Origin of the sequence: Cognatiyoonia sp. IB215182 (genome assembly GCF_033963905.1) — a bacterium.
GTDB lineage: Bacteria > Pseudomonadota > Alphaproteobacteria > Rhodobacterales > Rhodobacteraceae > Yoonia.
Genome location: NZ_JAXBMB010000012.1, coordinates 1 through 110,145 on the forward strand (window position 1 = coordinate 1; position 110,145 = coordinate 110,145).

The following is a 110,145-nucleotide window of genomic DNA, read 5'->3' on the forward strand; positions in this document are numbered from 1 at the left end:
CGCGCCATCAATCCTGCCTCCAACACTAAGCCAACTGTGGCACAGTTTTAGGGGGCTAAGACAGGCGCGAAGCAGGCGCGGTGCTGGCCGGGCACAGGCATGTGAACCAGATCGTTTTTACTGGCTCTGTCCCCACAGGCATCGCGATTGCCACGGCCGCGGCCCGAAACGTGGTGCCTTGCGTGCTGGAACTGGGCGGAAAATCTGCGGCCATCGTGCACGACGATGCCGACCTCGACGCCTTTGAGAATGACATCCGCTGGGGCATCTATTTCAACGCAGGCCAGGTCTGCTCAGCCATGTCACGTGTGATCGTTCACGAAAGCCGTCACGACGAACTGGTCGACCGGGCTGAGAAGGTCGCAAAATCACTTTCCGTCGGTCCCGGCATCGAACGCAGCGAGTTTGGCGCAAACATGGGGGCGATGGTTAGCGACGGCCAGCGCGACCGCGCACTTGGCATGATCACCCGTGCCGAACGACGGGGAGCAAGGATCGCTGCGGGTGGGCGCAAGCCCAACCGTCCTGGCGCGTTCCTCGAGCCCACAGTTCTGTCAGGTGTGACGCCCGATATGGACATCGCGCAGCAAGAGGTCTTTGGCCCCGTCCTGTCGGTGCTGTCCTTCCGCGACGATGCGCAGGCCATCGAGATCGCCAATGGCACCGACTATGGGCTGGTGGCGGGAGTCTTCACCGCCAATCTCGATTGCGCCACCCGCGCCGCGCGGGACCTGAAGGCCGGTCAGGTCTTTGTCAACGAATGGTATGCGGGAGGTGTGGAAACGCCGTTTGGCGGCTATGGCAAATCTGGCTATGGCCGCGAAAAGGGGCGTGAGGCGCTTTGGAATTACGTGCAAACCAAGAATATCGCGATACGGCTGAAGGGGTAAAACCATGAGCGCATTCGATGAAGACCTGTTCCTGAAAGGACTGGAACAACGCAAGGCCACGCTGGGTGCCGAGTATGTCGAAAAGAACCTCGCCGCCGCCGATGACTTCACCCGCCCGTTCCAAGAGGCGATGACATCCTGGTGCTGGGGCTTTGGCTGGGGCGATGATGTGATCGACGCCAAGACGCGGTCGATGATGAACCTGTCGATGATCGGCGCCTTGGGCAAGATGCATGAATGGGAAACCCATTGCCATGGGGCGCTCAACAATGGCGTCACCCAAGAAGAAATACGGGCAATCATTCACGTGATCGGCATTTACTGCGGTGTGCCACAGGCGCTTGAATGTTTTCGCGTGGCTCGGCGGCTTTTAGAAGAGAGCTGACAACAGAGATCATCTGGGCAAGTCCGCGAAAGTGCGATGGCAGACGATGACATTCCATTCAGCTACAGTCTCGGTTCAATAGTCAAATGGCTGTTCTTTACTGCGAATAGTCCGCTTGTCGGCGCGGCAGCATCGGTGATTTTGGGCTCTTAGCCGCCGTCGGCTGCGACACGCACCGACTACTGCTGGCAGCCCAAAGCTGCCGTCGGATTTGAGCGTCAGTTGACGGATCAGCGGACTTTGCTATCGATCGCAGAATGCCTGCTTTCTCTACAACTAAGCGTGGAGAGCATCGACCGAAGGGCGTGTGAAGCTGCTTTGTGTCGCTCGTTCGTATCGTCCGCGTCCGCGATCCAGAGAGCGGCATCGATCATCGCACCGTTGATGAGTACGGCCAAAGCAACAGCATCACCGTCGATGAACGATCCTTGCTTCTGTAATTCTTCAATCGCCTCTCTGAGGGGTTCAACGCTGCCTTCCTGATCAATATCGCGGAGCCTTTGCCCCAGCACCGCCAAGCCATCCTGAAACACGATCTGGCGCACTTCTGGGTCTAAAGCAGCTTCGAGATAGGCAAGACAGGTCGCGATAAAGCTATCGGGGTCCACACTGTCGCTGCTCTTTTCCAACAGCCGGTCGCCGACTTCCGCATCGATTTGCCGGATCACTGCCTCAAGCAACCCCTCCTTGCTGCCAAAATTGTGGTAGAGCGCGCCGCGTGTCACCCCTGCATCCGCGCAGAGGTCATCCATCGAGGTGCCAGCATAGCCCCTCTCGAAAAACCACTTCCGCGCTGTCGCTAAAAGCCGTGCTGACGTTTCCGCTTTCTTCTGTTCTCGCAAGTTCGCCAAAAAAGATGCTCCTTCACCGTTGACATACGTCACGTATGTCATATCTCACATACGTAACGTATGTTAAGGAGCCACCGATGAACATGCAACCGCACCTGTACCCCGTCATTCGCCGTGCAACACGCGCAGACATCCCCTTCTTGGCCAAAATGGACATCGAAGCGTCCTCGCAACCGTTCGGGGTGCCGTTTTGGGTAAGTCTCCTGGAAAGCACGCAAACCACACCAGAAGCGTTTGTTGAGGCGATGCTTCGCGAAAACGCATCTCACTGGGGCAAAGTCGAGGACTTCCTGATCGTCGAAGTCCAAGGGAGTCCTGCCGCCACATGCTGCGTCTTTCGCCCGGATCCAGAAACTGCGTCGGCGGGCCCACTGGATTTGGAGAACTTACCAGCGGTCGGTTGGTCGTTGGGCTGGTCCCAGGATCAAATCAAGCGCGTGGAGGCGGCGTATCTGAAGGCTTTCGGTGCGGAGGCAGAGTTTCTGAAGCCTCAGGCGGACCTGATCATCGAAACCGTCGCCGTTGCACTCGAGCACCGGGGCGAGGGTCTGGGACATCTGCTTATGAAGGCCGCATTTGATCGTGGCCGAGAGATGGGCGCGAAGACTATCGGAATCATGGTCATTCACGGAAATGACAGCGCGCAAGCCCTCTACGAGAAACACTTCGAACCCTTTGCGACCTTCTACGGCGCTTATTTTGATCACGAATTCCCGGGAGTGACAAAGTACCGGGCGTCCCTAACCACAGAGAAGGAGTAGACCCATGGATACCATGATTGTGATGTACAACCTCGCGCCTGAGCAGGATCAGGCCGATTTCGAGAAATGGCTGCACGAAGTTGATCTTCCCGGCTACGACAAGGTCAAGTCGATGAGCGACCCGATCTACTATCGAGCCGAAGAAACACTTGAGCGAAAAGCACCGCCCCACAAGTACGTGGTCGTGATTAAATCGACTGGCGGCGACGATGTTGACGATGAAATGAGCGGCTCAGAGTGGGAGGGCTTTGTTGCCGACTTCGAGAACCGCACACGTGATGCGATCTATGTGACAGCGCAGCGCATCATTGGCTGAACGACCGAGGCGAGGGTCCAGAAACGGACCTTCGCCGCAAGCTGACCAATGAGCAAGTTGGGCTCTCAGCCGTCGTCTGCTGCGACACGCACCGACTACCGCTGGTTAGCCCGAAGGAGACATTGGATGGGGCCGGTTAAGTGACCACAGCGCGGGACAAACCGGCCGTGGCCATTTTGGGACCGAGGTCGGCTTTGGCGATTTTGCCTTATAAGTATCCAACTAACTCGGGTTCCCCGTCCTGCCTGTCATTCAGCCCATCCACATAGGAGCGTGGCACCAACTCTAATTCTTTGGGAGAGAGGTCGAGACACTGGACGGAGACTGCGAAGAACTCATCTGCGCCGCTCTGCCCCTTAATACGACCATGTGTTTTGACGCCGCAGCGCGGGCAGAAGCAATGCGTGATGACTTTGGCGCCGAAGCGGTACTTCGTCGGAGTTTCGGAGCCTTCATCAAGGGCGAAGTCATCAGCCGGGATGGGCGTGATCCAGGCACGGGACTTGGTGCAAATGGAGCAGTTGCACCGAAGCGTCGGCTCGCCAAGGTCAATGGTAGCCGTGAAGCGAATGGCGCCACAATGACACCCGCCGGTGATCTTTCTGGGGCTCATTGCCTGACCTGCATGAGATCAAGACCCGCGCGCGCAAACCGATCCAGGCATTCCTGCCATCCTTGAATGTGAACGTCGCGCGTTGCGGTGTCGGCAAATCCGAGTTGTTCGAAAACGAGCCGCGTGCCGTTGCCATCGGGATTAAACGCAACCCTGATTTCGGTTTCGGGACCGCGCTGGCCGTTCTCAAGCCACGCAAAGGACAAACGGATCATGCGAGGCCGTTCAACCTCCAAGAATGTGCCGCTTTGTGAAAACACGGTTCCGTCCGGCGCGGTCATGGAAATGGCCCAGGCTTCACCGGCTGTGAGGGACCAAGCCTCAACCCTTGCCTTAAAGGGCTGGCCCGCATAGTCTTTTGGCCCCCACCATTGTGCCACCTGGTCAGGATGCGTCCAAAGATCGAAGCACGACTCTGGTGTCTGGTCGATGTGCCGTTCAATTCTGAGGTCAGCGGTCATTAGTTTCGCCTTTCCTGTTTGAGGGTTTTCTTTCAGCGCGTTCGACAAAATGGTCCAGCGTCCCTTGCCAGAACCGCTCATAATCCTTCAGCCAGTCCGCGATGGTCTTGAGTCCATCTGGATTGAGGCGGCAGGGGCGGGTCTGTGCCACGCGGGTGCGGACGATCAGACCGGCCCCTTCTAATACCTTCAGGTGGGAAGAGATAGTTGGCTGGGTCAGATCAAATTGATCAACCAGTTGGGACACCGTCGCCTCGCCATTGGCGAGGTGAGCAATGATTTCCCGCCTTGTCGGGTCGGCCAGGGCCGAAAGAGATGCAGTCAGTTTTATCATGAGAATCGATTATCATCTATATAGATACTTGTCAATTTAGGGTTCGTTGAAGGTGTTGCGCCGGAACGGAAAAGGAAGCTTGCTCCACTAGGCCCCCTTCACGAAAGGAGCCCTTCGCCGCAACCTGTCAATTGGGAAGTATGGGCTCTCTACCGACCTCGGATGCGTCGCAGCATCGCTGACTACAACCAAAAACTGGCTTTCATCGTGAGTGTGGTTGGCTGGGTTGCGATGATGGTTGTAACGCTGACTTAGAACGTACCGCTCAACCAGATTTTGGATGGACTGACCGTCACACCTGATCAAACGGATTTAGCTGATCTATGGGCCAGCTACAGTGTTGATTGGCAGAGATGGAACTGGCTACGAGTTTTAACCAGTGGGGTGTCGCTTATTGGCGTTGCGATGGCTTTCCGGAACTCACACAGCATCCGCGAAAGCCGCCATTCGTGCGTAGCGCAGCATTTGGTATTTTGGGCTCACAGTCAGATTTCGCCGCCAGTTGCATGAACCACGGCCCTTGACCTGCGAAGGGTCGCTCATCGCTTAACAAGTCACGATTTCAAGGGCTTGGTCAATGCGCCCGATGACCGGTCTGGACCTGCCTGCTGCAACGGCATTGCCGCGTTGGTATTAGGCCGTTCTGAGCCCATTGTGTCGAATGCTGCGCGAAGCTCGAACGGCGGCTTAACAACCCGTAGTGTTCCTTAAAGAATACTCGCGCGCCAAGCCGGGCTCTTCCCGATCCGTTCGAGCAAAAAATCCATAAACACCCGCACCTTTGCCGAGAGAACGTTGGTCTGCGGATAGATCAACCAGAGTGCTGTTTCGGCCACGCAGGTGTAGGCGGGGAGGACGCGGACGAGTTGGCCTGAGGCAAGCTCATTATGAACGCTCCAGAGGGAGTGTGGCGCAATGCCAGCCCCCGCCATCGTGGCCACCTTGTGGCTGTGGCCGTCGTCAATGATCAGGTTGCAGCGGCCTATGCCTGGCTCGAAGTCAGCATGGGTCCCGTCATCTTTGGTCATGCGGTGTGGCATGTCATTTCCGAATGCTACCAAGTGATGATCCTGCAGATCATCCGGCGTTTCTGGATGTCCGTGTTCAGTCAAGTATCCCGGAGACGCGCATAGAACGCGGGTGTCATCGGCCAGTTTACGGCCCCGCAGGCTGGAGTCCTCAAGAACGGCATTCCTGAGCGCCAGATCGAAACTGCCATCGATCAGGTCGAATTGCTTGTCCGACAGGCGCATATCCAGACGCAGGTCTGGGTGATCTTTCGTGAACTCCGGCAAGATCGGCGCGATGTAGAGTTGGGCAAAGGTGCTGGGAGCGGTGAAACGCAAAGTGCCGGACACCCGTTCCGCGCCCTGGCCAAGTGCCGCTCTGGCAGCATCCTCACGGGCCACGATGTCTCTGGCGTAGGGCAGGAACTCTAGCCCCTCCGTCGAGAGTGCGACCTTTCTGGTAGACCGATGCAGTAGATCGGCCCCTACACTTTTCTCCAGTTTGCTCATCCAGGCACTCGCCACCGATGGGGCAAGTCCAAGCTCCCGCCCGGCGGCGCTGATGTTCAGCTTGTCGGCAGCCAGCACAAAGAGGCGCAGAGTATCGGTTTCCATGATTATATCCAAAACCGGAAATATCTTTCCTGATTTGATCCAGTTTATTCCGGTTTTGCAATGCCCGATATCTAGTGCGGAACAGACGATCCAACAGGAGATGCCCCATGGCCTATTATTCCGTTCTTGCCGTCACGCCATCCAGCGAAGACTGGATTCCCGACTACCTGCCAACCGCAAACAAGTTGGTGGCAAAGCATGGTGGCAAATATCTCGCCCGCACCGCATCACACGAACAGGTAGAAGGCAGTGAGCAAGCCGCCGCACTCCGCATCATCCTGGAATGGCCATCGAAAGAGGCGGCAATGAACTTCATGAGTGATCCTGAGTACAAACCGCATCTCGATGCTCGGACCGCAGGATCAGAGAGCTACCACTTCGTGATCGAAGGCAAAGACGATCTCGCCTGATTTCCTAATCTCGGTCCGGTGCATCGCATCGGAGCTCCTGCAGCGAGGATAATCAAGATGCCAAGCACTGCGACGGTGAATTACCATGTTCATGCATCTGAGCGGCAAGCCTACCATATCGACGCCGGTGGTGTTGTCGGGAAGATCATCTCGCCGGAACACGATGTGACCGAGGTCCTAATAACGGATGTCCGAATTGATGGCGGTGTGAGTTTTGACCAAGATAGTGTTGGGTTCCTGACCGCACCCTCGACCGTGAGCGCCTTCGAGCAAGACCGTGCTTGGCAGGACGCCTATGATCAGGAGCTCACCGACTTGCTCACACGTGAAGTTGGTGCAACTGAGGTCATCATCTTTGACCATACCGTGCGCATCGACGACCCCAACGCGACACGCAAACCGGCCCGCAATGTCCACAGCGACTACAGCCCCGAAGGCGCACAGCAAAGGCTGATCGACATACTGGGCGAGGCCAAAGCTGCTGAATGGTCAAACGGACATTACGGCTTCATCAATGTCTGGCGTCCGGTGGCGCACCCGATCAACTCGGCCCCTTTGGGTTTTGTGCGACCCTCCAGCGTGGCCGACAAAGACTGGCTGTTGCTCGATCTGATTTACCCAGACCGACGTGGACACATCATGGGGCTTGTCGGGAACCCGAACCATGAATGGGTGTATCAATCCCGTATGACGCCGGATGAGGTGGCTCTCTTCAACATTTATGACAATCGAGGAAAGCCGTCAGTGGCCCATTCGGCCCTGGATATGGCCGAAGACCCGACGATCACCTCAATCCGGCAAAGCATCGAGAGCCGCACTTTGGTGCGCTATGGAGATTGAAATGGTAGACACTCAAGTGATGCTAGATACTGCGACAGCCATGACATTCCCGTCTCTCAACCGGGCCTACAACACGGTGTTCCGACCGGGAGACCTGACTGTTGGTTTAGTTGTCCCACTGGATGCCCATCACGGCAGCCCAGTGCCGGATATGACCCGTCACATCGAACGGGCGCAGATGGCGGATGAGTTGGGGTTTGCCGCTCTGTGGCTGCGTGACGTGCCGTTCAACGTGCCTACGTTTGGCGATGCCGGGCAAATGTTTGATCCGTTTGTCTATCTTGGGCTGCTGTCTGGTGTGACACGGAACATCGCACTTGGCGTCGCCAGCATCATCCTGCCCCTGCGGCACCCGGCCCATGTGGCTAAAGCAGCAGCGTCGGCAGACCAATTGTCAGGAGGTCGGCTCTTACTGGGAGTCGCATCGGGAGACAGACCAGAGGAATACCCGGCCCTCGGCATGAGCTTTCCAGACAGAGGAGACAGGTTCCGAGAAAGCATAGATTACATCCGCGCCATGGCCGGTGATTACCCGTCTTACAACGGCGACCATGGAATCCTGAACGGGTCAATGGACATGCTGCCCAAACCAGCAAACGGGCGGGTGCCAATCCTCATCACCGGTGGCTCTCAGCAAGCCCCTGATTGGGTCGCGACCCATGGCGATGGATGGATGACGTATCCACGGGACATCGCATCACAGGCACAGGTGGTGAAGGACTATCGTCTGCGCGGGGCAAATGCCGATGCAGAGACGAAGCCAGTCATGCAGTCTCTCTATGTAGATCTTGTCGGGGAGGATGATACTGAACCGACGCCAGTCCACCTAGGCTTCCGCTCAGGCGTCATGTTCCTAAAGACTTATTTGGCGTCTTTGCGTGACCACGGGATCAACCACGTCGCCCTGAACCTGCGGTTCAATCAGGCCGACATAGAACACACAATCAAGCGCCTGGCCGACGAGGTGCTTCCAGAATTTCCAACAGAAAAGAGTATGCAATGACCAAAACCATTCTCATCACAGGATCAACCGACGGCATTGGCCTGCTGACTGCCAAGACCCTCGCTGACATGGGCCACACGGTCATTCTGCATGGCCGAAGCGCAAACAAACTAAAGGCCGCAGCGGAGGAACTTAGAGGCGATGTTGCCACTTATCAGGCAGACCTTTCGTCACTGGGGGAGACAGCGAAGCTCGCCGAGGCGATCAGAGCCAATCACGACCGGATTGATGTTCTCATCAACAACGCCGGTGTGTACAAAACGACCAATCCGATTCTACCCAACGGTCAGGATGTGCGGTTCGTGGTGAACACACTGGCCCCGCATGTTTTGACAAAGGCCCTGCTGCCGATCATTCCAAGCGATGGCCGCATCATAAATCTGTCGTCTGCTGCCCAGGCCCCGGTTGATCTGGCAGCCCTATCAGGAGGCAAGCACCTGGATGATATGGGGGCCTACGCACAGAGCAAACGCGGCATCGCCTTGTGGTCCGCGCAGATGGCGGCAACGCATCCCGATGGCCCGGTCTTCATCGCCGTAAATCCCGGCTCTTTGCTGGCGTCAAAGATGGTCAAGGAGGGCTTTGGTGTCGCTGGACACGATCTGCAGATCGGGGCGGATATCCTGTGTCGACTATCGCTGGATAACGAGTTTGCAAATGCCTCCGGGCGGTATTGGGACAACGATGCTGGTGGCTTTGGTCACGTCGATTTGGGTCAAGCCGAGGACGTGGTGAAGGCCATCACGGCGCTAACGACCTAAATGTGCTTCCGGAACACGGGCCCACTTTGGGCTTGCCTTCATCTCAAAACGTCCACGAAAATCCTGTCGCCTGTTCCGATACTTCCCAGAGCCGTTCCATAGCGGGTTTGTCGTGTGCGTGGGGATGCAGCGTACCTTTGCCAACTGGTCCGACGAATTCCATGCGCCCGGTCGGGCCATAGAGTGCACGCTGCTCCAGCCTATCTTCGGTCGCGCACATCACCTCGGGCCAAGCACCTTTCTCGGCAGATTGGACCATGGGCGACAGAGACATCAGCCAGAACATGATCCGTGTCGCAAGGTTGCCGCTTGTGGTGATCAGCGACGTCCGCGACGATCCCGGATGGCAAACATAAACTTCGACTTCGGGCTTGCCCGCTGCTGCCAGCCGGTCCTGAAGCTCGTAAGCAAACATCATCTGCGCCAGCTTGCTTTGAGAGTAGGTGCGGTTTTGATGATAGTTCTTATCCCAGTTCATGTCGTTAAACTGGATGGTCTTGATCCCCATATTGTAGCCCAGACTGCTGACCACAACGATCCGACCTTTCGAAGCCTCAATCCGGTCAAACAGCAGACCACAGAGCAGAAAGTGGCCGTAATGGTTAGTGCCCAACATGCTCTCAAAGCCATCTTCGGTCAGCTTCTGCGTCGGCACTTGTGCGATGGCAGCGTTACAGATGAGAGCGTCAATGCGTTTGACCGTCTTCAGCACCTCTGCGGCAGCTTCGCGCACGCTGGCGAGTGAAGCCAGGTCCATGCGAACAAAACTCACGCCCGCATCGACACCAAACTCTTTTTTTAACTCTTCAACGGCGGATTGAGACTTCTCAACCGACCGGTTCAGCATAACAACTCTCGCACCTTTGTTTAGCAGCGTTCGCGCAGCTTGAAACCCTGCACCTGCATTGGCACCGGTGATGAGATAGGTTTTGCCGTTGAGGTTGCCGAGACGCTCCGGCGTCCAACCATTGGGTCCGAATGTTGTGTCTGGCATGGTCTTGCTCCATTTGGTGCCGACATGGTGTCGCGCTGCTTGTCTTCGTTGCTGCAAATAACTCTCACGGGCGCGGTCAAACAGGTGCAAAACTCGCGATTGCTTGCCTGATTGTATCAACATGGTTGCCAGGACTTACCTGAGGAATCTAGATCAACTGTATGAGTAAGGATGAAATCAAACGAATTATCGCGGCTCGGGCCAAGATAGACGGTTTGACCGAGACCGGGATCCATGGCGTGCAGGTGTTTCGAGCAACGCAAGAAATTCCATGCGTTCCGGCTGTCTATGAACCGTGCGTGGTGTCTATCGTAAGCGGTTCCAAGGAGGTCGTTCTTGACGGTCAAAGGTACGTCTACAATGCCAGCCAGTACCTGTGTTGCCCTATGTCGATGCCAGTCAAAGCGGGAACGCCATCCGCGTCGTCAGAAACGCCGCTCTACGGAGCTCTTATCTCCTTGGACCGACGCGTCATGACGGCGTTGGCCATGGAAATGGAACATGCCGGAAGTACTCCTGCTGCAACCAAAGAAAGTCTGCGAGCGCAAGGGGTCAGGCTTGCGGGATGGGATCGAGGGTTTACTGAAGCGCTTTTGAGGCTCCTGCAACTCACGGACAATCAGACAGATATGGCAGTTCTGGGTGAAGCACGGTTACGGGAGTTGCTTTATGCGATCCTGAAAGGTGACGCAGGTACGTTAGCAAGGCAGGCATTTGGCTCAGGAAACGCTATTGCGCGTTCTATCGCACATATCTCATCAAATTTGGATGTGCCCGTTTCAATAGATGATTTGGCAAACAGAGCAGGCATGAGCCGGGCCGTCTTTCACCGTAAGTTCAAAGAGGCCACGACAATGGCTCCGATCCAGTTCATGAAATCCATGCGCCTAAACAACGCCGCTATGAAGATCGCGGGCGGTATGACAGTGAACGAGGCAGCGCTTGACGTTGGCTATGTCAGCCCGTCGCAGTTCAGCCGTGAGTTCAAACGCATGTACGGGCAGTCACCAAGGCAATGGGGCGAGGCTCAGCAGGTTCCATTCGGAGTGACTTGAGGCTGCTTTGCGATAGACAGCAGACCTTGAACTAATACTGGCAAACGGCAGTAAAGTCCCGCGACCTGTAAATTGCCCTCATAAATCTCGCTGCGCGATGTTCGAATGGCCGATTTTGGAGCCGCACTGCAGCACGGCAAACCGGGCACTTGCAGAAGTTTTCGTGCTGCGAGCGCATGCAGCGAGAAATCGCGATGGCCGGGTTGGGCTCTTAGCCGCCGTCGGCTGCGACACGCACCGACTACCGCTGGCAGCCCGAACCGGACATTGGCCCCTTGATCTCGCAGGCTGGTCAGCGGACCAAAACTGCCATTCAAAGATCACTGCCCGAACGGCAGCTTGCGAAACTTACTCTTCAAGCTTTATCTGACGCAGGTTGATCACTGAAGGCACAGCGTCCGCACTCACGCGAAGGACATAGTCTATTGTAGCAGTCATATCCTCCATAGGAATTGGCGCCTGATCACCGAACACGCCAGTTGCGATGTCCTCAACGACTTCCGGTGTGGTTACGTTGTCGGGGTTGATCACGGTTGTTGCGATCCTGTGTTCCCGTAGAGATAGATTCAACGCTTCGCCGACACCCTGAAGACCGAACTTCGAAGCCGTGTTCGCAACTTCACGAGAGGCCGTGTTCTGCACACCCGACATGGACCCCATTAGGATGATCTTGCCGCTTCCCGCCTTCGCAAGGTTTTGTGCCAAGCCCTGTGCCAAAAGGATCGGTGCAGTGAGATTAACCGCGATCAGCTGAAGGGTCTCTTCGGCTGGACTGCTGAGGAAATCATATTCATCCGTGAACGCGCCCTTTTCCCAAACGCCACCAAGGTAGAGGAGTCCGTCGATAGATCGGTCCCCCACGGCCTTTACCACTTTCGAGATGCCGTCGACGGTTCCGATGTCGGCCTCGATCCAATGGCCTACAGCTGCCGGATTGCGGGATACGCCAAGTATCTCCCCGCCCTGGTCGGCGAGATGTTGGGCGGTCGCGCCACCGATACCCCGGCTCGCTCCGATGATGAGATACGTTGGCATGGTCAGTGTTCCTTTTGTTGGTTGGAGAGCGAAGTGAATGTCATGAGCAGAATGACGACTGGGACGGCCCCAAGGACGATCCACAGATGCTGAGGCCCTGTCAGATCGAGAACGACACCTGTTGAGAATGGTCCTACAATCCCGCCGAGCGTGTATGCTGACACAGCCAAAGTGGTCAGGGTGGCAACAGGCTGGCTGTTGCGGGACCGGGCGACTTCAATCATCGCGAGGGTGTAAAGCGCTCCTCCGCCAGCACCAAAGGCGAACGCGGAAATCCACAATAGGTGCGAGGACAGGTTTGTAACGGCAAGCATGAGGGCCCCTGCGAAGAGCGCGATCGCGCAGCTGCGATACAGTGCGTTCGTCGATAATTTGTCGGACAAAAAGAAGATCGGAAGCTGGCTCAAAAGAGCGCCCGTTGCCAGAACCCCAACCAGCATGGCGGCACTCTGTGACGACACGCCGATATCCAGGGCGACGTAGGGAAGCATGGCATTGAGGCCGACTTCAAACCATCCCCCCACCAGAGCAACCGCAAGGACCATCACTGCAGCTCTCCATAAAACCCGACCAGCAGGCGCATGGGTTGAAACGGTGGAAGGCTTTGATTGTCGCGGCAGTGATGCCAAAGCCAGGGCAAGCGCGAGCCCCATCAGAACGGCGGTCGTGACCACAAGGCATATGTCCGTCATTTGGAACAACGCCGGAAGAAAAGGGCCAACTGCAAGCGAGACGCTAAGCCCCGTCTGATAGATCGCGCTATAAGACCCGATCCGGTCGGGAGGCGCGCGGGTTGCTATGCTGGCCTCGGTCGCGGTCCATGTGAACGCAGCGGCGATCCCGAGCAACGCTGAAAAAGCGACGTAAGCCGAGAGAGAAACTGACCCAACCAGCATTAAAAGGGCTGTGGCCATGAGAGCGAGCGCCGCGACCGTCAGCCCTAAGAGTTGCGTGGCCTTCAAACCGAGGCGTTGCATGATCTTTGGTGTGATCGGCGACATCGTCAAGATCAGAACGAAGGGCGCTAATCCGCAGACAGAAACAGCCGTGGCCGAAGCTCCAGCTTCGCCAAGCCGCACGACGACCTGCGGTGTGAGCATGGCATATGGGACCAGGTAAACGATTGTGGCGCCGCCCATGCGCAGCAGGTCATTTCGTTGGGCAGATTGAAGCGGTTTGTCCGTCATGACCCGAAGATGGATTATCTTTCGACCGGTTAGTAGACGCAACAGACTCGACGCACTGTCGTGCCGTGCTCTACAATTGAATGATGGATTTGAACCGTCTCGAAGGTCTGACTGTGTTCATCGCCGTTGCGGAAAGCGGCAACTTTGCCGCCGCAGGTCAGCGGCTTGGCCTGTCGCGCTCTGCTGTCAGCCTTGCTGTTCGCCGTCTGGAAGAACGCCTTGGCGTCACGCTCTTCACGCGCACAACGCGCAGCGTGGGTCTTACCGAAGCGGGGCAGCGGCTTTTTGATCACGCTAGCCCGCTGCTCGCCGATCTCGACACGGGGCTCTCTGAAGCAGCCGATCTGGGTAAAGGTCCGGCAGGCACTCTGAGGCTCACCGTCCCGCGTATTGCCGTCCCGCTGGTGATCGAACCTATCCTGGCCGACTTTGCCAACGCGGCGCCCCGCGTAACGTTGGAGATTGTGGTGGATGACGGTCTCGTGGATCTCGCCCGCGACGGTTTCGATGCTGGTATACGTCTCGGCGATCAGGTGGATGCCGATCTGGTGGGCCTGAACCTGACCGGGCCGCTCCCTTGGCAGATCGTCGCGTCACCGGATTACCTTGCAAAGCATGGAACACCCGAAACCCCCGACGATCTCGTAGACCATTCCTGCATTGGCTATCGGTATACGTCCTCACCGCAACTTTATCAGTGGGAGCTGATTAAGAATGGCCGCCCGACGCCATTCAACGTACGGGGCCAGGTGATTGTGAATGACTACGCCAGCAAGCCGATTGCCGCACGGCAGGGTCTTGGGTTGGCCTACGATTTGGAAGCCACTTTCGCCGAAGACGTGCGCGCGGGTCGATTGGTCCCGGTCCTGACCTCATACATCCAAACCTCTGATGGCCTGTTCCTCTACTATCCGCACCGCCATCAAGTGATGCCGAAGCTGCGGGCGCTTATCGAGGTTTGCAAGAAACACAGGCGCCGGATGGTCGATGGCCAACATTAAGGCAGGGTACAGCATTTGTAACTCTGGGCTCGTCGCCCATCTCGGAGGCAACGCTGCACCTCCGTTCCGGTGCTTCCGACCAACGTCAGGGACGGCCCAAAGCTGACTTTGGCCGTTGCGTCTGGATGCTGTGATGCGGCCCGTCGGACTGGTCATTCGCTGCGCGTGCAAAATACGGGGCTACGTGGGCTTTTACTGCGTTTGAAACAAGGGGCGCCTATGGCAGGGTATCACGAGTGACTAAACGAAACGTCGAGCGACCTGCAGTCCGCAGACTAAATCGACCATCTAATAATCAATTTCTTCATAAGCGACTAAGTCTCCGATTTATAACATCTCTCTTTGGCTTTCAAGCGCGGTTTGCAACAGGCTCTACAACAATGGCCGCAGCCACGATTATTCCTCTTCGAACCCTATCTTTCCTGGTTCCAGCTTCAGGTCGCGAATATTCGACCGTACGACATCGACGACATCATCCTTGTATCCAGCTGGATCGGAAGCTTCGACTTCCAGCGTTAGCCGCAATTCGGACAACTTTCCTCGTGTCAACTCGAACAAGATTTCCTCGGCAATCTTTGCGACCTGTAGACCAGCCTTGTCAGGGTCGAGTTCAATCGATCCGAAAAAGCGCCTCGGTCCCGTCTTGACCGAAGTTGAAGGGGCATCGGGCGAGGTAGTGTCCTTGGGCTTACTCGAAACATCCGGTGCATTATCGCTTGAAGTCTGGGTGTTTCCATTTGGAAGCCGATCACGCCAAACCAATAGCCCGCCCGTGATTTCATTCCCGAGTAAAGTACCAACAGATGATGCGCCCTCGTAGGTGTTTCTAACCTCGTCAAAGCTGGCGGCATAGCCTACGGGCAAGTCCATTCTCTCAATAAGCTTCCCAATCGCCAAAGTAAGCGTGGCTTCATCTCGAAGCCGCGGAAGATACACGTAAGATGCGAACCAATCGAGTAGCGTGGACACCTCCACATGCGACTTCGACTCTTCCCAGACCTTTCGCAGCTCTGCCATTAGGGTGTCGGGACCGAGTTCGTCCACGATCACCGTGTTTGCACGCAGTTTGTCATAGACCACTTGCGCAATGGGTTTTCCGGGTGCGCGATTTGCGACGGAGATATGCTCGATCTCAAAGCCGGTCGCCGGACCTGCGCCATTCCCGCCGACTGTGGCCACAGGATATAGAACGTGCGACCACGTACTTCGTACCCTGTGTGCAAGGCCTTCCGCTGCCTGGGTCATTCGGGACGTGGCGTCATCGAATTGCGCGCGGGTAAGCGTGTCTGCCATGTCCTTGTCTTCGACAATCGACTTCCACGCGAGGTGCTTGCGTGCAATTTCGCGGCAAGTATCAAGCGCGTTTTCGTCAGGAGCAACAAATACGAGGGCATTCCGATAACGTCTCTGGCCAGTGCCGCGCCTTTGCAGTGCATCAACAGTAGTTTCTTGTGCGGATGTCTGGCTCGGGCTTTTCAGAGTGTGCGGGTGAGTTGGCGATATGATGACCAGCGCAATCGCTCGTGCATCGTCTACATCGATGATGCTGTCAGGTGCAGCATGGACGCGATGAAAGCCGCCTTTGTGGCTCTGTTCCCTTCGAAGAATTGCTATGATCTCTGCATCCGCCGCATCTATAGACACGTCGTTAGCACGTTCATCTGCAATCCGGTTCAACGTTGGGTGCGTGGAGAACCAATAGCGGTCGCCTTCGCGGTACAGATAAGCCGAGCGCTCAGATAGCTCGCGTAGCGCATCGCCGAAGATCGAGATCTGATCGCCTGGCTGTGCACACGCCAGCCTCAAGGCAGGTCCAGTAAGCCCGCCGCGTGCCGATCCGCCATGCGGTGCAGTCGCAAGGAATACGGCGCGCGCTGCCCTCGTTGCTGCGATGACATCTCCAAAACGTTTGCGGGATGCTTCCATCTTGGCTGGGAGTGCAAGCTCTCCATCTACCTCTGCCTGCATTATTGGACCGTAGGCGCGGTCAAGAGGTTCGGTGATAGCCGTACGAACTTTTTCCTCAGAGAGTGGCAATAGCGCGAGTGTTATCAATGGGGCGTTGCTCTGCCCACGCCAAAGAGCATAGATCGCATTTGCCATGATCTTGAGGATACCCCTCGTGCGCTGGAATTTGTCGAGCGTAGACCAATCCTCTGAGAAGCGTTTCAGAACTTCTGGATGGATCGGGTATGAACGACGCATCTCTTCGCGGTAGGCGGGTTCCTTTACTTCAGGTGGAAAGTCTGACGCGTTGTCGCGGTACAGCTTGCCAAAAGCGTGGATCGTTGCATCGCGCGCTTTTTCCCCATCTTCATCGAGAGGCTGGAATAGGCGGCGGCGGACAATCTCAAATGTTTCCATCCCGCTGGCAGGTGCCCAAGCAGATTGCACTCGTCCAAAGAGTTTTTCCAACCTCTGCAGGGCATCAACACCGCGCTGATCTCCAACTTCCATCCGCGACTCTGGCAACGAGCCGACTACCATTGTGCCCGGAACTGCGGCGGCGGCCTCAGTCAACGATTGAATGAAGGCATGGAAGGCCTCGTACTCTTCGCCGCGCATTTGCTTGGCGAAGGCTACGACCTCGTCAAGTAGGATTAGACACGGAGAGGCTTGTTCAAGAATTTGCACAAGTTTCTCGGAGCCAGGGTTGGTACGCTGCTTTTCCGACTCAGCGATCAGATCAACGGCTTTCCACCCACCGAGACGGTAGGCGATATAGCCCCACACTGTGCGAACTTCGCGGCCATCGCTAGCATGCATGACCTCGCTCGGGCCCTTGTGCGTGCCGACAAAGACAGCGCGATTGATCTTCGGCAGTGTATTCGTTCCGGCGGCTTCGAAGATGCTTGCCATACCGTGCAACGTTTCGGGCCTGTAGCCCGCATCAACCGCTCCAGCCAGATGGTGCAGCGCGAGCATGGTATGCGTCTTACCACCTCCGAAATTGGTCTGGAGCCCGACGACGGGATCGCCGCCCTTGCCAGCGAACCGTTCAATTGCTCCGCGAAGTACACGGCTTAAACCAACCGTCAGGTAAGTGATCCTGTAGAAAGCTAGGGGATCGACGTACTCTTCTGTTCCTCTTCCTTGGTCTACGAGAGCAAGATTGGCTGCGAATTCGGCATCGGTGAAACGCGCCTCTAGAACATCTGGATGCGGTTGAGCGACGTCACGCCACGGCCGGAGCCTATCCGGCGCGGGGGGTTCATCAAGCTTGCGCTCTTCTTCTGTTGGCTGCTGTGCGGCTTTTGGATTGGATGCTTTCTGTTCTTCATACAGCCCACCCACAATCTTGACTTGGGGTTTTGCGCCGACTGCCGACAAAAGTTCGCGAATAGCATCGAGATAGCGCAAGGCCTCCCGGTCCTGCATCAAGCCATCGAAATGCGAGGTCGCATTGCGGGCATCGAGCGCAAGTGAGACGTAACTACGCGCTCGCCTCAGAGCTGCATCGTGCCGGAAGACCTCGCCGTAGTTGTCCAAAATGGTCTTCAATAGACCGTAGCTATCTAGCTCGCCGCCCGGTTTGCCACCAGCGGCACGGCTTGCATACTGCCGCCAGTGCTTACCATGGCGAGCTTCCATCTGCTGCGCGACGTAAGGCTTAAGGCCGACGCGCAGTGCTTCCAAGGCACCATCCACACGCTGCTTTGATCCGAACGCTTCGCTCATTGCCGCGTCTCCTGTAGATCGAGCGAGCCTTGGGCCGGTCCGACGTTCAATTCAACTTCAAGCGCCGCTTGTTCCAAGTGAGGGAACTCTTCCGCCAACAAATTGTATGCCTTCGCTTCTTGAGCCCATCCTTTCTTTTCACAGACATCATATAAGCGATACGCAAGCGCGCGGGCTGCATCTGCATCTTCTGGGCTCATTTCCGCAATAAGGCTCGCCGCGTCGGCGGTGCTGCCTTCTTCGGACTCTAGAATACGGATCAAGTGCTGCGTGCATTCCCAATGCGTAAGGGTCTTGTCACTACTTGGCCTCCAGTCGGTCGGCATCTCCGAGCGCCTTACAAGTTGGGCTGTTCCGCTTTGGGCGTGAAATACACCTGCTTGCTCAAGGTCCGACAACCCCAGGTTGTAGGCGTTAGCCATGTTGATAGCATCTCCGGAACCGTGTTTTTCCATGCCAAATGCTTGGAACCAATCGATGCAGAATCTCGTTTCAGCATCGTAATGCGCGTCTTCCTCCCCCAGGATTTCTTCGCGAACCTCGTTAACAAGCGCAATTGCGGTTCGAACCGTCATTTCCGAGTCGTTTGGTTCGAGCACATTTGAATAGCTTGTAAAGATACCAATTCCTGGCCCCAGAGACGACTGCGCCATATCGACTGGCCCAACTCCTGCCTCTCGGATCCGCTTAAGAGCTTCTGGCAGTTCCAATTTCAATCTTGTCATAAACTCACGACGAGTTGCGGTAACTGCATTCTCAGCGCGCTTTCGGCAGACAAGTACGATCGAAGAAGCTAAGGCGTTTGCCGAATTAGAGTTCATTCGAACTTCACCTTCCGAGCGAACAGGCCAGGTACCAACAATTACTAAACCCGCATCAAAAACCGCTTGTAGGAACGTCGCCCAACCCGGCGAAGTGAGGCCTTCGTCCGCGACCTCAGATTGTTTGAAGGCGTAGTAGATCGACACAGGGTTCTCTTCATTAGCGATGCTCACTATGTTTTGCAGCGCGTGTCGCATGCCATCTAGAAAAAAAGCTTCCGCGTTGCTCTGCCCGCCGTGTCTATAAGGTGTTGCAACAAGCTCCTCGCCTTTAGGTGCAGTAAGGCGCCGGAAAAGACCCGGCCACACCCCACGCAATGAACGTCGAAGCCATAAGTAAAAATAATCCGATAGATCTGAATAACCCACGTTGTCATAATACGGAGGATCAGTAGAAATAACTGGCGCCACTTCGTTTAGGCCAATTCCATTGGCGGCATTTGCATTCAGGACGCTGCCAAAACCGACCGAATTCATTGCATCTAGACAAGCAGCGACCACCCCTATGCAAGTATCTGCGGCACCGCTCGACTTGGTGAAGACGTTGGCCTCTGCGAAATCCCAAGTCATTGGAATAGCTTGGCGATTATATGCGGACCTGATGGCGTTATCTTTTGGGAGCCAGGTCGCTTGGGTAGACCCGTACATGGCCATTCGATCGACTACGAATGCCAAATAGGTTGCCACAGCATCGGCGTACGCTTTCGCTCCTTTGCCGCCCTCGGCAAGCGATAGATCATCATCGGGAAGATCGGCAATCGACGCATCGACAAAGGCACGGTCACGCGCAGCTCCAACCAAATCAGAAAAAGCAAGTAATGCAGTCATCTGGCGTTTGGTAAAAAGGTCGCGGTAGGTCGGCATACCATAGTCTGGCGGTGAAAACCAACGCGGGTTGTCAGGTAAATTCACTGAGAATTCAGCGGCTTCAGGTGCGTCTATTTCAGCAGCAGCCTCGTGTTCTGCTGTGGGAGAAAGATACAAACGGTTTCGTTCTCCTTCTGCGACGACCGCCATCATCCTCGTAGCCAAACCACCTCTTTCGGCCTCAGCTTTTACGTAGTTGGCAGAAATCGGCGCGCCCGTCAGGACACAGACGAAATTCGAACCTCGCCCAGTTTTTGTTCCTTTCTGCAATCTAGTGTATTCATCCTTGGACAAGGAGCCGGCCTTCACTTCAAAGCGCCAGCCATCCGTCGCAGTGGGGTCGCGCACGACTTCCGCCCAAGCGTTTGAATTCTTCTTAGCGGAGAGCACAAAGGATGAAACCAATGGAACATGCGCGCCCTGTACCATCGGGTCCGGCGATGCGACGGTTCGTGCCCATATCCAGGCAACAACCTTAGCTTCATTTCCTTCGAGCAAAGAAGCGGGTGGGTACATATTCCCAACTCTTCGTTCTGCTTCTTCTCGCATCCATTGCCCGTAGTACCGGACATCGTCGGCCAATCCCGCGGAACCTTTCCATTTGCGCAGTTCGTCGGAGTTCGGATTCACAGGCGGTGATCCTGAAAACCTGGGAGGTATCTCAATAAGTGCTTTGGAGATAAGCGTGGCCACTGGATTCAGGTCCGAGCCATACGCCTTCAAACCTAGACGTTGAGCTTCCATAGGGATTGATCCGCCGCCCGAGAAGGGGTCATAAACTGGCGGCGCTTTCTTTTGCAGATAGTCGAGTATTTCGTTGGGTTTCGACTTGGGAGGCGGCTGCTCTCCATGTCCCCATGCCACTGAACGTGCGATCTCCCATCGCGCAGCGTTCAATATGTGCTCATTGTTAGATGCACTCCAAGGAACCAAGGCGGCAATTAGTCGGTGTAACCGTTCCCGCTCCGTCCGTTGATCAGCTTCGGATGGAAATCGATCGGGCCAAGCAGAAGGATCATCGACCAACTGCGAGAAAATCACAGCTCGGCACGTCGCCAGCGGGCGTTGCGCCCACCATTTATGAAGTGATGTGGGGTATCCCTTGGGAGCTTTCTTTTTCTGCCGAACTGCCTCAGGGTTGATTTGTTCCAGCGGCAGAGCGACTTCAATAAGTTTTTTTCTTCTTATGTGTTCACTCATGCTCGTAGACGATTCTATATGTTGCGGGATAGAGCTTTACCTCACCATTATCTCGCATGGCTCGAAGCTGAGTTCCAGTGATCTCAATCGGCGCGCCCACTGTGTCTGCTAGGATCAGCGCATAGGTTTCGGGCTGTTGGTCGATGAGAAGCCAGAGATCGGCTTCCAATTGGAGAGCGTCACTTTCAAGACAGTGATCCTTGGGCCAGTAATACCGCTCGAATTCTCCCGACGCTCCGTAGCGTTCCCAGGGAAAGCGAGAGCCGTTGGTACGACCTAACCAGCTGCCGTCATCGCGGAAGAAGCGCTCATCGCTTTCCCTCCGAAAACCTTGGGCTTTGGCGAACCGCTCAAGAATTGAAGCCTTTACCGGGCGTTGTGTCCGCCGTCCGCGTTCGTGCGCATCATGAGGCGCATCGTCGGTCGGCTCGGCTTCGGATACGTCAATGTCGTTGGTTTTGCCTTCGTGTTCCGGCTCTTGAGCGTGCTCGCCATCGTACTCGGTGATTTCTTCGCTTTCGGGCGTGTCGGGCGCTGAGTCTGGCAGCTCTTCCTTCGACTTATCGCGGGTGTCGGAAGTCTGCACGTCATGGTCAGGCTGGTGATCGAAAGCATCACCTTCAGTCAATTCCACATCTTCAAGCGTGAAGTTCTCTCCCATGTATGCACGGACCTGATCGATAGACCGCTCGAACCCATAGTCGAACGCCGCCTTCACATCGCTTCGGTTGAAGATGCGTCCTACTTCCTCCGGGACGAGTTTTGCCAGCCGTGCAACCGGTACGTCTTCGACATGTAAAGTCTCGTCTAGCCAGATGACCTCAGCGCGGCGGGGCGTTCCAGCAGGCGTGCCGTCGATATAGGGCACGATCTCAAGCTGCGGAGTTTCCACCCAGACAGTCCTAAATAGGCGCGCGGCAAGGCCTCGCACACGCTGAGTCTCGTCCATCGTATCGAACTTGACGCGCCGCAACTCCGCGGCAATGGCTGAAAACCAGTCTTTCTTTTGAGGTCTGCCTTCCGTCTCTACATCTCCGTAGAAGCGATCTTCTACACGGCTTGCCAGAGACGGCAGGCTTGCGAACGGCTCTGATGCTAGAGTTTCGCCAGACAGGCTACGCAAGTTGGCGGTGGATTGCTTCACCCACTCGTCCAAGTGCTGCCACGGCACCAGCGATTGCATGGTCAGCGCAAATTCAAAGCCGTCGACCGGGGACCATTCTCCAGCGAGATTGATCCAGTGGCCGCATTCATCCCAGATACGACCAGGGTAGCGAACCAGCAGAGCTCTTACACGGCGCGCATCATCTTGCGAAAGCGCCTTACTCGAGGGCAGGCCGGTAAGCCATTGAATAGCCAGATCGGCGGTTGGTCTTTCGGCGACTTCGACTTTGCGCCAAAGCGTTAAGTCGTCAACGGAAGGATGGACGGTCGGGGCGCCAGGAACGTCTTCCTCATCTGCTGACAGAAAGACACCGTTGGACGTCGCCCAATTCGAGTTTGCGGTGAGGACGAGTTTTTCTGAGGCGAAGGCCTCTTTGATCTTCGCGAAATCAGTTGTCGAACAGAATCCGATCATCTGATCCAGACGCCGATACCACTTCTCTAACTCATGCACCGGCGGCTGTTCAGCTTTCGACAGAGCCCGAACGCGATCAAGAAGTCCGAATGGGCCGGTTGGCTCGCTACGCACTCCAAGCAGGTCGAGCAATGGCTGTGTTGTCTCGCGGTCTAGAAGCTTATGGACAAAGGACTCCACATCCAACAAGGACTCGGTTTCGGGCGTTCGCCGTAGCAGATCACGCGGATGCCGCGCATCGCCATGTGTGTCCGGCAGACAGGGAAGTTCGCGCAGCTTGAGCACCCATATTGGCAGCAGCGCTTCGCTTACGACGGCGCGCGTGTTGCCCGTGGTTGCTACCTGGGCAGCTCTGGCAGACTTCGCTCGCGCCCAGTAGCTTTCACGCTCAGCTAGAATGCACTCGGCAATCAGCTTCCAGAACGATCCGTCACTCTCGGCCCTCTTTTCCCAGTGGTTCCAGAGCGCCTTATCGAAGTCCCAGTCATCCAGAACAAACTGGTGCGTGACGTAGTTGTAAGACAGCGCTTCGTCACAGCCACGTTTCCGGACCTCGCGCTCGATCTTGCTCCTGCCATAGATGCTTTGCCGCTTTTGAACCAAAGGCGGGAATGTGTGAAGCCTTGAATTGCCGGACGAAACCCAGCGTTTCCATTCTTCGGCACTGCACGAGATGAAGTCAGCGACGTAGTCGTCGTGAAGGATTCGAGTGTCAAGAGAACTTCTGGGCAGTAAGTCTTCAAGATAGCCGCGCTCATCATACAGGACCGCCCCAGACGCCCGGCGAAGTACCGTGTCTCGCGTGGAAAAGAGGAAGTGGTCGTCAACTCTTGCGCCAAGCCGCGCGGCAATTTGCGCAAGACGAACGCATTCATTCAGATCAAGGTCATCTTCCAAGAAGAACTCGGCAGCAACCCGATTCAAGATTTTGCTAGCATCGCTGGTATCTTCTTGCCCAGCAGCTTTGAGCAATTCGAAGGCTGCTAACACGTCGTCCTGAAGCTCGCGGTCGTTCGCGTTTTCCGCATCGCGCCGTTGCTCAGCCAAAAACCTTGTCCAGTTTTGGTTTAGGACGACAAGGTGTCTCGACAGAAAACCCCAATCCTCATCAGATTGGAGGAGCTTCTTCTCACCAAGCCGCGCAATTTCACGTCCGGCGTAAAGTACGTCCTTGCCTTGCACCGGCATTATTCGGACTTCATCAGCCGAGCTTCGGTTCCAGTATCCCGTCAGATCAGGGGCAACGAACGCCCACAATTTCAAGAGTCGCCCCCAGCTGGGAGGGCGTGGCAGATGCGAGCGCTTTAGGACACTGAGGACAGAGTTCTTGCCGAGTTCAGGGAGCAAATCCCACCGCACGAGCTTTTGCCGGTCGTCGTCACTCACATACTCGCAAAGCGGTTCTCTACCTTCTCTATCGAATAGAGACGCTGCCTGGTCTGCAGGCCAAACATCAAACAGCGCATCAGGTAGGGCGATGCAGGCGTCCTGATTGTTCACATCGCCACTAGATGTCAGGAGGACATTGCGGCCTTCTATCTCGGTCTCAAAGCTTTCTTCAGCGATTGTTCCGCAGACCCCATCCAACGAGTTATCTTCGCGGTCTACATCGGGTAACAGGCCATAGGCATCCGCCCTGTCTTTCGTCGAAAGCTTGGTGTCTTCAAGCCAACTCAACATGGCGTTCGCAGCCAACTCGCCAGTTCGTTTCAGCAGCCATCGATTGGTCGGCGACGTCTCCGGGTCTTTGATTTTCAGACGCGCCGGGTCCTGTATAAATGGCGCATTACAGGCGTAAGGTAGCTCAGTCTCGACCATTGTCGGGAGGACGACGTAAAGGCGACCTTTCGCACCAAGCACGATGTCTACGGTGCAAGGTGGGAAGTCTGTGACCTCGTCGTCCGCAAGCAATCGCTCTTGGCGAATCTCGTCCAGCGCGTCCGCCGGAAAGGCTTCCTCTTTTGACTTTACGACGAGGAAATTATCGGAAAGATCGTCGCCTAACGTCATCCACTTGCTGCGCGGGACCGGACCCGGACCAAGATCGCTCCACTTCACCGAGCTATCGCCGATCTTGAGCTCACGGATGTTTCTGAAAAACAGCAGCGATAGAGGGCTCTTAAGCCACTCACCAAGGTTCTTTTCGAGCTCGCGCTGGCGGTTTGCGTCGCTAATCTCCACCCGGATGCGGGTCTTAGTATCGCTCGAATGCGCGCCGGCTGCCCAAAGCGGCTCGGTGAACCGCTTTCTGTCGAAAGCAACCGCAAGAGACGGAGAAAAGAGCTCGACACGGTCTCCCAGACTGAACGTGCTTTTGAAGCCGATCCCACGAAATCCAATGGTGTGAAGAGCACGCTTGTTGGAATAGCCAAACCGGCAAAGCGAAGCGAAATGTTCCCGTGAAAAATCCTCGCCGTTGTGTTCGAACTCGAAGACTCCATCCTCGACGCGAACCGAAGCTTCGCTCGCGCCAGCATCGTCCGCATTTTGCAAAAGCTCGGAAAGGATATGACGTGGACTTTGCACCTGCTTGAAAAGCTGATGCCACGGTCCTGCAAGCTCAGGGTCGCTCTCAAGTTGGTCCCATCGCTCCTTTGATCGGCGTTGAATATCTTCGAAATATTCAGGTTTGGCTGCTAGCAAGGCGTACCCCCAGCAGCCAGAATTTTGCTCAGGCTGAGATTTCTGGAGACCTCGGTAAAACCAGGTTCGGAACCAAAAACGGATGTTGGGTCCTGAACGTAGACGGGTTCACGGGCAGAGCCCTCCGCCACCTGCACAACTGCCAGAACGTATGGAAGCTCGGAATCCGCCGCATTGAAGGCCGTGAGCATCTCGTTGCGCGTGATGGTGATAACATCAGCGCTTTCGATCCGGCCCTTGACCTCAATGAAGGTGAGGTTGCCGGTTTTGGGGTCGCGGCTCTCAATATCGTAGCCCCGGTTCTCCAAAGACACGTCCTGCGGCTCGCGACCGAGCGCTTTTTCGGCCTTTATGACGGCATCCATGGCGAGCTTTTCGATGATTTCTCGACCTTCGGCCAGACCGTTCGGCTTCTCTTCTTTACCACCGAGCCCGGCAAACCAGCGCGACGGAACGACTAGCGCTGCGCCCTGAATTTCTGGCGGCAAGGGACCAATCTGCCGCTCCTTGGTGAGTTCAGCCAGCCGCTTGTCCAGTCGGTCGGTTAGGGTTTCAACATGTCGCAGGGCGTTTTGGGAGTTCAAACGCTGTTGCTGTCCCGCTTGCTCCGCACGCTCCAACTCCAAAGCGCGGTGCTGCCAGTGCAGAATTTCGCGGCGGAGTCGTTCTTTAACCGCGTCTTCAACCTTCTCAATTTCTTCAAGGCGACGCGATCTTACTTCCTCAAGGTGCTTTGGCACCAGCTCTGAAATCGCGTAGGATCGCACCCGGTCTTCGACTTCTCCTGCAAGCCAGTCCTCAGCAAACAGAGGCTTCACCTGTTTAAGCTCTTCGTCTGAAGCCGGTCGGCAATCGAGATAGGGGGCAGCGCCGCCATCAACTGCCTTGCCATGCTGATCAAGAAACACGAACTGCAGCCGTTGCGAAATTAGGCGAGGGCGTCCGCTGGTCCCGACTCGACCGTCTCGGATGCCATGTTCGAGGTAGGCCAAAAGCCGTGGCTCTTCGCTTCGGTTGTTGTCATCGACCAGCACCGCACCTTGACTGAGAAGCGTCCTGTATCGCTCAAGGGTGAGATCAACGGTGGAATCGAGAAGCGGATGTCCAGGGGCAACGAGAACAGCCTGCCTTTTCCCGGCGATATCCGCCTTGTCAAAACAGATACGGTCATAGCGGGGGAGTACAGGGTCGGCGCGGCCGATCATGCGATCGCGATCCCGCAAGATGGCTGGAACCCGCTTGACTTCAAAACGGCCTTTCTCTCGGGCACGCATCGTACCACCTGAAAGCGTAAAGGCTTCCTCAAAGAAGGATCGGATATAGCGCGGTTGCAGGCGTCTGGCTTCTGCGCGTTCCATCTCTTCCTTAAGCGCGGTGATAGTCGACGCGTCCAGCCCTTCCTTGGTGAGCTTGGTCCTGGCAACCACAGCCTCAATATGTTTCCGGTCTACTGCGCCGTCGATGGCCGTGAATAGCTTCTCGCGCACTTCCGGACTTTCGCCGTAGCGTATAGCTTCGAGGAACATATCCCGCAGCGCGCGGGCCTCGAAAAGTTCGCCGAGTACATCGTAGACTTTACCACCGAGGGATTCCCGGGCCGTCTCAAGCTTCTCAAGCAAACGCGCATAGACTTGGCCCTCGCGCGTTTCGCCGGCTATCAGGTTCCAAAGGTGACAGACTTCTGTCTGTCCGATCCGGTGAACCCGCCCAAAACGCTGCTCCAGCCGGTTTGGATTCCAAGGCAGGTCGTAGTTCACCATGAGGTGCCCACCGCGCTGAAGGTTCACACCTTCACCAGCAGCATCATTGGCAATTAGGAACCTTACTTTCGGATCATCATTGAATGCAGCAATGGCTGCACGACGGCGATCTCTCGGCACACCGCCATGGATCACAACGACGCTTTCTTCATCGCCCGTTCGGCCACGAATTCGCGCTGCAAGATATTCCAGCGTATCGCGTGCCTCCGTGAAGATGACGAGCTTTCGGCGGATGTCCTTTTCGGGGTCGTACACGATTGGATCGTCAAGGATGCGGTCAAGTTCCCGCCATTTCGTGTCTTCTCCAGAACGGCGAATGTCGCGCGCAAGTTTTTCCAAGTCTTTCAGCGAAGCGATTTCCGCTTCAAGCTCGGCAACGGTTCTTGCCGCTGTTGCTTGATCGATTACCTGGTCTTCCAGTTCTTCAATTTCATCCTCTGGTGCTTCATCCAGATCGTCGTCGTCCCAGCTTGGTAGCGCAGCCTGTATGCTAAGCGCTGCGCTGGCTTTCGCTCCGCGCCTTAGCAGCCTTTCTTCTTCTAGCCGCGCTTCAAGACGGGCAAGCCTTCGCTTTAGGGATTCGTGGATAGCGGCTGGTGAGGAAGCCAGTCGCCGCTGGAGGATTTGAAGGGCAAAACCCACGTTGTTTCGCCGCCGTTCTCCACCTTCCCCAATCTGGTCCGCGCGATTCATCTCTTCCCGCACATATGTCGTGACGGCCTCGTAAAGCGCGGCCTCTTTTTCCGATAGATCGTAGGATGCGGTATAGGCGCAGCGCTCCGGAAAGAGCGGAGTCCCGTCGAAGCGTTTCAACTCTTCTTTGGTGAGGCGGCGCATCATGTCCGATACATCGACCTTGTGCGCGCCCTCGCGGAACCGGCCCTCAAAGCGGTCGGAGTCGAGCAGGCCCATGAATAATTGGAAATCAGTTTCCTTTCCGTTGTGCGGGGTCGCCGTCATCAGTAGAAAATGCCGCGCTACCGCGCCAAGGAGTTGGCCAGTCTGATACCGCTTCGTGTATTTGACCTCACCTCCCCAGAAACTCGCGGACATCCGATGAGCTTCGTCGCAGATAATTAGGTCCCAGCTCGGCGCGGCCTTTAGGTGCTCTTGCAGGTCTTCCGCGCGCGAGAGCATGTCAAGGCGGGCGATAACACGCTGTTTTTCAGAAAAGAAATTACCCGACGCAGCGGCTTCGACCTGCCCGCGCGTCAAGATATCAAAGGCGAGGCCAAACTTGTCGAGAAGCTCGTCTTGCCACTGCTCGACGAGGCTCCCGGGCGCGACAATCAGGCACCGCTCCAGGTCGCCGCGAATTAGCAGCTCCTTGATGAGCAATCCGGCCATAATCGTCTTACCGGCACCGGGGTCATCGGCCAGTAGAAACCGAAGCGGCTGTCTAGGAAGCATCTCTTCATACACGGCCGTAAGCTGATGCGGTAGAGCGTCGATCTGCGACGAGCGAACCGCCAGAAACGGGTCGAAGAGATGCGCCAAGCGGATTCGCAAGGCTTCGGACGCAAGCCGCAATAGATGACCGTCGGCGTCAAAGCCGAAGCGGCGCGTCGCTTCTTCCAGCTCCAATTCGGATTCTGCAGAGCGGAAAAGGACAGTTTGATCGACAGCACCATTGAGTTTGTAGGTGACTTCGAGTGCATCAGGGCCGTAGGAGCGCGCAGCTAGAATTTCCACCGGCTGCTTGCCAGCAATTCCGCGAATTCTGCTTCCAGAAACTATCTGCTCAAGTTTTATCATTCTTCTTTACCTAGATGGCTTCGAGTTTGGCCGGTTCCTAAGTGCTTCGTCGAATGCCCGATGGTCTTCATGCGTTCGTACCGTTCGACGTATTCGCGCATGAAATGCCTAAGTACCTGTGCGGCTGGAATGTCATGCTCTTTGCAAGCGGCAATAAATGCCTCTCGCAGCTGCCTCTCGACCCTGATGCGAAAACCGGAATCCTTCATGATGAGCCCAGTGTAGCCAATGGATACACAACTGGTAAGCGCTCATTTCCTGAGGCACAGGGCAGAAGATGCGAATGACAGCTTCCCTGAAAGAACGGTACCAAACAGTGCCAACCCTGGTTCGTGGGGTCGAAGGTCCGCTTTCTCGATCTCCGCAAATCCTCGCTGCAGAGCGGCGAACTTCCGCTTCCCGCCCTGGGTGCCGAATCCACGACCGGCAGCCCGCACTTATCTGGGGCAGTTTTTCGAAACGAACAAAAAAGCCAGTTCTGTAAAACAGAGGGCACCAAAACTCACCAAAATGGTGAAAGTTGCGTTCTTACCCGACAAAAGTTGCAAGTCTCGCCGGACAAGTTGCGATTCATGCCGGACGACACAACAACAGGGAGTATTTGGCTGGGATGGTAGGATTCGAACCTACGGTACACTGTACCAAAAACAGTTGCCTTACCACTTGGCTACATCCCAGCAGCGCCCCGCTAGATACTTCGAAGGTCTCTGCGGTTCAAGTCCCGTTTGCAAAGAAAACGCTCATTCCTTGGGGCTGTCTTCGCGTAAGAGGTCCTCGGACGCGTCCAAATCGCGTTCAGCGTCCACGATCCGTTCGAGTGCGGCGTCGTCGCTTGCATCCACCGTTTCGACACGTGTGCTTTCAGCGACGTCGGGTTGGGCAGCTTCGCGGGTGAGCATGATCGCCTGGGTTGCGTCGGGGATGACCACGCCTGCATTCTGGATAGCTAGTTTGACCTGGCGCAGCGCCTCTCCCTTGGCGCGGACGATGGATGTGGCGTTCTGGTCGACCCAGCCTGTGATGACCAGTTCGACGCCAGCGGGATGCAGCGCCTCAATCCAGCTTTGGGCCGCGGGCTCGCCCAGCACGAAAGGCAGGTTCCGGACCTTCTCTTCGACCAAAGTGCGCGTCGCATGCAGATCGGCATCGCGTTCGATTGTGACGCTGAACATGAACCGTCGCTCGGCGTTTTGTGTGTAGTTGATGATCCGGCTTTTGAAGACTGTCGCATTTGGGATGCGGATGTGATTGCCATCAAACGACAGCAGGATCGTCGCACGGCTGGTCAGGCGGATGACCTTACCGATATCGCCGTTGATCTCCACCGTATCATTGGGGCGGAAGGGTTGGCGGAACGACAGCATCACCGAGGCGATAAAGTTCTCTACCGTGTCGCGGACCGCAAAGCCGAGTGCGAGGCCGATAATCCCTGCGGCGCCCAGAATGGTGCTGAGCAAGGCGGTAGCGTTGAGGATATCCAGCGCAATCACCAGGCCGAAGACCATAAATGCAAGACGTACCAGTTGCCGATAAATCTCGGCGATAAAGGTATTGGGGGCCAGCCTCTCCCATGGTTGGCGCAGGCGGGCAATCGCGAGGCCGACAAAGACGATGAAGGCGAAGGCGGCAGCGGCAATCAGAGCGAGCGGAAGGAACAGAACGAACTGATCGAAGCGGGCGCGAAATCGGTCAATCGCGGGGTTCAATCGTTCGGCGATGTCTGTGGTTTCGGTGACTTCGTTGCGTACGGCGACAACACCTTCGACACGGGTGGCTAAGGGGTCAAGTGCATCGGCCTGAAGTGCAGAAGGGGTGGTGCCGCGGAACGTCACGACGCCTTCACTGACTGTGACGGTCACATCGCCGTAATTGTCGAGTTCGCTAAGGATTTCCCTGATCCGATTGGCAATTGCGGCATCCTGCGCGGCAGAGTTTTCCGTGGTGATGGTGCCCGTTGCCTCTTGCGCCATGGCAGGAAGAGCCGTGACCAGAAACAGGCTGAGCAGGAAGAAAAGCCGCACGACAGTCCGCCTGATACTAAACCCTCAACGGATCGGCTTTGGCCAGCGCGTCAAACGCCATCAGGCTTTTGACAAGGCCATCCATCTGATCAAGCGGGATCATGTTGGGCCCGTCAGAGGGCGCATTGTCCGGGTCCTGATGCGTTTCGATGAACACCGCGGCGATCCCCAAAGACACAGCGGCGCGCGCCATTACAGGAGCAAATTCGCGTTGCCCGCCCGATGACCCACCCGCGCCGCCGGGCTGTTGCACCGAATGGGTCGCATCCATCACGACCGGATAACCCATACGCGCCATCGTCGGCAGTGATCGCATATCGGCCACCAGCGTGTTATAGCCAAATGATGCACCGCGTTCGGTTACAAGAATGCGCTTGTTGCCAGTGCTTTCGATCTTGGCGACAACATTGGGCATATCCCACGGGGCAAGAAATTGGCCCTTTTTGACGTTGATCACGGCACCGGTCTCGCCTGCGGCGAGCAAAAGATCAGTCTGGCGACATAGGAAGGCCGGGATCTGGATAATATCGCAAACCTCGGCCACGGTCGCGCACTGCTCAGGCGTGTGGATATCCGTCAGAACCGGACAGCCGACATCGTCCTTCACGGCCTGCATCACTTTCAGCCCTTCATCAATACCAAGACCACGTTTGCCGCTCAGCGATGTGCGGTTGGCCTTGTCAAAGCTGCCCTTGAAGACAAATTGCGCGCCATAGGCCGCACATGATGCTACCATTTCGCGAGCAATCATCAGCGCGTGATCGCGGCTTTCCAACTGGCAGGGGCCTGCGATGATCAGCAAGGGTTGATCATTACTGACCCGTAAAGGGCCGATATCGACAATATGCATTAAGAGCTCACTTGTTCGCGAAGGACGGATACCGTCAGGGAAATCATCAGGTAGATGCCCGAAAAGATCAAAAATGACAAAAGGGTATTTTCAAAGGCACGCGGATAGGTGGCCTCATCCGGGGCGATGGGACGCACGCTTTGCGAGAGATACCGGACCTGGCGGTTTGCCTCAATTCGGGCAGTTTCCATCTGGGTCAAGGCCTGTTGGACCATCGCCACCTGGAACCGGTAATCCTCTTCCGCCGTCAAAAGATCGAGGTTGCGCGACGCCTGCGAGACGGTCGTGTCATCGCTGCCGGCCATTTGCTGGCGGATCTCGGCGATCTGAATTTGCACATTGGCAATCTGATCACGCAAGGTCTGGACCTGGGCTTGACTTGGACGTTCGACGCTCAGCCGTGATAGCAGAATGCCCTCAAGGCGGTCCTGTTCGGCCTCGAGAGTTGAGATACGCGCGCGCTGGGCCGAGGATTCGCTGCGTGGGTCGATCTGTTGTGTCGCTTGCTGGATCGCCAACCATTTCTCCAGCGCTTCTGACCGCCGCCTTTCGGCATCTTCGTAACTGGCGAGCGCGCCCTGCATCTGATCGGCGCGCAAACGCGCGGTCAGCTGGTCAACCTGTTCCTCTGCATAGCCGATGAGCGCTTCGGAAAAACGCTGGCTGGTGTCAGGGTCAACCGCGATCACTTCCATGCGGATGATCCCTTCACTTGGATCGTAGCTGATGCGCACATGGTCCTGATAAAGCGCAAAGGCATCCTCGTTCGTCGCACCTTCGGGCAAGCGCTGTATCTCGTCTATGTCAGGGTTGCTGAAATGCCCTTTGAAATTGTGATCGGCATCCAGTCGCAGCATCGCCTCGCGCGAGGCCAGATAGGATTGCACCGCGATGCTGTCCTGTTGCGTGGCGATGGACGTCCCTTGAAACAGTGTGCCAAGACCGGCAGGCGCACCACCCTGAGATTGTGCTTGCTGGATCACGATCTCGGAATTCGTGGCATACATCGGTGTGGCCACCTGATAGAAATACCAACCCATCATTGCGGTCGGCAAAAAGATGAAGACCGCGAGCCGGGTAAACAATAGCGCAAGCTTGCGGCGCCGTCGTTGCGCAATCTCGCGTTGGATGCGCCGGATCTCTGACACGTGGCTACCCGGCTTTTTCGGCCCGCTTGGCGCAGGCATCAGCTCTTTGGGATCGGTCGTTTCGGGCAATTGGATGCGCCCCGGATCGACCTGAGACTTGGCCGCGTCGGGCTTGACCAGTTCCAGAACCGAGTTGCGCTGGAACGGATCAATCCCGGCCTCGCGCAGCTTCATCACCGCAACAAAATCGGATGAGGCCTCAATACCGTTTTTCTGGGCCACCCGGCGCGCCATACGCAATTGTCGGCCCGTCAAGCCTTCCTTGCTGATGGCCTCAATGATTTCAGCTTGCGAAGGCGCGGTCGCCGCCTCGGGCGCCGCTTCTCGCGCTGCAGCATCGGGCGTGACCTTGCCGCGCCGAATGCGAAACTTTTTAACCTTGGGTTTCGTAGTCATACAGCACTTTCGCCTCTTCCAAGGTGTCAAACATATGCAATTGCCCATTCTGCAGCACTGCGGCAGAGCGTGCAAATCGCTCAAGCGTGGCAGCCTGGTGGGACACGATGATCACCGTCGCGCGCTCTAACCGGTCGCGTAGGATTTGCCCAGCTTTACGATTGAACTCGACATCCGTCGCACCAGGCATCCCCTCATCGATCAGATAGATGTCAAATTCCAACGCGAGCATAAGGGCAAAGGAAAACCGCGCCCGCATGCCGGTGGAATAAGTGCCCACGGGCATCTCAAAATACTCTTCCAGCCCGCAAAGCCATCTGCAAAAGGCCTCGACATAATCTGGATCAAGCCCGTAGAGCCGCGCGATATAGCGGCAGTTTTCCAGCGCACTCAGTTTTCCGGCGACCCCGCCCATGAACCCCAGCGGGAATGATATCTTGCAGCCGCGGGTGATCTTGCCCTCATCAGGCTTCTCCAGCCCCGCCATCATGTTGATCAGTGTGGTCTTGCCTGTCCCGTTGGGGGCCAGAATGCCGAGCGAGTTACCCAATTCCACGCGGAAAGAGACGCGATCAAGGATCACCTTGCGCTGCTTGCCGGTCCAAAAGGATTTGCTGACTTCTGCAAATTCCAGCATTTTCGTCCTGTTCTGCCTCACGCGGAGATGTGATTGCTTTACCCCGACTTCCTTAACAGCACACCATATGCATACCGATATATCAGCAATATCGCAAAATTGGGGCATAAAGACGAATGACAGATACGCGCTTGCAAAGTGAAATCGCCGCTTGCCGACTTTGCGCGGATCGATTTGCGCAGACTGCGACACGCCATGCGCCACGACCTGTTGTTTGGTTTGACAAGGCCCCGCGTATCTTGATTGCTGGTCAGGCCCCCGGCATGCGGGTGCATGAAGCACGCAAGCCCTTTTGGGACCGTTCAGGCGATCGGTTGCGGGAGTGGTTGGGCATTGATTCTGAAGTGTTTTATGACCGCACAAGGATCGCAATTGTACCAATGGCGTTCTGCTTTCCGGGCTATGACGCGAAAGGCAGCGACCTGCCGCCGCCGCCTATTTGCAAGGCCACTTGGCACGGTCGCGTCATGGCGGAACTCGGGCCTGTGCCGCTGACCGTGCTGGTGGGCGGATATGCGCATAAATGGCATCTGGGCGGGCAAGCGGGCGTGACGCAGGTTGTGGCGGCATGGCGCGACCATGCACCGCGCGTCTTTCCCTTGCCTCATCCGTCCTGGCGCAATACCGGGTGGCTGAAGAAAAATCCGTGGTTTGCCAGTGATTTGCTGCCCGAACTGCGCCGTACTGTGAAAGATGTGCTTGCGTGACCGACCTTGATACTGCCCATGCCGCGATGGAAGCGGCACCGGAGGATGAGGCCGCCCGCCTACGGTTTTATGAGCGGCTGGCCGATACCGAACTCTTCATGCTTTTGGACGGTGAGCCTGACGGCGATCAGGTGGAGCCCGCGCTTTTTGAAGTGGAAGATCAACGCTTTAGCCTTGTCTTTGACCGGGAGGAGCGGCTGGCGCAATTTGTCGGACGCGTCGCGCCCTATGCCGGTTTGCCGGGGCGGGATCTGGTGCGGATGCTGGCGGGGCAGGGGATTGGGTTGGCGCTGAATCTGGATGTGGCGCCGTCGGCGATGCTGATCCCGGCGGAGGCGGTGGATTGGCTGGTCGCCACCTTGGGCAACGCGCCTGATGAGACCGAGGCACGGCTCACCGAGATCACGGCCCCCCATGTGCCAGAGGCGGTTGTGACAGGCCTTGACCGCAAGCTTGCCATTGCGGGTGGGCTTGCGCGCTTTGCCTATCTGGCGGCTGCGACCTATGAAGATGGCGGCAAAGGCCATGTGCTTGTTTTCATTGACGCTTTGGACGGCGCAGAAAAAGCCTTAGCCGCCGCCGCGAGCGAGGCGTTGACCTTTTCAGGTATCGAGGCGGGCGTGATGGATGTGATGTTCGCGCGCGCGTCTGATCCACTGGCGGCGCATCTCGCACGGGTTGGTTTGCGCTTTGATCTGCCGGAGGCCGTGATGCCAGAGGCGCCCGGTGCGCCCGGAATGGACCCCGAAAAACCGCCGAAATTGCGGTGAGCCGTCAGGCCTGATCCCGGCGTACAGAACCCGTACAGAAGCTGTACATATCCTGTACGTAAACTTTGTCAGAACCGTGTGGCGCGCTTGTTCCGATTCGGGTACGTCAAATTCCTCAATATCCGCGAGACCGGTCAACCAGATGAAGAAACGGCTGCCCCGCCTCGCCGCGCGCGATGTTTTGGGCAATCACTTCGGAGGCGGTTTCGGGTCGCGTACTTGAGGCGATATGGGGCGTGACGGTGACGGAGGGGTGCGCCCAGAAGGGGTGATCTGATGGCAGCGGTTCGGTGCGGAAGACATCCAGCGTCGCGTGGGCGACCTGTCCGCTGTCGAGCGCTGCGACCAGCGCGTCATCATCGATGAGGGGCCCGCGACCGGGATTGATGATGAACGCGCCCTGCGCGAGCAGGGCGAGCGTCTCTGTATTCAGGATATTCTCCGTCGCCGGTGTTTGCGGCAAAAGCAAGATGACGATTTCGGCGTCCTTGAGGGCTTCACGCAGCCCCGCATCACCGCTGAGGCAGCGGATATTGGGGATGTCCTTTGCGCTGCGGCTCCATCCGGTGACGGGAAAGCCAAGGCGGTGCAATGCCTCGGCACAGGCCGCCCCCAATGCGCCGAGGCCGAGGATTGTCACGGGCCGATGCTTGGCCACCGGCGGATAGATGAAGTTGCGCCACACACCGTCCTGTTTTGTGATGTGATCATCCATGCCGAGGTGGTGGCGCAACGTGTGCCCCGTCACCCATTCGACCATGCCGTCTGTCAGGCTGGGGTCGACAAGTTTGCAAAGCGGCTGGGTGAGGGTGGGGTTATCGACCACGGTCTCAACCCCGGCCCAGAGGCTCATCACCGCTTTAGTGCGGGTGTATGGCGTGAAATCGGTGACGGGGCCGTTGGGGGCGAAGACGATGTAGTCGACTGTGTCGGGGGCGTGGTCGCGGGAGAGATTGGTGGTGAGGCCTGCTTTGGTCAGGGCGGCGTTGAGCGGTGTTTCATATTCGTCCCAGCGTGGAGGCTGTGCAGAGAAAAGGATGTTCAGCATCGGAGTACTCTATCGTGCCTTTTTCGCGAAACAGAGGGCGGCCCCCGGCCCTGGGTGGGGGCATAGCCCCCTCCCGTGGGGAGGGTCGGGGGCTGCCCGGCGATGCCGGGTTGTTACTATGAATTCAACGGGGCCGGTGGACATGCGCGCTTTGCACCAGACCAAAGGCGACAAGCAGGACCAGCATCGCCGAACCGCCATAGCTGACGAGTGGCAGCGGCACACCGACAACGGGCGCGAGGCCGGTGACCATGGCCATGTTCACGGCGAAGAACAGGAAGAACGTCATCGCGACGCCCAAGGTCAGGAGTGATGCAAAGCGGTCCCGATTGCCCAGCGCCGAGATAATGCAGAAGACGACAATCAAGAGATACATCACCAGCAGGGCGAAGGCGCCGACAAAGCCGAACTCTTCGGCGAGGGTCGTGAAGATGAAATCGGTGTGCTTTTCGGGCAGAAAGTTCAATCGGCTTTGCGTGCCCTGCATATAGCCGCGCCCGGTCCAGCCGCCGGAGCCCAAGGCGATCTTGGCCTGCGTGATGTGATAGCCCGCGCCGAGCGGGTCATTGGCAGGGTCAAGGAATGTATCGATCCGTCGGTATTGGTAATCCTGCAAAAGCTGCCAGGGCGTCCCGCGGCTTTGGAAGACGGCGAAGACAGCGGCGACGCCGGAGCCGATGACGGTCGCGAAATAGCCCCAGTGGACGCCTGCGAGAAACATGACTGTCGCGCCGCCGATCAACAGAAGCAGAGCGGTGCCAAGGTCCGGCTGGTTCACCACCAATGCTACGGGCGCCAGGATGAAGAGCACCGGTATGGCCACCCAAAGCGGGTGCGAGGTTTTCTTGTTCGGCAGCCAATCGTAATAGGCGGCCAGGAACATCACGAGTGTGATCTTGGTCAGTTCCGACGGTTGCAGCAGCATGAAGCGCAGATCGATCCAGCGCTGCGCGCCTTGGCGTACCTCGCCAAAGAACTCGACCCCCAAGAGCAGGATGATCGACCCAGCATAGGCCACGAACGCCATGTTGCGCCAGAACCAGATCGGCACCATGGCCACGACCATCATCAGCACCATGCCAAGCGCAAAGCGGGTCATCTGTGGTTCGACCCAGGGCGAGGTGGAGCCGCCCGCGACGGAATAAAGCATCAGGAAGCCCGCAGAGGCGATGGCGATCAGCAGCATGATGATCGGCCAATGCAGGTACCAGATTTTGCGAAAGCCCGTGGGGACGTGTTTGGTGTTGTACTCTAAATAGCTCATACCCGGCTGCGTCCCTGCGCGCCCGGTGGGATGCGCGCATTGATCCGACGCTGCTGTTCGGCGATCTGATCGCGGATGCTGGCGGGATAGGCCTCAAGCGGGGGCGGGCCGCCATATTGCGCCTGCAGCAGGATATCGCGCGCGATGGGGGCAGCGGCGCGAGAGCCACTGCCACCATGTTCGACCACGACGGCACAGGCATAGCGCGGGTTGTCGTAAGGGGCGTAGCCGACGAAGAGGCCATGGTCGCGGCGCTCCCAGGGCAGGTCTTCGTTCTTGGTCACACCGGCGGCGCGTTCCTCTGGCGTGATGCGGCGCACCTGGCTGGTGCCGGTTTTGCCCGCCATTTTATGCGCCTCATCCACGATCCGCGACGCATAAGCGGTGCCGCGACGGTGGTTGCAGACATCCTCCATCGAGGCGCGGATGCGGCGCAGGGTGTTTTCGTTGAGGCCGAGGCTTTCGCCCAGACCGCTGGGCTGTTCGACACCGTCGATCAGCTTGATCAGGCGCGGCGTGACCTCGCGACCGGTGGCAAGACGCGCCATCATCACGGCAAGCTGCAAGGGCGATGACAGCACGTAACCCTGCCCGATGGAGGCGTTGACGGTGTCGCCGATCCGCCAATCCTCGCCGCGTATCTCGGCCTTCCATTTCTTATCGGGCGCGAGGCCCTGCGCCACCGCAGACAGCGGCAGGTCGTGCCGGACGCCAAGGCCCAGCTTGCGCGCCATCTCTGCCATCTTGTCGATGCCGACGCGCTGGGAAATCTCGTAATAATAGCAGTCGCAGCTTTGCTTGAGGCTTTCATGCAGGTTCACATTGCCATGCCCGCCGCGTTTCCAGCAGTGGAAGCGGATGTTAAAGACATCCATATGGCCGGGGCAATAGACGGTCTCATCGGGGGTGACGAGCCCCTCTTCCATCGCGGCCAAGAGCGTGATCATCTTGAAGGTCGAGCCGGGCGGGTAAGTGCCCTGCACGGCTTTCGCGGCAAGTGGGCGGTATTTGTCCTGGTTCAGCGCGTTCCAGTCGCGGGTCGAGATGCCGCGCACGAAAAGATTGGGGTCAAAGGCGGGGGCGGAGGCGATGGCGCGTAAGTCCCCATTCTCAAGATCGATGACAACGGCGCCCGCGCTTTCGCCATCCATCCGGGCCTGGGTGTAGGATTGCAACCGGCTGTCGATGGTCAGCTGGATGTCCTTGCCGGGATCACCTTCTTGCCGGTCAAGCTCGCGCATGATGCGGCCAGCGGCGTTGACCTCGATCCGGCGGGTGCCGGCGCTGCCGCGCAGGGTCTGTTCCAGCTTGTTTTCCGCCCCGGTCTTGCCAATCTGGAACTTCGGGATTTGTAAGAGCGGGTCGGGGTCATCGATGCGGCTCAGGTCATAATCGCTGACGGGGCCGACATAGCCCACGACATGGGCGAGGTCTGCACCCCATGGGTAGACGCGGCTAAGGCCCACCTCCGCCTGGATGCCGGGCAGGGCGGGGGTGTTGAGGTTGATCTGGGCCACATCCTCCCACGACAGCCGGTCGGCAATGGTTACGGGCACAAAGGGTGAGCGGCGCTGCATCTCTTCCATTGCGCGGGTCAGATCGCCGGGGTCGATTTCTACAATCTCGGTGAGTTTTGCGAGCACCTCGCCCACATCACCTGCATCCTCGCGGACCATGACGACGCGGTAATTCTGCTCATTATCGGCGATGGGAACGCCGTTGCGGTCAAAGATCAGGCCGCGGGCCGGGGGCAGCAGGCGGATATTGATCCGGTTCTCTTCGGCCAGCAGACGAAATTCATCAGCCTGCTCAATCTGCATCGACCGCAGCCGCCAGCCCAGCGCACCCACCACGCCGAGTTGCACAGCCCCCATCACAAGCGCGCGTCTGCTGATCGTGCGGGCGCTTTCGAGGATATCTTTGGGCGGTCGTTTCATATCCTTTGTCCTCGGCTGCCGACTTCACCCGGCGCGGCACGGCTGACCCCGAATATGAAATGCGCGACGAGCACGACAAGGGGGTAGATCAGGATCGTGCCGATCATCTGGATGAGCGTGAGGCCCAGCGGCGCCTGTGGCACCATCGTGATCGCCAGCGCCAGTCGGTTCAGCACCGTGATCGCAACGATGCCAAAGGTGATCGTGCCCCATTCCACGAAAAGCGGCATCTGCCGGAACTCGCGGTGCTGGCGGCGGATTGTCTCGGTCAGCATGACCACAAGCGCGGCCCAAAGTCCCGGGGGGCGTTGAAATAGAAAGTCGGCGGCCAGGAAGACAAATGCGATCACGAGTACCGGCAGGTAACGCGGTTTGCGCGCGACCCAAACGAGGGTGATGACCAAGAGCAGGTCCGGCGCCGCCCAGGCCGTGGGGCGCATATCGAGCGGGACGAGTTGTGCGACGATGATGACAAAAGCCAACACGAGGAAGACCGCGCGGTGGGTCCAGGTGCGGGCATCGGTGCGTTCAGCCATCACCGACCTCGCTAGTCGTCAGGGCCGAGGGCGTGAGGGCCGCGGGGCCAAAGAACTCTGCCTCCGGTGTCAGCAGGTCGGTGGGGTCAGGGATCTCTTCATGCGGCTGGGACCGCAGCACGCGCAGGAATTCCAGCCGCTGGTAATCCGCCGCGAGCCGCACCCGCAGCCTGTTATCAGTGCCAAGTGCGACCTGACCGACCAGAAGATCGGCGGGGAAGACGCCGCCGTCACCGGATGAGACAACGCGGTCGCCCGGACGGACCATCGCGGTATCCTCCAGAAATTCGAGCGGGGGGTTGAGGGTGTTGTCGCCGCCGAGGATCGCGTTTTGCCCAGATGGTTGGATTGTCACGGGGATGCGGCTGGACGTATCGGTGAGCAGCATCACCCGGCTGGTATTCTGCCCGACACCGGCGATCCGGCCGACCAGCCCGATCCCGTCCATCGTGGGCCAGCCATCGATGATGCCGTCGCGCGCGCCGACATTCACCAGAACCGATTGCCGGAAGGGTGAGCCGCTATCGGTGATCACCACGCCGGTCACATAGGTCAGTTGCGGATCAAGGCTGACATTGTTGAGATCGAGCAGTTTCGCATTTTCCTGCTCCAATTGCAGGGCAGCTTCTTTCCAGGCTTTCATCTGCTGCAATTCGCGGCGGAGGTCCTGGTTCTGGGCGCGGAGTTGCTGGTAGCTTTCGAAATCGCTGATCAGGTTGATGACGCCGTTGATTGGCGCCATGGCCCAGGCGAATGAGGGGACGAAAGTGTCAATCGCTTCGGCCCTTAGCCGTTCGGCGCGCGGGCTGTCGATCCGCCAGAACAGGAAAATGCCAAACAGCACCAGCACCAGCAGCCCGACGGCCAAGCGGCGGATCGGGCCAACATAGTCTTCGCTGTTCTTGTCCTTTGCCAAGATGCTCCTCGGGTCAGGTTAGCTGTCGTAGTCGATAACGTGCCGCAGCTGTTTTTCATACTCTAGCGCGCGGCCAGTGCCCAAGGCCACACAATTGAGCGACTCGTCCGCGACAGAGATCGCAAGGCCGGTTTGTTCGCGTAAAGCGAGGTCGAGCTGGCCAAGCAATGCACCGCCGCCTGTGAGCATCACGCCGCGGTCCACGATATCGGCGGCAAGGTCGGGCGGTGTGGCTTCGAGTGCTGTCATCACCGCCTCGCAGATGGATTGGACCGGTTCGGCGAGCGCCTCGGCCACCTGCGCCTGGCTGATTTCGGTTTCCTTGGGGACCCCGTTGAGCAGATCGCGGCCCCGGATATGCATCGATTGGCCGCGTCCGTCATCGGGCATGCGGGCGGTGCCGATGCTGGTCTTGATCCGCTCGGCGGTGCTTTCCCCGATCAGCAGGTTATGCTGGCGGCGCAGGTAGTTGATGATCGCCTCATCCATACGGTCACCACCGACGCGGACAGAACGGGCATAGACAATATCGCCCAGCGACAGAACCGCGACCTCGGTCGTTCCGCCGCCGATATCGACTACCATGTTGCCCGTCGGGTCGGTGATGGGCATGCCAGAGCCGATGGCCGCGGCAATCGGTTCTGCAATCAGGCCGGCGCGTCGCGCACCGGCGGACAGCACGGAGGTGCGGATCGCACGCTTTTCAACCGGGGTCGCTCCGTGCGGGACGCAGACGATGATCTTGGGTTTGGAGAAGGTGGAGCGGCGGTGCACCTTGCGGATGAAGTGCTTGATCATCTCTTCGGCGACGTCGAAGTCCGCGATGACCCCGTCGCGCATGGGCCGGATCGCCTCGATACTGCCCGGCGTGCGGCCCAGCATCAGCTTTGCGTCCTCGCCCACCGCCAACACTTTCTTCACGCCGTCCTTGACGTGATAGGCGACCACCGAAGGCTCTGACAAGATGACGCCGCGGCCTTTGACATAGACCAGCGTGTTCGCGGTGCCCAAATCAATCGCCATATCTGATGAAAACAATCCGCCGAAGCCTGCCATGCCCTTGCTCTTCCCAAGTCCCAGTCATTTTTGCCGCGCGGTCCCGTAAGCGCGGTGTTCAAAGGCTTATAAGGCGGGTTCACAGGGGAGAGAACCCCTTGCGAAAAAGAACCCGGCGGCAAGTCGCGACTTGTCTTTTTGCAATGCGTTTTTCGTCAATTTGGATGTTTGGAATGTACTGAACTGTCTTTTTCGAACATTGGCTGTGTTCTTTTGGTCATTTCAGCGGATATTGTCTCTGTGCGGGATACAAAAAGGCGGCCCGGTTGCCCGGACCGCCGATATGGAAACGACTCGGTTACTTTGCGTCAGGCGTCCTTGTAGCTGACGCCTTTTACATCATAGCCGGGTGCCGATTGTTCGCGCCGGACCAGAAGCCGGTTGAGCGCGTTGATATAGGCCTTTGCACTGGCGACAACTGTATCGGTGTCGGCGGATTGGCCGGTGGCGATGCGGCCCTCTTCCTCCATCCGGACGCTGACAGTCGCCTGCGCATCGGTGCCTTCGGTCACGGCCTGCACCTGATAAAGCTGCAGGCGGGCGCCGTGTTTGAAGATCGATTTGACCGCGTTGAATGTGGCGTCGACCGGGCCATCGCCGGTGGCGGAGGTTTCGACATCTTTGCCATCGACTTCCATCACCATGTCCGCCTTTTGCGGACCATCGGTGCCACAGACAACTCTCAAAGACTTCAGCTTCAGCCGGTCATCTTCGGTCTCGTTCTGGGTGACCAGCGCCATCAGGTCGTCGTCAAAGACTTCCTTTTTGCGGTCGGCGAGATCCTTGAAGCGGACGAAGACGTCGTTGAGTTGGTTGTCGGCCAGATCGAAGCCCAATTCTGACAGTTTCGCGCGCAAAGCCGCCCGGCCCGAATGCTTGCCCAGAGGCAGGGAGGTGCCGGAAAGGCCCACATCCTCCGGCTTCATCACCTCGAAGGTTTCGCGGTTCTTCAGCATCCCGTCCTGATGGATGCCGCTTTCATGAGCAAAGGCGTTCTTGCCGACGATGGCCTTGTTGAACTGCACCGGAAAGCCAGAGACGGTGGCGACCCGGCGCGAGATGTTCATGATCTTGCGGGTGTCTATGGCCGTGGTGTAGGGCATGATGTCCCCGCGGACTTTCAGGGCCATCACGACCTCTTCCAGGGCAGTGTTCCCCGCCCGTTCGCCCAGCCCGTTGATCGTGCATTCGATTTGGCGTGCGCCGCCTTCGACGGCGGCGAGGCTGTTGGCCGTCGCCATGCCAAGGTCATTGTGGCAATGGGTGGCGAAAATCACCTCAACTGCGCCGGGCACTTTTTCGATCAGCATGCGGATCAGGTCCGCGCTTTCCACAGGCGCAGTGTAGCCCACCGTATCGGGGATATTGATGGTGCTGGCCCCGGCCTTGATGGCGATTTCGACGACGCGGCAAAGGTAGTCTTCTTCCGTGCGCGTGGCATCCATCGGTGACCATTGCACGTTGTCGCAGAGGTTGCGGGCATGGGTCACGGTGTCATGGATACGCTCGGCCATTTCATCCATGTTCAGGTTGGGGATCGCGCGGTGCAGGGGCGAGGTGCCGATGAAGGTATGGATGCGCGGGGATTTGGCATGCTTCACAGCCTCCCAACAGCGGTCGATATCCTTGTAGTTGGCCCGCGCCAGCCCGCAGATCACCGCATTCCGGGCTTGGGCGGCAATTTCACTAACCGCTTTGAAATCCCCTTCGGAGGCGATGGGAAATCCAGCCTCGATGATATCGACGCCCATCTCATCGAGCAGTTCGGCAATCTCCAGCTTTTCGTCATGGGTCATCGTCGCGCCCGGGCTTTGCTCGCCATCGCGCAGGGTGGTGTCGAAGATCAACACTTTATCTTTGGTCATTTGTCTGGTCCTTATTTCTTAGCAAATTCCGGCGCTGAACCCCTCTGAGCGGTCGCGCCGAATGGCACGCTCAGAGGCTGCTAAGAAGTAGGATGTCGCGCAGAAGCGGGCCGGTTTGGCCAATGCATAGGATATGTGCGCGGTTCATCATGTTGCGCACTATACAAGCGTTTCGCCTGTTGGAAAGTCTGGAATGCCCCCGGCGGGAGTATTTTTGGCGAGATGATGGGCGCCTTTAGAACATCAGACAGTCGGGGCCGGGTGGCAGCGGGTCTGCACCAGCGGGCAGGGTCGGATTGTAGGTGAAGGACGCGATGCTCGCGCCGCCGTCGAAAGCGATGAAGAGCTCGTTTGAGCCGGGGCGCAGAGCGATGCCTTCGGGGTCGCGACCGTAAGGCAGCAGCGACGTGGTGCCGAGGAGCATGCCGTCGGCGTCGAACTCATAAAGACTGTTGGTGCCTTCCCAGTCATCCACGATCAGCAGATAGCCGGTGCGCGGATCATAGGCGATGCCCTGCGCCTCGGTCAGGGGCGGGGCGAGGTTGAGTGTGTTGATCTGGCGCTGCACGGTGCCATCAGGGTTCATCCATGTCATGCGTTCGGGGTCATCCTCGACCATGATGATGGTGCCGTCGCTGGTCACGGTCAGCCCTTCGGTATCGGCCCAGTTCATGGCGAGACGGAAGGGCTCAGCAAGCGGCGCGCCATCCTTGGTGATCCTTTGCAAGTTGCCCAAACCGTCGCCAACCAGCAGATTGTCATCTTCGATCGTGATCGCCTTGATCCGGGTGAGGTCGCTGGAGATGCGGCGGAGTTCGTCACCTTGCAGCGTGACGAGGATCACCTCGGGTCCTTCATTCGCGATCCAGAGGCCGCAGAAAGTCGGATCATAATCAAGGCTGGCCGGGCGGTTCAGGTCATAGCTGGTCTGGTAGGTCAGATCGAGCGCGGGGAGCGGCGTGGCGGTGAGGCTGAGGCAGGTGAGGGCGGTGCGCATGGGGCTCTCCTTGTTCCTTGGCAAGCTGGCGCTAGGTCGGAAGAAGTCAAAGGAGGGCGCATATGCGGGCATTGGTGATTGGGGCCAGTGGCGGGATCGGATCGGCTGTTTACCAGCAATTGCAAGAGGACGGCTGGGATGTGACGGGATTGTCGCGCTCGGTGGACGGGTTTGATGTTGGCAATGAGGCGTCCGTCGTGCGGGCGATGGAGCGGTTAGAAGGTCCCTTTGAACTGGTGTTCATTGCGGTGGGGATCCTGGCGCCTTTGTGGGGCGCGCCGGAGAAAACGATTGCGGCGCTCAAACATGACGACATGGCGCGGGTTTTCCAGGTGAACGCAATTGGCCCGGCGCTGATCATGTCTCGTCTGGCGGGTATGCTGCCCAAGGACAGGCGCTGCGTTGTCGCGACCCTCTCGGCGCGGGTGGGGTCGATTGGGGATAATCAGATTGGTGGGTGGTACTCCTATCGGGCCTCGAAGGCCGCGCTGAACCAGATCATGCATGGGGCGGCGATTGAGTTTGCGCGAAGCCATAAGCAATCGATCTGTGTGGCTTTGCATCCGGGCACAGTGGCGACGCAGTTTACCGCGAATTATGCCGGACGGCATAAGACAGTGGCGGCGGACGAGGCGGCGCGCAATTTGCTTGCGGTCATTCATGGGCTGACGCCTGCGCAGACCGGCGGCTTTTTTGACTATGCCGGACAGGAGATTGTCTGGTGAGGCTGGTTCTTGTTCTGGGGGACCAGCTTTCGGCGGGCCTGTCGGCCCTTCTCAAGACCGACAAGGCTAATGATGTTGTCGTGATGGCCGAAGTGATGGGGGAGGCGACCTACGTGCCGCATCACCCCAAGAAGATCGCGTTTACCCTTTCGGCGATGCGGAAATTTGCGGAAAGGCTGCGCGCGGATGGCTGGCAGGTGGCTTATACGCGGCTGGATGATACGGAGAATACCGGGTCCATCACCGGGGAGCTGATCCGACGCGCCGCCGAATATGATGCAGCGGGTGTGGTCTATACCGAACCGGGGGAGTGGCGGTTGATTGAGGCTTTGGCGGAGATGCCGCTGAAGACCCATTGCCTGCCAGACACGCGGTTCATTGCTTCACATCAGGAGTTTGATGACTGGGCTGCGGGACGCAAGCAATTGCGGATGGAGTATTTCTATCGCGAGGTGCGGCGGAAAACGGGGCTCTTGATGGATGGGGATCAGCCGGAAGGGGGCAAGTGGAATTACGACCACGAGAATCGCAAACCCGCCCCGGATGAGGTGCATTTTGAAGGGCCATTGCGGTTTGCGCCGGATGACGACGTGCTTGATCTGGTGGAGGCGCGATTTGGCGACAATTTCGGCACGTTGCGGCCCTTCTGGTTTGCAACCGATGCCGATCAGGCACAGCAACAGCTCACCCATTGGATCGAGGCGGGGCTGCCGAAATTCGGCGATTTTCAGGATGCGATGCTGAATGAGAACCGGTTTATCTATCATTCACTGATCAGCTTTTACCTGAATGCCGGTCTGCTCGACCCGCTGGATGTCTGCCAGCAGGTGGAGGCGGCCTATCGCGCGGGACTGGCACCCCTGAACGCCGTCGAAGGTTTCATCCGCCAGATCATCGGCTGGCGTGAATATATGCGCGGCATTTATTTCCGCGAGGGGCCGGGCTATGCGAGCCGCAATGCGCTGGGCCATGACCGCAGGCTGCCTGACCTCTATTGGGGTGGCGAGACGCCGATGAATTGCATGGCCAAGGCCATCTCGCAGACGCGGGATGAGGCCTATGCCCACCATATCCAGCGCCTGATGGTCACGGGCAATTTCGCGCTGCTCGCCGGGATTGATCCTGCGGAGGTGCATGAATGGTATCTGGCCGTCTATGCGGATGCCTATGAATGGGTGGAGGCGCCTAATGTGATCGGGATGAGTCAGTTTGCCGATGACGGGATCATCGCATCAAAGCCCTACATCTCATCCGGCAATTACATTCACAAGATGTCGGACTATTGCGGGTCCTGTGCCTATCGCGTGCAGGACAAGACTGGAGAAAAAGCCTGTCCCTTCAACTTGCTCTATTGGCATTTCCTTGACAGGCATCGCGACCGTTTTTCGGGTAATCCGCGGATGGGCAACATGTACCGTGTCTGGGAACGGATGAATGACACCCGGCGAGAGACGGTGTTGTCAGAGGCAGAAGGTTTCTTGGCCCGCATGGAGGACGGGGAAATTGTCTAATTATTGCGGCGCCGTTGCTGACGCGTTTGGTGTTTGATCGGGGCGGGTCACCGAACATGCGTCCAGGTTTGTCCAGCGAAAATCAGTTGCGATTTTAGCAAAAAGCCGATTGCTGTGGGGCACCTACAACACATTGTCTTATATAGGAAAGCCTGTTTGACCTAACTGAAAGTTCGTGTAACGGTTGCGCCAGGACAGTTTATTTTAGGGAACGTTATGGCAGACGATAAAGAGCAAAAAAGTCTTGAGATGCGTGTCGCGGATTTAGAGGACAAGCAAAAGGCTCTCAATATTAGCGAAGAGGATTTGGCGACCTTTAACAGGGTTGCGACGGCACTTGGGGCTTGCCAGTTGCCCGGTGCCTGTCAGTTGCCTGCTACTGCAGCTTGCCAGAGCCCGGGTGCTTGCCAGATTACGGCCGCGTGCCAAGCTGCCCCGGCATGTCAGATGCCTGCCGCCTGCCAGACAGTTCCGGCATGCCAATCACCTGCTGCGTGCCAGCTGCCAGGCGCCTGCCAATTGCCAGCGGCCTGTCAAGTGGCGCCTGCATGTCAGGTGCCAGGTGCCTGCCAGCTGCCAGTGACGGCGGCTTGTCAAGTTGCGGCTGCCTGCCAAAGCCCGGCTGCATGTCAGTTTACGGTTGCTGCCTGTCAGTTACCTGTGGCCGCATGTCAGGTCGCAGTGGCTGCTTGCCAATTGCCTGGCGCATGTCAGGTTGCGGGCGCTTGCCAGATGCCCGGCGCCTGTCAGTCGCCCGACGTGACTCCTGACAAGGATAGCGGCAAGGCTGAATAAGCTTGTAACTGAGCTGAACAAAACAATGGGCCATCGAAAGGTGGCCCATTTGCTTTGCATCAGCGTGAAAAAGAGTTCCATTAGGGGCACACTTCACGGTCAATATCGGTCGTTCTGCACCTTTGATCTTAAAGAATCGCGATGACGCTGGGTCAATCGTGCTAGTGTAAAGGACACTGGGTTTGGGAAATCTGCGTGAACCGCAGATGCGTTGGAGAATGTGCTGCTATGTCAGATATCGGCCTGTGGCTGGATCGTTTGGGTCTGGGAAAATACCAGGCCGCTTTTGACAAAGCGGAAATCGATTTCGAGACGCTGCCGGAGTTGCGCGAAGATGATCTGAAGGAACTTGGCCTGCCTCTGGGCCCGCGACGCAAGATTTGGGCAGCGTTGTCGCGGATGTCTTCTCAGAGCGTTGCTTCTCCAGTTGTGAGCAATCACGCAGGTTTTGCTGCAGCCCAGGCGGAGCGCCGGCATCTGACCGTCATGTTTGTTGATCTCGTGGGCTCCACCGAGATGGTCATGCGTATGGATGCGGAAGACATGCGCGGCATCATCACCGCGTACCAGAAAGCCGTGGCGAAGGTCGTTGATGATTTCAACGGATTTATCGCCACGTTATTGGGCGATGGCATGCTTTGCTACTTTGGATGGCCGCATGCTAGCGAAGACGACACGGATCGCGCGGTTCGGGCCGGACTTGCCGTGATCGAGGCAACAAGAAAGATCACCACGCCCGATGGGTCGCCGCTTGCATCGCGTGTCGGTGTTGCATCGGGTGTTGTTGTTGTCGGCGATCTAACCGGTGGCACAGCGCGTCAAGAGGCCGCGGTGGTGGGTGAAACACCCAATCTGGCGGCACGTTTGCAAGGTTTGGCAGCACCCAATCAATTAGTCGTGCCGGGTGAAGTCCTGCCCCTTTTGGGCAGCAACTTCGTACTCACCCCGCGGGGGCCACAAAAGCTAAAAGGTGTTGATCGTACTGTCGAAGCCTTTGTTGTCGAAGGCGAAACCTTTGCCGAAAGCCGGTTTTCTGCACGCCGATCTGGTGACATCATGCCAATCGTTGGCCGCAATCGCGAGATCGACATCGTGATTGACCGATGGGCCGAGGCAGTGGCCGGGCGGGGTCAGATGGTCATGCTGAGCGGCGAGGCAGGGATTGGGAAGTCGCGTGTTGTAAAGGCGATTGTGGATGTGGCAGCCCTCAATCATCACACTCGCATCTTCTACCAATGCTCACCTTATCACACTGACAGTGCGTTTTATCCTTTCATCCAGCAGATCACCCACGAGGCTGGTATTGTCGGAGGTGACTCCGCTGAGGATCGCCTGAACAAAATTGAGAAGCTCACCCGCGACGATGCCACACTGGCTGCGCCGATTGCAGTGCTTCTTGGCCTGGACGGCGCAACCCGTTTTGAAGTCCCCGAGCTGTCATCAACTGACCTGCGATCATCGCTTATGAATGCCTTGGTATCGTTCATTCGGAAGCGTGCGAAGGACAAACCACTTCTCTTGGTGTTCGAGGATCTGCATTGGGTTGATCCGACGTCTCTGGAAGTGCTTCACCTCATTCTTGATGGGGCAACCGACCAAAAGATCATGATCTTGGGTACGTCTCGCCCCACGTTTGAGCATAATTTTGCAACCGACACCCGGGTGACACAGCTCAAGCTGAATAGGCTTGCGCGGGACGGGATCTATGCAATGGTTGACAGGCTGACCGAAGGCAAAGCGCTGCCAGCGGATATCCTGGCGACCATTGCGCAACGCACGGATGGTGTGCCGCTCTTTGTTGAGGAACTGACAAAGACAATCCTTGAATCAAACGTTCTGGTCGAAAGCGGAGACCGCTATGTGCTGAACGGTGCGGTGAAAGACATTGCTATACCGGCCACGTTGCACGACAGCCTGACTGAAAGACTTGACCGGCTGCACGGCACCAAAGAAATTGCGCAAATCGCATCCTGCATCGGTCGCGAATTCAGCTATCAGCTGCTCGCGAAGGTATGTGATTGGCCAAGTGATGCACTCGAAACGGCGCTTGATGAATTGATTTCGGCGGAGTTGATCCAGCGCCACGGGACGTCGCAAGAGGCAACGTTTCTGTTCAAACATGCGCTTGTCCGTGATGCAGCCTACGAAAGCCTGCTGAAAGAGGTGCGGCGGAGTTTTCACCGCAAGATCCTTGATGCGCTGGAAACCGGAGCCGAGGCGGCGCCCGAACTTCTAGCTGCACATGCAGAGGCCGCGCAGTTGACAGAGCGGGCGATCGCCTTGTGGGAAGCGGCTGGGAATGCCGCAATCTCAAAACCCGCGTATCAAGAGGGCGAAACGCATCTGCGCCGCGCGATTGCGCTCAATACGCCAATGGTGGAGGCGGATGATCAGGATGCGATCGTGCGTGCGATCGCCCTGAAAGTGCAGCTCTTTGTTGCGCTGGCGCCGGGCAAAGGGCTTTGGGCTGATGAAGCGTTGCAGACCTTGGAAGAAGCGTTGGATCTGGCGAGTAAGGTGGGTGACACGCCCTTGCAGGGCGACATCATTTATGGCCTGCTGCTCAGCACCTACTTCCGCGGCAGTCTCCAAACAAGTATGGCGCGCGCGGCGGAACTGATTGAACTTGCGGATGCCTCGGGCGATGTGGCCCAGGCGCTCGTTGCGAAACGTCTGGCGGGTATTGTGCGGTTGAAGATGGGGCAATTTCAGGAGGCGCAGACCTATCTGGATGAGGCCGAAGCCTTGTGCGAGAGCGCAGCCAAGGAGAACCTGGCGGCAAGGTTCGGGCATGATCCGGTCATCGGGGTACAGATCTATCAAGCCTTCATTGCCACATTCCGGGGACAGACCCGCGTTTTCGACACCTATCGGCTCAAGGCAGAGCGTCGCGCCAAGGAGCTCGACCATCCAAATACGGATTGCACAATGCACGGCCTTCTTGTGGCCTGTGCACAGCTTGCCAACGACATCGCGGCCGAACGGCGCCACCTGACAATTCTGGAGCAACTGGTCGAAGAACATGACGTCACAGCGTCACGGATGTGGAACAATGCGAGCCGGGCTTTGTTGCAGATGGCGGACGGGGATCACGATGGTCTGGCCGCTTATCAAGAGGCGGACGCGCGGATGATCGCCGCAAATGTGAAACTGTTGGTGCCCGGAAACCGTGTTGTTGCCGCACGGCGGGCAATTGACCTCGGCCTGATGGATGAAGCCCGGGCGCTCATGCAATCTGCCGGGGCATTGATGAATGAGACGGGCGAAAAAAGCTGGCTGCCGGATATCTTTCGTTTGCGCGCCACATTCGCATGGGACACAGGCGATGATCAGAGCGCGGAAAAGTACCTTAAAAAGGCGATTGCCCTGTCGCAGGCCTCTGGTGGCGTCTTGTGGGAGTTGCGGGCCAGCATTGATCTTGCCCGCCTTTATCAGGAAACCGAGCGCGACGATCTCGTGATTTCGGCCATTCGTCCCGTCTTTGACAAGATCGGTGATGGCGATTGCCGACTTGAAATGGCAGCGGCCAAAGACCTGATGCTGGGGTTCATTTCAGCCAAATAATTCAGCATCTGCCTTCTTTGATGTCGCCAACCCCAAGATGATGTGGCCCATCGACCTGTGATTCACACCGCAGTCATCAGACTGTCACATGCTCGCAATACACGACGCCCAACCGAAATCGAGGGCAACGCGTATGCTGTACCGGACGTTGTTTTTGTCAGACATTCACCTTGGCACGCGGGGATGTCGCGCTGATCTGCTGGTGCCGTTCCTGCGCAGTCACGAGGCCAGCACGATCTATCTGGTCGGCGATATCTTTGACGGATGGGCCATCAGCCGGCGCGGCTGGCATTGGCCGCAGACCCACAACAATGTGGTGCAAACCCTGCTGGATAAAGCACGGCGCGGCACCCGTGTGGTGTTCATACCCGGCAACCACGACGAAATCATGCGCAACTACCTTGGCACGCATTTCGGCGGGATCGAGGTGATGCAGTCGGCGGATTTCAACGGGATCAACGGCAAGCGTTATCTGGTCACCCACGGTGATCAGTTTGATGCGGTTGTGATGAATGCCAAATGGCTCGCTTATTTCGGCGACGCCGCTTACGATTTTCTGCTGTGGTTGAACCCCAAGATTAACCGCCTGCGCTCGCTTTGGGGCGGGCGGTATTGGTCGCTTTCGAAATGGGCAAAGCAGCAGGTCAAAACGGCCGTGAACTTCATCGGCCAATATGAAGATGTCCTGGCAGATGAGGCGCGGCGTGGAGGCTACGACGGCGTCATCTGCGGCCATATCCACCACGCCAATATCCGTCAGATCAAGGATATCGCCTACATCAACACCGGCGACTGGGTCGAAAGCTGCACAGCCATCGTTGAGCATCCGACCGGCAAGATTGAGTTGATCGACTGGGAAGAGCGGGCGGCGGAAACGATACAACGCAGACCGAAGCGCAAGAAATCAAAAGAACTGGCCCAGCTTGATAGCTAGGCAGGAGATTTATAGATGACATCCATCCCCACGGTGACCGAACAACTGGGCGCTGCTGTCAACCAGAGCGGACGGTTGACGCGTGTCGGTCTGCTGGAACGCAGCTTTGCACGCCTTTTTCACGGGCTCGTCTATGCGCAAATCTGGGAGGATCCAGTGGTCGACATGCAGGCCCTGAAAATCCGCCCGACGGACCACATCGTCTGCATTGCATCGGGCGGCTGCAACATGCTGTCTTACCTGACCGCCAAGCCCGAAGCGATCACTGCCGTGGATCTCTCGCCAGCTCACGTGATGCTTAACAAGCTAAAGCTCGCTATCGTCCAGCATGTTCCCGATCATAGGGTGCTCTATGAAATGCTGGGAGAAGCGAACAAGCCCGGTAACGTCCAGACATTTGATCGCTATGTCGCACCCTATCTGGATAAAGAGACATTAGAATACTGGAACGCGTGGGGCATTACCGGTCCACGCAAGAAGATGTTGGCGCGGGGCCTCTACCGGCATGGCCTCTTGGGCCGGTTCATCGGTGCTGTGCACGTCATCACGCGCATTGCTCGGGTCGACTTTGCACCATTGCTGGCAGCAAAAACACTGGAAGAACAGCAGGCCTTTTACGAAAGCCAGATTGCCCCTGTTTATCAAAGTCGCTTGGTCCGGTTTCTGGCCAATCGGCGCGCTTCACTCTTCGGGCTTGGCATACCGCCTGCGCAATATGACAAACTGGCCGCCGATGCGGATGGTGATATTGTGGCAGTTCTGAATGAGCGGACGCGCAAGCTTTTTTGCGATTTCCCCATCAAGGACAATTACTTTGCCTGGCAGGCCGCCTATCGCGGCTATCAGCCTGCCGTGGGTGCTGCGGTTCCCCCGTATCTGGAGGCGCGGCATTTCGAGACCGTCCGCGCGCATGCCGGACGGGTCAAGGTGCTCAATCGGTCATTGACGGACATGCTCGCACAACAGCCAAGCGGATCGAAAGACTGCTATGTGTTGTTGGATGCGCAGGACTGGATGAATGATGAACAACTCAATGCGCTGTGGCGTGAAATCACGCGCACAGCGGCGTCCGGTGCCCGCGTGATTTTCCGCACGGGCGGGCGGGACGATATCCTGCCCGGGCGTGTAGACGAACGCGTACTGTCCCGCTGGGCCTATCAACCGGACGCCTCGGCGAAGGGCTTTGCGCAGGACCGGTCCGCCATCTATGGCGGTTTTCACCTTTATCACTTGAAAGGCTAGGCCATGACGGACACTCATGGCGCCTTGATGGATCAGGTCTATCGCCGCCAAAGGCTGGTCTACGATGCGACCCGCAAATACTACCTTTTGGGGCGGGATCATGCGTTACGGCAGTTACAGCCCGCCGAGAATGCTCATGTGCTTGAGATCGCCTGTGGCACGGGCCGCAACCTCGATCAGATCGATATGCGCTATCCGGAGCGGTCGCTTTACGGCCTTGATATCTCGTCAGAGATGCTGATCTCAGCCAATGCCAAGCTGGGCGACCGGGCAAAGCTGGCGCTGGGCGATGCATGCGATTTTGATCCTGCTGATCTTTTTGGACAGGCGACATTTGACCGGATCGTGATGTCTTACTGCGTCTCCATGATCCCCGCATGGCAGAACGCCATTGCCGAGGCGGTGACCCATCTGGCGCCAGACGGCGAATTGCACATTGTCGACTTTGGTGATCAGGCAGGAATGCCGCGATGGTTCGACCGGCGGTTGCGTGGTTGGCTGGCGCGGTTTCATGTGAAGCCGCGTGATGATTTGCCGGCTGCTCTCGGCTTGCTGCCAGAGGTTGAAACGCACCATCAGCCATTGTTGCGCGGCTACGCACAATACGCTCGAGTGAGTCGGATTTCGTAACTCCGATTCGCTAAGGCAACCGGATTCGGGGGCCGCTACCGATCAGCCACTGCCCAATTGTTGTGCGAATCGCTGCAGTTGCGCTGCTGTTGAGAACTGCAAAACCTTTCATCAATCCGCGCCAATTCGGCGGCAATCCGCGTTCCAATCGTAAAATCCATCGCCCAAGACCGAATTGTGGCAACGATGCTGACGTATGCGTCTACAATGCATTTCTGAGGGATTAATTGTTTTCAAAATGTCATCAAAGTAAAACGCGACAAGATCCTGAAAATACAACGTAACGTGGCACAAGTGGCGGTGAATCGCCGGTCAAAAAAATGAACCTTTGTGAAATACGGGTTCCAATTCATACCGTATTATCAATGGGATGAGAAACTTGTGGCAAGTGGAAGCTGATGGATAAGTGAACTGATTGATTGGGGGGAGGCTTCGCAACTGTGGTGGGAATTTGTGTTAAAGATGCCTTCAAATACAACGAATGTCGGATTATCGAACCCCAGCATTAGCGGGCGCAGATCATCCAAATATTTTGTTGTCATAGCCGACAGAAACCCTGTTCTGGGAGAAGTTCTGGCGAACCATTTGAGCACTGACAACAAACTCGAATGTGACTTTGTCGATGCAGATGACAATCTCTGTGCCGAGATTGCCCGCCTTGCGCCGGATGTCTTTGTGCTTGATCCGATGCATCTTAAATTGCGGCCAGAAAGTGACATTGGCGACTTTGTCAAGAAGGTGAGAGTGGCGCACCCTCCGACGAAGTTACTGGGCTACAGCTTTAAAGTGTCTTTGGCCATGATCCGCGCCACAATCGAGGCGGGATTTCACGGCTGCATCTCGAAGAATGCGCGCCTGCAAGAGGTAGAGGCGGCGCTGGCTGTCGTGCTGGCGGGCGGCATGTGCTTTGACAAAGAATTCGGCAGCCAATTGCGCCCCATGCTGGCCGAGAACAATACCGACGATCCGCTCAGCGAACGCGAGAAAGAGGTGCTGATCGGATTTGCCCGTGGGCAAAGCGCGAAACAGATCGCGCATGACCTGCAGATAAGCAGCAAGACAGTGGACACCTACAAGGCGCGCGCGACCCAGAAGCTTGACCTGGGCGACCGCGCGAAGCTGGTGAACTACGTGATGGCACAAGGCTGGCTCAGCTAGCCTCGCGCGATTCTACCTGCAGCGCGGCGCGTCAGCGATTCCTTTGCTGCGCCGCAGAAATTCTGTCCGTTTTCGCGGGCGGCTTAACCCATTTGACCCACGCCGATTTGCGGTGCTTGGGGTTTGAGTGTTGGAACATTCACACGCCTTGAAATCCGGTCGTTGACCCCACGTCGGCGGAAAAAAGGATTTATAAATCAGATATATAGCCGCAAGTTGACGTAAAGGTTAGGGAATCCCTACAATGTAAGGAATTTCCTGACTAACAAGAATTGCCGCACTGCCGCACCGTTTTCGCAATAGCAGCATTTGTCGCTGCGTGGACACGGATTGGGGTTTTGGAAAGTGGCAAAGATCAGCATTTTTGGCATTGGCTATGTCGGCGTCGTGGCGGCCGCGTGTTTGGCGAAGGACGGACATACGGTCATCGCGGTTGATATCGACCAGGGAAAAATCGACGCAATTAACAACGGCCTGTCTCCGATTGTTGAGAATGGTCTGGATACGCTTGTTGCAGAGGTGGTGGCCGCGGGCCGGCTGAGCGCGACCGACGATGTGCAATATGCAATCGACAACAGCGAAGCATCCTTTGTGTGTGTCGGGACGCCCAGCGCTCCAAATGGCGCGGTGGGTCTGAAATATGTTGAGGCGGTGTGCCAGAACATTGGTGCTGCCATCGCCAAGAAAGAGGCGTTTCACTCGGTCATCATCCGCTCGACAATCGTGCCGGGCAGCACAGAGGGTACGTGCATCCCGACGCTGGAGGCGGCATCCGGTAAAACCGCTGGCGTCGATTTCGGCGTGGGTTACTACCCGGAATTCCTGCGCGAGAGCACCGCGATTGAGGATTACTATGATCCCGGCCTGATCGTATTTGGCGCGTTGGAAGACAAGACAGCTGCGCTGCTGACCGACCTCAACAAGGACCTTGGTGCCGAGGTCCATGTGGTCAATGTGCGGACTGCCGAGATGGTGAAATACACCTCCAATACATGGCGGGCGGTGAAGGTCACCTTTGCCAATGAGATCGGCAACATCGCCAAGGCCTGCGGCCTCGACGGGCAGGCGGTAATGGACATCCTGTGTTCCGACGAGAAGGTGAATATCTCGCGCTACTTCATGCGGCCTGGCTTTGCCTTTGGCGGGTCTTGCCTGCCCAAGGATGTCCGCGCCTTGCGTCATCTGGCCGACGTCAAGGGCACGCCCGCGCCGATGCTGCAGGCGGTGCTGGAAGCGAACGAGAAGCAGATCGCCAAGGCCGAGGCAATGGTGGCGAGTTCCAAGGCCAAGAAGGTCGGCTTTGTCGGGATCAGTTTCAAGCCCGGCACGGACGATATGCGGGAGAGCCCGCTGGCCGAGCTTGCATCGCGCCTGATCAAGTCCGGCATTGGGGTCGAGATTTACGACCCCTTCGTGCACGAGGCTTATGCCAACGACAACTCCACTGCCGGGCGCGGCAATGATGTGGTCCCTGACCTCAAACATCGCCTTGTGCCGGAACTGCAGGCGCTGATTGACGGCTCTGACGCGATTGTCGTGGGTAACATGTACAAGGACACGATCGACGCGCTCGATGTCGCCTCCAAGTCCAAACCAATGGTCGACCTGACGCGGATCAACCGCAATCGGGTGACCGGCGGCGGATATGACGGGATCTGCTGGTAAGCCCCCCGATGCTGTCTCATCTTGCATATCTGTCGGTGATCGTCCTGCTGGCCTCTCTTGTCCCCCCAGGATTTCTGGGAGAGGTCCAGCAGGCGGTACTGGTCATCGGTGTGCTGGGCATGTGGCGCTATAGCTGGGCTGCGATCAACTTTACCCGCGCGGTGATTTTCCGGCGCTTCGCCTATCCAAGGCGCAAGAAGCGGGCACATGCGGCTTACGCAGCACAGCCGCAGCGGGCACATGCGTTTTTCCTGACGACATCTTACAAGATCGAGACTGAGGTCACGATACCGGTCTATCGCAGCATCTTTTTGGCCGCGTCGAAGTCCGAGAACGGCGCGACCATCGTATCATCCGTTGTCGATGGTGCGGATGCGCGCTTGATCCAGAAAATCTATGACACGATGCCGGTCAATATGGCGTCGGTGAAGCTGATCATCGACCGTATCCCCGGCACGGGCAAGCGCGATGCGCTGGCGAAATCCCTGAACCTGATTGCGCGCGAATGCCCGACGCCGCATGACATCATCGTCTTTGTCGATGGCGACAGCTGCGTACCCGAGGATATCGTGGCGCAATCCGCTCCGGTCTTTACCGACCGCAAGGTGGGTGCTCTGACGACAGACGAAAAGGTCGATATTCCGCAGCCCGGGCTTTTCCGCGACTGGTTTGAGCTGCGCTTTGACCAGCGGCAGGTCATGATGTGCTCTATGGGGCTCAGCAACCGGGTGCTGACGCTGACGGGCCGGATGTCGGTGTTCCGCGCGGACCTCGCCACGAACCCTGATTTCATCAACGCCGTGCAGCACGATTACATCGATCATTGGCGGCTGGGCCGGGTGAATTTCCTCACCGGCGACGATAAGTCCACCTGGTTTTGGCTGATGAAGAACGGCTACGAAATGGCCTATCTGCCGGATGTTGCCAGCTCGTCGATGGAGACGCAGCCGAAGCCCACCTTCGTCGGCAGTGCCGTGGCGCTGATGGTGCGGTGGTTCGGGAACATGCTGCGCACGAATGGCCGCGCGTTGGACCTGTCGCCGAAACAGATCGGCTTTTTCACCTGGTGGTCTATCCTGGATCAGCGCATGTCGATCTGGACGACGCTGGCTGGCCCGCTTTGTGTGCTGGCGGTTGCGGCGACTTTCGATGCGGCTGTGATCCCCGCCTATATCGCCTGGGTCATGCTGACCCGGTACATCTTTTGCACGGCGATTTGCCTCTTTCGCGGGCGGTCATTCCCGATCACCTATACGGGGCTTCTGTACTTCAGCCAGCTCTTTGGGGCGGCGGTCAAAAGCTATGTCCTGTTCCGGCTCGACCGGCAGAAATGGACCCGTCAGGCAAGTGGTGCCGGCGCAAGCACACCGCAACCGATTGGCGCGCGTCTGGTCGCCGCCAGTTCCTCTTACATGCATCTGTTGACCATGGGATGGCTGATGATCGGCGTCCTGTACCTCACTGGCGTGATGTGACGCCGATCAGCCGAGAAAGACGAGACGATGAAAACCGAAACTGACGCAGCATTGCATTTCGACCAGGCCGTTCCGGGTGGCTTTGTCTATGAAAACGAGCATCCGCAATTGCAGATCCCGTTCACAGCACATGTGGGTGATCGGCGGATGGAGGGCAAATCGCTGTCCGTCACCAAGGCCTGCGTGTCGGGTCTGCTGGGGCCTGCGGCGAACTGGAAACGGCAGCCGGTGATCCTGGCCTTCGCGTTTGAGGGCTTTGTCGTCAGCCTTTTTGTGGAGGCAGATGTCTATAAAGACGGTGACAAGGAAAGTGCTGATTTTGAGCTGGTCTTCAATGATCCGATGGCGAGCCATCTGGGGCCGCTGCGGTACATCCTGAACAGCCATCTGGCGGGCGATCTGGTCACCATGGGCCGATTCATGGAATATGCCGGGCCGACGGAAGTCAAGGCGAAGACCCAGAAAACCAAGCGGACCTTCATGCACCGTCTGCGCGACGGGGCGCGAGCGACGACACTGGCAGCGCTCAGCATCGGCCTGATCGCAGTCGCAGCGAATGTGGTGCATCAGCGCGTGGCGTTCAACTACGAGGCGCGGCCGGTCCTGATCGACCAGCAGGGCGATCTGTTGCGGGCCACGGCGGCGGGGCAGATCACCTATGCCAATCAGAACGCGAATGCGGGCGATGTTGTCTATTCGATCGGGGCCAATACCGGCAGTCTGCTGAGTGTCCGGATGCCCTGTGACTGCGCCATTGAGCCGACGCCGGAGTTTTACGAAGGCGCGACCGTTCTGGCGGGCTCGCCGCTGGTCAAGCTGGTGGCCGCAGACGCCGAGTTACAGGCCACGACGCAGATCAGCTATCAGGGTGTCGCGCGGCTGCTTGCTGGCGATCGGCCAGAGCTTGTTTTTGCCGATGGCCGGATCGTGCCGGTGGCGCTGGAATTGGCCGACGCCGCTGACGCCCCCGCGAATGCCGACGCTGTTGCCGCTGATATCCGCATCAGTGAGGCGGATGCAGCGCGGATCAGCCTCGGCGAAACCGCGCGTCTGCGTTTCCGCCGCGATCTCTGGCCTGGAAACAACAACGCACTTTGAAAGCCAAACCGCAATTGAGGGTGGTCAAGACCAACTGACCCGAGCATCTGAACAAGGATGGACGTGTAATGGAAGAGATTAGACCAGTTATTCTTTGTGGCGGGACAGGATCGCGCCTGTGGCCAATGTCACGCACGCAAAGCCCCAAACAATTCCAGCCCGTCGCGGGCAAGGGCTCGCTGACATTCTTTCAGGCAACGGTGCAGAGGCATCGGACCAAAGGGTTCGGGCGGCCTGTCGTGGTCACCGCCGCGCAGCATGCCAAGCTGGTGAAGCAGCAATTGCAGGAAATCCAGTGCGACGCGACCATCATTTGCGAGCCGATGGCGCGCAATACCGGCCCCGCCGTTCTGGCCGCCGCTATGGTGATCGACGCGGAAACGCCTGGTGCGCTGATGCTGGTGGCCCCGTCAGATCACATCATTCAGGGCAATCTGAACTCGCCAATCCTCGCCATGCGGGCGGCGGCTATGGATGGACGTATCGTGACCTTCGGGATTAGGCCGACATATCCCGAAACCGGCTATGGTTATATCTCGGACGGGGGCGCGTTCAGCACCTATGACGGGCTGCACCGTGTTGCGCAGTTTGTCGAAAAACCGCCCTTGTCGCGGGCCCGTGCATTGATGCAAAGCGGTTGCGCCTATTGGGCGTCAGGCATCTCGCTTTATGGTGCCAAGACGATCATGGATGAGTTTGCGCGGCTCGACAAAGCCACATTCAAGGCCGTCCGCCATGCCATCGACCGGGGTGAGCAGGGGCATCAGGGCCTTCTGTTACATTCCGACAGTTTCCGCCGCGCGACCAACGAGCCGACCGAACGGATCGTTTTCGAGCACAGCAAATCCGTCGCACTCGCCCCGCTGGATGTGGAATGGAGCGATGTGGGGTGCTGGACCTCCATGCATGCCATCGGCACGCCGGATGAGGCAGGCAATGTCTGTCAGGGCGATGTGATCTCGGTCGGGACGACGAATTCGCTGGTGCGGTCTGATGGGCGGCTGGTGGCCGTCGTGGGTATGTCTGACGTGATCGTCGTGGACACGCCCGATGCGGTTTTGGTGACCGCGCGCGGCAAATGCCAGGACGTCAAGAAAGTGACCGAAACACTGCGTGCCGAGGCACGGCGCGAAAGCCATCAGCATGTGCAGCGTGATCATGTCTGGGGGCAAAGTCAGTCGGTGCTGACATCGCCTGACTATGAGATGACGGTGCTGAAGATCAATCCGAGCGCTTCTATCAACATTGACCCTTTGCCGGGTCGCCAGATTATCGCCGGGCGCGGTGATCTGGAGCTGTTTGACGGGTTCAGCAGGCGGACCTTGTCCAACGGTGAGCGGGTGCTGTTGGAAGTGAGCGAGAAATTCGGTCTCACCAACCGCTCCAATGATCGTGCGGAGGTGTTGTTGGTGACCATGAACGGCACGGTATCGCCCGAACTGCCGATGCGAGACGTGTCGAATGCCTAAGCGGATTTGGCAGATCATGATCGGTTTGCTTGCGTCACTGCAGGTGGCGCAAGCCGATCCGCGTGAGGATTATCACGCTCTGCAAGATCTGACGGCTGCCGTTGCGGCCATCGCGCCTGCCCTGGATGCGGCAGAGGATACGGCGCTGCTGGCCTATCCGGCGATCGCCGCATTGATGCCGGGGCCTGAGCCATTGTCTGATCTGGCCCCGCTTGCGGCGATGCCTGCGGCCGAATTGCAGTTGATCGATCTGCGGATCGCCTTGGTGCAATTGTCGATCTATGCGGGAACCAATGACCAATTGTCAGTCGTACGTGCGCAGCCCGGCGATGCGCCAAAGGTCATTGCGATCCGCAACGGCACGGCGAGCCTTGCGGAGGTCAAAGACTGGATTGCGGCGCAGGACGATGCAGCAGCGATGCTGTCGGATCAGGGCCTGCATATTCCGCTTGTCGTGCTCGAAGGCGCGCGGCTGACGCTGGCGGCGGGTGATGAGTTAATGCTGAACCGGGCCGATGGGACGTTCCTGTTGAACCTTGGAACACTTTTGGTCGATGGGGCTACCATCGGTGTAGCCGGTCCCGAAAACCGGACCGTGCCCGAATATGCGCCCTTTGTGGTCACGGCGGGATCGGGCATGGCGCAAATCACGGGCGCGCAGATCACGGGCCTCGGTTTCAGCAAAACGGCGGCGTTTTCCGGCCTCGCGGTCGTGAACAAGGGCCTTTACCAGCCCATCGGCCGGTCGGTGCTGACAAGCAACGTACTGCGCGATGTGGGCGCGGTGACGTTTCTCGGCACGGATGATGCAGTGATCCGCAGCAATCTGATCACAGATGCAAGGCATGCGGGCCTTGTGCTGAACAGGGCCAACGGTACGGATGTTGTGGGCAACCTGATCACGCGCACCCAAAGCGGCAGCGCCTTGCGTGTAACCGATGGGACGGCGGGCAGCCTGATCACGGGGAACCTGATTTTTGCCAACACCAATACCGGCGTGCAGGTGACGCGGGGCAGTCGTGACACGCATCTTGTACGGAACATCCTGTGGCAGAATGGCGGTGTGGGCCTTTCCATCCATCGGTCCGACTGCACGCAAGTGACCCGCAATGTGGCGATGGAGAACGGTAAGAAAGGCATTGAGCTTCTGTCCAGCTGGCATGCCGCGCTGACGGACAATCAGATTTTCGGTAATGGCAGCGCAGGCCTTTTGATTGCGGATCAACCCAACGGCAATGAAACGCTGGTGGAGCGCAACGTGTTTGTGGGTAACCGCGTCGGCCTGGCCTCGGCCTCGGCCCATGTGCTGACCTTGCGCGCGAACGATTTCAGCAACCAGTTCCCGCGTTTGGTCGACGGCGATCTGCTGGGCGAGGCTCATCAGATCATGAACAACCTCACCGGCGCGGATGAAATCCGGCTGGTCGCCGGCGGGATTGAGGTCTTTGGCGGTTTTTCAGGCACATGCAACTTTGAGCGGGACGGCTGACAATGGTGTTTTCCTCTGAATCCTTCCTGTTTCTGTTTTTGCCGCTATTCCTCGCGATCTATTACCTGACGCCGGTACGTTTCCGGTCGTACCCGATCCTGGCCGGGTCGTACGTGTTCTACGCCTGGTGGCGTGTGGATTTTCTGGGGCTTTTGTTCCTGACGACGGTCTTCACCTACCTCGTCGGTCAGAAGATCAGCCAGCATAAGGGCACGCAGCGCGGGCGTGTCTATCTGGGCATTGGCGTGATCGGGTGCCTGAGCGTGCTGGGCGTCTTCAAATATCTCAACTTCTTCATCGACAGTTTCGCGATGCTCTTTGGCACCGATGCAGCGGGGCTGGGCATTCATTGGCGGCTGATCCTGCCAGTCGGGATTTCCTTCTACATCTTTCAGGCGCTGAGCTATCTGATTGATGTCCATCGCGGTGACGCGCGCGCGGACGCAAAGTTTATCGATTTCGCCGCCTTCATCGCGCTTTTCCCGCAACTGATCGCGGGGCCGATCCTGCGCTACAAGGACCTTGAGGACCAATTCCGCCAGCGTGAGCACTCGGTTGAGATGTTCTGTGACGGCCTGACGCGGTTCCTGATTGGTCTGGCGAAAAAGGTCATTCTCGCCGACGCTGTCGCGCCCTTGGCTGATCTGGCCTTTGCGACTGAAAACCCCGGCATGGCGCTCGCCTGGGCGGGGGCCATCGCATACATGCTGCAGCTTTACTTCGACTTTTCCGGCTACAGCGACATGGCGATCGGGCTGGGGAAGATGATGGGGTTCAACTTTCTTGAAAACTTCCGCTTTCCCTATATCAGCCGGTCAATCACCGAGTTCTGGCGGCGCTGGCATATCTCGCTGTCGAACTGGCTGCGCGACTACCTCTACATCTCACTGGGCGGCAACCGGAAAGGACCAACACGCACCTATGTCAACCTGATGACCGTCATGGTGCTGGGGGGGCTGTGGCACGGGGCGAACTGGACCTTTGTGCTGTGGGGGTTCTGGCATGGCGGGCTCTTGGCGACCGAGCGGTTCCTGGGTTGGGATCGGAAGGCCGCAGCGCATTGGTTCGCACTGCCGCTGACGCTGCTGTTTGTGTTGATCGGCTGGGTGATGTTCCGTGCGGCCTATGTGGGTGAAGCGTTCGAGATCTATGCAGGCATGATTGGCCTGAACGGGTTCATCGGTGATCCGGCGGTCTGGTACGATGTGACCCGGGAAAGTGTCATGTTCATGTTCCTCGCAGGATTCGTGGCCTTTGCGGAACCGCATCTCCATGCGGCGCTGACGCAACCCAAGACGGAGGTTGAGCTTCGCCCTGACGGAACGCTCGCTGCGGTGCCTGCCATGCAGGTCGTGCTGACATTGGCGGTACTGTCGATTGGCGCTTTGACCGTCCTGAAACTGGCCGAGCAGAGCTTCTCACCCTTCTTGTATTTCCAGTTCTAGGCGGAGGTCGGATATGTCGTTGCAGCAAAACATGAAACTGACGATCCCCGCCGCGTTCTTTGGCTATGCGCTTTTTGCCAATTACGCGCTGCTTGCCGGGGATGTGGACACTCCGGAACTGCAAGGGTTCATGAAGGGTGAATTTGCGTCGGAAGTTGATGACATCTACCGCGCAAACCTGCCGCATCGAGACGTGGCCGTCAGTTGGATTGGTGCTGCCCGTTATGCGTTGTTGGGCGAAGGTCGGTCCGGTGTTGTCGTCGGGCGGGACAATTGGCTTTTCAGTGCCGAAGAGTTTCGGGTCACAGACGATTTCAGTGTGCCCATGACGTGGATTGCCGAGGTTGATGCACAATTGGCCGCGATGGGGACGGAGCTTGTCGTCGTGCCGTTGCCTGCAAAGCTTGAGATTGATGCCGCGCAGTTTGGTGCAGATGGCCCACCCGCCCAGATCGCACAAACCTATAATGACTTCCTCGCGGCGCTGGGCGCGCATGGGATCACTTATGTGGACACCCGCCCGGCGCTTCTGGCTATCGACCAGCCCTTCTTTGCAACGGATACGCACTGGACCACGGCAGGTGCGGCGGCTGTTGCTCGTTCAGTGAAAGATGTCATTGGGGCGGGCGACACGGCCTTTGACCGGGTCGACGACGATACGGAACGCTTTACCGGTGACCTCGTCACCTTTGTGACATCGGACGGTCTGGCGCCTCTAGTTGGCTTGCAAAACGAAGAAATCACACCCTACACCGCCGAAGCTGTCGGTGACGTCAGTCCCGGTACGCTTGATCTTTTCGGGACCGATATGCCAGCGTCCATGACGCTGGTCGGCACCAGCTACTCGGCTAATCCACGCTGGAGCTTTGAGGCGGCGCTGAAGCTAGCCCTACAACAGGATGTGATCAATTACGCGGAAGAGGGGCAGGGGCCTGTGGCGCCCATGCATGCCTTTCTTGAGCGCGTTGATCCTGTCGCACCACCGCCCGTGGTGATCTGGGAATTCCCGGTGCGCTACCTGAGCGATCCGGACCTCATGAAGGTGGTGATGCAGGAGAGTGGCAATGCGTAAGATCACTATCGGCGTGCTTTCTGCGATCACACTCGCCGCTCCGGCCTTTGCCGAAACCGAGGAAATCGCGCCGCATCGCATCACGGTTGTGATGACGCCCGGCATCACATCATGGCTCGACCTGCCGTCCGAGGATTTGGTCACCACTCGCCGCAGGCTGGCGCAGGGGCAATCGGTGTCGACAACGCGGCTTAGACGTCTCGCCGATCTGGGCGATGGGTTTGCCGCCCTGCGCTATGCCCAGCGGCTTGATGAGGCGGGCGCGGCGAATCCCGCTGATATCGCCCATTACTATGGTATGGCTGCGGCAACAGGGCGCGGTGGGGCGATCATGAACATGATCCGCTACCTTGATCAGGTTGACCCTGCTGATGTCTCTCCCCAACGGCTTGCCCTGTTGCGCAGCATCGTCATTGCTTACGCGAATGCCGGCAATAGCGTCGCCGCCGAAGCATTGGTCAGATACCATTGGCGGCAGGTCCCGTTTGGCCCGCTTTACGATGAGGTTGAAATCGTCCTTGCCCGGCTTGATGGCGAATTGGGTGCAGCGCTTTCGCTCGACCACTCAGTGGCCATTCTGCAGGACCGGCAGCGCAGCAAACAAGACCTTCTGAATGTCCAAGCCTATCTGGCCACGGCGCGCCAATCGACATCGCTTGAAACCCGTCTTGTGGCTCAGAACCTCGAACCGGTCCTGCAAGGGGCCTTGGCGGAATACGCCAGATACGAACAAGGAGAGCCGCAATGATAGCGACAGCACCCAGAGCCGCGTTGGCCATGGCCGTAGTGATCGGCAGTACATGGTCTGCAGCACCTGCTGCGGCAGAGAGCAACTTTCGCTGCACGGGCCTCGAACAAAATCGCGAATTGCCGAGTATCGAAGGGCGTGACGGGGTGTTCTTCCGCATCAATGCTGATTTGCGGATGAACCACCCGTTTTCCGACCAGACTGTGGCCTACCTTTCCGAGCTTTCGCAAGCGCTGGCCGAAAATGGGACAACACTGATCTATGTGCCGATCCCGACCAAAAGCGTCACGATGCCGGATCACTTGCCAGAGGCCGCGCCGCTTTATGGTTTCGATCTTCAGATTGCGACACATGTCCACGACGACATTCTTGAGCGCTTGAATGCGGCGGGTGTCGTGACCGTGGACGCCCGCAGCGCGATGTTGCAGGCGCCAGAGGATGATCTGGCATTCTTCAAGGCAGACTTTCACTGGTCGGCAAGTGGCGCGCGCGAAACCGCCAAGGCCATTGCCGATGTGATCCGCGCTCAGCCGGGTTACGATGACCTGTCCAAGGTGACTTACGAAAGCCAGCCGCAGGATGTTGAGATCGCCTTTTCCGGCATGCGCAGGCTGTTGCAGACCCATTGCCTCGACACGCTGCCAGAGGCAGAAACGATGACATATGAGACTGTGCAGACCAGCGCGGTTGATCTGGCTGGCGGGCTTGATCTGTTTGGTGACAGCGCGGATGCGGTGCCTGTGGCGCTGATTGGCACATCCTTCTCGGACAGTCCGATCAACAACTTCCCTGGCTTCATCGCCGAATATGCCGAACTTGAGGTGATCAACTACGCGATCACGGGCGGCAACCAATACGGTGCGATGATTTCGTATCTCACCTCCACCGAGTTTCAGGAGACGCGCCCCAAATTCCTCATTTGGGAAAACCCGATCTACAACAACCTCGCGCAGTTTGGTGACCAGCCCATGCGCGAACTCATCGCCGCCGCCGGTCGCAGCTGCACGCTAGCATTGCCTGCCCAAGTGGCTGATGACCTCAGCGGCCTGACGGTTGACCTGGCCGGGTATGATTTGGGGCCAGAAGATACGCTTTTGGTCGACACAAACCGATCACTGGGACTGACAGCGGATTTCACGTTTCACGCAGAAAGCGGCCTAAGCCGCACAAAAACCATCGTCAGGGGAGAGCGGCTGACCCGCACGGGCCGTTTTTACATGCCGCTTTCCGGTCTTTGGCCGGAGGGGGCGGCGTCGCTGTCCTTCGCCATGGATCGCCCGTTTTCCTCTGCCCCCACCGTTCATGCATGCACGTCATCAAGAAAGGAAGACTCATGAAATCTCTCAAGCTTTGTGTGCTGGCTGCGTTCTTAGTTCCGACTGGTCCTGTTTTTGCGAATGACGAAGGTCTGTATCAAGACGTGTTTGACCCCAATTCCAGCTTCGTGAGGATACTGGCCCCCGGTCAGGCTTTCGCGTCGGTCGATGGCACGACAGTGCGGGATATCGCCGATGGCGTCTCTGACTACGTCAATGTCATGCCGGGCGCGATTGACATCACCATGTCGAGCACCAGCGTGACCGTAGATGTGGCGCCCAGCATGCACTACACCATTGTGCTGCTGGACGGGCAGGAGCCCGAAATTCTGACCGACGAAATCACGCTTGATCCCGGAAAATCGGATGTCACGGTCTACAACCTTTCAGGCACCGATGATGTTGAACTCTTTGTGCCCGCTGCTGACCAATCAGCCATCAGCGACATCGATGCGATGAGCGGCTCATCGGTTGCCCTGCGTGCGCCGCTGACCCTCGATTTCCAGATGCGTGCAAACGGCGAAACGCTCGCATCAATCGAGCAGGTGGCGCTTGAGCGGCGTGCGGGCGTCTCGATCATCCTGACCGAGGATGGCGGTGCTTATGCGGCCACCGCCATGCCGAATGTCTATCTGAAGTAATGAAGCGAGGTAGCAGCATGACAAAAGCAATCAAGGTGAGAGACGGGTTCCTCGGACAGGCGCAGTCTTTGACGCTGGCTGTCATGCTTGCTGCCTTCGCCCAACCTGTCGCCGCGCAACAGATCGCGCTTGAATTCCGCCCGCCCGAAATTGCGCCAGAACCGATTTGCACACCGCGTGCCAGCGATGAGGACACAATTGCGTTCTGGTCCGCATGGAATGGCGGCGCGCTGCCAGAGATCAGCATTCCGCTGATCAAGCGCGACATGAACCGCCTTCAGGGGATCGACGGACGCAAATGGTTTGAAACGGTCGATACGCTGATCACCCGCATTGCCGAGGTCGATCCGGGCTTTGCTGGCAACAATGCGTTGCTGGCGCGTATTGGCGCGATGGAAGCGGCCAGCGATTTTGACGGTATCCGCAGCCAGCAATTGGTGGTCCAGCTTGGGGCTGAGGCAGACAGCCTTTCACCCCGTTTGAAAAACGCGCTCTCGCGGTTTTATCGTGAAGGTATCGGGGTGGATCGCGACATCGCACGTGCCAACGAACTTCTGGTCGAGGCTGGATTGGCGGGCAATGCCGATGCGCTGTTGAACCTTAGCAAAATGGCGCTTGATGGCGACGCACCTGCCGGATGGGACGTGCCGACCGATCTCGCCGTGACGATGGCGTTTGGCGCATTGGTGGGTGAATTGAATCCCACAATCTGCGACCGGACCGCACGGATCGCCCGCGAATTTCACAATGGCGAAGTTGTCGAACGCAATGTGCAACTGGCCCATGACTGGTTCCGGTTTACGGCTGATCTGGGTGACGCAAACGCGGCCTGGAAAGTGGTCGAATACCACATGGAGGCCGAGAGTTTTGAGAAGGACAATGATGTTCTTCTCCACTACCTTTATCAGGCGGCGGACGCGGATTTGCCATTCGCGCAGATCGAACTGGGGCGCCTTTACGAAACCGGCGCGCTTGTTGAAAGGGATTTGGACCGCACGCTGGCGCTTTATCGTGATGCGGCGGCGACAGGGGAACGGCCGGGTCTCACGCGCCTGTCTCTTTTCCTGGAAACACACGCGGCGACGTATCCGGAGTTGGACGACGAACGCTACGCTGCGCTTGAAGAGCTGGCACAGCTCAATGACGCGCCGGGTTGGGTTTTCACGCGTCTGGCGCAGGATGTCCTGATCCGCGAAGGCCGCTGGGCGGGCGAGGAGAAGGCAGTTGCCTTGTTGGAACGGGCCGCCGCGCTGGGTGATATGGACGGGATGAGCCGTTTGGCACAGATCCTGATCAGCCGCCGCAGCGGTGCAGAAGAGTTTGAACGCGCCGTCGATTTGCTCAGCCATACGGTGTCTGTTTACGGTGGCGTGACGCCAGCCAAACACCTGCATGCGGCTTTCATGTGCCAGGCCACAGACAGCCCGCGACTGGAAGAGGCGGCGCATTGGCGCGATGTAGAGGCGGCCACCGACTCTGCCAATATCGAGATTTCGGCCAATGACCTGATCGCGCTGACGGCAGAGGATGATCCGCTGACGATTGCGACGATCCAGTCGCAGGCGCTTTATGGCCGTCCGAAGTCATTGGCGAGTTATCTGAAATTCCTTGAATTCTACGACCGTGCCACACCTGAAATCCTCGCTTTTTGGGAGGAGTATTCGGGCCAATACGCTCAGGTCCTCAAGGCGCTTGCGCAGCTGGAACTGGAACTGGCCGAAAGTCCCCTTGAACGCCTCGCAGCAATTGATCTGTTAAGGCAGGAATACCGGAGTTCGGGCACACCCGCTGCCCTGGCATTGGCCGAAGCTTTGCTCGATTATGACAGCACCGTCGCCGATAGCAGCGTTGAGGTTGTCCGGCTGCTGACAGAGCCTGCAATGGCCGGGGAGGGGGCCGCGATGCGGCTTCTGGCGTCAACGGATGTGAATGATCCTACGGGCCGCGCGACTTATGAGCAATTCGCCGATGTGATCGCTGCAAACGGCGATTTTGACGCGCTCATCTTTGCGATCCCCTTTGTCGATGACGCCACGCGAGAGACTTACATCGCCCGCGCTGTGGGTGTGATGTTGTGCGATTACAAGAACGTCATGACCCTGGCCGATTTGTCGCTCGCCCTTGATGACAAGGAAGAGGCTTTGCGCTGGATGGATATCGCGCAGCATCTGGTCGAGGAAAATGCCTGGGCGATGACAGACCTTGCACGCACGCATCTGCAGATCGAAGGGATGGATGCGGCGGAAACTGCGCAGGCCTTCTTTGAACGCGCCTATGCAAAAGGCGATCCGTCGGCGGCGCGGGGGCTCTTTGAGCTGTTAGTGGCTCCCGAGGCTGAAACCTATGACCCTGACCGTGCCGCAGAGATGTTGCTCGCATCGGTGGATAACCCCGACCGCAAGGTACTTGAGGGGTATCTGGCCCGCTATCGCCGTGCTGATCCCGTTGCGCAAGCTGCAATCGGGGCCAACATCGATATGCCCGAGATTTACTTGACGGCTGCCAATAACGGCGATGTCTTTGCGATGCGTACCTATGCGATGTACTTGCGTGACAATGCCGCCGCCGCTCAGGATCTGGCCACATCGACCGATTGGCTTGTCCGTGCCGCAGAGGGCGGGGATACGACGGCGATGGCAGAGCTTGGCTATGCGCTTGCCTTTGGTCTGGGCACCGCGCCCAACCCGCAAGAGGCGCTTGTCTGGCTCGAAAAGGCAGCGGCGAACGGATCGGTCAAGGCCAGCGCAATCACGTCGCTTTTGAACCTGGAGGATGGATCATGAACAGGCTGCTGGCTGTGGTGAGCACGATTGCGATGACCGGTCTCGGCGCGCAAGCTGCACGCGCCAATGACGGGCCGTTCGTGTGCCCGCCCACACCTGAACCGGTCGTCTCACTCAGCTATGGCAGCCGGTACACCGCGGAGAGCGAAAGCCGCTCTGACATTGACGAAGACAGCAATGCCGCCGTAAACGCGGCGCTTGCACCAATCGAGACGTTTATCCGTGATCTGGTCAGGATTGCGAATGATGTGACCGCCGGTGAACGGGATCAGATGACGCAGGCTGATTGCGTTATCGATCAATTGGCCACATGGGCCGAAGCTGACGCGCTGTCGGAATTGGGTAGCTACACCGCGCAACTTTCGGTCGGATCGCGCCTGGCGGGGCTTGCGATGATCTACAAACAGGTGGCGCCCTATTCGTCGAACCCGGCCAAGCGGCTGGTGTTCAAGGATTGGCTGGCCGCCCGCACCGAAGAGCAGATGTTGTTCTGGGAACAGGACGCCACATCCGGCGCCCGTCTGGGCAATCTACGGGGCTGGGCCACGCTGGGCATCAATCTGAGCGCGGAAATCAATGACGACCCGGTCGCGCTCCGCTGGTCGGCCTGGTCGGCGAGCCTGATGCAATGTGAAGCGCGGGAAGATGGCAGCCTGCCGCAAGAGACGCGCCGGGGCAAATACGCGCTCCACTACCAATTGCATGCGATTGCGCCGATGGTGGTGACGACACTTTTGTTGGAACAACAGGGTCTGTCGATCAAAGGCATTTGCGACAACGCGCTGGACCGGATCGTGCGCTTTGCATTGGATGATCTCGAAACGGGCGAGGCCAGTCGGGCCTATTCAGGTGAGGTGCAGAGCTATTTCGACGGCACCGAAGAGTTGCGCAGTTTTCAACTGGCCTGGTTGGAGGCATATCTTGCATTGTCATGGGATCCGGAGCTTGATGCGTTTGCCGAGGGTCTCCGCCCGCTGGGGCACAGCAAATTGGGCGGCAGCCAGGCATTGCTGTGGGGAACCGCTTCCCCAACAGACTGACGCGGTTTAGTGCTGGTGTTCGTCGCTGACGATCCGCCCGTCTTCCAGCGTGATGATCCGGTCGGCGAGTTCGAGGATGCGGTTGTCATGGGTCACCATGATTGTCGTTGTTCCGCGCTGCTGACCCAGCGCTTTCAGCATCTCGACAACAGATTTTCCAGAGTCTTTGTCGAGCGCGGCGGTGGGCTCGTCCGCAAAGACAATTTTGGGATTTGACACAAGTGCGCGCGCCACGGCAACGCGCTGTTTCTGCCCGCCTGACAGATTTGCAGGCAGGTAGTCCAGCCGGTCACCAAGGCCCACAAGCTGCAAAACATGCCGGGCGGCCTGCACCTGTTGTGCTGAATTGTGGCGGCCATGCACCTCAAGACCCATCAGTACGTTCTGCGTCGCGGTGAGGCTTTCATGCAGGTTATGCGCCTGAAAGATGAACCCAAGCTGTCGGCGTAGCATGACGGCCTGGGCCTCCGAGATGCCGTTCAACTCATGCCCCAAAAGCCGAACGCCGCCGTCCTGGACGTCACGCAAGCAGCCCATCAAGGTCAGGACCGTGGTTTTCCCTGAACCTGACGGTCCCATCAGAACGGTCAGACTGCCCTTGGCCACAGTCACATTGACGTCCCAGATGGCCTGTTTGCGTGCATCACCTTTGCCGAACCAGTGGTTCAGACCTTTGACCGCGACAGGTGCGGTTGCGTTCGAAAGATCATCCATGATCAGAACAGGTCCGCCGGGTCCGCACCCACAAGGCGTCGCGTCGCAATCGCGCCAGAGATCGCGCAGGCAAGAAGCGTGCCCAACAAGACCATGATCGCGACATCGACCGTCATTTCCATTGGCAGACCAGTTGCCACTTCAAGACCCGCATAAAGACCCAGCGACGCGAGTAGCCCGGGTACAAAACCGAAAACCGCGAGGATGATCGCCTCTTCGAATACAATGCCCAGAAAGAACGGCTGGCCATAGCCCATGGCCTTGAAGGTTGCATATTCCTTGAGGTGGTCGGCCACATCGGTGGCCAGGATCTGATAGACAATCACAATGCCCACCAGCACCCCGATCAGGACGCCAAAGCCAAAGATAATGCCCGTTGGACGTTCGGTTGTCTGGTAGGACAGGTCAGCCGCCGCTGCATTCTCAACCGTATCGACCTTGACGCTTTCGGCGGGAAGTACATCGCGCAGGCGGTCAACGATAACGATGGGGTCAATGCCCTCATCAACCTTCAGCAGGATATGATTGGGCGCGCTGGGGCTGCGGTTGCCGAAAAGTCGCATGAAAGTCTGATCGGACACAAAAAGGGCACCATCAGCCGAGAAGCCTCCGCCAACATCCACCGTGCCGATGGCCGACAATGTCCGATCATTGGCCTCAAAAACGAAAGGCGTGTGGGGGGAGACATCGTCTAACGCGCCGCTTGCCAATCCGCGTGTGCTGCGGTCAATCAGCACGCGATCCTCAAGTCCCAAGGGCGCGAACCGTGCGGCAACATCTTCGCGCAGAAAATCAGCCGCTTCGCTGTCAACGCCAAAGGTCTGCAAGGTGGAGAATGTGCCATCTTCGCGCTGCCATGTCAGGTTGGCGATGAAAAGCGGTGTGCCATCCGCAACGCCGGGCACAGCCAGCGCCTGAAAAAGACGTTGGCGGGCGACGTTACTGCCATCGGTCAGCGTGTTGGCATCCACTGATGACACCATGATATCCGCCTCAAACAGCGCGTAAGGTGCCACTGTGGTTCCGTTCAGCGCGCCAAGGATGCCAAGCTGTACGAAAACCAGAAGGTTGGCAAATCCTACCCCCGCAACTGCTGCAATCAGGCGCGTGCGGTTATGCGCAAGCTGCAGCCAACCAATTGGCAGCCGCCCGAAAAACCAGGTCAGAACTGCGGTCATGGTTGGGTTCTGCCAGCATCGATGCGGACGACGACCTGCAGGTTGGTCAGCCGCTCCGCCTGAGCGCTGGATGCGGCATCAAGGGTGATGACCACGTCGACCACCCGTGCATCAGTATTGGCGGCCGGATCGTCAGAGGTGATGGATTGCCGCCCGATCTCAAGCCCGATGGCGTTGACGGTACCGTTGAGTGAACCGTTCAACGCGTCGGCCGTGATCGTCGCGGGGTCGCCAACGGCGACCCGCCCGATCAGGGTCTGATAGACCTCGGCCTCGACTGTCATTTCGGTCGTATTGCCAAGATCAAGCACTCCGTCACTGTCAGGCCGTTCACCGGGGCTGACATGCACATCAAGCACCGTGCCGTCTTGCGGTGCCCTGACATAGGCCTTTTCCACGTCAAGCTCGGCTAGTGACAATTGCGCGCGGCTTGCCTCGACATTGGCAAGGGCGACGGCAATGTCCGCCTGTGGCGTGTCGTCTGTGGCGTTGTAGCGTGACAAAGTCGCGCGTGCTTTTTCGACGTCCCGAGCGGCCTCGGTCGCGCGCGCGATGGCGTTGTCGAGCACCGCCCTGGTGGTCACCCCGCGCTCCATCAATGCCGTCGTGCGCGTCAGCTCCTCTTGGGCAGCGGTTTCGGTGGCAATTGCTCGTTCCAGCGCTGCGTCAGCTTCGTCGCGGCCCGCGCGGGTCGCGGCCTGGGTCTGGGTCAGATTGGCTTCTGCCACGGTCAGATTGGCGCGTGCTGTGGCCAATTGCCCTTCATATTGCGGCAGGCTGTCGAGAACGGCGAGGATCTCTCCACTTGTGACCTGATCACCGGTTTCGACCCGCAATTCGCGTATACGTGCATCCCCGGCGCCAAAGGGCAGGGCAACGGTGACGACATCACCCTTGGGCGTCACGCGGCCCAAAGCGACGACATCACCTTCGCTGACCACCGCGATTTCGTCGCCAGTACTGACCTGCGCAATCGCAACGGCAATTGGTGTGTCGGTGCCACCCCCCGGTTCCAGCCCCGTGGCGCGGAAAATAGCTTGTATGCCAGGGGGTTGGAAATAGAGCCCCATGAAACCACCAAGAAACAGGATCAGGAAGAAAAGCGGCACCCAGATCAGGCGGCGGCGGCCCGTTGGCATCGGCGCTGTGCGGTCACTTTCGGCGATGCCGGTATCCGCAAGTGGTAGTTCAATTGATGAGGAGGGCTTGTCTGGCATAGTATCCCCGACACGTGCAATGCTCTTGCTGACACTTATGTCATTAACGAGGGTTCAGCAAGGAGAAATGACCATCGCCCAGCCCATTCGCAGACGTCGCAAAGAGGCCCGCCCGCAAGAGATCCTGACCGCTGCGATGGAGGAATTCGATGCGGTCGGTTTCGGCCAGTCGACCATGGCCGGTATCGCCAAACGCGCCGGAATCTCGCGCACGACCATCTACCTTTACTACGACACGAAAGAGGCGATCTTTGAGGCCGCGATCCGCAACTCCGTCGAGCAGGCCATTGACCAGGTGGCGGATTTGGCCCGGTCGCAAGAGAGTGATTTTCGCGCCCTGTTCGGCGCCGCGATTGACGTGATCTACGATGAACTTGTTGAAGGGAAGGCCGCGATTTTCCTGAAGATACTCGTCGCCGAAGGCCACGCGATGCCTGATCTTGTCGCCTTCTACCGCCGCGAGATTCTTTCCAAGGGCGAAGCTGCGATCACCGCATTGATCGCGCAGGGGATTGCCACCGGCGCATTGTCAGAAAGTTGCAGATATGACGATCCGCGCATCTACGTCGCGCCAACGATTTTCGCGGCCCTTTGGATGCGCGTTTTCGACCAGATCGACCCGCTTGATGTGGACGCCTTCAAGGATGCCCATGTCCGTTTGGTTGTTGACGCATTGTGCGCGCGGCAATGAGGCCCACTAAAGTGTGTGATGTGCGACATCTGTCGTCTCTTGCACTTCCGCAATCGTTGTGGCGGCCAATCGTTCTACCAAGCCGCGTTCGACATCTTCGAGAACCGCCGTGACCTTCCGCTGGAGGGTGTGTTCTACTGAACAGGACGGTGTCTCTTGCTCGCCGGGCGTTGCAACCAAACTCTCATCAAGCGCAAGATAGACATCGGCAAGCGTGATCTCTTGTGGTGGTCTGGCAAGGCGCCATCCGCCCGCATGCCCTTTTTCTGAAGCCAAAAGACCCGCATCCCGCAGTTTGCCCAGAACCCGCCGGACGACCACCGGGTTGGTTCCGGCATGATCCGCAATGTCCGTGGATGTGCGCATGCGCGCCGGCTCAACCGCCATGTGGCTGAGTGTGTGCAGGGCAAGCGACAGACGCGAATTACGTTTCATGAGCCAGTTTTCTCCACGATCGAAATCAAATGTAACTTTTGCTATTGCATTGGTCTAGTAACCGAATAAGTTACGTGATCTGCAGGGCAGCGATTGGAGCAAAACATGTCAGATACCCGTCTTCCCGTCACGGTTCTTTCCGGCTTTTTGGGTGCAGGAAAGACCACGCTTCTCAACCGCGTTCTGAACAACCGTGAGGGGCGTCGCGTGGCGGTCATCGTGAACGACATGTCCGAGGTCAATATCGACGCGGACCTTGTGCGCGCGGATACTGAACTCAGCCGTACCGACGAAACCCTCGTTGAGATGTCGAATGGGTGTATCTGCTGCACCTTGCGCGACGACTTGCTGGATGAGGTGCGCCGTCTGGCTGCCGAGGGGCGCTTTGATTACCTGCTGATCGAATCGACAGGTATTTCAGAGCCTCTGCCGGTTGCGACGACGTTTGATTTCCGCGACGAATACGGCGATAGCCTGTCAGATGTCGCGCGGCTCGATACCATGGTCACTGTCGTCGACGCGGTGAACCTACTGCAGGACTATTCCAGCCACGACTTTCTGCGCGACCGTGGTGAGGTAATGGGGGATGAGGATGAACGCACGCTGGTGCACCTTCTGACCGACCAGATCGAATTTGCGGATGTCATTATCCTGAACAAGACGGCTGATGCGGGGCCAGAGCGGACCGACGCCGCCCGCAAGATCATTCGCAGCCTGAATGCAGACGCCAAAATCATCGAGACGAACCATTCAGACGTACCCGCAGACAGGATCCTCGACACTGGGCTCTTCGATCTCGAAAAGGCTCATGAGCATCCAATGTGGGCGAAAGAACTTTATGGTTTTGCCGATCACACCCCCGAGACAGAAGAATATGGTGTGTCTTCTTATGTCTATCGTGCGCGCCAGCCCTTCATCCCTGAAAAGATTCATGCGGCTCTTGTCGGTGATCTGCCCGGCGTGATCCGTGCCAAGGGCCATTTCTGGCTCGCCACGCGACCGCAATGGGTCGCCGAGTTTTCGCTGGCGGGGGCCTTGTCGAGTGTCTCGCCTCTGGGCACCTGGTGGGCGTCGGTCCCAAGAGAGCGTTGGCCAGATCATGAAAGCGCGCGCCAATATATGCAGACGCATTGGCAGGAACCTTGGGGCGATCGTCGGCAGGAGATCGTCTTTATCGGTGCAGGTATCGACTGGCCTGCGCTGAAGGCAAAGCTTGACGCCTGCCTGGTCCCGGAGGACGTGGCAATCGGTCCCGACGCGCTGCCTGATTATCCCGATCCTTTCCCTGTTTGGCGTCGGGCGGAGCAAGCCGCATGAGCTTTGCCCGTGCCAAGGTTCACCCGGCTGCAATCGGCGTTGCAATTGCCGATAGGCCGGAAAACCTGCAGGATTTTCTGGAACCGAGCTGCGCCGCAGCGATCTGGCGCAGGCAGCTTGCGCCCGACTTTCAGGCTTGGATCAATGGGCTTGACCCGGCAAATCTGCCGCAAGGGCGGATCATCCTGCAACCAGAGGCCGTCGGTGCTGCGGTGACCGAGTTGTGCGAGATCGCGCAGACGCCAGCAGGCCCCGAACGGGATCAGTTGATTGCGGATATCGACGTGCTGGCCGAGATTTTCGCCGCTCTGATGCAGGCCCGCTATTTGCGCCTACGGCTGCAGCCGGTCACATCCAATGCGTGCCGCAGGTTTCATATCGATGCGATCACCGCCCGCCTCGTCTGCACCTATCGCGGGGCCGGAACGCAATATGGCATCTCTTCGGACGGGCAGGATCCGATCCGCGTCTTCAGTGTTCCAACAGGCGCACCTATCCTGTTGCGCGGAACTCTTTGGCCCGAAAACCCGCCTTCTGGCCTTTTGCACCGCTCCCCACCGATTGAGGGCACCGGCGAGACGCGGCTGGTCCTTGTGCTGGACGCCGTGTTCGACCCGGAGGATGACTGAGTGAGCCGCAACCTTGGTGCGACCTCATTGCGGCGCAAAAGACGCGCTGCAGATCCGATGCGCTGTTATGACGCGCTTCCTGCTCCCTTGCGGCTTTGGCTGTCACAAGCCGCGCTTCCCTGGTCACCGATATCCGCAAAACGGCTTTGGAACCGGGCACGCGCCAATGGTCTCAGCACCCAGGATGCGCTACTCGCGCTGTCACAGGCCGAACAAAAGACACTGGCGCGTGATCGATATGCCTTGCAGGTTGATGTTGCACATCGCGAAACATGCCGAAACTAAGCGCGACACACCGAGATGTGAAAGGCAGTTAAGCCTCATCCAAAAGAGAAGGGGCCGCTTTGAGCCACCCTTCGATTTGCCATTTTCGTGAAAACTCAGCGACTGGATTCAAACCCGACTCGGCGCCAAGTCTTGCCTTCCCGGCCCGTCGGTTTGGCCAGTTTCGGCCGCCGTAACTGAGCGTTCTTGAGGCCATCAAACACCGCCACACAAATGCCGTTTTTTGGACGTGGCAATAACCAAGTCTTGCTTCGTAGTACGATATGAGTTCAAGTCAAGTACGTTGCCGAGAAAAAGGCGTGTCTGTTTATCGAGTATCGAGAGTTAAATGCAATGGGCCTGTTGTCTAATCCACACGTTCCTTTTAGCGCAATTTCTACAATTGTATTCAGTTCTTTTTTTGTTGTCTCTGAACGCGTGATGTCATGAGCGCGGTTGATACAACAGCCGCCGATCAAACGCTCAATCAGACGCTGTTGTGCCAGGGCAGCGAAAAGCTCGGGCAATTCTTTGAGAAACTGGACACACTGCGCAATGATATCGAGGCGCAGGGCAAGGCGGTTGATCCGACCATGTCGCGCCAGTTTACAAATCTTGCCCGCAAGATCGATAAGTTCGAAGCATCCGTGACACTCGTCGGTCAGGTGAAGGCCGGAAAGACGGCGTTGACAAATGTGCTCAGCGGTAACGTCGCTCTGCTGCCTTCGGATGTGAACCCATGGACCTCTGTCGTTACGTCTGTCCATCTGAATGCGCGGGCGGCGAGTTCGCGGACGCGTGCCGCATTCAAGTTTTTTGATGACAGCGAATGGGACGCGATGGTCAAGGGCGGGGGTCGTCTGGGTGAGCTTGCCCGCCGCGCCGGCTCTGAAGATGACCTTGAAAAGCTGCGCCAGCAGGTGGCCGAGATGCGCCAGACAGCCCGCGAACGTCTGGGTGGCAAGTTTGAGGCACTGCTCGGCAAGACGCATAAATATGGCTATGTCGATGCCGAACTGATGGAGCGCTATGTCTGCCTAGGCGATCCTGATGAGTTGGAAGAGAACCCGACCAGCCAGCAAGGCCGCTTTTCCGATCTGACAAAGTCAGCGGACATCTGGCTGGATATCCCGGAATTCAAGGGTGCCTTGATGATCCGCGATACGCCGGGTGTGAACGACACTTTCATGGTGCGAGAGCAGATCACAATCCGCGCATTGCGCGGCTCGAAAATATGCGTCGTCGTATTGTCCGCAAATGAAGCGCTGAACACGACAGATCTGGCACTTGTGCGCCTGATTTCGAATTACGATGACCGTCAGGTCATTCTTTTTGTCAATCGCATCGACGAACTGCCCCATCCTGGCACACAGGTACCAGAGATTTTGGGCAGCATTCGCACGACCTTGCGGTCCTATCCGTCTTTGAAGGATGTGACCGTTGTCTTTGGCAGTGCGCGTTGGGCCGAAATGGCGCTGACATCGGATTATTCTGGCATGGATGAGGAGGCGGTCGCAGCCCTTGCTGATTGGTCCAAGAACAGCGGGTTCGCCCGTGAACGCAACCGCGATTCATTCGTTTGGAAGCTGTCCGGTATCCCCACGTTGATGGAAGCGGTCAGCGATTGCATCGTCGATCAATATGGCCAGCGTCATCTTGAGAAAGTAGAAGCGGCCTTACAAAATCTGACCGCTGATCTTGAGACCAAGGATGCGCTTGCCGAAATGGCGCAGACCGCGCAGCCAATGGTCAATCTCGACGTCCCCAAATTGCGCCGCGATGTCGGGGACATGCGCAAGGAAATCAGTGCAGAATTGGACGCGCTGATGACCGACCTTCGGGACCGTGAGTTTCTGCCCGTTCTGGATCAGATCAAACAAGCCCATGTCGAAGAGGCGCGGCAGGAATTGCTGGCCGCCTTCGTCGATAAGTCAGCGCAGGAAGAATGGGTTTACGATGCGGCGCCTTTGCGGGGGCGGTTGCGTCGCGCCTACGAAGAGTTTGGCGAAAGCATTTCGCGCAAGGTCGCCGCCCAATACGAGGATGCCGCCGCACGCTTCACCACCATCTATCAGGACCGCCTAGGCATCGAGATTGCAGATTTCGCCTTTAATGCGCCTCCTGCGCCAGACGTCCCGCCGCCGGTTGTGCTGGGCAAGACCATCGCAATTGACCTCAGCAGCAATTGGTGGGGCCGCTGGTGGCAACGCCGCCGCAATATCAAAACCAACGCCGAGGATTACGCCACCCTTGTCGATGCCGAAATCCAGACGATGATCGACGATCTCTGTAACAGTCAGGTCGATGATCTGTTCGCCGATTTTCGTGCTGTCCTCGACAAGTTCCTTGATGAACGGTGCAGTGCCATTTTTGAGTTTGTGTGCATGGCCCCCATGCTCGCCTCAAAGACGGTGTCGAAAACAACACGTGCTGCTGATTTCAAGGCTCTGTATCGCCGCGCGCTTGACCTGACCGCCGTTGAATAGCACCGCCGGAGACCCAGAATGACCTCTCAAACCACTACTGAACGTCGGGTGACCCAAGCGCAACTGGAACGACTTGCCGATTGGAGCATGCGTAAGCCGGTCATCGCGCTCATGGGTGAGTTCAGCGCGGGCAAGTCAACGCTGATGAACTTGCTGATTGGTCAAGACATTCTGCCGACACAAATCACCGCAACGCGGATGCCGCCGGTCTGGCTGACCTATGGCGACGCGCCACCATACCGGATGGATCATGACGGCAAGAAACACAAAGTTGATCCGTCCCGGACAGACCGGATTCCGATCACAACGACACGTTACATCCGCCTTTACGTCAAGGCCGACATCCTCAAGAACTGCGATCTGATCGACACGCCCGGAATCTCGGACCCACATATCAAGACCAGCTATTGGCTCAACACGATCCGCTACGCGAATGCCGTGATGTGGTGTACCCATGCCGGTCAGGCCTGGCGCGAAAGCGAACGCGGCGCATGGGAAGGCCTGCCGCTGCGCCTGCGCGAAACTTCAATCCTGCTGGTCACACGCAAAGACAAGATCACGTCAGAGCGTGATCTGACCAAGATCAGACGCCGGTTAGAGCGTGAAACAACGCATCTTTTCAACGCGCGTATGTTTGTCTCTTTGACAAACGCGATCAAGGCGCGCGCCAAGGGGGATGCCAAGGCGTGGACCGAAAGCGGCGCCGAGGAATTTGCCGAAATGCTCGAAAAGATTGTGGAGGGCATTTACGTGCAGCGCAGCTACCTCTTGGCCCGGTATCTGACCGATGATGGTGCCAAAGCCGGGGCGGAAGTCAAAGCGGCGTCAGGCGTCGATACAAACAATATGTTGGGTTTTGTGGGCAGCGTCGCAGCTGAAGAAGCGCCGCGCGACACGACCAGCATGCTTGACGATATCATGAACTCGGTGGGTGGGCTCGCCGACGATCAGGATATGGGGGAGGCAATAGCAGAAGAAGAGGCCGCAACGATGTATGGATCTGACGAAGACACCGCTGAAACGCCATCTTTGGACGAACCCGAACCACCTGTTTTCAAAACGCCGCGCGCCGACGCCAATATCAATGACTACCGACTTTCGGACCCAAGCGCCTATCGCGGGGAACAAAGCCGGGTTGATCTGACGAATTATCGACTGAAGGACCCATCGCAAGCCGAAGAGCCGCAGGAACCAATTACTCTGAGCATCGCAGAGCAGGCAGCGTTGCTGCAAGTGATCTGGAGTGATGCGCAGGAACAGCATGATTTGTCCGATGCGCCACAGCTAGTCGCGGCGATGCAAGGCCTGATCGCGCAGATGCAGGCACAGACCGACGCCGACACGACCGAAAGAAGAACCGCTTGAGCACGCAATCCACAGCCCTCTATCGCGAAGATGCGCGGGTGAACGTGGTTGCCGGTGCGCCCTGGAGCGATCCATTTGCCAACGCCGACGCGGTGCCGTCCGACGTGCCGAATGCACCCACGGCCTACGCTGGGCCGACGAACTTCACCTGGCTGATACGCGGGCGTTTGGGCGGGATGCCCCGACCCGGTTTGCACCGCGATCTTGCAGCCGACCTTTCGGCGGTAACGCGCATCGGCGTTGATACGGTTGTCAGCCTGACAGAAGAGTGGCAACCGCCCGTCGCCACGTTTGCCGAGCACAATCTGAAATCTGTTTACGTGCCGATCCCTGACATGCAGCCGCCAACAATGGATCAGGCTGTCGACACCTGCAGCATGCTGGCTGACATGCTGCAAGACGGGGCCTCAATCGCGTTTCATTGCCATGCAGGGCGCGGAAGGACCGGCACGCTGCTGGCAGCAATGTTGATCTGGTATCTGCCCGATTTCGATGCCGCGATCACACGGATCAAACGCACAAACCGCTACTGGATCGAGTCGTCTTCACAAATGAACTTTCTCCAAAAACTCGAAATGCAGCGCAGGGTCATGCTTGGCCGCGCCGCCAAAGCCATTCACCGCACCAGAACTGAGCCTGATGCGGCGTCTCAAGGGGATGAAACGCGGTCTGAGACCGTACCGGACCCGCCAATGCCAGGGAAACAGAACGAAGTTAATCAGTTAAACTCCGAGAAGGGAACAAATATGTCACTCGATAAAGCCTTACAAACCGCCATGACCAAAGTGCCGGAATGCCTTGCTTCCGGTTACACAGACATGGAATCCGGAATGTTGATCGGTATTCAAACGCTCGATTCTCATCCGCAAGAGGTGCTGGACCTGCTTGCCGCCGCAACCGCCGACCTGTTCCAGGGGTCTTCGGTTGTGCAGATTGAAAACATCTTCAAAGGCGCACGCGGTTCAAAGGACGAAAACCACTATTTCAACGAGATCCTCGTCTTTTCGGAAAACCTGATCCACATGTTCATGCGGACTAAGTCGTATCCGAACCACGTTGTCTGCTTTGTTTGCCGCAAAAGCGCCAACCCAGGCATGGTGATGACAAAGGCGCGGATGAGCCTTGAAGAAGTGACCAACGCAGTCTGACCATCAGTGCTAGGCCGTCGTCATCGGCGGCCCACCACGCCTTTTGGTGTTTTGAAAGATCAAGGCAGTGCCCGATCCCATTCTCAGCATTGCAGACCTGAACCTGCGCGCCGCAGATAAGCGCATCTTGGCAGATGTAGCCTTCAGCCTGCCACCTGTTGGCATGACAGCGCTCATGGGTCCTGTCGGTTCGGGAAAATCAACCTTGCTGAAATGGCTGACACGCAATGCCGCGCCGCACGTCTATGACGCGACTTGGTCACTTGCTACCTACCAAGGCCGCCCGATTGACGAAGGAAATGCGCCGCTCCTTTATGCCCAACTTCAGGCGCAACCGCTTGATGCTCTGATGGTAAGCCTGGAAAAGCTATGCGCAGCGGACCCGTCCTTGCTTTGCGTGGATGAACCAACCGCGCATATGTCGCGCGCCGATGCAAACATCGTGATGAAATACCTGCATCGGGTTGCGCAGGATCGGGCCGTTCTGCTTGTAACCCATCATCAAGAAGACGCCAGAACCTATGCCGATCAGGTCATGTTATTGGCCGGTGGCCGCATGCATGAACTGACCCCGACAGCGCAGTTTTTCTGCGACCCGCAAACGGATATCGGGCGCCAGTTTCTGGGCAGTGGGTCGGCGATGACCATCGGGCTGGACACGCCTGAACACCATGTCCGCCCCGACTTGCGCCAACCTAACTTTGCGACAGACGTTTCCTCTGCCAGTGCCGATGACCGCTTGCGTATGATCGTCGACAGTCAGCTTTACATGCTTGATGTCGGTGACGACCCTGACCGCGCGGCGCATGCTTTGCGGGCGGCGGGTCTGAACACAATGATCACCATGGGCGACATGGATAGCGCGCTTGTCGGGCCGGACATGATTTGCCTGACTGCAGCGCAAGATGAACGGGCGACCTGTCAAATGGTCGATGCTCAGATCGCAGAGGGCAGGCCGGTTGTGTTCCTGCGAAATGGCGATGCTGCAGCCGCGCCCCGGGCCATCGCGCGACAGCTTATCTTCATGGGGCTTGGCGCGTATCGCGCCGCAAAGGTCGCAGCGCGCCTTCAGGATGTCCCCTACCTTAGTCCCGAGGATGAGCAGCATCTTTGGGATTTTGAACTCGTCTGCGAACTCGCAAAAGATGGAATTGATCCCGCAGCCGCAGAAATCGACCCGCCCCGGATAACCTGGTCGGCTGACGTGGTCGCCCGCCCACGTGCGGCCAGCCGGTAGGGGACGGCAAGATGAGCGCAGACAATTGGATCATGTTCGAAGGGCAGAAATATCAGCTCAAATCCGGTGAACGCGCGCTGGACGCCTTGTTGCGTCAGGGGGCGCCTGTGCATTTCTCCTGCCGCAAGGGGGCGTGTCGTTCTTGCATGTTGCAGGTCGTCTCCGGCGACGTGGACCCCAACGCAACCGACAAGCTGCCCAGTGATTTTCAGCAAATGGGTCTCTTTCTTCCCTGTCTGGCGGCGAACAACGCCAAAGTCGTCGCAAAGCGTCCGGACCTGTCAGAATGCACGCATGAGGCAATTGTCGCCGAAAAGACCTATGCCACACCCGATATCGTCATCCTGAAGCTGGAGCCCGCAACGGTGCTGGACTGGCGGGCAGGTCACGTGATCGGCCTGATGCGTGAAACCGGCGCGATGCGCAGTTACTCCCTCGTCACCGGTAGCGAAGATTACTTTCTGGAGCTGCATATCCGCATCCTGCCTGGCGGGGAACTCAGTGGGTGGGTCGATGGGCTTGGCCTTGGCGACATGGTGCGTTTCCAAGGGCCAGCGGGAAACTTCGTCTACGACGAAGACATGAGCGAAAGTCCCTTGTTACTGGTCGGGACGGGGACGGGATGCGGCGTGCTCACCGGGATCGTGCGGGACGCCCTTGCCAAAGGGCACCGTGGGCCAATCCATCTTTACCTTGGCGGGCGCACGGCCAATGACCTTTATCTGAAAGAGCAGATTGCGGAATTCCCAACGCAGGTACACATCACTCAGGCCGCATCACGCGAAAGCATTGATGGCATGCCCGCCGCACGTATCGTGGATCTTGCCATGCAGGCCCACCCGGACCTAGCCGGGACTGAGGTGTTTATCTGCGGCAACCCCAACATGTGCGAAAGCGCGCGGATTGCAGCAGTTCGCAACGGTGCCGCGCTTCACCGTCTGCACAGCGACGCCTTCGAGCCGCCGACGCCTTATCAGACGAATGAGCGGGAAAAACTGGCGGTGTTGCAGCCTGATCCAGAATTGTGGGATGCGCTCGGGCAGGGCGCGGTTCTGACCGACATTCTCACCGAGTTCTATACGGCACTGTTCGACGATCCGCTTTTGTCGCCGTTCTTTCAGCGTACGACGAAACAACGCGCCATCGAAAAGCAGTACAATTTCTTGCAGGACGTCTTTTCTGGCACCAAGCTTTACTTTGGCGAAAAGCCGTTCAATGCCCACCATTGGATGGTGATCAGCGATGAGCTCTTCGATTATCGCGAAAACATGTTGTTCGACATCGTTCGCCGCCATGGGATCGCTGATCAGATGATCCACCGTTGGGCGGCAATCCACGAAATGTTCCGGCGCGACATCGTCAAGTCGACCGCGCGGGGGCTTCTGCAGCACGGGGTAGAGGTCAATCTCGAAGGGTATTGCCACGAAACCCTTGGCGTCGGCTCGGTCTGTGATGGCTGTCACGAAGAAATAGCCGCCGGCGACACCGTCCTCATGCACAACCGCACCGGCGAAATCTACTGCGCCGCGTGCGAAGGAAAACAAATCACGCAGGTCGCATAGCGCCGCCAACTGAAAGGAAATGATCATGAAAGGTATGGGAGAGGGGCAATGCCCGTTCGGTTTTGGCGCGGACACGACCGAAAGCAGCGGCACATCATATGCAGAAGGGCATATGGGCATGGCGAAAAGTCTGGCCCGCGAAAGCCTGCCGGAACTCGTCCGGGAACCGATTGAGCCGGGTACCGGTGATCAGCGCACAGGTCGTTGCCTTTGCGGCAAGGTCAGTTTCAAGATCAACAAACCGGTGGAAATGGTCTTTGCCAACCATGATGAGACCTCACGGCGCAGATCAGGTGGCGTGTCTTTGACGATCATGATCCGGGCAAAGAACACCACGTTCAACGGTTGGGGGCATCTGGTCCATTACCCATTGTCAGAGCAGGAAACCTCGTGTTTTTGCCGCGCCTGCGGCTCTCCGGTGCTGAGCTATTACGTTGCGCCAGAACCAATGGCAGGCATGGCCCGGATCTCGACCGGTGCTTTGGACAACACCGATGGTCTGCGACTGACTGCTGACATCAGCACCGATGCAAAACCTGCCTATTATGACTTTGAAGGCGACCGGCGCAGCATTTCGTCCACCGACCTCGCCAAGATGTTTGGTTAGCCATGTCGTCGGACGACCAAAAGCCTAGGCTGCTAGGCAACTGATTGATGTGGCTCCGGGGGTGTGTTTTTGAGTAATCGGGAGGTACCAGATGACCATGGAAGCCGTTCGAAAGGACATTGTATCGCGTTTGATTTACACCAGTCGCTCGCTCATCGATCCCGATGATAAGATCAACCAATCGCGGCAGCTCAATCAGATTTTGCGGGTCGCGCAGGCAAGAAACACCGAACTTGGGGTCACTGGCGGGCTTTTCCTGAAAGGTGATACCTTTGGCCAGGTGCTGGAGGGTAAACCAGAGGCGCTTGACGAGATTATGGACGCGATCCGCCGCGACACCCGTCATACCGACATTACGATAACAAGTCGTGAAGCAGAGGTGGAGCGGGTCTTTGGCGACTGGTCCATGGCGCTTGTGACGGATGTCGACAGTCCAACGCTTGTGCTGAACTTGCCCGAGACGGCTGACAAGAACGAAGCCGGTTGGTTGGTGTCGCCTGAGCAATTCGAGATCATCACCGAAATCAAGCGCAGCGTTCTTCGCGCTGCTTGAGCCGCACGAACACCGCCCGATCCGATTGTCTTGCTGCCATAAGAAATGCTACAGGGCGCTCCGCTTCATGGTCGCGAGTGCGTAGTTGCATTGCGCGGATGTCAGTGTCGACGCCTCACACCCGTGCAAATTCTTTTCTCATTTGCGGCATTGGGCGTTTGCACCTCCAACCGGTACGATTGCTGCTTGTTCTCGCCTAGCTCAAGCGCCGACCACACCTGAAGGCAGCACTACGCTGTCAAATTTGAGCTTTACATTCACAATTGGAAAATTGTCGCGCGCAAAGTATTGTGGCGCTAAGCTGTCGCTTGATCGGAATGGAGCAGTTGAAGATGTCTGGCGCAAAGATAAAGAATATGGAAGGCTTTGCCGCCGTGAGCGGCATCTCGCGCCCGACAGTATCGAAGTATTTCAATGACCCGGACAGCGTCCGCAAATCTACGCGCATCAAGATCGAAGCTGCGCTCGAACGCTACGACTACCGCCCGAACATTTACGCCATTAACCAGAACCGTCGGCGGACAAAGAATATCGGGCTTGTGGTGCCGAACCTGACCGATCCGTTTTTCGCGGCAATTGCGCGGACGATGGAGGGGTTGGTTTTAGCGGCGGGCTATAATCCGCTTTTGCTGAGTTCGCATGGTGGCGCGGATCAGGAGATTTCCAATCTTGATAGCTTGCGCGCGATCAAGCCGGCGGGCGTATTGCTTGCTCCGTTGGGGCGTGCCTCAAATTCAGCGCTATTGGCAGAGTTTGCCGATGAAATCCCGACTGTCTTGTTCGATGCCAATCTCGAAGATGTCGGTGAGGCGTTCTTTGGGTCTGACAATGCGCAAAGCATTGACCTGATCGTGCAGTATCTTTGCCGTACCGGTGAACCGCCCGCTTTTTTCGAGATGAAAAATCCTGTGAACCCGAACGCATACCGGCGCAGAACGGCATATGCCGCGTCAATGGAAAGGCTGGGGCAAGAGCCACATTTTATTCGCGTGGACGGCGAGGGATGGGACTTTGAAGAGATCGGTTTTCGCCAAGGCACCCGGGTCATTGCAGAAAAGCTTTTGCCGACGAATACGGTGCTTTGTTCCAATGACAGGCTTGCAATTGGCCTATTGTCCGCGGCTTTTGAAAGCGGTGTCAGAGTGGGGCTGGGGGAGGGGTGCAGCTTGCGGATCGCCGGTCACGACGACCATCCTTTTGCCCGCTACACCTGCCCAAGCCTGACGACCATTTCTCAGGATTATGGGGCTATAGGCGCGCGGAGTGTCGAGACGATTCTGGCGCTCATTGAGGATGGAAAAAGCGCAAAAGAGCGAGAGGTTACTTTCTTCGAAGGTCGGTTGGTTATGCGAGGGTCCGCGTAAATTACTGATTTTATATATTTTTATGAGATAACTTTACACGCGATAAGTTTTTATTGACGTCGCGATTAGATATCCTCTACCCTCTTTGCATCATCAGATAAGGGAGGACGATGATGTCTCTGAAGAAAGCCCTGTTCGGCGCGACCGCGCTGACACTGGCAGGTTCGGTCAGTGCTTACGCTGACGGTCATGCCGCAGAACTGACCATCGCAATCGTCAACAACGGTCACATGATCAACATGCAGACCGTGGCCGAGGCATATACCGAAGAAACTGGCGTAAAGCTGAACTGGGTTTCGCTGGAGGAAGGCGTGCTGCGCGAGCAGGTGACATCAGACACCGCCACCGGTGGCGGCCAGTATGACATAATCAACATCGGGATGCAGGAAGCACCAATTTGGGGCGCCGCTGGCTGGATCGAGCCGCTTGAATTCGGTGCTGAGTACAACATGGACGACATCTTGCCCGCGATCCGCGCTGGCCTGTCCCACGAAGGGACGATGTACGCAGCGCCATTTTACGGCGAAAGCTCGATGGTCATGTATCGCAAAGACCTGATGGATGCTGCTGGCGTTTCCATCGCTGACAACGATAGCTGGGACAACATCAAGGCAGCCGCCGCCGCTGTTCATGACCCCGACAATGGCGTCTATGGCGCTTGCCTGCGCGGCAAACCCGGATGGGGCGACAACATGGCCTTTATCACCACCATGGTGAACAGCTTTGGTGGCGCCTGGTTTGATGCAGATTTCAAGCCCACCATCGACAGCGATGAATGGCGTGCAGCCATCAACTTCTACGTTGATCTGCTGGGCAATTATGGCCCGCCTGGCTCGGAAGGAAACTCATTCAACGAGATCCTCGCGCTCTACAATGAAGGTAAGTGCGGTATGTGGATCGACGCGACGATCGCGGCTTCCTTCCTCGAAGTTGACGGTGTGGCCTACGCACAATCGCCAAATGCTGGCAACCCTGTTGGGGCAAATTGGCTTTGGGCATGGGCGATGGCGGTTCCGGCTGGTTCCCCCAATGCAGATGCGGCCAAGGACTTCATTGAGTGGGCGACATCTCAGGATTACGTGCAGGCCGTAGCGGCGCATCCAGATTATGGTTGGGGCTCTGTCCCGACGGGTCAGCGCGCCTCGACCTATGCCAATCCGGAATTCCAGGCCGTGGCGGCCTTTGCCGACGCCGAATTGGCAGCCATTGAGTCCGCCGCCCCCGAAGCGACAGATCTGAAACCTTACGTGGGTGTTCAGTTCGCTGCCATCCCGGAGTTCCCGGAAGTTGGCTCAGCCGTCGCACAGGAAATGGCGGCAGCCCTGTCTGGCGCAAAGTCGGTCGATGATGCCCTCGCGGCCTCTCAGGCCGCAGCCGAGGCGATCATGGAAGAGGCGGGTTACTAACCGCTGCCAGCCAAAGGCAGGCCCGGCCTGATGGCCGGGTCCACCCAGACCGCACAACGCGACCACCGCAAACCCAAGCATTTTCACGTCACATGACGCAGGGCATGATGGACAACACCATTGGCCCGGAGGAATAGGACTATGTCAGACAGACGGCTTCCAAGACTGCTTCAGACACCGGCGGTTCTGCTGCTTTTGATCTGGATGCTGATCCCGCTGGGAATGACGCTCTATTTTTCGTTCATCCGCTACGTGTTGAACAACCTTAGGCGCCCGGAATGGACAACACCGTCGCTGTCAAACTGGCGTGGCTTCGGCAACTATGAGTTTGTCCTGAACAACAAGGATTTCCTGCTCGCTATCCAGAACAGCCTGCTTATCGTTTGCAGCATCCTGTTTCTGACTGTGATCCTTGGTGTCCTGATCGCAGTCCTGATCAACAAGGCTTTCCCGGGGCGGGGCATCGTGCGGGTGCTGCTGATCTCGCCATTCTTCGTGATGCCAGCGGTGAATGCGGTCTTGTGGATCAACATGATCCTCGATCCGGTCCTTGGCCTTCAGGGCCTAGCGGTTGGTGGGATCAACAGCCTTATCGACGGTCTTCAGAATGCGCCACTTGTTGGCTGGTTCCTTTCGCTCTGGCCAGAGCTTGAGCCGATCTCGTTTCGCGCAACACAGACCAGTGCCTATGCGGTGATCATCATGGTTACCTGGCAATGGACGCCCTTTGCGGTCCTGATCTTCATGACCTCGCTGCAGTCCGAAGATCAGCAGCAGAAAGAGGCAGCGATCCTGGACGGCGCGGGTGCATGGAGCCAGTTCCGCTTTCTCACGCTGCCTCATCTTGGGCGTCCCATCGCGATTGTCGTGATGATCCAGGCGATCTTTCACCTGTCTCTCTATGCCGAGATCGAGATCGTCAGCCGGGGGAATGGCAACAAGAACCTGCCTTACCTGATTGGCGAATTTGCCAACAACAACATTGGCGCGGCCTCGGCCACCGGCATCTTTGCCGTCATCCTCGCCAACATCGTTGCGATCTTCCTGCTGCGGATGATCGGCAAGACATTGATGGAGTAACCGATGGCTATTGTCGCGCAATCTTCAAAAGCCGGGCGCGCAAGCCGCGCGACACTCGCCTGGATCGTCGGGCTTCTGTTTTTCTTCCCGATTTTCTGGATGGTCCTGACCAGCTTCAAGACCGACGCCGATGCGGTGAAGCCGGAGTTCCTGATCTTCTTCCAGCCGACGCTTGAGAACTATCTGAACATGACCGAGAACTATGATTATTGGCGCTTTGCCCGGAACTCGGTCATCACTGCGGTCTTTGCCACTATCTTTGCCTTGGCGGTTGGAATCCCATGCGCCTATGCGATGGCTTTCAACCCGAGCCGGTCCACCAAGGATGTCCTGATGTGGATGCTCTCCACAAAAATGCTGCCCGCGGCGGCCGTGCTTTACCCCATGACGTTTCTGACGAAAAGCATGGGGCTATTCGACACCAAGTTCCTGATCATCGTGGTCTTGATGCTGATCAACCTGCCCATCGTGATCTGGATGCTGTTCACCTACTTCAAGGAAATCCCCAAAGAAATCATCGAAGCAGGCCAGATGGACGGTGTGAGCACTTGGGGTGAAATCCGGGAGATCCTGATCCCTCTGGCATGGGGCGGGATCGCGTCGACCGCATTGCTCTGCTTCATTTTCTGTTGGAACGAGGCTTACTGGACCGTGCGCCTGACCACGACCGATGCCGCGACGTTGTCAAAGCTGATCGAAGGGAACCGCGCACCTGAGGGGCTGTTCTTTGGAAGGCTCTCTGCCGTCTCGACCGCTGCCGTTGGCCCCATCGTCGTGCTGGGGTGGTTTTGCCAGAAACAACTTGTCCAAGGCCTGACCTTTGGCGCCGTCAAATAGGAATAAATCATGGGACGTATCCAACTTGAAAGCGTGACCAAGAGCTTCGGCGATGTACAAGTCATCCCGCCGCTCGACCTGACGATTGAAGATGGGGAATTTGCCGTCTTCGTCGGCCCTTCGGGCTGCGGGAAGTCCACTCTCTTGCGCTTGATCGCTGGGTTGGAGGAAACAACCTCTGGCAAGGTCATGATTGATGGCGCCGACGTCACGCCGGTTTCACCCTCTAAACGTGGGCTGGCAATGGTGTTCCAGACCTATGCGCTTTACCCGCATATGACGGTGCGCAAGAACATCGCATTCCCGATGCGCATGGCGGGCCTCAGCGAGGTAGAGCAGGAAAAGCGGATCATGGCCGCTGCCGAAAGCCTGAACCTGACGGACTACCTTGATCGGAAACCCGGACAGCTCTCCGGTGGTCAGCGCCAGCGCGTGGCCATAGGGCGCGCCATCGTGCGCGACCCGAAGGCGTTCCTTTTTGATGAGCCACTCTCAAACCTCGATGCCGCCTTGCGGGTCGGTATGCGCCTTGAGATCACCGAGATGCATGAACGCATGAAGACTACGATGATCTACGTCACCCACGATCAGGTCGAGGCGATGACAATGGCAGACAAGATCGTGGTCCTGCGGGCTGGTGTGATCGAACAGGTGGGCTCACCGCTTGAGCTTTACCGCGCGCCGCGCAGCTTGTTTGTGGCAGGCTTCATCGGCTCACCCAAGATGAACTTCATTGAGGGCGACGAGGCGAACAAGCGGGGTGCCAAGACCATCGGTATCCGGCCAGAGCATATCGATGTCGTCAAGGATGGTGGCTTGTGGCAGGGCAAAGTAGGTGTTGCCGAGCATTTGGGGTCCGACACGTTCTTTCATATCCACAGCACGGGGCTCACAGATACACTGACTGTGCGGACGGTTGGCGACGTCGCCTTGCGTCACGGCGATACGATCCATCTCAACCCGCGCGAGGATGAACTCCACCGCTTCGATGATGCAGGGCTGCGCATCGCATGACCCGTTTGTCCGGCAAAAGCGCCCTGATCACCGGGGCCGCGCGCGGCATCGGTTTGGCCTTTGCCAAAGCCTATATCGCCGAGGGTGCCAACGTGATGATCGGGGATATCGACCTGCCGCGCGCCCAAGCCGCAGCCGTGGATATCGGCGCGCATGCCGTGAAGATGGACGTGATAGATCGGGATAGTATCGCAGCTGCGGTGAGCGCGACCATCGCAGAATTCGGTCAAATCGACATCCTCATTAACAACGCCGCTGTCTTTACCGCAGCCCCGATCACCGAGATCGAAGTTGCGGATTATCAACGTGTCTTTGATATCAACGTGGCAGGCACGCTCTTTACCTTGCAGGCCGTCGCCCGCCACATGATCGCGCGGCGGATCAAAGGCAGGATCATCAACATGGCCTCTCAGGCAGGCCGTCGGGGCGAGCCATTGGTGGCCGTCTACTGCGCCTCCAAGGCTGCGGTGATCAGCCTGACGCAAAGTGCCGGCCTTAATCTGATCGCGCATGGCATAAACGTGAATGCCATCTCGCCCGGCGTCGTCGATGGTGAACACTGGGACGGTGTAGATGCATTCTTCGCAAAATACGAAAGCAAACCCCCCGGCCAAAAGAAGGCCGAAGTGGGTGCTGCCGTGCCTTATGGCCGAATGGGCAAAGCCGAAGATCTGACCGGCATGGCCGTTTTCCTTGCGAGTGATGATGCCGATTACGTCGTCGCACAGACATACAATGTGGATGGCGGACAATGGATGAGCTGATGAGAGATCACGACGCAAAACTCATTCCGCTTAGCAACCAGACTTTGAATGATTTGCCGGCTGCCATCTTGCGTCCAAAATATGACCGCAAGGCTCTGACGCCCGGGATCGTTCATATCGGCCTTGGCAACTTTCATCGTGCGCATCAGGCTTGGTACCTTCATCGTCTCATGCAGGAGGGGCAGGCGCTCGACTGGGCAATCATCGGGGCGAGCGTCCGGAACGAAGATTCTGCGCAGCGCCAGAGGCTCGCCGAACAGGACCACTTGACAACACTCATTGAACTTGATCCGTCTGGCACCTCGGCAGAGGTTATTGGCTCCATGATCGGTTACGTGCCGATCGAGGACGGTCATGGCCCCCTGATCAGACAAATGGCTGATCCGCGCATCCGGATCGTCTCATTGACCGTCACGGAGGGCGGATACTTCCTCGACCCCGCGACCAAGCGGTTCGATGACAGGCACCCCGACATCCAGCACGATGCGCGCCACCTGGATAGGCCGCGAACGGCATTTGGCGCAATCGTCGCCGCCTTGCGCGCGCGCAGGGATGCGGACGCCGGACCCTTTACGTGCCAAAGCTGTGATAACCTGCCTGGCAATGGCACGATCCTGCGCGACGTGGTGGTTGGCCTTGGCAATCTGGCTGATCCTGAATTGGGGGCATGGATTGAACAGAACGCGCGCTTCCCGAATTCCATGGTCGACTGCATTGTCCCTGCGACGGGCACAAAAGAGCGCGCTTTGGCGCAAAGTCTGGGGATCGCCGATCAGGCGCCTGTCACGCATGAGAATTTCCGCCAGTGGGTGATGGAAGATGATTTCTGTGCCGGACGGCCACCTTGGGAGAACGCAGGTGCGACCCTCTCTGACCGGGTGCACGACTATGAGGCGATGAAGCTGCGCCTGCTGAACGGGGGGCATCAGATCATCGCCGCGCCCGCCGAGCTGCTTGGCCTTGAGACGATTGCCGACGCGATGGCGCATGACCTGATCAGAGGTTTTTTGCGCAAAGTCGCGTTGACCGAGATCGTGCCACATGTTCCGGCTGTCCGTGAAATGACGCCGGTGCAATATGTTGAACTGATCGACCAGCGCTTTTCCAACCCGGCCATCCATGACACTGTCCGCCGCGTGGCTTTCGACGGATCGTCGCGCCATACTGGCGCCGTCATTCCGGTCATCCGCGACGCGATCTCAAACGGCGCTGAACTTGAGGGCTTGGCCCTGAGCCAAGCGCTTTGGGCCTCTATGTGCAGGGGACAACGGGAGAATGGCAGTGCCATCGCACCCAATGATCCCGCGTGGAAGCAACTCAACGCGGCCGCGCACCAGGCGATTGCAAATCCGCAAGCATGGCTGGAACAACGTCAGTTTTATGGAAGCATCGGTGAAGATGACCGTTTCCGTTCAGCGTTCGCCAGATGTTTCAATGCTTTACGAGGCGATGGCTTGGAAAGCACCATCGGCCGCTATTTAAATCCCTAGAACCTCTACGATTTTTGCATCGCAGACCCGCTTTGGGTTTCCCGAGCACAGATACAAGGATGCAAGCACAGCGACATGCATGGCCTTTGCGTGCAAGAAGTCCGTCCGCCATGCCTCTATGGAGCACTTTCGCGGTCGGCGCGGCAATCAGTCCCTGCAGGTCGCCCAATCCAGCCCGAACCGGTCAAGATACTTGCGCAAGCGGTCAGCATCATTGCGGCTTGTCTTGGCCGCACGAGACGCTGCAAAGAGCCTGCGTCCGGCAGCACTCAGGCTTGCGCTATTTTGGCAAACGCGGATGACCGCTGCTAACTGAACGCGGTCAAATTCATCTATGTGCGCCGCCTCGGGTCCGAGATACTTCGCAATCAACTGCATATCAGGGTCTCGGCTGGCCTTGGCCCAGGTACGTTCGATCGCCGCGATTTCCGTTTCAACCATAGGCAGCGTGATCCGTCCCCGTGGCGCAAGCGTGCACATCCGTTGCACAGACGCGGTCAGGTCCCGAAAGTTGCCGGGCCACAATGTGCCTGGATCGGTCGCAAATCTGTCATATGCAATCCTAGCATCTGCGTTGAATGTGACGCGGTTGCCCAGCAGCTTCTCTACCCGATCCAATTCAAAAGCGATGTTGGGTGCGATGTCCTCTGGCCGGTCGCGCAAAGCGGGAAGCGAGAAGGTCCACAGGTTCAAGCGGGCAAATAGATCGGCACGGAACCGGTTTTCGGCAACGAGAGTGGCCAAGTCGCGGCCTGCTCCAGCAATGAGGTGAAATCGGCTTGTAACTTCATAGTCAGAGCCAAGGGGGAGGTATTTGCCGGTTTCAACCGCGTGCAGGATCATCGCTTGTTCATCAAGGCCCAGCTCATCGATTTCGTCCAGAAACAGCACGCCGCCATCGGCCTCTTGCAGCAATCCCCGGCGATCTGCGCCCGCCCCAGGGATGGCCTGCCTGCGGTGCCCAAAGAGCGTTGACATTGCCCGCTCTCCCTTCAGTGTCGAGCAATTGACATGCACAAACCGCCCCTTGATCCGGCGACGCTGAAGCTTCAGTTCGTAAAGCCGCCCGGCAAGGTCTGATTTACCGGTTCCCGTGGGCCCAATAAGCAATAGGGGCGCATCAGAGTTTGAGGTGACAACCTCCATCCGGTCAATCATTGCGTTGAAAGCCGCGTTTTTGGTCTCGATCCCGCCCTTTAGCAGCGTGTTGAACTCTTTTGTGACAAGATCAAACCGCTGTTGCAGCGCGTTGTATTTCGACAGATCAAGATCGACGATCTGCAACGTGCCGGGCCCCGCATCTTCACCCCGTGGCGGCCCGGTTTGGACGAGTTTTGCGGGAATGTGGCGGGCTTCTGTTAGCAAGAACCAACAGATTTGTGCAACATGCGTGCCGGTGGTCAGGTGGACGTGATATTCCTCTCGCTCATCATCAAAGCCGTATTCGCGGGCAAAATCAAACATCGCCCCATACATCTCTTCAAAGTCCCAAGGGTCGGCGATTTCGATCTGGTGTAGCAGAACCTCGGTTTCCGGGTTTTTGGCGACAACCTCTGCCCTGATCTTGTTTGCCAGTCCCGACCATCGGTGGCTGTGGATCAGCTCCAAGCGCGCAATAGGGAAGTCGGGGTGCTCGTTGACCTGTACAGAGGGGCGCCAGCGCCGCCTCTTGCCCGCGTCGAGATTCGTGCCGAGGAAGCCGATGACAACGTTCTTTTTCATGAAGCTATCCATATGGATAATATCCGATACTTGTAAATCGTAAATTTTACCTCCCCGAGCACCTTTCTTCAGATATTCAAATAAAAACAATGCTTTAATGCCGAGTCGTTTTTTCTTCGCTCCAGCGATCAAATCCGCGAAAAAAACCTCACTGAAAGAGAGAAGGACAAGAGAAATGGCAAACAAATCCGTGTTTGCATCGATGAAAGGCCGGTTGCTTCCGGCGGCTTCTGCCACGAACCTGGCGGGGGCACCGGCCTACACCTATTCCGATGCGCATGCCTTGGCGCAACTGGCGATGACCGGGACGTTTGGGCAGACATTCTACCAGGACCCGATGCAGGAACTGCAGCGTGCGGTCGCGCTGGCGAACAAGGTCGATCCGTCCTTCCTTGCGAAGGCTGCGGTCTACACCCGCAAGCAGGGCCATATGAAGGACATGCCTGCCCTGTTGCTGGCGGTTCTGTCGGCCCGTGACCCGATCCTGTTCCAGCGCGTTTTCGGGCGGGTTGTGGATAACGGCAAAATGCTGCGGACCTTCGTGCAGATCATGCGGTCGGGGCAGACCGGGCGGAAATCGCTAGGCTCTGCGCCCAAGCGGATGGTCGCTGGTTGGCTGAATGAGGCGTCCGATCGGGCGATCCTGCAGGCCAATGTGGGCAACGACCCATCGCTGGCGGATGTGATCAAGATGGTGCACCCGAAGCCGGGGAACGCCGCCCGCGAGGCGCTGTTCGCCTGGATCATCGGGAAACCGTGTGATGTCGCATTGCTGCCGGAAAATGTGCAGGATTTCCTGCGGTTCAAGAAAACGGGGCGGGGCCGTGTGCCGGATGTTCCGTTCCAGATGCTAACGCAGCTTGAACTGTCCACGAAACAGTGGGCGGGGATCGCTGAGAACGCATCCTGGCAGATGACCCGTATGAACCTGAACACGTTCCTGCGGCACGGGGTTCTGGCCCTGCCAAAGAAGCGCCGGTTGATCGCAGATCGTCTGGCCGATCCGGACCTGATCGTTAAGGCACGGGTATTCCCGTACCAGCTGATGACGGCCTATCAGGCGATGTCCTCGGACATGCCGGCCGAGATCAGGGACGCATTGCATGACGCGATGGAGCTTTCGGTGCGTAACGTGCCAAAGCTGCGCGGTCAGGTCGTGGTTGCCCCGGACGTGTCCGGGTCCATGTCCGGCGCTGTGACCGGCTACCGCAAGGGTGCCACCACAGCGACGCGTTTCGTGGATGTGGCAGGCCTTGTCTCGGCGGCGGTGCTGCGGCGTAACCCATCCGCGACGGTCCTGCCGTTCGAGGTGAAGGTGCGCGATGTGCGGCTGGAACCACGCGACACGATCCTGACAAACGCACGGCGTTTGGCGGATCAGTGGGGCGGTGGGACCAACTGCGCGGCACCGCTGGAATGGTTGCTTAAGAAGGGGCGTGCCCCGGACCTGGTGATCATCGTCTCGGACAACCAGTCCTGGGCGCATAACCAGTATGGGTCCTCCGGAACGGTGATGATGCAAGCGTGGGAGAAGCTGAAAAGGCGGAACCCACAGGCCAAACTGGTCTGCATCGACATCGCCCCATACGGGACGACCCAGGCGAAAGAACGCGACGATGTGCTGAACATCGGCGGGTTCTCGGACAGTGTCTTCGACCAGATCGCCGCTTTTGCGAGCGGTGAGATGGGCGCGGACCACTGGGTTGGCCAGATCGAGGCCGTGGACGTTTAAGAACGGGTCAGGCGGGTGCGCCTGACCCAACCCAAAAGGAAACAACTCTCGGAAATGCGTGGGTAACGTCACGCCCTGGCGAGACGGCCCTGTCGTCCAAATGAACGTAGGACGCCGATTGAATAGAAAGGAATGAAAAACCCGGCGAATGCTAGTGGAACTACAGGATAGAGCGCTGGTCCCAGAGGCCAGAGGTCGCGAGTTCAAACCTCGCCATCGTGAGAATGATGTAGCTCAGTAAGCGTTTCACCCCCGCTTGTCGCTGGGACCGACACATAGACACCTTGGCAAATGCTGGCGGAACTACATAGGGGACGTGATGGCTTTCCAGAAATGGATACGCGCATGTTGACGTGTTTCGCCAAAACCTTGTTGCTAAGACACAATAATCTGACGAATGCTAAAGGAACTACATTGCAGCACCAGTGGGGATCATCCGAGTAGGTTCAACTCCTCTCCTTGCAGGCGCCCAGACGGAAAACCATTTCTTCGGAATTGGGGGCGGGACCCCAAACTGTTTCTTACACCCTTGTCGTCAGACCCGAACACTCCGGCAAATGCTGGTGGAACTACATTAATGGAGAGGTCGCGGGTTCGAATCCCGCCCCGGTTTCACTTCACCGGGTAGCTCAGTCGGTAGAGCAATTCACCTTCGTTTCACCCCATCCTTGTTGCCGGACCCTAAACAGCCTGGCGAATGCCGGTTGGAACTACACTACGAATGTCGAGGTCGTGGGTTCGAGTCCCACCCCTGCTACCATGGCGGGGTAGCTCAGATGGATAGAGCGCGTAACGTTTCAGCCACCTTTGTCGCCGGGGACCACATACAGGGATTAGCTCAGCCCGGTTAGAGTGCTGCACTTGGACTGCAGAGGCCGGAGGTTCAAATCCTCCATCCCTGACCAACAAACAGGAGGAATGCCCGTGGGACTACATCTGAACATGTGCTCGTCTCGCTGAACCCTTGTCCTCCACCACTGGAAGGTAGCTCAATTGGTAGAGCAGCGGTTTTTGGTACCGCAGGTTGCAGGTTCGAGACCTGCCCTTCCAGCCAGAACAGAAAGGAAAATGCCGGGGGAATGCCCGTGGGATTACATCGCTCAAAATCGATCGCCGGAAGGCATCTCATGCATCCTTGTCCCCCGGACCCATTATCGGAAATGCCTGCAGGACTACAGGTAGACGCAGCCCCTTTTTGGGGGGTGGGCCTTTGGGCCGTGCCGGTTCAACCCCGGCCCAGAGAAATCTGGTGGCGGAAATTCTTCCTGCAAACACCTTGTTCCGACGCTGGTCCGATTTGAGAGTGAAAAGATGAAACAGCAAAATGACATCTCGCTTTTCGAGGCCGCTTGGCAGGCCACGCTTGGCAAGTCGGACCCGTTCGCACTTGCCGCCTTCGAGGAGCGACGCAAGGCTCTGACTGCGCGGCAATTGGCGCAGCTTGACCAGCCGTTTCGCAGCAGGGCATATCGTGCGCCAGCGCGGGCCGCATCAGTGCTAACCGGTTGGTTTCCCGGGCCAAGATCAGTCAATTGGGAGGCGCAGTTTGCTAAAGACCCGGCACTCGCTTTGCTCGCGATACATGCCGCCGACGGGTATTTGCGTGAAAGCGCTGTACAGTTGGCCCCAATGGAAGACACAGCTGCGCTGACGGCACTTTTGTTGCGGTGCAATGATTGGGTTGAGCAAGTGCGCGTAACCGCATTTGCGCGGTTGGAGGCTGTTTTGCCCAAGCTGGATAAGGCAGCATTGATACCGCTTTGCCTTTTTGCGCTGGACCGCGTTTCGCGTTGGGAACGCGGCGGCGCTGGGGCATTGAAAATGCTCGCGGCACATAAGGATTGGCCCGCCGCCGTCAGAGCGACGTTCACGGATAGCAATACAGGACCCTTAGCGCGATCCTTACGGCAGCTTTTGCGCCGCCCCGACTATGACTGGGTTTTGCCTGACCTTGCGGTTCATGCGCGATCAGCCTTTGTACGCGCTGTCGCAACCGAGGCCCTGCTGACAGGCTATGCCAGATGGACAGAAGGCTACGACTGGGTGTGGCATGACAAGGTGTTCAACCTGCGTTGCAAAGTGCATCGTCAGGGGACGCGGCTGATAGAGGTGTCACCGGCTACCCGCGCGATGGTGTTGCGCCGAGCCAGCCAAGACAACAGCGCCAAGTTAAGAAGTCTGGCGGCTGATTACCTGATCGAGGTGGGCGACGCAGAGTGCGATGATCTGGTCAGTACGCTGACAAATGACAACGCGAAATCGGTACAATGGCGCATGGCCTACTACCACAAGAAATGGGCAGGAAATCCGTCCGCCCAAGAGGGCTAAGAATATGACGAATAAAGAGAAAAAGTACCTCCAAAAGATCAGCCGGTTGCTCGCGCAAGTTCTGCGCCACATCCCGGAAAAGCTGGGGCTATCGCCTGATCCGCGGGGTTGGGTAGCTGTGGATGACTTGCTGGCCGCGTTGGCTGCGCAAGACCTGCCGATCAGTAAGGATCAATTGACTGAGATCGTGCGCACGAATGACAAGCAGCGCTTTACTCTGTCGGAGGCGGGCGACCAAATCCGCGCCGCGCAGGGTCATTCGATTGTGGTCGATTTAGCCGTGGATGCAGTCGCTCCGCCCGCTCAACTCTTTCACGGCACCGCAGAGGCGACGGTGCCAGCGATCATGGCCGAAGGATTGCGTCCGATGTCACGCCAGCAAGTTCATCTGTCAGCAGATGAAAAGACGGCCCGAAAGGTAGGCGCGCGCCACGGTAAGCCGGTGATCTTGACCGTCGCGGCTGCCGAAATGCATCGCGATGGGCACGCGTTTTTTCGCGCCGACAATGGCGTCTGGCTGACAGACGCTGTGCCCGCGGCATATTTGACCAAAGAAGAAGGCGCCGTGGAGCACGCGGACGATAAGAACACAATGACACAAGTAGAAATCTCTGGTGAAACGCTCAAGGAATGGGGGCATGTCCCAGGCAAGGAATTTGGGCGCCTTTTGGAAATCGCCCAGGCAGCGCTCGCCGCCGGTTATGGCAAGGAACAGATCCGTGCAAAGCTTGAGGGGCTGAAGCCAGCGCCACCGCCGCCAACCCTGCGATTGCAAAAAGCGGGTGACGTGCCGCTTCACTTCAACATTGAAGCCTCTGGGGACGAAGACGAGGTCAAGAACCTTGCTCAAGTGCGCGAGACGATGACGGCTGTCATCCGAACGCCAACTGTCACTGCTGCTGCCGTGATGCCCGACGCCTGTCCGGCAGGTCCCTTGGGGACGATCCCTGTGGGCGGTGTCGTTGCTACCAGAAACGCGATCCATCCCGGCATGCATTCGGCGGATATCTGTTGTTCGGTCATGATGACCGATATGGGCGAGACTGACCCGAAAGCGGTTCTGGATGCGGCCGAACAGGCCACCCATTTCGGCCCCGGCGGACGGCCGAACGGGCGCCGCTATACCATGTCGCAAAAGCTGATGGATGAATTCAGGGAAAACAGATTCCTGAACAATCCCAAAATTTTGCGGATGGCGGTCGAGCATCTCGGCACCCAGGGTGATGGCAACCACTTTCTGTTTGTTGGCAAGTCCCGCAAGACAGGGCGCACAGCGATTGTCACCCACCACGGCTCGCGCGGGCCGGGAGCGATTTTGTACAAGCTCGGGATGGAAGCGGCCGAAAAGTATCGCCGTAAGTTGTCACCCGAAACGCTCAAACAAAACGCTTGGATCCCCTCAGATACGGATGATGGCCGGGAATATTGGGCTGCCCTGCAGTTGATCCGCAAGTGGACCAAGGCGAACCATAATGCGATCCATCAGGCGACTGTGGAAGGCGCCAAAGCACAGCCGGGCGAGCGGTTCTGGAACGAACACAACTTCGTCTTCCGGCGGGATGATCTGTTCTATCATGGCAAAGGGGCGACGCCCGGATGGGGTGATTACGCCGCTGACGCGACCGGGTTGACACTGATCCCGCTCAACATGGCTGAGCCGGTTTTGGTCGTGCGCGGCAAGGATGCTGATCATGCGCTGGGGTTTTCACCACACGGTGCGGGGCGGAATTTCTCGCGCTCGGAGCATAAGCGCCGGATGGGCGAGATGACAGCAGAACAGGCGCTTGAGGCGGAAACCAAGGGGCTTGATATCCGCTTCCCGGCTGGTGGGGTGGATGCGTCTGAATTGCCATCATCCTATAAGGATGCCGGATCAGTTGTGCGCCAGATCGATCAATTTGGTTTGGCTGAGATTGTCGACTACATTGATCCATATGGCTGCATGATGGCTGGCGACGTGCCACCTTTCTGGTTGAACAAGAAAAAGAAAGCGAGGCGCAACTGAGCTACCCGCTCACGCCGTGATCCTTATATCACCGATGGTCTGAACCAGTGGTTGCAGCTGCCTCTCATACCGTTTCCACTTATCTTTGGACGAGGCGTAAAGCGGTTGGCGGACCTGTTGCACACTCGCGGTCCTCACGCGACGTTTGCCCTTGTAGAACGCGAGGCACGCGTCGTCCCATTCCAGGCCGCAATGGGCAATCAGACCACGGGCCTCTTTATCGATATCGTCGACCAGGTTCTCGTAGTGAAGGGTGTGGAACGCACCTTCGGGTAAAGTGGCTTGCCAGTGATCCATCAAGCGGACGTAATTGTTGAAGTAGCGGCCCAATTCAACCTGATCGTAGCTGTGAAGCTGGCTGCGCTCGAACACCCTCGTAAAGCAAGACAGGCATGTATCAAACGGATTGCGCGCGATATGCACGATCTTTGCGTTTGGCAGCAACCCGTGGATCAGACCGACCATCTGAAAGTTTGCAGGCATCTTGTCAACGATATGTGGCGTGCCGGGTGCATGCGCGTCCAGATTTGCGACATAGGTGGTGATCTTTCGGGTCAGGTCGGCGCCAGTCATGCCTGCCACGTTGCTGGCAAGATCAACACGTTGACCATTGCTGGCGGCGCCGAAGAGAGCATTCAAATCGTTAAGCTCACCGGCCCCGAAAACCCGTGGATGCGCATTCAGAATGGACTCGGTAAGCGTTGTGCCCGACCGGGGCATGCCAACCACAAAGATAGGTTGCGTGCTTGCTATCGCATGGTTCCGCAACTTGCCGATGAAGTCAGCGTCGAAGGTTTCGATGATGTTTGTAACGGCACGATCCGCCTCATCTGCATCATAGGTGATGATGCTGCGTTTGATGGCAGCGCCTTCGGCAAAATGGGTGAAAGCCTCGTCAAAGCGCTTTACGTCTTCCAAGGCTTTCCCAAGCGCATAATGATAGGCCACGGCCTTTGCCGGTGGCATTGATGACGCCGTTGGCCGGGCTTCTTCCAATGCGCGCAGGATCGGATGATCATCGGTCATCTTCTCGAGCCGGGCGAGTGCGACCTGGGCGCTCAGCGGGTCACGCGAATCCATGGCGGCTGTGAACGTCGCTTTCGCAGCGTCAAAGTTGCCTTGTTCCATCTCAAGATGCCCCAGGGCGATCTGGCTCGCCGTCAGATCAGGCTTGAGCTCAAGCGCTTTGCGATACCCGGCAAAGCCCGCATCGATATCGCCCAGATGCGCCTTGACCATCGCAATCTGATGATGCGCCATGGCGCTTTCCGGGTCGAGCCGGAGGGCCGTTTCCGCCTCAATCAGGGACAGCTTGGGATGGTTCTTTTCAAACAGGACCTGCGCCAGCCCGATATAGCCTTCCGTTTTGTTTTCATCGAGGCTGATGGCATTTCTGAAAGCGGTTTCCGCCTCGTCCAGCTTGCTGTCGATCATATGCAGCCGCCCCACATTGCGCTGAAGGTCTGCATCTTTGGGTGCGCGTTTCAGGCGATCCGCGGTGACCGCCTTCGCCTGATCGTAAGCTTCGACTTCGATCAGCGCGGCTGTCAGGTTATTCGCGGTTTCGGCGTAATGTGGATTTGCTGCGAGCGCGGCACGGTAATAAGCGATCGCCGCCTCCTGATCACCATTGTCGCGTGCGATGCTGCCCAAGTTATTCAACGCGGCGCCAAAATCAGGGTCGAGAGCCAGCGCGCGCTTCTGATTGGCTTCAGCGGCGACCAGGTCACCGCTGTCATACTGCGCAAGTCCGAGATTTGAATGAGCGGCGGGGTTGTTTGGATCGCCAGCAACTGCACGTTTTCCGACGGCGATAGCCTCGGCAAGGTCGCCGGCTTTACGCAGTATTTCGGTGAAGTTCACAAGGAACCCCGCATTGTCGGGCCGCAAGCGCAGGGCCTCCGCCATCGCCTTTTTTGCCGGTTCAAGCTGACCCGTTTGAAACGCAATCAGGCCGAGCATTTGATGGGCATGCGCATGTTGCGGCGCCGCCTTTATGATCTTGGAAAAGAGCGTTACCGCAGGGCGAAAAGCGCCTTTATTATAGTGCTCTAACGCCTGCTTGTAGGCCTGATCTATTGTCAATTCCTGACCATTCGCCATGGGGTCCGCTCCTGAGCCAACGAAGATGCGCAACCTGTTTTGGACGGGTTCTGCCACGCAATCAACCTTAACGGAGAATTAAGGCGGCTGACGTCAAGGCAGTGTAAAATTTTACGTAAAATGGGCGGAAACACGCCGCATTCGGGTCCCAATTCGTAGGTAGCGCCTGACGTTACACAAGATAATGCGTCCGTTCGCGGCGCGGTTGAGGATGTTTGGCATGACGATGAGCACTGGTTTGACACAACGCATTTTTGCAGGCCGCCGTGGCGGACGATTGACAAAATGGAAAGGCCGCGTGGCGAGTGCCGCACCCTATATGCTTTATGCGACTGTCTCGGTTGGTGCGCTGTCCTCCGGGATTGCCCATGCCGAAACGATCACGACGCCCGAATTGGGTCCAGTCATACTGGATGCGGCCGAGGATCATGAGATCACCGCGACCGGCTCTGTAACTTTGGCGAGCACCGAGGGCGCCGCGGTCGTGATCGACGATGACTACGGCAATACGTTTGAAAACAACGGGACTGTCGCCGTCACGGGTACAGCCACTGGAAGTGGTCTTGGTGTCGTCGTCGCTGGCGATCTTCTCGGAACCGGCCAGATCGTGAACAACGGGACCATATCGTCGGATCGCTCGGCGACGACGTCTCTCTTTTCTGTGGGCGTCATGATTGATGGTGTCATTGAAGGCGCCATGCAAAACAGCGGCACAATCTCAACGATCCATGAGGGTGCAGGCCCCGGCTCATCCGAAAATGTCCATGCAACGGGTATTGCTGCCCCTATCGTCGAAGTAGGCGGTCAGATAGTCAACGACGGTGACATCATGATCGACGTTGAAGGTGCCTTCGACATCACCGGCTGGGGCATCGTTTCCTTCGTTGGTGTCGCAGGGCAGATCGACAATACTGGCACAATGTCCGTCGAAGTTTCCGCCACCAGCGGAACTGCCGAAGGCTATGGCATATATACCGGTACGATTGCTGAAACCGGGGTTGTGAGCAACAGTGGCAGCATCACCGTCAACGTGGATGCGACAACGGGCGGCGTGGCCTATGGCATTGATGTGGACGGCGATGTTGCTGGCACAATCAGCAACACCGGCACTGTCGATGTCAGCGTTTCAAGCACGTCTTTTGCATCTGCCTTTGGCGTGAATGTGAATGGCGAACTCGGTGCGACAGGGACGATCAACAACGGAAGCCTGATCACCGTTGAAGCCGACGGCAGTTCTTCGGTGTCGGCCTATGGCATCCACGTGGATGGCACGGCAAATGGAACGATCATCAACTCTGGCACAATTGCCGTTGACGCTGATGGCAGCTTCTCGGCCACCGGTACGGGCATCTATGCGGATGGCGTCGGCGCGACCGGCCAAATCACCAATTCGGGCAGCATCGACGTCAATGCCTCTGCCAGCTCATCGGCTTTTGGATTTGGCATCCTTGTGACTGATCCTGTCGCCGGCGCAATTCTCAACAGCGGCACCATTGATCTGGAGAACGGCTTTGCTTTCGAGACCGCATTGACGGGTATCTTTGCGCAAAGCGTGTCAGAAGGCGGGCGGATTGAGAACGCGGCGACAATCCAGATAGATGCCTCTGCGAGTTCTTCCGCAGATGCACATGGCGTCTTGGTGGAAGACGGTGTTGCAGGCACCGTGCTGAATTCAGGCACCATCGAGGTTGACGCTTGGGGCACGACATCCGCGCAAGGCGCAGGCATTCAGGCTGGCAGCGTTGAAGCGACAGGGACAGTGGCCAACACCGGAACGATCAACGTTGATGTTTCGGCCAGTTCGCAAGCCAACGGCTATGGTATCGAAGTAAGCGGTCAAGTCGCTGGCACGGTCTCAAATTCCGGCACGATCACAGTCGAAGTTGATGCATCTGAGTCGGACGCCGATGCCTACGGCATTGCGGCAGGCAGCATCGCGGCCGGCGCCCAGATCGTCAATAGCGGCACGATCAACGTTGACAGCTCTGCATCCGACTCGGCAGACGCCTACGGTATCCACGTTGCTGGCGCCGTTGACGGGCAGTTGACGAACTCGGGCACGATCGCGCTTGAGGCTGACTCTGACCGTGATGATGCGGAAGGCGTAGGCCTCTATGCGGGCAGCGTCGGCGCGACTGGCCAAGTCTTGAACGCGGGGACGATCACGGTAGACCTTTTTGCCTCTAGCAGTGCATTTGCCTACGGCATCGCAATCGAAGGGAATGTCGCTGGTTCCGTCACAAACACCGGCACCATTGAGCTCTACTCTGAAGCCTCGGATGAGGATCCCTTTGCGATTGGGATTTTGGTTGAAGGCGACCTGGAAGCGACCGGAACCATTTTGAATTCTGGTACAATCGATGCGACTGCATTGACGACATCGGACAGCACGGCCTACGCATTTGGCATTTCGGTCGAAGGCGAAATGCATGGCGCAATCGTCAATACCGGTACAATCGACTTGCTCGCGACTGCGCCTGTAACCTATGAGGCGGTCGCAGTCGGGATCGAGCTTGAAAGCGACATGAGCGGTTCCATCCAAAACTCCGGCAGCATCGTGGCCACCGCCAATGCGGTGGAAAGCGATGCGTCTGCGTACGGTATTCGGATTGATGGCGATATGCTTGAAGGTGCTGAGATCACCAATTCAGGCACCATTGGCGCTATCGCGACCAACGATACGGATGACAGTGCCGAAGCATACGGCTTCCAGCTTCAAGGGCTGATGGAGGCGGGAACAAGTTTCACAAACACGGGTGTCATCATCGCGGATGCATCCGCGACAGATACCCATGCAACGGCTATTGGTATCGACATTTCCGGGAGTGTTGCGGGCGAGATAGCCAACTCGGGCACCATCTCCGTGATCGCCAGCAATGAGAACAGTGACGCGGAAGCAACCGGTCTTTCGGTCGGTGGTGGCCTGGCCGATAGCGGTCAGCTTTTGAACTCAGGTACCATCATGGTCATGGCTATGTCGGCATCTGAAAGTGCCGATGCAACTGGCGTTCTTCTAGATGGCGACATCGCGGCAGGTGCGCTCATGCGCAACACGGGGACCATTAGCGCCGTGGGTATCTCAGGAGAAAATGAGGGTACAGCGAGCGGTGTGTCGATTGATGGCAACCTGATCGGTACCTTTGAAAATTCTGGCACGATTTCGGCCTACAAAGAGGCGGTATCTTACTACGCCGTCGCAGACGGCATCGAAATTGATGACATAACTTCTGGGAGTTTCACCAACTCTGGTACAGTGTCAGCGACCGCGATTGGGTTGACCGATGCGACTGCGACTGGCGTGCGGCTGGGAGATGATGTGTCTGGTGCCTTCGCGAATACTGGTACAATCAGTGTGTTGGCAGAGAGCACTGAAGATGAGGTCGAAGCAGTAGGCGTCGAAGTGGATGGTAGCGTCACTGGCCAATTGACCAACTCCGGCGCAGTCACCGTCACGGCACGTACCGCCTCCACCGATGAGGGCATAACCGCAATTGGCCTGGGCATTGATGCGATTGCCGCAGATGGTACGGTTGAAAACAGCGGCACAATCTCTGTCACCGCGTCAAATGAAGGAAGCGCGAGCTATATCGCTGCTTCTGGAGCTTCTATTGACACGCTCACCGGTTCATTCAGCAACACCGGGACGATTACCGTTGCAGTGGCAAACAATACCGATGTCGATGTGAACGATGTTTACGGTCTGTACGTCGGGACGTTAAGTGGAGAGATCATCAATGTTGGTACAATCTCTGTTACATCTGACGACCCAGACGCCGACATGTATGCGATTTATATCGACGGCGGTACTGGCACGATCAACCTTGACACCGACGACGAAGTGAACGGGCTGATCAGTGTCTCGGAGCAGAATGTCGACCTCTTTGCAGACGGCTCCGGCGCGGTATTCACCTTCGAAGATCGTGACACAGCAGCGGGTGTTTTCACCGCCGAAGTGGCCAATGATAGCCTTGCGTGGTTTGTGGAGGACGAAGGCGGTGCAGCGCCTGTCTATGCCTCGGTGAACGCGGCTGACATCGATATGATGGGGCTGACAGTCGCGAATGTCGGCGGTCTGCTTGATGGTCTGAGCGCGGGCTTGCCTGTCGGTGGTGGCGTTGAAGCCTCGCGCAACACCCTTTCATACAAGCAAGATGGTGGCGGCATGCGCCCATTCGTGTCGGGCAACTTATCGACAACGAGCTTCGAGGGCACTGACGGTGCGAATGATGTTGATACATCCACGCTCGACGCCACATTCGGCTATGGCGGGCAAACGGCCACTGGTCTGGGCCTGTCCATCGGCGGCGGCTTGTTCATCACGGACGGGTCATCAGGCCCCAACTCGTTTGACAGCACGGGCTACTTTGGCGGCATAACGGTCGGGCATCAGGCTGGCGGTTTCTCCATCGAAGGGGGTGTCGGGGCTGGCATCATCGCGACCGACAACAGCCGCGAGATCAGCGGCAGCGACAATGCGGATGCGAGCATCGACAGTGTGTTCACGACGGTTCATGCAGGCGTGTCGCGTGAATTTGCGCTTGGAGACACGCTGGCCATGACCGGGTTCGGCAATGTGCGCTACACCAGTCTCAATGTTGATGGGTACGAGGAATCCGGTTCAAGCGCTGATGCGACGGTCGATGACTATGTCGTAGATACGACCGAATTCGTGCTAGGCGTTGAAGCGGCTTACGCGATCGGTGATGCTGGCACACTGACCGGTGAGTTGACCGCCATTTCGCGAACGATGGGCGGGGACGACATGGTTGATGTAACAGTCTTCGGCTCAAGCGCATCGCTTGCGACCACGGCCTCGGACTTCGCCGGCGCCGGGGTCGAATTTGGCTACGAAACAGCCTTTGGTGAGGCAGGCAACTTCAATGTCAGCCTTGGCCAAGAATTTGGCGACGGCGGCGCGGGACCAACACTGAGCGCAGGCGTGTCCTGGTCGTTCTGATTTTACCGGTACACTGGTGCGTGGCCTCGATAGCGACCGTCAAAAGGAGCTGTTCGGGGCCGCACCAGAACTGTCATCAGAGTTGCCAAAACCTTCACCACAATATGTGGCCTGCTGCCGGTTTCGTGGACGCCGAGATACGGTGTTTATGAAACTGGAGAATCTACATG

At 57.7% G+C, this 110,145-nt stretch carries 83 protein-coding genes, 4 tRNA genes and 1 pseudogene; 56 read left to right on the forward strand and 32 right to left on the reverse strand.

What is annotated here, in order from left to right; translation table 11 throughout:
- Positions 1–74: 74 nt before the first annotated feature.
- Together SLH47_RS21015 and SLH47_RS21020 are read left to right on the forward strand one after the other, a co-directional pair.
- Positions 75–890 (forward strand): annotated as a pseudogene (locus SLH47_RS21015) (aldehyde dehydrogenase family protein); the annotation flags it as partial.
- Positions 891–894: 4 nt separating this feature from the next.
- Entirely contained in the window at positions 895–1,275 is a 381-nt protein-coding gene (locus SLH47_RS21020) for a carboxymuconolactone decarboxylase family protein (protein ID WP_320242388.1), read from the forward strand.
- Positions 1,276–1,505: 230 nt separating this feature from the next.
- Here the strand turns inward: SLH47_RS21020 and SLH47_RS21025 are convergent, their stop codons facing one another.
- Positions 1,506–2,126 (reverse strand): TetR/AcrR family transcriptional regulator, encoded by a 621-nt coding sequence (locus SLH47_RS21025; protein WP_320242389.1) that lies wholly within the window; start codon positions 2,124–2,126, stop codon positions 1,506–1,508.
- A 77-nt stretch (positions 2,127–2,203) separates the two neighbouring features.
- On the opposite strand from SLH47_RS21025, the gene SLH47_RS21030 reads away from it, so the two are divergent.
- The gene (locus SLH47_RS21030; protein WP_320242390.1) at positions 2,204–2,887 is read left to right on the forward strand and encodes a GNAT family N-acetyltransferase; all 684 of its coding nucleotides are present in this window, start codon (positions 2,204–2,206) and stop codon (positions 2,885–2,887) included.
- Between the two features lie 4 nt (positions 2,888–2,891).
- Positions 2,892–3,203: a hypothetical protein gene (locus tag SLH47_RS21035; protein ID WP_320242391.1), complete on the forward strand. Its 312-nt coding sequence runs from the start codon at positions 2,892–2,894 to the stop codon at positions 3,201–3,203.
- A gap of 208 nt (positions 3,204–3,411) precedes the next feature.
- Here SLH47_RS21035 and SLH47_RS21040 read toward each other — a convergent pair whose 3' ends face one another.
- The 4 genes from SLH47_RS21040 to SLH47_RS21055 form a co-directional block, all read right to left on the reverse strand.
- Complete coding sequence (locus SLH47_RS21040) at positions 3,412–3,816, reverse strand: GFA family protein (RefSeq protein WP_320242392.1); 405 nt, start codon at positions 3,814–3,816, stop codon at positions 3,412–3,414.
- Positions 3,813–4,277: an SRPBCC domain-containing protein gene (locus tag SLH47_RS21045; protein WP_320242393.1), complete on the reverse strand. Its 465-nt coding sequence runs from the start codon at positions 4,275–4,277 to the stop codon at positions 3,813–3,815. The genes SLH47_RS21040 and SLH47_RS21045 overlap by 4 nt, the downstream gene beginning before the upstream one ends.
- The gene (locus SLH47_RS21050; RefSeq protein WP_320242394.1) at positions 4,267–4,611 is read right to left on the reverse strand and encodes a metalloregulator ArsR/SmtB family transcription factor; all 345 of its coding nucleotides are present in this window, start codon (positions 4,609–4,611) and stop codon (positions 4,267–4,269) included. The genes SLH47_RS21045 and SLH47_RS21050 overlap by 11 nt, the downstream gene beginning before the upstream one ends.
- A gap of 707 nt (positions 4,612–5,318) precedes the next feature.
- Positions 5,319–6,233, reverse strand: a complete 915-nt coding sequence (locus SLH47_RS21055) for a LysR family transcriptional regulator (RefSeq protein ID WP_320242395.1) — start codon at positions 6,231–6,233, stop codon at positions 5,319–5,321.
- A gap of 107 nt (positions 6,234–6,340) precedes the next feature.
- Here SLH47_RS21055 and SLH47_RS21060 point away from each other — a divergent pair, with 107 nt between their 5' ends.
- The 4 genes from SLH47_RS21060 to SLH47_RS21075 are packed head-to-tail and all read left to right on the forward strand — an operon-like array spanning position 6,341 to position 9,247.
- Positions 6,341–6,643 (forward strand): DUF1330 domain-containing protein, encoded by a 303-nt coding sequence (locus SLH47_RS21060; protein WP_320242396.1) that lies wholly within the window; start codon positions 6,341–6,343, stop codon positions 6,641–6,643.
- Positions 6,644–6,700: 57 nt separating this feature from the next.
- Complete coding sequence (locus tag SLH47_RS21065) at positions 6,701–7,483, forward strand: CmcJ/NvfI family oxidoreductase (protein WP_320242397.1); 783 nt, start codon at positions 6,701–6,703, stop codon at positions 7,481–7,483.
- A 1-nt stretch (position 7,484) separates the two neighbouring features.
- Complete coding sequence (locus SLH47_RS21070) at positions 7,485–8,486, forward strand: LLM class oxidoreductase (RefSeq protein ID WP_320242398.1); 1,002 nt, start codon at positions 7,485–7,487, stop codon at positions 8,484–8,486.
- A complete protein-coding gene (locus SLH47_RS21075) occupies positions 8,483–9,247 on the forward strand; it encodes an SDR family NAD(P)-dependent oxidoreductase (RefSeq protein ID WP_320242399.1) in 765 nt (254 codons plus the stop codon). The genes SLH47_RS21070 and SLH47_RS21075 overlap by 4 nt, the downstream gene beginning before the upstream one ends.
- A 43-nt stretch (positions 9,248–9,290) precedes the next feature.
- Here the strand turns inward: SLH47_RS21075 and SLH47_RS21080 are convergent, their stop codons facing one another.
- The gene (locus SLH47_RS21080) at positions 9,291–10,241 is read right to left on the reverse strand and encodes an SDR family oxidoreductase (protein WP_320242401.1); all 951 of its coding nucleotides are present in this window, start codon (positions 10,239–10,241) and stop codon (positions 9,291–9,293) included.
- 161 nt (positions 10,242–10,402) lie between these two features.
- Here SLH47_RS21080 and SLH47_RS21085 point away from each other — a divergent pair, with 161 nt between their 5' ends.
- Positions 10,403–11,296, forward strand: a complete 894-nt coding sequence (locus SLH47_RS21085) for an AraC family transcriptional regulator (RefSeq protein ID WP_320242402.1) — start codon at positions 10,403–10,405, stop codon at positions 11,294–11,296.
- Between the two features lie 348 nt (positions 11,297–11,644).
- Here SLH47_RS21085 and SLH47_RS21090 read toward each other — a convergent pair whose 3' ends face one another.
- Together SLH47_RS21090 and SLH47_RS21095 are read right to left on the reverse strand one after the other, a co-directional pair.
- Positions 11,645–12,331 (reverse strand): SDR family oxidoreductase, encoded by a 687-nt coding sequence (locus tag SLH47_RS21090; protein ID WP_320242403.1) that lies wholly within the window; start codon positions 12,329–12,331, stop codon positions 11,645–11,647.
- Positions 12,332–12,333: 2 nt separating this feature from the next.
- Positions 12,334–13,470: an MFS transporter gene (locus SLH47_RS21095; RefSeq protein WP_320242404.1), complete on the reverse strand. Its 1,137-nt coding sequence runs from the start codon at positions 13,468–13,470 to the stop codon at positions 12,334–12,336.
- Positions 13,471–13,601: 131 nt separating this feature from the next.
- Between SLH47_RS21095 and SLH47_RS21100 the strand changes: the two genes are divergently transcribed.
- Entirely contained in the window at positions 13,602–14,519 is a 918-nt protein-coding gene (locus SLH47_RS21100; protein WP_320242406.1) for a LysR family transcriptional regulator, read from the forward strand.
- Between the two features lie 396 nt (positions 14,520–14,915).
- Here the strand turns inward: SLH47_RS21100 and SLH47_RS21105 are convergent, their stop codons facing one another.
- The 9 genes from SLH47_RS21105 to SLH47_RS21145 all read right to left on the reverse strand — a co-directional run bounded on the left by SLH47_RS21105 (position 14,916) and on the right by SLH47_RS21145 (position 33,874).
- A complete protein-coding gene (locus SLH47_RS21105; protein ID WP_320242407.1) occupies positions 14,916–18,197 on the reverse strand; it encodes a DUF499 domain-containing protein in 3,282 nt (1,093 codons plus the stop codon).
- On the reverse strand, positions 18,194–21,085 hold the full coding sequence (locus SLH47_RS21110; RefSeq protein WP_320242408.1) for a DUF1156 domain-containing protein: 2,892 nt from the start codon (positions 21,083–21,085) through the stop codon (positions 18,194–18,196). The genes SLH47_RS21105 and SLH47_RS21110 overlap by 4 nt, the downstream gene beginning before the upstream one ends.
- Positions 21,078–25,307 (reverse strand): sacsin N-terminal ATP-binding-like domain-containing protein, encoded by a 4,230-nt coding sequence (locus SLH47_RS21115; RefSeq protein ID WP_320242409.1) that lies wholly within the window; start codon positions 25,305–25,307, stop codon positions 21,078–21,080. Before SLH47_RS21115 ends, SLH47_RS21110 begins: the two co-directional genes overlap by 8 nt.
- Entirely contained in the window at positions 25,301–28,822 is a 3,522-nt protein-coding gene (locus SLH47_RS21120; protein ID WP_320242410.1) for a helicase-related protein, read from the reverse strand. Before SLH47_RS21120 ends, SLH47_RS21115 begins: the two co-directional genes overlap by 7 nt.
- Before the next feature lie 602 nt (positions 28,823–29,424).
- Positions 29,425–29,499 (reverse strand) — tRNA-Gln (locus tag SLH47_RS21125).
- A gap of 63 nt (positions 29,500–29,562) precedes the next feature.
- Complete coding sequence (locus SLH47_RS21130) at positions 29,563–30,843, reverse strand: mechanosensitive ion channel domain-containing protein (protein WP_320242411.1); 1,281 nt, start codon at positions 30,841–30,843, stop codon at positions 29,563–29,565.
- 16 nt (positions 30,844–30,859) lie between these two features.
- Entirely contained in the window at positions 30,860–31,693 is an 834-nt protein-coding gene (gene kdsA / locus SLH47_RS21135; RefSeq protein ID WP_320242412.1) for a 3-deoxy-8-phosphooctulonate synthase, read from the reverse strand.
- Positions 31,693–33,237 carry a capsule biosynthesis protein gene (locus tag SLH47_RS21140; protein WP_320242413.1) on the reverse strand — a complete coding sequence of 515 codons (1,545 nt, stop codon included), beginning with the start codon at positions 33,235–33,237 and terminating at the stop codon, positions 31,693–31,695. Before SLH47_RS21140 ends, kdsA begins: the two co-directional genes overlap by 1 nt.
- Positions 33,215–33,874, reverse strand: a complete 660-nt coding sequence (locus SLH47_RS21145) for an ABC transporter ATP-binding protein (protein WP_320242414.1) — start codon at positions 33,872–33,874, stop codon at positions 33,215–33,217. Before SLH47_RS21145 ends, SLH47_RS21140 begins: the two co-directional genes overlap by 23 nt.
- A 116-nt stretch (positions 33,875–33,990) precedes the next feature.
- Here SLH47_RS21145 and SLH47_RS21150 point away from each other — a divergent pair, with 116 nt between their 5' ends.
- Both SLH47_RS21150 and SLH47_RS21155 read left to right on the forward strand, forming a co-directional pair.
- Positions 33,991–34,581 carry a uracil-DNA glycosylase family protein gene (locus SLH47_RS21150; RefSeq protein ID WP_320242415.1) on the forward strand — a complete coding sequence of 197 codons (591 nt, stop codon included), beginning with the start codon at positions 33,991–33,993 and terminating at the stop codon, positions 34,579–34,581.
- The gene (locus SLH47_RS21155; RefSeq protein ID WP_320242416.1) at positions 34,578–35,351 is read left to right on the forward strand and encodes an SseB family protein; all 774 of its coding nucleotides are present in this window, start codon (positions 34,578–34,580) and stop codon (positions 35,349–35,351) included. The genes SLH47_RS21150 and SLH47_RS21155 overlap by 4 nt, the downstream gene beginning before the upstream one ends.
- Before the next feature lie 115 nt (positions 35,352–35,466).
- Here the strand turns inward: SLH47_RS21155 and SLH47_RS21160 are convergent, their stop codons facing one another.
- From SLH47_RS21160 to SLH47_RS21195, 8 genes are all read right to left on the reverse strand, one after another.
- Positions 35,467–36,399 carry a glyoxylate/hydroxypyruvate reductase A gene (locus tag SLH47_RS21160; protein WP_320242417.1) on the reverse strand — a complete coding sequence of 311 codons (933 nt, stop codon included), beginning with the start codon at positions 36,397–36,399 and terminating at the stop codon, positions 35,467–35,469.
- 124 nt (positions 36,400–36,523) lie between these two features.
- Complete coding sequence (rodA, locus tag SLH47_RS21165) at positions 36,524–37,663, reverse strand: rod shape-determining protein RodA (RefSeq protein WP_320242418.1); 1,140 nt, start codon at positions 37,661–37,663, stop codon at positions 36,524–36,526.
- Positions 37,660–39,600 (reverse strand): penicillin-binding protein 2, encoded by a 1,941-nt coding sequence (mrdA, locus tag SLH47_RS21170; RefSeq protein WP_320242419.1) that lies wholly within the window; start codon positions 39,598–39,600, stop codon positions 37,660–37,662. The genes rodA and mrdA overlap by 4 nt, the downstream gene beginning before the upstream one ends.
- The gene (locus SLH47_RS21175; protein ID WP_320242420.1) at positions 39,597–40,136 is read right to left on the reverse strand and encodes a rod shape-determining protein MreD; all 540 of its coding nucleotides are present in this window, start codon (positions 40,134–40,136) and stop codon (positions 39,597–39,599) included. Before SLH47_RS21175 ends, mrdA begins: the two co-directional genes overlap by 4 nt.
- On the reverse strand, positions 40,129–41,052 hold the full coding sequence (mreC, locus tag SLH47_RS21180) for a rod shape-determining protein MreC (protein WP_320242421.1): 924 nt from the start codon (positions 41,050–41,052) through the stop codon (positions 40,129–40,131). The genes SLH47_RS21175 and mreC overlap by 8 nt, the downstream gene beginning before the upstream one ends.
- A gap of 18 nt (positions 41,053–41,070) precedes the next feature.
- Positions 41,071–42,108, reverse strand: a complete 1,038-nt coding sequence (locus SLH47_RS21185; protein ID WP_320242422.1) for a rod shape-determining protein — start codon at positions 42,106–42,108, stop codon at positions 41,071–41,073.
- Positions 42,109–42,416: 308 nt separating this feature from the next.
- A complete protein-coding gene (locus SLH47_RS21190; protein WP_320242423.1) occupies positions 42,417–43,973 on the reverse strand; it encodes a 2-isopropylmalate synthase in 1,557 nt (518 codons plus the stop codon).
- 235 nt (positions 43,974–44,208) lie between these two features.
- The gene (locus SLH47_RS21195; RefSeq protein ID WP_320242424.1) at positions 44,209–44,970 is read right to left on the reverse strand and encodes a hypothetical protein; all 762 of its coding nucleotides are present in this window, start codon (positions 44,968–44,970) and stop codon (positions 44,209–44,211) included.
- A 62-nt stretch (positions 44,971–45,032) separates the two neighbouring features.
- Here SLH47_RS21195 and SLH47_RS21200 point away from each other — a divergent pair, with 62 nt between their 5' ends.
- Positions 45,033–45,695, forward strand: coding sequence for an SDR family NAD(P)-dependent oxidoreductase (locus SLH47_RS21200; protein ID WP_320242425.1), 663 nt, complete (start codon positions 45,033–45,035; stop codon positions 45,693–45,695).
- Positions 45,689–47,206: a cryptochrome/photolyase family protein gene (locus SLH47_RS21205; RefSeq protein ID WP_320242504.1), complete on the forward strand. Its 1,518-nt coding sequence runs from the start codon at positions 45,689–45,691 to the stop codon at positions 47,204–47,206. Before SLH47_RS21200 ends, SLH47_RS21205 begins: the two co-directional genes overlap by 7 nt.
- 412 nt (positions 47,207–47,618) lie before the next feature.
- On the opposite strand, the gene SLH47_RS21210 is transcribed toward SLH47_RS21205, so the two are convergent.
- Positions 47,619–47,756 carry a hypothetical protein gene (locus SLH47_RS21210; protein ID WP_320242426.1) on the reverse strand — a complete coding sequence of 46 codons (138 nt, stop codon included), beginning with the start codon at positions 47,754–47,756 and terminating at the stop codon, positions 47,619–47,621.
- Positions 47,757–48,229: 473 nt separating this feature from the next.
- Between SLH47_RS21210 and SLH47_RS21215 the strand changes: the two genes are divergently transcribed.
- The 17 genes from SLH47_RS21215 to SLH47_RS21295 all read left to right on the forward strand — a co-directional run bounded on the left by SLH47_RS21215 (position 48,230) and on the right by SLH47_RS21295 (position 71,770).
- Positions 48,230–51,565 carry an ATP-binding protein gene (locus tag SLH47_RS21215; protein ID WP_320242427.1) on the forward strand — a complete coding sequence of 1,112 codons (3,336 nt, stop codon included), beginning with the start codon at positions 48,230–48,232 and terminating at the stop codon, positions 51,563–51,565.
- Between the two features lie 133 nt (positions 51,566–51,698).
- The gene (locus tag SLH47_RS21220; protein ID WP_320242428.1) at positions 51,699–52,499 is read left to right on the forward strand and encodes a UDP-2,3-diacylglucosamine diphosphatase; all 801 of its coding nucleotides are present in this window, start codon (positions 51,699–51,701) and stop codon (positions 52,497–52,499) included.
- 15 nt (positions 52,500–52,514) lie between these two features.
- Positions 52,515–53,741: a DUF3419 family protein gene (locus SLH47_RS21225; RefSeq protein WP_320242429.1), complete on the forward strand. Its 1,227-nt coding sequence runs from the start codon at positions 52,515–52,517 to the stop codon at positions 53,739–53,741.
- A gap of 3 nt (positions 53,742–53,744) precedes the next feature.
- A complete protein-coding gene (locus SLH47_RS21230) occupies positions 53,745–54,371 on the forward strand; it encodes a class I SAM-dependent methyltransferase (protein WP_320242430.1) in 627 nt (208 codons plus the stop codon).
- A gap of 585 nt (positions 54,372–54,956) precedes the next feature.
- A complete protein-coding gene (locus SLH47_RS21235; RefSeq protein WP_320242431.1) occupies positions 54,957–55,529 on the forward strand; it encodes a response regulator transcription factor in 573 nt (190 codons plus the stop codon).
- Positions 55,530–55,874: 345 nt separating this feature from the next.
- Positions 55,875–57,194 (forward strand): nucleotide sugar dehydrogenase, encoded by a 1,320-nt coding sequence (locus tag SLH47_RS21240; RefSeq protein ID WP_320242432.1) that lies wholly within the window; start codon positions 55,875–55,877, stop codon positions 57,192–57,194.
- 8 nt (positions 57,195–57,202) lie between these two features.
- Positions 57,203–58,669, forward strand: a complete 1,467-nt coding sequence (locus tag SLH47_RS21245) for a glycosyltransferase (RefSeq protein WP_320242433.1) — start codon at positions 57,203–57,205, stop codon at positions 58,667–58,669.
- 27 nt (positions 58,670–58,696) lie between these two features.
- The gene (locus SLH47_RS21250) at positions 58,697–59,767 is read left to right on the forward strand and encodes a hypothetical protein (RefSeq protein ID WP_320242435.1); all 1,071 of its coding nucleotides are present in this window, start codon (positions 58,697–58,699) and stop codon (positions 59,765–59,767) included.
- 68 nt (positions 59,768–59,835) lie between these two features.
- Positions 59,836–61,236 (forward strand): mannose-1-phosphate guanylyltransferase, encoded by a 1,401-nt coding sequence (locus SLH47_RS21255; RefSeq protein WP_320242437.1) that lies wholly within the window; start codon positions 59,836–59,838, stop codon positions 61,234–61,236.
- Positions 61,229–62,725, forward strand: coding sequence for a NosD domain-containing protein (locus tag SLH47_RS21260; protein WP_320242439.1), 1,497 nt, complete (start codon positions 61,229–61,231; stop codon positions 62,723–62,725). The genes SLH47_RS21255 and SLH47_RS21260 overlap by 8 nt, the downstream gene beginning before the upstream one ends.
- Positions 62,726–62,727: 2 nt before the next feature.
- Positions 62,728–64,170 carry an MBOAT family protein gene (locus SLH47_RS21265; RefSeq protein WP_320242441.1) on the forward strand — a complete coding sequence of 481 codons (1,443 nt, stop codon included), beginning with the start codon at positions 62,728–62,730 and terminating at the stop codon, positions 64,168–64,170.
- A 31-nt stretch (positions 64,171–64,201) separates the two neighbouring features.
- Positions 64,202–65,242 carry an alginate O-acetyltransferase AlgX-related protein gene (locus SLH47_RS21270; RefSeq protein ID WP_320242443.1) on the forward strand — a complete coding sequence of 347 codons (1,041 nt, stop codon included), beginning with the start codon at positions 64,202–64,204 and terminating at the stop codon, positions 65,240–65,242.
- Positions 65,235–65,990: a hypothetical protein gene (locus SLH47_RS21275; RefSeq protein WP_320242444.1), complete on the forward strand. Its 756-nt coding sequence runs from the start codon at positions 65,235–65,237 to the stop codon at positions 65,988–65,990. The genes SLH47_RS21270 and SLH47_RS21275 overlap by 8 nt, the downstream gene beginning before the upstream one ends.
- Positions 65,987–67,327 (forward strand): alginate O-acetyltransferase AlgX-related protein, encoded by a 1,341-nt coding sequence (locus SLH47_RS21280; protein WP_320242446.1) that lies wholly within the window; start codon positions 65,987–65,989, stop codon positions 67,325–67,327. Before SLH47_RS21275 ends, SLH47_RS21280 begins: the two co-directional genes overlap by 4 nt.
- The gene (locus tag SLH47_RS21285) at positions 67,324–67,947 is read left to right on the forward strand and encodes an alginate O-acetyltransferase AlgF (RefSeq protein ID WP_320242448.1); all 624 of its coding nucleotides are present in this window, start codon (positions 67,324–67,326) and stop codon (positions 67,945–67,947) included. The genes SLH47_RS21280 and SLH47_RS21285 overlap by 4 nt, the downstream gene beginning before the upstream one ends.
- 17 nt (positions 67,948–67,964) lie before the next feature.
- Positions 67,965–70,730 carry a hypothetical protein gene (locus SLH47_RS21290; RefSeq protein ID WP_320242449.1) on the forward strand — a complete coding sequence of 922 codons (2,766 nt, stop codon included), beginning with the start codon at positions 67,965–67,967 and terminating at the stop codon, positions 70,728–70,730.
- Positions 70,727–71,770: an alginate lyase family protein gene (locus tag SLH47_RS21295; protein WP_320242451.1), complete on the forward strand. Its 1,044-nt coding sequence runs from the start codon at positions 70,727–70,729 to the stop codon at positions 71,768–71,770. The genes SLH47_RS21290 and SLH47_RS21295 overlap by 4 nt, the downstream gene beginning before the upstream one ends.
- 6 nt (positions 71,771–71,776) lie before the next feature.
- Here the strand turns inward: SLH47_RS21295 and SLH47_RS21300 are convergent, their stop codons facing one another.
- From SLH47_RS21300 to SLH47_RS21310, 3 genes are read right to left on the reverse strand one after another with little or no spacing between them, the layout of a single operon-like run.
- Positions 71,777–72,484, reverse strand: coding sequence for an ATP-binding cassette domain-containing protein (locus SLH47_RS21300; RefSeq protein WP_320242453.1), 708 nt, complete (start codon positions 72,482–72,484; stop codon positions 71,777–71,779).
- A 2-nt stretch (positions 72,485–72,486) separates the two neighbouring features.
- Positions 72,487–73,662, reverse strand: a complete 1,176-nt coding sequence (gene devC / locus SLH47_RS21305; protein WP_320242455.1) for an ABC transporter permease DevC — start codon at positions 73,660–73,662, stop codon at positions 72,487–72,489.
- Positions 73,659–74,879: an HlyD family efflux transporter periplasmic adaptor subunit gene (locus SLH47_RS21310; protein ID WP_320242457.1), complete on the reverse strand. Its 1,221-nt coding sequence runs from the start codon at positions 74,877–74,879 to the stop codon at positions 73,659–73,661. The genes devC and SLH47_RS21310 overlap by 4 nt, the downstream gene beginning before the upstream one ends.
- A 67-nt stretch (positions 74,880–74,946) precedes the next feature.
- Between SLH47_RS21310 and SLH47_RS21315 the strand changes: the two genes are divergently transcribed.
- On the forward strand, positions 74,947–75,570 hold the full coding sequence (locus SLH47_RS21315; RefSeq protein WP_320242459.1) for a TetR/AcrR family transcriptional regulator: 624 nt from the start codon (positions 74,947–74,949) through the stop codon (positions 75,568–75,570).
- Positions 75,571–75,576: 6 nt separating this feature from the next.
- Here the strand turns inward: SLH47_RS21315 and SLH47_RS21320 are convergent, their stop codons facing one another.
- Complete coding sequence (locus SLH47_RS21320; RefSeq protein ID WP_320242461.1) at positions 75,577–76,005, reverse strand: Rrf2 family transcriptional regulator; 429 nt, start codon at positions 76,003–76,005, stop codon at positions 75,577–75,579.
- A 105-nt stretch (positions 76,006–76,110) separates the two neighbouring features.
- On the opposite strand from SLH47_RS21320, the gene SLH47_RS21325 reads away from it, so the two are divergent.
- From SLH47_RS21325 to SLH47_RS21405, 17 genes are all read left to right on the forward strand, one after another.
- A complete protein-coding gene (locus SLH47_RS21325) occupies positions 76,111–77,322 on the forward strand; it encodes a GTP-binding protein (RefSeq protein WP_320242463.1) in 1,212 nt (403 codons plus the stop codon).
- The gene (locus tag SLH47_RS21330) at positions 77,319–77,951 is read left to right on the forward strand and encodes a DUF1826 domain-containing protein (protein WP_320242465.1); all 633 of its coding nucleotides are present in this window, start codon (positions 77,319–77,321) and stop codon (positions 77,949–77,951) included. The genes SLH47_RS21325 and SLH47_RS21330 overlap by 4 nt, the downstream gene beginning before the upstream one ends.
- Complete coding sequence (locus SLH47_RS21335; RefSeq protein ID WP_320242466.1) at positions 77,952–78,236, forward strand: DUF6525 family protein; 285 nt, start codon at positions 77,952–77,954, stop codon at positions 78,234–78,236.
- Positions 78,237–78,661: 425 nt separating this feature from the next.
- Positions 78,662–80,701, forward strand: coding sequence for a dynamin family protein (locus SLH47_RS21340; RefSeq protein ID WP_320242468.1), 2,040 nt, complete (start codon positions 78,662–78,664; stop codon positions 80,699–80,701).
- Positions 80,702–80,719: 18 nt separating this feature from the next.
- The gene (locus SLH47_RS21345; protein ID WP_320242470.1) at positions 80,720–82,066 is read left to right on the forward strand and encodes a dynamin family protein; all 1,347 of its coding nucleotides are present in this window, start codon (positions 80,720–80,722) and stop codon (positions 82,064–82,066) included.
- A complete protein-coding gene (locus SLH47_RS21350; protein WP_320242472.1) occupies positions 82,063–83,214 on the forward strand; it encodes a tyrosine-protein phosphatase in 1,152 nt (383 codons plus the stop codon). The genes SLH47_RS21345 and SLH47_RS21350 overlap by 4 nt, the downstream gene beginning before the upstream one ends.
- 67 nt (positions 83,215–83,281) lie before the next feature.
- Positions 83,282–84,451, forward strand: a complete 1,170-nt coding sequence (locus SLH47_RS21355) for an ABC transporter ATP-binding protein (RefSeq protein ID WP_320242474.1) — start codon at positions 83,282–83,284, stop codon at positions 84,449–84,451.
- 11 nt (positions 84,452–84,462) lie between these two features.
- Positions 84,463–86,013, forward strand: a complete 1,551-nt coding sequence (locus SLH47_RS21360) for an FAD-binding oxidoreductase (RefSeq protein ID WP_320242476.1) — start codon at positions 84,463–84,465, stop codon at positions 86,011–86,013.
- Between the two features lie 25 nt (positions 86,014–86,038).
- Positions 86,039–86,620, forward strand: a complete 582-nt coding sequence (locus tag SLH47_RS21365) for a GFA family protein (RefSeq protein ID WP_320242478.1) — start codon at positions 86,039–86,041, stop codon at positions 86,618–86,620.
- A 91-nt stretch (positions 86,621–86,711) separates the two neighbouring features.
- Entirely contained in the window at positions 86,712–87,173 is a 462-nt protein-coding gene (locus tag SLH47_RS21370) for a BLUF domain-containing protein (RefSeq protein WP_320242480.1), read from the forward strand.
- 332 nt (positions 87,174–87,505) lie between these two features.
- Positions 87,506–88,537, forward strand: a complete 1,032-nt coding sequence (locus SLH47_RS21375; RefSeq protein WP_320242482.1) for a LacI family DNA-binding transcriptional regulator — start codon at positions 87,506–87,508, stop codon at positions 88,535–88,537.
- A gap of 110 nt (positions 88,538–88,647) precedes the next feature.
- Positions 88,648–89,943, forward strand: coding sequence for a sugar ABC transporter substrate-binding protein (locus tag SLH47_RS21380; protein ID WP_320242484.1), 1,296 nt, complete (start codon positions 88,648–88,650; stop codon positions 89,941–89,943).
- Between the two features lie 141 nt (positions 89,944–90,084).
- Entirely contained in the window at positions 90,085–91,023 is a 939-nt protein-coding gene (locus tag SLH47_RS21385) for a sugar ABC transporter permease (RefSeq protein ID WP_320242486.1), read from the forward strand.
- 3 nt (positions 91,024–91,026) lie between these two features.
- A complete protein-coding gene (locus SLH47_RS21390; RefSeq protein WP_320242488.1) occupies positions 91,027–91,860 on the forward strand; it encodes a carbohydrate ABC transporter permease in 834 nt (277 codons plus the stop codon).
- A gap of 9 nt (positions 91,861–91,869) precedes the next feature.
- A complete protein-coding gene (locus tag SLH47_RS21395) occupies positions 91,870–92,874 on the forward strand; it encodes an ABC transporter ATP-binding protein (protein ID WP_320242490.1) in 1,005 nt (334 codons plus the stop codon).
- Positions 92,871–93,638, forward strand: a complete 768-nt coding sequence (locus SLH47_RS21400; RefSeq protein ID WP_320242492.1) for an L-iditol 2-dehydrogenase — start codon at positions 92,871–92,873, stop codon at positions 93,636–93,638. The genes SLH47_RS21395 and SLH47_RS21400 overlap by 4 nt, the downstream gene beginning before the upstream one ends.
- Positions 93,638–95,128, forward strand: a complete 1,491-nt coding sequence (locus SLH47_RS21405; RefSeq protein WP_320242494.1) for a mannitol dehydrogenase family protein — start codon at positions 93,638–93,640, stop codon at positions 95,126–95,128. The genes SLH47_RS21400 and SLH47_RS21405 overlap by 1 nt, the downstream gene beginning before the upstream one ends.
- A 147-nt stretch (positions 95,129–95,275) precedes the next feature.
- Here SLH47_RS21405 and rtcR read toward each other — a convergent pair whose 3' ends face one another.
- Positions 95,276–96,850 (reverse strand): RNA repair transcriptional activator RtcR, encoded by a 1,575-nt coding sequence (gene rtcR, locus SLH47_RS21410; protein WP_320242496.1) that lies wholly within the window; start codon positions 96,848–96,850, stop codon positions 95,276–95,278.
- Between the two features lie 175 nt (positions 96,851–97,025).
- Here rtcR and SLH47_RS21415 point away from each other — a divergent pair, with 175 nt between their 5' ends.
- From SLH47_RS21415 to SLH47_RS21440, 6 genes are all read left to right on the forward strand, one after another.
- Entirely contained in the window at positions 97,026–98,582 is a 1,557-nt protein-coding gene (locus SLH47_RS21415) for an RNA-binding protein (RefSeq protein ID WP_320242497.1), read from the forward strand.
- A 543-nt stretch (positions 98,583–99,125) separates the two neighbouring features.
- Positions 99,126–99,197 (forward strand) — tRNA-Ser (locus SLH47_RS21420).
- Between the two features lie 212 nt (positions 99,198–99,409).
- Positions 99,410–99,487, forward strand: a tRNA-Pro gene (locus SLH47_RS21425).
- A gap of 73 nt (positions 99,488–99,560) precedes the next feature.
- A tRNA-Gln gene (locus tag SLH47_RS21430) sits at positions 99,561–99,636 on the forward strand.
- A 257-nt stretch (positions 99,637–99,893) separates the two neighbouring features.
- Positions 99,894–100,910 carry a hypothetical protein gene (locus SLH47_RS21435; RefSeq protein ID WP_320242498.1) on the forward strand — a complete coding sequence of 339 codons (1,017 nt, stop codon included), beginning with the start codon at positions 99,894–99,896 and terminating at the stop codon, positions 100,908–100,910.
- Positions 100,911–100,914: 4 nt separating this feature from the next.
- Positions 100,915–102,915: an RNA 2'-phosphotransferase gene (locus SLH47_RS21440; protein WP_320242500.1), complete on the forward strand. Its 2,001-nt coding sequence runs from the start codon at positions 100,915–100,917 to the stop codon at positions 102,913–102,915.
- A 9-nt stretch (positions 102,916–102,924) separates the two neighbouring features.
- Here SLH47_RS21440 and SLH47_RS21445 read toward each other — a convergent pair whose 3' ends face one another.
- Positions 102,925–105,075, reverse strand: coding sequence for a sulfotransferase (locus SLH47_RS21445; protein ID WP_320242502.1), 2,151 nt, complete (start codon positions 105,073–105,075; stop codon positions 102,925–102,927).
- 163 nt (positions 105,076–105,238) lie between these two features.
- Between SLH47_RS21445 and SLH47_RS21450 the strand changes: the two genes are divergently transcribed.
- Positions 105,239–109,975 (forward strand): autotransporter domain-containing protein, encoded by a 4,737-nt coding sequence (locus SLH47_RS21450; RefSeq protein WP_320242503.1) that lies wholly within the window; start codon positions 105,239–105,241, stop codon positions 109,973–109,975.
- Positions 109,976–110,145 lie beyond the last annotated feature (170 nt).

What these genes read in the sequence shown, in the direction of transcription:
- SLH47_RS21020 (WP_320242388.1), top strand. Translation starts at nt 895, where the DNA reads ATGAGCGCATTCGATGAAGACCTGTTCCTGAAAGGACTGGAACAACGC.
- SLH47_RS21030 (WP_320242390.1), top strand. Translation starts at nt 2,204, where the DNA reads ATGAACATGCAACCGCACCTGTACCCCGTCATTCGCCGTGCAACACGC.
- SLH47_RS21035 (WP_320242391.1), top strand. Translation starts at nt 2,892, where the DNA reads ATGGATACCATGATTGTGATGTACAACCTCGCGCCTGAGCAGGATCAG.
- SLH47_RS21040 (WP_320242392.1), bottom strand. Translation starts at nt 3,816, where the DNA reads ATGAGCCCCAGAAAGATCACCGGCGGGTGTCATTGTGGCGCCATTCGC.
- SLH47_RS21045 (WP_320242393.1), bottom strand. Translation starts at nt 4,277, where the DNA reads ATGACCGCTGACCTCAGAATTGAACGGCACATCGACCAGACACCAGAG.
- SLH47_RS21050 (WP_320242394.1), bottom strand. Translation starts at nt 4,611, where the DNA reads ATGATAAAACTGACTGCATCTCTTTCGGCCCTGGCCGACCCGACAAGG.
- SLH47_RS21055 (WP_320242395.1), bottom strand. Translation starts at nt 6,233, where the DNA reads ATGGAAACCGATACTCTGCGCCTCTTTGTGCTGGCTGCCGACAAGCTG.
- SLH47_RS21060 (WP_320242396.1), top strand. Translation starts at nt 6,341, where the DNA reads ATGGCCTATTATTCCGTTCTTGCCGTCACGCCATCCAGCGAAGACTGG.
- SLH47_RS21065 (WP_320242397.1), top strand. Translation starts at nt 6,701, where the DNA reads ATGCCAAGCACTGCGACGGTGAATTACCATGTTCATGCATCTGAGCGG.
- SLH47_RS21070 (WP_320242398.1), top strand. Translation starts at nt 7,485, where the DNA reads ATGGTAGACACTCAAGTGATGCTAGATACTGCGACAGCCATGACATTC.
- SLH47_RS21075 (WP_320242399.1), top strand. Translation starts at nt 8,483, where the DNA reads ATGACCAAAACCATTCTCATCACAGGATCAACCGACGGCATTGGCCTG.
- SLH47_RS21080 (WP_320242401.1), bottom strand. Translation starts at nt 10,241, where the DNA reads ATGCCAGACACAACATTCGGACCCAATGGTTGGACGCCGGAGCGTCTC.
- SLH47_RS21085 (WP_320242402.1), top strand. Translation starts at nt 10,403, where the DNA reads ATGAGTAAGGATGAAATCAAACGAATTATCGCGGCTCGGGCCAAGATA.
- SLH47_RS21090 (WP_320242403.1), bottom strand. Translation starts at nt 12,331, where the DNA reads ATGCCAACGTATCTCATCATCGGAGCGAGCCGGGGTATCGGTGGCGCG.
- SLH47_RS21095 (WP_320242404.1), bottom strand. Translation starts at nt 13,470, where the DNA reads ATGGGCGGCGCCACAATCGTTTACCTGGTCCCATATGCCATGCTCACA.
- SLH47_RS21100 (WP_320242406.1), top strand. Translation starts at nt 13,602, where the DNA reads ATGGATTTGAACCGTCTCGAAGGTCTGACTGTGTTCATCGCCGTTGCG.
- SLH47_RS21105 (WP_320242407.1), bottom strand. Translation starts at nt 18,197, where the DNA reads ATGAGCGAAGCGTTCGGATCAAAGCAGCGTGTGGATGGTGCCTTGGAA.
- SLH47_RS21110 (WP_320242408.1), bottom strand. Translation starts at nt 21,085, where the DNA reads ATGAGTGAACACATAAGAAGAAAAAAACTTATTGAAGTCGCTCTGCCG.
- SLH47_RS21120 (WP_320242410.1), bottom strand. Translation starts at nt 28,822, where the DNA reads ATGATAAAACTTGAGCAGATAGTTTCTGGAAGCAGAATTCGCGGAATT.
- kdsA (WP_320242412.1), bottom strand. Translation starts at nt 31,693, where the DNA reads ATGCATATTGTCGATATCGGCCCTTTACGGGTCAGTAATGATCAACCC.
- SLH47_RS21140 (WP_320242413.1), bottom strand. Translation starts at nt 33,237, where the DNA reads ATGACTACGAAACCCAAGGTTAAAAAGTTTCGCATTCGGCGCGGCAAG.
- SLH47_RS21145 (WP_320242414.1), bottom strand. Translation starts at nt 33,874, where the DNA reads ATGCTGGAATTTGCAGAAGTCAGCAAATCCTTTTGGACCGGCAAGCAG.
- SLH47_RS21150 (WP_320242415.1), top strand. Translation starts at nt 33,991, where the DNA reads ATGACAGATACGCGCTTGCAAAGTGAAATCGCCGCTTGCCGACTTTGC.
- SLH47_RS21160 (WP_320242417.1), bottom strand. Translation starts at nt 36,399, where the DNA reads ATGCTGAACATCCTTTTCTCTGCACAGCCTCCACGCTGGGACGAATAT.
- rodA (WP_320242418.1), bottom strand. Translation starts at nt 37,663, where the DNA reads ATGAGCTATTTAGAGTACAACACCAAACACGTCCCCACGGGCTTTCGC.
- mrdA (WP_320242419.1), bottom strand. Translation starts at nt 39,600, where the DNA reads ATGAAACGACCGCCCAAAGATATCCTCGAAAGCGCCCGCACGATCAGC.
- SLH47_RS21175 (WP_320242420.1), bottom strand. Translation starts at nt 40,136, where the DNA reads ATGGCTGAACGCACCGATGCCCGCACCTGGACCCACCGCGCGGTCTTC.
- SLH47_RS21185 (WP_320242422.1), bottom strand. Translation starts at nt 42,108, where the DNA reads ATGGCAGGCTTCGGCGGATTGTTTTCATCAGATATGGCGATTGATTTG.
- SLH47_RS21190 (WP_320242423.1), bottom strand. Translation starts at nt 43,973, where the DNA reads ATGACCAAAGATAAAGTGTTGATCTTCGACACCACCCTGCGCGATGGC.
- SLH47_RS21195 (WP_320242424.1), bottom strand. Translation starts at nt 44,970, where the DNA reads ATGCGCACCGCCCTCACCTGCCTCAGCCTCACCGCCACGCCGCTCCCC.
- SLH47_RS21200 (WP_320242425.1), top strand. Translation starts at nt 45,033, where the DNA reads ATGCGGGCATTGGTGATTGGGGCCAGTGGCGGGATCGGATCGGCTGTT.
- SLH47_RS21210 (WP_320242426.1), bottom strand. Translation starts at nt 47,756, where the DNA reads ATGCAGGCGCCACTTGACAGGCCGCTGGCAATTGGCAGGCGCCTGGCA.
- SLH47_RS21215 (WP_320242427.1), top strand. Translation starts at nt 48,230, where the DNA reads ATGTCAGATATCGGCCTGTGGCTGGATCGTTTGGGTCTGGGAAAATAC.
- SLH47_RS21220 (WP_320242428.1), top strand. Translation starts at nt 51,699, where the DNA reads ATGCTGTACCGGACGTTGTTTTTGTCAGACATTCACCTTGGCACGCGG.
- SLH47_RS21225 (WP_320242429.1), top strand. Translation starts at nt 52,515, where the DNA reads ATGACATCCATCCCCACGGTGACCGAACAACTGGGCGCTGCTGTCAAC.
- SLH47_RS21230 (WP_320242430.1), top strand. Translation starts at nt 53,745, where the DNA reads ATGACGGACACTCATGGCGCCTTGATGGATCAGGTCTATCGCCGCCAA.
- SLH47_RS21245 (WP_320242433.1), top strand. Translation starts at nt 57,203, where the DNA reads ATGCTGTCTCATCTTGCATATCTGTCGGTGATCGTCCTGCTGGCCTCT.
- SLH47_RS21250 (WP_320242435.1), top strand. Translation starts at nt 58,697, where the DNA reads ATGAAAACCGAAACTGACGCAGCATTGCATTTCGACCAGGCCGTTCCG.
- SLH47_RS21255 (WP_320242437.1), top strand. Translation starts at nt 59,836, where the DNA reads ATGGAAGAGATTAGACCAGTTATTCTTTGTGGCGGGACAGGATCGCGC.
- SLH47_RS21260 (WP_320242439.1), top strand. Translation starts at nt 61,229, where the DNA reads ATGCCTAAGCGGATTTGGCAGATCATGATCGGTTTGCTTGCGTCACTG.
- SLH47_RS21265 (WP_320242441.1), top strand. Translation starts at nt 62,728, where the DNA reads ATGGTGTTTTCCTCTGAATCCTTCCTGTTTCTGTTTTTGCCGCTATTC.
- SLH47_RS21270 (WP_320242443.1), top strand. Translation starts at nt 64,202, where the DNA reads ATGAAACTGACGATCCCCGCCGCGTTCTTTGGCTATGCGCTTTTTGCC.
- SLH47_RS21275 (WP_320242444.1), top strand. Translation starts at nt 65,235, where the DNA reads ATGCGTAAGATCACTATCGGCGTGCTTTCTGCGATCACACTCGCCGCT.
- SLH47_RS21280 (WP_320242446.1), top strand. Translation starts at nt 65,987, where the DNA reads ATGATAGCGACAGCACCCAGAGCCGCGTTGGCCATGGCCGTAGTGATC.
- SLH47_RS21285 (WP_320242448.1), top strand. Translation starts at nt 67,324, where the DNA reads ATGAAATCTCTCAAGCTTTGTGTGCTGGCTGCGTTCTTAGTTCCGACT.
- SLH47_RS21290 (WP_320242449.1), top strand. Translation starts at nt 67,965, where the DNA reads ATGACAAAAGCAATCAAGGTGAGAGACGGGTTCCTCGGACAGGCGCAG.
- SLH47_RS21295 (WP_320242451.1), top strand. Translation starts at nt 70,727, where the DNA reads ATGAACAGGCTGCTGGCTGTGGTGAGCACGATTGCGATGACCGGTCTC.
- SLH47_RS21300 (WP_320242453.1), bottom strand. Translation starts at nt 72,484, where the DNA reads ATGGATGATCTTTCGAACGCAACCGCACCTGTCGCGGTCAAAGGTCTG.
- devC (WP_320242455.1), bottom strand. Translation starts at nt 73,662, where the DNA reads ATGACCGCAGTTCTGACCTGGTTTTTCGGGCGGCTGCCAATTGGTTGG.
- SLH47_RS21310 (WP_320242457.1), bottom strand. Translation starts at nt 74,879, where the DNA reads ATGCCAGACAAGCCCTCCTCATCAATTGAACTACCACTTGCGGATACC.
- SLH47_RS21315 (WP_320242459.1), top strand. Translation starts at nt 74,947, where the DNA reads ATGACCATCGCCCAGCCCATTCGCAGACGTCGCAAAGAGGCCCGCCCG.
- SLH47_RS21320 (WP_320242461.1), bottom strand. Translation starts at nt 76,005, where the DNA reads ATGAAACGTAATTCGCGTCTGTCGCTTGCCCTGCACACACTCAGCCAC.
- SLH47_RS21325 (WP_320242463.1), top strand. Translation starts at nt 76,111, where the DNA reads ATGTCAGATACCCGTCTTCCCGTCACGGTTCTTTCCGGCTTTTTGGGT.
- SLH47_RS21330 (WP_320242465.1), top strand. Translation starts at nt 77,319, where the DNA reads ATGAGCTTTGCCCGTGCCAAGGTTCACCCGGCTGCAATCGGCGTTGCA.
- SLH47_RS21340 (WP_320242468.1), top strand. Translation starts at nt 78,662, where the DNA reads ATGAGCGCGGTTGATACAACAGCCGCCGATCAAACGCTCAATCAGACG.
- SLH47_RS21345 (WP_320242470.1), top strand. Translation starts at nt 80,720, where the DNA reads ATGACCTCTCAAACCACTACTGAACGTCGGGTGACCCAAGCGCAACTG.
- SLH47_RS21360 (WP_320242476.1), top strand. Translation starts at nt 84,463, where the DNA reads ATGAGCGCAGACAATTGGATCATGTTCGAAGGGCAGAAATATCAGCTC.
- SLH47_RS21365 (WP_320242478.1), top strand. Translation starts at nt 86,039, where the DNA reads ATGAAAGGTATGGGAGAGGGGCAATGCCCGTTCGGTTTTGGCGCGGAC.
- SLH47_RS21370 (WP_320242480.1), top strand. Translation starts at nt 86,712, where the DNA reads ATGACCATGGAAGCCGTTCGAAAGGACATTGTATCGCGTTTGATTTAC.
- SLH47_RS21375 (WP_320242482.1), top strand. Translation starts at nt 87,506, where the DNA reads ATGTCTGGCGCAAAGATAAAGAATATGGAAGGCTTTGCCGCCGTGAGC.
- SLH47_RS21380 (WP_320242484.1), top strand. Translation starts at nt 88,648, where the DNA reads ATGATGTCTCTGAAGAAAGCCCTGTTCGGCGCGACCGCGCTGACACTG.
- SLH47_RS21385 (WP_320242486.1), top strand. Translation starts at nt 90,085, where the DNA reads ATGTCAGACAGACGGCTTCCAAGACTGCTTCAGACACCGGCGGTTCTG.
- SLH47_RS21390 (WP_320242488.1), top strand. Translation starts at nt 91,027, where the DNA reads ATGGCTATTGTCGCGCAATCTTCAAAAGCCGGGCGCGCAAGCCGCGCG.
- SLH47_RS21395 (WP_320242490.1), top strand. Translation starts at nt 91,870, where the DNA reads ATGGGACGTATCCAACTTGAAAGCGTGACCAAGAGCTTCGGCGATGTA.
- SLH47_RS21400 (WP_320242492.1), top strand. Translation starts at nt 92,871, where the DNA reads ATGACCCGTTTGTCCGGCAAAAGCGCCCTGATCACCGGGGCCGCGCGC.
- SLH47_RS21405 (WP_320242494.1), top strand. Translation starts at nt 93,638, where the DNA reads ATGAGAGATCACGACGCAAAACTCATTCCGCTTAGCAACCAGACTTTG.
- rtcR (WP_320242496.1), bottom strand. Translation starts at nt 96,850, where the DNA reads ATGAAAAAGAACGTTGTCATCGGCTTCCTCGGCACGAATCTCGACGCG.
- SLH47_RS21415 (WP_320242497.1), top strand. Translation starts at nt 97,026, where the DNA reads ATGGCAAACAAATCCGTGTTTGCATCGATGAAAGGCCGGTTGCTTCCG.
- SLH47_RS21435 (WP_320242498.1), top strand. Translation starts at nt 99,894, where the DNA reads ATGAAACAGCAAAATGACATCTCGCTTTTCGAGGCCGCTTGGCAGGCC.
- SLH47_RS21440 (WP_320242500.1), top strand. Translation starts at nt 100,915, where the DNA reads ATGACGAATAAAGAGAAAAAGTACCTCCAAAAGATCAGCCGGTTGCTC.
- SLH47_RS21450 (WP_320242503.1), top strand. Translation starts at nt 105,239, where the DNA reads ATGACGATGAGCACTGGTTTGACACAACGCATTTTTGCAGGCCGCCGT.